General features: G+C 71.0%; 101 protein-coding genes and 1 pseudogene (1 of these 102 running past the window's edge). 50 read left to right on the top strand and 52 right to left on the bottom strand.

The features are described 5' to 3' along the window. Positions 1 to 72: 72 nt before the first annotated feature. Genes P8R59_RS07920 through P8R59_RS07910 form a run of 3 tightly spaced genes read right to left on the bottom strand, consistent with a single transcriptional unit; the run spans position 73 to position 3,671 of the window. Positions 73 to 1,443, bottom strand: a complete 1,371-nt coding sequence (locus P8R59_RS07920; RefSeq protein ID WP_278103487.1) for an MDR family MFS transporter — start codon at positions 1,441 to 1,443, stop codon at positions 73 to 75. A 34-nt stretch (positions 1,444 to 1,477) separates the two neighbouring features. Then, on the bottom strand, positions 1,478 to 2,671 hold the full coding sequence (gene chrA, locus P8R59_RS07915) for a chromate efflux transporter (RefSeq protein WP_278103486.1): 1,194 nt from the start codon (positions 2,669 to 2,671) through the stop codon (positions 1,478 to 1,480). 43 nt (positions 2,672 to 2,714) lie between these two features. Next, positions 2,715 to 3,671, bottom strand: a complete 957-nt coding sequence (locus P8R59_RS07910; RefSeq protein WP_278103485.1) for a Gfo/Idh/MocA family protein — start codon at positions 3,669 to 3,671, stop codon at positions 2,715 to 2,717. A 112-nt stretch (positions 3,672 to 3,783) separates the two neighbouring features. Here P8R59_RS07910 and P8R59_RS07905 point away from each other — a divergent pair, with 112 nt between their 5' ends. The 7 genes from P8R59_RS07905 to P8R59_RS07875 all read left to right on the top strand — a co-directional run bounded on the left by P8R59_RS07905 (position 3,784) and on the right by P8R59_RS07875 (position 11,027). Next, the gene (locus P8R59_RS07905) at positions 3,784 to 4,938 is read left to right on the top strand and encodes a polysaccharide deacetylase family protein (protein WP_278103484.1); all 1,155 of its coding nucleotides are present in this window, start codon (positions 3,784 to 3,786) and stop codon (positions 4,936 to 4,938) included. Positions 4,939 to 5,073: 135 nt separating this feature from the next. Beyond that, positions 5,074 to 6,198, top strand: a complete 1,125-nt coding sequence (locus P8R59_RS07900; protein WP_278103483.1) for a glycosyltransferase — start codon at positions 5,074 to 5,076, stop codon at positions 6,196 to 6,198. A gap of 45 nt (positions 6,199 to 6,243) precedes the next feature. After that, positions 6,244 to 6,498 (top strand): glutaredoxin family protein, encoded by a 255-nt coding sequence (locus P8R59_RS07895; protein ID WP_278103482.1) that lies wholly within the window; start codon positions 6,244 to 6,246, stop codon positions 6,496 to 6,498. A 9-nt stretch (positions 6,499 to 6,507) separates the two neighbouring features. Beyond that, positions 6,508 to 7,443 carry an amidohydrolase family protein gene (locus P8R59_RS07890; protein WP_278103481.1) on the top strand — a complete coding sequence of 312 codons (936 nt, stop codon included), beginning with the start codon at positions 6,508 to 6,510 and terminating at the stop codon, positions 7,441 to 7,443. Continuing rightward, positions 7,433 to 8,671, top strand: a complete 1,239-nt coding sequence (locus tag P8R59_RS07885; RefSeq protein ID WP_278103480.1) for a kynureninase — start codon at positions 7,433 to 7,435, stop codon at positions 8,669 to 8,671. Before P8R59_RS07890 ends, P8R59_RS07885 begins: the two co-directional genes overlap by 11 nt. 45 nt (positions 8,672 to 8,716) lie before the next feature. Then, positions 8,717 to 10,462: a cation:proton antiporter gene (locus tag P8R59_RS07880; RefSeq protein WP_278103479.1), complete on the top strand. Its 1,746-nt coding sequence runs from the start codon at positions 8,717 to 8,719 to the stop codon at positions 10,460 to 10,462. 91 nt (positions 10,463 to 10,553) lie between these two features. Next, the gene (locus P8R59_RS07875; RefSeq protein WP_278103478.1) at positions 10,554 to 11,027 is read left to right on the top strand and encodes a dehydrogenase; all 474 of its coding nucleotides are present in this window, start codon (positions 10,554 to 10,556) and stop codon (positions 11,025 to 11,027) included. A 55-nt stretch (positions 11,028 to 11,082) separates the two neighbouring features. Here P8R59_RS07875 and P8R59_RS07870 read toward each other — a convergent pair whose 3' ends face one another. From P8R59_RS07870 to P8R59_RS07860, 3 genes are all read right to left on the bottom strand, one after another. Beyond that, a complete protein-coding gene (locus P8R59_RS07870) occupies positions 11,083 to 13,428 on the bottom strand; it encodes an excinuclease ABC subunit UvrA (RefSeq protein ID WP_278103477.1) in 2,346 nt (781 codons plus the stop codon). A gap of 125 nt (positions 13,429 to 13,553) precedes the next feature. Beyond that, positions 13,554 to 15,095: a DEAD/DEAH box helicase gene (locus tag P8R59_RS07865; RefSeq protein WP_278103476.1), complete on the bottom strand. Its 1,542-nt coding sequence runs from the start codon at positions 15,093 to 15,095 to the stop codon at positions 13,554 to 13,556. A gap of 185 nt (positions 15,096 to 15,280) precedes the next feature. Beyond that, the gene (locus P8R59_RS07860) at positions 15,281 to 15,853 is read right to left on the bottom strand and encodes a DNA-3-methyladenine glycosylase I (RefSeq protein ID WP_278103475.1); all 573 of its coding nucleotides are present in this window, start codon (positions 15,851 to 15,853) and stop codon (positions 15,281 to 15,283) included. Positions 15,854 to 15,935: 82 nt separating this feature from the next. On the opposite strand from P8R59_RS07860, the gene P8R59_RS07855 reads away from it, so the two are divergent. Continuing rightward, positions 15,936 to 16,136, top strand: coding sequence for a hypothetical protein (locus P8R59_RS07855; RefSeq protein WP_278103474.1), 201 nt, complete (start codon positions 15,936 to 15,938; stop codon positions 16,134 to 16,136). A gap of 49 nt (positions 16,137 to 16,185) precedes the next feature. Here P8R59_RS07855 and P8R59_RS07850 read toward each other — a convergent pair whose 3' ends face one another. From P8R59_RS07850 to P8R59_RS07840, 3 genes are all read right to left on the bottom strand, one after another. Further along, positions 16,186 to 18,288 carry an acyl-CoA dehydrogenase gene (locus P8R59_RS07850; RefSeq protein WP_278103473.1) on the bottom strand — a complete coding sequence of 701 codons (2,103 nt, stop codon included), beginning with the start codon at positions 18,286 to 18,288 and terminating at the stop codon, positions 16,186 to 16,188. A 152-nt stretch (positions 18,289 to 18,440) separates the two neighbouring features. After that, positions 18,441 to 20,480 (bottom strand): DNA helicase RecQ, encoded by a 2,040-nt coding sequence (gene recQ / locus P8R59_RS07845; RefSeq protein WP_278103472.1) that lies wholly within the window; start codon positions 20,478 to 20,480, stop codon positions 18,441 to 18,443. 87 nt (positions 20,481 to 20,567) lie between these two features. After that, a complete protein-coding gene (locus tag P8R59_RS07840) occupies positions 20,568 to 20,756 on the bottom strand; it encodes a hypothetical protein (protein WP_278103471.1) in 189 nt (62 codons plus the stop codon). Positions 20,757 to 20,781: 25 nt separating this feature from the next. On the opposite strand from P8R59_RS07840, the gene P8R59_RS07835 reads away from it, so the two are divergent. The 3 genes from P8R59_RS07835 to P8R59_RS07825 all read left to right on the top strand — a co-directional run bounded on the left by P8R59_RS07835 (position 20,782) and on the right by P8R59_RS07825 (position 22,777). Continuing rightward, positions 20,782 to 21,297, top strand: coding sequence for a CGNR zinc finger domain-containing protein (locus tag P8R59_RS07835; RefSeq protein WP_278103470.1), 516 nt, complete (start codon positions 20,782 to 20,784; stop codon positions 21,295 to 21,297). Positions 21,298 to 21,419: 122 nt separating this feature from the next. Beyond that, on the top strand, positions 21,420 to 21,758 hold the full coding sequence (locus P8R59_RS07830) for a GNAT family N-acetyltransferase (RefSeq protein ID WP_077050828.1): 339 nt from the start codon (positions 21,420 to 21,422) through the stop codon (positions 21,756 to 21,758). Then, entirely contained in the window at positions 21,755 to 22,777 is a 1,023-nt protein-coding gene (locus P8R59_RS07825) for a pirin family protein (RefSeq protein WP_278103469.1), read from the top strand. The genes P8R59_RS07830 and P8R59_RS07825 overlap by 4 nt, the downstream gene beginning before the upstream one ends. A 181-nt stretch (positions 22,778 to 22,958) precedes the next feature. Here P8R59_RS07825 and P8R59_RS07820 read toward each other — a convergent pair whose 3' ends face one another. Continuing rightward, on the bottom strand, positions 22,959 to 26,531 hold the full coding sequence (locus P8R59_RS07820; protein WP_278103468.1) for a S8 family serine peptidase: 3,573 nt from the start codon (positions 26,529 to 26,531) through the stop codon (positions 22,959 to 22,961). Positions 26,532 to 26,682: 151 nt separating this feature from the next. Between P8R59_RS07820 and P8R59_RS07815 the strand changes: the two genes are divergently transcribed. After that, positions 26,683 to 27,237: an ECF transporter S component gene (locus P8R59_RS07815; protein WP_278103467.1), complete on the top strand. Its 555-nt coding sequence runs from the start codon at positions 26,683 to 26,685 to the stop codon at positions 27,235 to 27,237. Here the strand turns inward: P8R59_RS07815 and P8R59_RS07810 are convergent. Further along, positions 27,234 to 27,818, bottom strand: a complete 585-nt coding sequence (locus P8R59_RS07810) for a TetR/AcrR family transcriptional regulator (protein ID WP_278103466.1) — start codon at positions 27,816 to 27,818, stop codon at positions 27,234 to 27,236. The genes P8R59_RS07815 and P8R59_RS07810 overlap by 4 nt on opposite strands. 56 nt (positions 27,819 to 27,874) lie before the next feature. Here P8R59_RS07810 and P8R59_RS07805 point away from each other — a divergent pair, with 56 nt between their 5' ends. Next, the gene (locus tag P8R59_RS07805; RefSeq protein ID WP_278103465.1) at positions 27,875 to 28,639 is read left to right on the top strand and encodes an SDR family NAD(P)-dependent oxidoreductase; all 765 of its coding nucleotides are present in this window, start codon (positions 27,875 to 27,877) and stop codon (positions 28,637 to 28,639) included. A gap of 252 nt (positions 28,640 to 28,891) precedes the next feature. Here P8R59_RS07805 and P8R59_RS07800 read toward each other — a convergent pair whose 3' ends face one another. From P8R59_RS07800 to P8R59_RS07785, 4 genes are read right to left on the bottom strand one after another with little or no spacing between them, the layout of a single operon-like run. Next, positions 28,892 to 29,368 (bottom strand): hypothetical protein, encoded by a 477-nt coding sequence (locus P8R59_RS07800; protein WP_278103464.1) that lies wholly within the window; start codon positions 29,366 to 29,368, stop codon positions 28,892 to 28,894. A gap of 4 nt (positions 29,369 to 29,372) precedes the next feature. Then, the gene (locus P8R59_RS07795) at positions 29,373 to 29,960 is read right to left on the bottom strand and encodes a hypothetical protein (RefSeq protein ID WP_278103463.1); all 588 of its coding nucleotides are present in this window, start codon (positions 29,958 to 29,960) and stop codon (positions 29,373 to 29,375) included. Further along, positions 29,957 to 30,304 carry a hypothetical protein gene (locus P8R59_RS07790; RefSeq protein ID WP_278103462.1) on the bottom strand — a complete coding sequence of 116 codons (348 nt, stop codon included), beginning with the start codon at positions 30,302 to 30,304 and terminating at the stop codon, positions 29,957 to 29,959. The genes P8R59_RS07795 and P8R59_RS07790 overlap by 4 nt, the downstream gene beginning before the upstream one ends. Next, positions 30,301 to 32,082: a TIGR03767 family metallophosphoesterase gene (locus P8R59_RS07785; protein WP_278103461.1), complete on the bottom strand. Its 1,782-nt coding sequence runs from the start codon at positions 32,080 to 32,082 to the stop codon at positions 30,301 to 30,303. The genes P8R59_RS07790 and P8R59_RS07785 overlap by 4 nt, the downstream gene beginning before the upstream one ends. A gap of 193 nt (positions 32,083 to 32,275) precedes the next feature. Between P8R59_RS07785 and P8R59_RS07780 the strand changes: the two genes are divergently transcribed. Both P8R59_RS07780 and P8R59_RS07775 read left to right on the top strand, forming a co-directional pair. Then, the gene (locus P8R59_RS07780; protein WP_278103460.1) at positions 32,276 to 34,024 is read left to right on the top strand and encodes an ABC transporter ATP-binding protein; all 1,749 of its coding nucleotides are present in this window, start codon (positions 32,276 to 32,278) and stop codon (positions 34,022 to 34,024) included. Further along, entirely contained in the window at positions 34,021 to 34,779 is a 759-nt protein-coding gene (locus P8R59_RS07775; protein WP_278103459.1) for an energy-coupling factor transporter transmembrane component T, read from the top strand. Before P8R59_RS07780 ends, P8R59_RS07775 begins: the two co-directional genes overlap by 4 nt. 24 nt (positions 34,780 to 34,803) lie before the next feature. On the opposite strand, the gene P8R59_RS07770 is transcribed toward P8R59_RS07775, so the two are convergent. The 7 genes from P8R59_RS07770 to P8R59_RS07740 form a co-directional block, all read right to left on the bottom strand. Next, positions 34,804 to 36,144, bottom strand: coding sequence for a COG1470 family protein (locus P8R59_RS07770; protein ID WP_278103458.1), 1,341 nt, complete (start codon positions 36,142 to 36,144; stop codon positions 34,804 to 34,806). A 58-nt stretch (positions 36,145 to 36,202) separates the two neighbouring features. Further along, positions 36,203 to 36,817, bottom strand: coding sequence for a hypothetical protein (locus P8R59_RS07765; protein ID WP_278103457.1), 615 nt, complete (start codon positions 36,815 to 36,817; stop codon positions 36,203 to 36,205). Between the two features lie 56 nt (positions 36,818 to 36,873). After that, positions 36,874 to 39,765: a hypothetical protein gene (locus P8R59_RS07760; RefSeq protein WP_278103456.1), complete on the bottom strand. Its 2,892-nt coding sequence runs from the start codon at positions 39,763 to 39,765 to the stop codon at positions 36,874 to 36,876. Positions 39,766 to 39,872: 107 nt separating this feature from the next. Further along, positions 39,873 to 41,234, bottom strand: coding sequence for an ABC transporter substrate-binding protein (locus P8R59_RS07755; protein WP_278103455.1), 1,362 nt, complete (start codon positions 41,232 to 41,234; stop codon positions 39,873 to 39,875). 82 nt (positions 41,235 to 41,316) lie between these two features. Further along, entirely contained in the window at positions 41,317 to 42,267 is a 951-nt protein-coding gene (locus P8R59_RS07750) for a carbohydrate ABC transporter permease (RefSeq protein WP_278103454.1), read from the bottom strand. Positions 42,268 to 42,276: 9 nt separating this feature from the next. Next, positions 42,277 to 43,206: a carbohydrate ABC transporter permease gene (locus P8R59_RS07745; protein WP_278103453.1), complete on the bottom strand. Its 930-nt coding sequence runs from the start codon at positions 43,204 to 43,206 to the stop codon at positions 42,277 to 42,279. Beyond that, positions 43,203 to 45,392, bottom strand: coding sequence for an alpha-galactosidase (locus tag P8R59_RS07740; RefSeq protein WP_278103452.1), 2,190 nt, complete (start codon positions 45,390 to 45,392; stop codon positions 43,203 to 43,205). The genes P8R59_RS07745 and P8R59_RS07740 overlap by 4 nt, the downstream gene beginning before the upstream one ends. 159 nt (positions 45,393 to 45,551) lie before the next feature. Here P8R59_RS07740 and P8R59_RS07735 point away from each other — a divergent pair, with 159 nt between their 5' ends. Next, on the top strand, positions 45,552 to 46,583 hold the full coding sequence (locus P8R59_RS07735; protein ID WP_278103451.1) for a LacI family DNA-binding transcriptional regulator: 1,032 nt from the start codon (positions 45,552 to 45,554) through the stop codon (positions 46,581 to 46,583). A gap of 66 nt (positions 46,584 to 46,649) precedes the next feature. Here P8R59_RS07735 and P8R59_RS07730 read toward each other — a convergent pair whose 3' ends face one another. After that, positions 46,650 to 47,750, bottom strand: coding sequence for a M15 family metallopeptidase (locus tag P8R59_RS07730; RefSeq protein WP_278103450.1), 1,101 nt, complete (start codon positions 47,748 to 47,750; stop codon positions 46,650 to 46,652). 127 nt (positions 47,751 to 47,877) lie between these two features. Here P8R59_RS07730 and P8R59_RS07725 point away from each other — a divergent pair, with 127 nt between their 5' ends. Beyond that, the gene (locus tag P8R59_RS07725; RefSeq protein ID WP_278103449.1) at positions 47,878 to 49,266 is read left to right on the top strand and encodes an AAA family ATPase; all 1,389 of its coding nucleotides are present in this window, start codon (positions 47,878 to 47,880) and stop codon (positions 49,264 to 49,266) included. A gap of 44 nt (positions 49,267 to 49,310) precedes the next feature. Beyond that, entirely contained in the window at positions 49,311 to 51,446 is a 2,136-nt protein-coding gene (locus P8R59_RS07720; protein WP_278103448.1) for an intein-containing Rv2578c family radical SAM protein, read from the top strand. Between the two features lie 50 nt (positions 51,447 to 51,496). Here the strand turns inward: P8R59_RS07720 and P8R59_RS07715 are convergent, their stop codons facing one another. Next, complete coding sequence (locus P8R59_RS07715; protein WP_278103447.1) at positions 51,497 to 53,779, bottom strand: DEAD/DEAH box helicase; 2,283 nt, start codon at positions 53,777 to 53,779, stop codon at positions 51,497 to 51,499. A 357-nt stretch (positions 53,780 to 54,136) separates the two neighbouring features. Between P8R59_RS07715 and P8R59_RS07710 the strand changes: the two genes are divergently transcribed. The 3 genes and pseudogenes from P8R59_RS07710 to P8R59_RS19250 form a co-directional block, all read left to right on the top strand. Beyond that, positions 54,137 to 54,760 (top strand): antibiotic biosynthesis monooxygenase, encoded by a 624-nt coding sequence (locus P8R59_RS07710; protein ID WP_278103446.1) that lies wholly within the window; start codon positions 54,137 to 54,139, stop codon positions 54,758 to 54,760. Next, a complete protein-coding gene (locus P8R59_RS07705; protein ID WP_278103445.1) occupies positions 54,757 to 55,662 on the top strand; it encodes an aldose 1-epimerase family protein in 906 nt (301 codons plus the stop codon). Before P8R59_RS07710 ends, P8R59_RS07705 begins: the two co-directional genes overlap by 4 nt. A gap of 185 nt (positions 55,663 to 55,847) precedes the next feature. Then, positions 55,848 to 56,495 (top strand): annotated as a pseudogene (locus tag P8R59_RS19250) (hypothetical protein); the annotation flags it as partial. Positions 56,496 to 56,760: 265 nt separating this feature from the next. On the opposite strand, the gene P8R59_RS07700 reads toward P8R59_RS19250, so the two are convergent. The 3 genes from P8R59_RS07700 to P8R59_RS07690 all read right to left on the bottom strand — a co-directional run bounded on the left by P8R59_RS07700 (position 56,761) and on the right by P8R59_RS07690 (position 60,737). Further along, on the bottom strand, positions 56,761 to 59,925 hold the full coding sequence (locus P8R59_RS07700; protein WP_278103444.1) for an efflux RND transporter permease subunit: 3,165 nt from the start codon (positions 59,923 to 59,925) through the stop codon (positions 56,761 to 56,763). An 81-nt stretch (positions 59,926 to 60,006) separates the two neighbouring features. After that, positions 60,007 to 60,372: a fluoride efflux transporter FluC gene (locus P8R59_RS07695; RefSeq protein WP_278103443.1), complete on the bottom strand. Its 366-nt coding sequence runs from the start codon at positions 60,370 to 60,372 to the stop codon at positions 60,007 to 60,009. After that, positions 60,369 to 60,737 (bottom strand): fluoride efflux transporter FluC, encoded by a 369-nt coding sequence (locus P8R59_RS07690; RefSeq protein WP_278103442.1) that lies wholly within the window; start codon positions 60,735 to 60,737, stop codon positions 60,369 to 60,371. Before P8R59_RS07690 ends, P8R59_RS07695 begins: the two co-directional genes overlap by 4 nt. A 252-nt stretch (positions 60,738 to 60,989) precedes the next feature. Between P8R59_RS07690 and P8R59_RS07685 the strand changes: the two genes are divergently transcribed. Beyond that, a complete protein-coding gene (locus P8R59_RS07685) occupies positions 60,990 to 62,654 on the top strand; it encodes an FAD-dependent oxidoreductase (protein ID WP_278103441.1) in 1,665 nt (554 codons plus the stop codon). Further along, entirely contained in the window at positions 62,651 to 62,929 is a 279-nt protein-coding gene (locus tag P8R59_RS07680) for a metal-sensitive transcriptional regulator (RefSeq protein WP_278103440.1), read from the top strand. Before P8R59_RS07685 ends, P8R59_RS07680 begins: the two co-directional genes overlap by 4 nt. Before the next feature lies 1 nt (position 62,930). On the opposite strand, the gene P8R59_RS07675 is transcribed toward P8R59_RS07680, so the two are convergent. Beyond that, positions 62,931 to 63,896, bottom strand: coding sequence for a DNA topoisomerase IB (locus P8R59_RS07675; protein WP_278103439.1), 966 nt, complete (start codon positions 63,894 to 63,896; stop codon positions 62,931 to 62,933). A 1-nt stretch (position 63,897) separates the two neighbouring features. After that, positions 63,898 to 64,167 (bottom strand): DUF7218 family protein, encoded by a 270-nt coding sequence (locus P8R59_RS07670; RefSeq protein ID WP_278103438.1) that lies wholly within the window; start codon positions 64,165 to 64,167, stop codon positions 63,898 to 63,900. A 221-nt stretch (positions 64,168 to 64,388) separates the two neighbouring features. Between P8R59_RS07670 and P8R59_RS07665 the strand changes: the two genes are divergently transcribed. From P8R59_RS07665 to P8R59_RS07655, 3 genes are all read left to right on the top strand, one after another. Further along, complete coding sequence (locus P8R59_RS07665; protein ID WP_171024277.1) at positions 64,389 to 64,553, top strand: hypothetical protein; 165 nt, start codon at positions 64,389 to 64,391, stop codon at positions 64,551 to 64,553. A gap of 458 nt (positions 64,554 to 65,011) precedes the next feature. Then, positions 65,012 to 65,863, top strand: coding sequence for a DUF4097 family beta strand repeat-containing protein (locus P8R59_RS07660; protein ID WP_278103799.1), 852 nt, complete (start codon positions 65,012 to 65,014; stop codon positions 65,861 to 65,863). Then, on the top strand, positions 65,863 to 66,468 hold the full coding sequence (locus P8R59_RS07655; RefSeq protein WP_278103437.1) for a PadR family transcriptional regulator: 606 nt from the start codon (positions 65,863 to 65,865) through the stop codon (positions 66,466 to 66,468). Before P8R59_RS07660 ends, P8R59_RS07655 begins: the two co-directional genes overlap by 1 nt. A gap of 3 nt (positions 66,469 to 66,471) precedes the next feature. Here P8R59_RS07655 and P8R59_RS07650 read toward each other — a convergent pair whose 3' ends face one another. Next, positions 66,472 to 66,987 carry a universal stress protein gene (locus tag P8R59_RS07650; RefSeq protein WP_278103436.1) on the bottom strand — a complete coding sequence of 172 codons (516 nt, stop codon included), beginning with the start codon at positions 66,985 to 66,987 and terminating at the stop codon, positions 66,472 to 66,474. A gap of 162 nt (positions 66,988 to 67,149) precedes the next feature. On the opposite strand from P8R59_RS07650, the gene P8R59_RS07645 reads away from it, so the two are divergent. Further along, complete coding sequence (locus tag P8R59_RS07645; RefSeq protein ID WP_077050849.1) at positions 67,150 to 67,332, top strand: DUF3073 domain-containing protein; 183 nt, start codon at positions 67,150 to 67,152, stop codon at positions 67,330 to 67,332. Here the strand turns inward: P8R59_RS07645 and P8R59_RS07640 are convergent. The 3 genes from P8R59_RS07640 to purM are packed head-to-tail and all read right to left on the bottom strand — an operon-like array spanning position 67,329 to position 71,167. Further along, positions 67,329 to 68,555 (bottom strand): MFS transporter, encoded by a 1,227-nt coding sequence (locus P8R59_RS07640; RefSeq protein WP_278103435.1) that lies wholly within the window; start codon positions 68,553 to 68,555, stop codon positions 67,329 to 67,331. The two genes, P8R59_RS07645 and P8R59_RS07640, sit on opposite strands and share 4 nt — an antisense overlap. Further along, positions 68,552 to 70,018, bottom strand: coding sequence for an amidophosphoribosyltransferase (gene purF / locus P8R59_RS07635; protein WP_278103434.1), 1,467 nt, complete (start codon positions 70,016 to 70,018; stop codon positions 68,552 to 68,554). Before purF ends, P8R59_RS07640 begins: the two co-directional genes overlap by 4 nt. 6 nt (positions 70,019 to 70,024) lie before the next feature. Next, entirely contained in the window at positions 70,025 to 71,167 is a 1,143-nt protein-coding gene (gene purM, locus P8R59_RS07630) for a phosphoribosylformylglycinamidine cyclo-ligase (RefSeq protein WP_278103433.1), read from the bottom strand. A gap of 127 nt (positions 71,168 to 71,294) precedes the next feature. Between purM and P8R59_RS07625 the strand changes: the two genes are divergently transcribed. Continuing rightward, positions 71,295 to 71,906: a zinc-binding alcohol dehydrogenase gene (locus tag P8R59_RS07625; protein WP_278103432.1), complete on the top strand. Its 612-nt coding sequence runs from the start codon at positions 71,295 to 71,297 to the stop codon at positions 71,904 to 71,906. A 9-nt stretch (positions 71,907 to 71,915) separates the two neighbouring features. On the opposite strand, the gene P8R59_RS07620 is transcribed toward P8R59_RS07625, so the two are convergent. Continuing rightward, positions 71,916 to 72,251: a potassium transporter Trk gene (locus P8R59_RS07620; protein WP_278103431.1), complete on the bottom strand. Its 336-nt coding sequence runs from the start codon at positions 72,249 to 72,251 to the stop codon at positions 71,916 to 71,918. Between the two features lie 80 nt (positions 72,252 to 72,331). Further along, complete coding sequence (locus P8R59_RS07615) at positions 72,332 to 72,688, bottom strand: sterol carrier family protein (protein WP_278103430.1); 357 nt, start codon at positions 72,686 to 72,688, stop codon at positions 72,332 to 72,334. Between the two features lie 156 nt (positions 72,689 to 72,844). Here P8R59_RS07615 and purD point away from each other — a divergent pair, with 156 nt between their 5' ends. Then, positions 72,845 to 74,116 carry a phosphoribosylamine--glycine ligase gene (purD, locus tag P8R59_RS07610; RefSeq protein ID WP_278103429.1) on the top strand — a complete coding sequence of 424 codons (1,272 nt, stop codon included), beginning with the start codon at positions 72,845 to 72,847 and terminating at the stop codon, positions 74,114 to 74,116. 72 nt (positions 74,117 to 74,188) lie between these two features. Continuing rightward, positions 74,189 to 74,524, top strand: coding sequence for a TfoX/Sxy family protein (locus P8R59_RS07605; RefSeq protein WP_278103428.1), 336 nt, complete (start codon positions 74,189 to 74,191; stop codon positions 74,522 to 74,524). A gap of 98 nt (positions 74,525 to 74,622) precedes the next feature. Here the strand turns inward: P8R59_RS07605 and P8R59_RS07600 are convergent, their stop codons facing one another. The 3 genes from P8R59_RS07600 to P8R59_RS07590 all read right to left on the bottom strand — a co-directional run bounded on the left by P8R59_RS07600 (position 74,623) and on the right by P8R59_RS07590 (position 78,870). Next, a complete protein-coding gene (locus P8R59_RS07600) occupies positions 74,623 to 76,176 on the bottom strand; it encodes a DHA2 family efflux MFS transporter permease subunit (protein WP_278103427.1) in 1,554 nt (517 codons plus the stop codon). Beyond that, positions 76,173 to 76,793, bottom strand: coding sequence for a PadR family transcriptional regulator (locus tag P8R59_RS07595; protein WP_278103426.1), 621 nt, complete (start codon positions 76,791 to 76,793; stop codon positions 76,173 to 76,175). Before P8R59_RS07595 ends, P8R59_RS07600 begins: the two co-directional genes overlap by 4 nt. A gap of 370 nt (positions 76,794 to 77,163) precedes the next feature. Next, complete coding sequence (locus P8R59_RS07590; protein ID WP_278103425.1) at positions 77,164 to 78,870, bottom strand: BCCT family transporter; 1,707 nt, start codon at positions 78,868 to 78,870, stop codon at positions 77,164 to 77,166. A gap of 119 nt (positions 78,871 to 78,989) precedes the next feature. Here P8R59_RS07590 and P8R59_RS07585 point away from each other — a divergent pair, with 119 nt between their 5' ends. The 3 genes from P8R59_RS07585 (at position 78,990) to nhaA (ending at position 83,111) form a co-directional block, all read left to right on the top strand. Further along, positions 78,990 to 79,919, top strand: coding sequence for a phosphoribosylaminoimidazolesuccinocarboxamide synthase (locus P8R59_RS07585; protein WP_278103424.1), 930 nt, complete (start codon positions 78,990 to 78,992; stop codon positions 79,917 to 79,919). A 146-nt stretch (positions 79,920 to 80,065) separates the two neighbouring features. Then, positions 80,066 to 81,403: a uracil-xanthine permease family protein gene (locus tag P8R59_RS07580; protein ID WP_278103423.1), complete on the top strand. Its 1,338-nt coding sequence runs from the start codon at positions 80,066 to 80,068 to the stop codon at positions 81,401 to 81,403. 376 nt (positions 81,404 to 81,779) lie between these two features. Continuing rightward, on the top strand, positions 81,780 to 83,111 hold the full coding sequence (gene nhaA, locus P8R59_RS07575; RefSeq protein ID WP_278103422.1) for a Na+/H+ antiporter NhaA: 1,332 nt from the start codon (positions 81,780 to 81,782) through the stop codon (positions 83,109 to 83,111). A 12-nt stretch (positions 83,112 to 83,123) separates the two neighbouring features. Here the strand turns inward: nhaA and P8R59_RS07570 are convergent, their stop codons facing one another. From P8R59_RS07570 to P8R59_RS07555, 4 genes are all read right to left on the bottom strand, one after another. Next, positions 83,124 to 83,711: a hypothetical protein gene (locus tag P8R59_RS07570; protein WP_278103421.1), complete on the bottom strand. Its 588-nt coding sequence runs from the start codon at positions 83,709 to 83,711 to the stop codon at positions 83,124 to 83,126. Between the two features lie 104 nt (positions 83,712 to 83,815). Then, positions 83,816 to 84,829 (bottom strand): LacI family DNA-binding transcriptional regulator, encoded by a 1,014-nt coding sequence (locus tag P8R59_RS07565; RefSeq protein WP_278103420.1) that lies wholly within the window; start codon positions 84,827 to 84,829, stop codon positions 83,816 to 83,818. Positions 84,830 to 84,869: 40 nt separating this feature from the next. Further along, positions 84,870 to 85,235, bottom strand: coding sequence for a helix-turn-helix domain-containing protein (locus P8R59_RS07560; protein ID WP_278103419.1), 366 nt, complete (start codon positions 85,233 to 85,235; stop codon positions 84,870 to 84,872). Then, entirely contained in the window at positions 85,216 to 85,824 is a 609-nt protein-coding gene (locus P8R59_RS07555) for a hypothetical protein (protein WP_278103418.1), read from the bottom strand. The genes P8R59_RS07560 and P8R59_RS07555 overlap by 20 nt, the downstream gene beginning before the upstream one ends. A 251-nt stretch (positions 85,825 to 86,075) precedes the next feature. Between P8R59_RS07555 and P8R59_RS07550 the strand changes: the two genes are divergently transcribed. Then, positions 86,076 to 87,308, top strand: coding sequence for a hypothetical protein (locus P8R59_RS07550; protein WP_278103417.1), 1,233 nt, complete (start codon positions 86,076 to 86,078; stop codon positions 87,306 to 87,308). Positions 87,309 to 87,486: 178 nt separating this feature from the next. On the opposite strand, the gene P8R59_RS07545 is transcribed toward P8R59_RS07550, so the two are convergent. The 4 genes from P8R59_RS07545 to P8R59_RS07530 form a co-directional block, all read right to left on the bottom strand. Further along, complete coding sequence (locus P8R59_RS07545; protein WP_278103416.1) at positions 87,487 to 88,947, bottom strand: glycoside hydrolase family 1 protein; 1,461 nt, start codon at positions 88,945 to 88,947, stop codon at positions 87,487 to 87,489. Between the two features lie 29 nt (positions 88,948 to 88,976). Beyond that, the gene (locus tag P8R59_RS07540) at positions 88,977 to 89,879 is read right to left on the bottom strand and encodes a carbohydrate ABC transporter permease (protein WP_278103415.1); all 903 of its coding nucleotides are present in this window, start codon (positions 89,877 to 89,879) and stop codon (positions 88,977 to 88,979) included. Then, entirely contained in the window at positions 89,876 to 90,928 is a 1,053-nt protein-coding gene (locus P8R59_RS07535; RefSeq protein WP_278103414.1) for a carbohydrate ABC transporter permease, read from the bottom strand. Before P8R59_RS07535 ends, P8R59_RS07540 begins: the two co-directional genes overlap by 4 nt. Before the next feature lie 149 nt (positions 90,929 to 91,077). Beyond that, the gene (locus P8R59_RS07530; protein ID WP_278103413.1) at positions 91,078 to 92,349 is read right to left on the bottom strand and encodes an ABC transporter substrate-binding protein; all 1,272 of its coding nucleotides are present in this window, start codon (positions 92,347 to 92,349) and stop codon (positions 91,078 to 91,080) included. A gap of 250 nt (positions 92,350 to 92,599) precedes the next feature. Here P8R59_RS07530 and purS point away from each other — a divergent pair, with 250 nt between their 5' ends. The 8 genes from purS to P8R59_RS07490 all read left to right on the top strand — a co-directional run bounded on the left by purS (position 92,600) and on the right by P8R59_RS07490 (position 100,741). Continuing rightward, complete coding sequence (gene purS, locus P8R59_RS07525) at positions 92,600 to 92,848, top strand: phosphoribosylformylglycinamidine synthase subunit PurS (RefSeq protein ID WP_022878640.1); 249 nt, start codon at positions 92,600 to 92,602, stop codon at positions 92,846 to 92,848. After that, a complete protein-coding gene (gene purQ, locus P8R59_RS07520; protein WP_278103412.1) occupies positions 92,845 to 93,552 on the top strand; it encodes a phosphoribosylformylglycinamidine synthase subunit PurQ in 708 nt (235 codons plus the stop codon). The genes purS and purQ overlap by 4 nt, the downstream gene beginning before the upstream one ends. Positions 93,553 to 93,807: 255 nt before the next feature. Further along, positions 93,808 to 95,226, top strand: coding sequence for a helix-turn-helix transcriptional regulator (locus tag P8R59_RS07515; protein ID WP_278103411.1), 1,419 nt, complete (start codon positions 93,808 to 93,810; stop codon positions 95,224 to 95,226). Positions 95,227 to 95,552: 326 nt separating this feature from the next. Further along, positions 95,553 to 96,995 carry a response regulator transcription factor gene (locus tag P8R59_RS07510; RefSeq protein ID WP_278103410.1) on the top strand — a complete coding sequence of 481 codons (1,443 nt, stop codon included), beginning with the start codon at positions 95,553 to 95,555 and terminating at the stop codon, positions 96,993 to 96,995. Between the two features lie 29 nt (positions 96,996 to 97,024). Continuing rightward, on the top strand, positions 97,025 to 97,753 hold the full coding sequence (locus P8R59_RS07505) for a GntR family transcriptional regulator (protein ID WP_278103409.1): 729 nt from the start codon (positions 97,025 to 97,027) through the stop codon (positions 97,751 to 97,753). 63 nt (positions 97,754 to 97,816) lie between these two features. Beyond that, positions 97,817 to 98,305 carry an ureidoglycolate lyase gene (locus tag P8R59_RS07500; RefSeq protein ID WP_278103408.1) on the top strand — a complete coding sequence of 163 codons (489 nt, stop codon included), beginning with the start codon at positions 97,817 to 97,819 and terminating at the stop codon, positions 98,303 to 98,305. Beyond that, positions 98,302 to 99,756, top strand: a complete 1,455-nt coding sequence (locus P8R59_RS07495) for an FAD-dependent oxidoreductase (protein ID WP_278103407.1) — start codon at positions 98,302 to 98,304, stop codon at positions 99,754 to 99,756. Before P8R59_RS07500 ends, P8R59_RS07495 begins: the two co-directional genes overlap by 4 nt. A 61-nt stretch (positions 99,757 to 99,817) precedes the next feature. Continuing rightward, the gene (locus P8R59_RS07490) at positions 99,818 to 100,741 is read left to right on the top strand and encodes an NAD(P)-dependent oxidoreductase (RefSeq protein ID WP_278103406.1); all 924 of its coding nucleotides are present in this window, start codon (positions 99,818 to 99,820) and stop codon (positions 100,739 to 100,741) included. Positions 100,742 to 100,749: 8 nt separating this feature from the next. On the opposite strand, the gene P8R59_RS07485 is transcribed toward P8R59_RS07490, so the two are convergent. The 6 genes from P8R59_RS07485 to P8R59_RS07460 all read right to left on the bottom strand — a co-directional run bounded on the left by P8R59_RS07485 (position 100,750) and on the right by P8R59_RS07460 (position 107,943). Then, a complete protein-coding gene (locus P8R59_RS07485; RefSeq protein ID WP_278103405.1) occupies positions 100,750 to 101,565 on the bottom strand; it encodes a lytic transglycosylase domain-containing protein in 816 nt (271 codons plus the stop codon). A 266-nt stretch (positions 101,566 to 101,831) separates the two neighbouring features. Beyond that, on the bottom strand, positions 101,832 to 103,043 hold the full coding sequence (locus tag P8R59_RS07480; protein WP_077050875.1) for an ROK family protein: 1,212 nt from the start codon (positions 103,041 to 103,043) through the stop codon (positions 101,832 to 101,834). An 87-nt stretch (positions 103,044 to 103,130) separates the two neighbouring features. Then, positions 103,131 to 104,351 carry a multiple monosaccharide ABC transporter permease gene (gene mmsB, locus P8R59_RS07475; protein WP_077050876.1) on the bottom strand — a complete coding sequence of 407 codons (1,221 nt, stop codon included), beginning with the start codon at positions 104,349 to 104,351 and terminating at the stop codon, positions 103,131 to 103,133. 5 nt (positions 104,352 to 104,356) lie between these two features. After that, positions 104,357 to 105,886, bottom strand: a complete 1,530-nt coding sequence (mmsA, locus tag P8R59_RS07470) for a multiple monosaccharide ABC transporter ATP-binding protein (protein WP_278103404.1) — start codon at positions 105,884 to 105,886, stop codon at positions 104,357 to 104,359. Positions 105,887 to 105,986: 100 nt separating this feature from the next. After that, entirely contained in the window at positions 105,987 to 107,105 is a 1,119-nt protein-coding gene (chvE, locus tag P8R59_RS07465; protein WP_077050878.1) for a multiple monosaccharide ABC transporter substrate-binding protein, read from the bottom strand. Positions 107,106 to 107,340: 235 nt separating this feature from the next. Then, entirely contained in the window at positions 107,341 to 107,943 is a 603-nt protein-coding gene (locus P8R59_RS07460; RefSeq protein ID WP_278103403.1) for a nucleotidyltransferase family protein, read from the bottom strand. 51 nt (positions 107,944 to 107,994) lie between these two features. Between P8R59_RS07460 and P8R59_RS07455 the strand changes: the two genes are divergently transcribed. The 8 genes from P8R59_RS07455 to P8R59_RS07420 all read left to right on the top strand — a co-directional run. Beyond that, positions 107,995 to 108,972: an XdhC family protein gene (locus P8R59_RS07455; RefSeq protein ID WP_278103402.1), complete on the top strand. Its 978-nt coding sequence runs from the start codon at positions 107,995 to 107,997 to the stop codon at positions 108,970 to 108,972. Continuing rightward, a complete protein-coding gene (locus P8R59_RS07450; RefSeq protein WP_278103401.1) occupies positions 108,969 to 110,267 on the top strand; it encodes an amidohydrolase family protein in 1,299 nt (432 codons plus the stop codon). The genes P8R59_RS07455 and P8R59_RS07450 overlap by 4 nt, the downstream gene beginning before the upstream one ends. Further along, positions 110,264 to 110,899: a helix-turn-helix domain-containing protein gene (locus tag P8R59_RS07445; protein WP_083735053.1), complete on the top strand. Its 636-nt coding sequence runs from the start codon at positions 110,264 to 110,266 to the stop codon at positions 110,897 to 110,899. The genes P8R59_RS07450 and P8R59_RS07445 overlap by 4 nt, the downstream gene beginning before the upstream one ends. Continuing rightward, entirely contained in the window at positions 110,896 to 111,843 is a 948-nt protein-coding gene (locus tag P8R59_RS07440) for a PDR/VanB family oxidoreductase (protein WP_278103400.1), read from the top strand. Before P8R59_RS07445 ends, P8R59_RS07440 begins: the two co-directional genes overlap by 4 nt. A gap of 271 nt (positions 111,844 to 112,114) precedes the next feature. Further along, positions 112,115 to 113,413 carry an amidohydrolase family protein gene (locus tag P8R59_RS07435; protein ID WP_278103399.1) on the top strand — a complete coding sequence of 433 codons (1,299 nt, stop codon included), beginning with the start codon at positions 112,115 to 112,117 and terminating at the stop codon, positions 113,411 to 113,413. A gap of 7 nt (positions 113,414 to 113,420) precedes the next feature. Beyond that, positions 113,421 to 114,200, top strand: coding sequence for an ABC transporter ATP-binding protein (locus P8R59_RS07430; RefSeq protein ID WP_077050883.1), 780 nt, complete (start codon positions 113,421 to 113,423; stop codon positions 114,198 to 114,200). Beyond that, the gene (locus tag P8R59_RS07425; protein WP_278103398.1) at positions 114,197 to 115,093 is read left to right on the top strand and encodes an ABC transporter permease; all 897 of its coding nucleotides are present in this window, start codon (positions 114,197 to 114,199) and stop codon (positions 115,091 to 115,093) included. Before P8R59_RS07430 ends, P8R59_RS07425 begins: the two co-directional genes overlap by 4 nt. 137 nt (positions 115,094 to 115,230) lie before the next feature. Then, positions 115,231 to 115,343: the start of an ABC transporter substrate-binding protein gene (locus tag P8R59_RS07420; RefSeq protein ID WP_278103397.1), read on the top strand. The gene runs 1,066 nt beyond the window's last position; the window shows 113 of its 1,179 coding nt (coding positions 1–113); it begins with the start codon at positions 115,231 to 115,233; its stop codon lies beyond the right edge, outside the window.

Genomic DNA, 115,343 nt, shown 5'->3' with positions numbered 1-115,343 from the left:
GCCGCCGTGCGCTCATCCTGCCAAAGGCGGAACCCGGTGTCACGCGCCTTGATACGCAGGCTCAGGCGACTCTCAGCGCACGACGCCCCGGCGACCCGGGAGCGCCAGGGAGGCGGCCATCGCGGCCGCGCAGATCCCGATCACCACGACGAACGCCGCGTCGAATCCGACACGGGTCCCGGATGCCGTCGTCACCGCGGCGAGCACGAGAGCCGCCGTGGCCGTGCCGAAGGCGCCGCCGAGCTGCTGCGCCATGCGGGAGAAGGCGGAGGCGTGCGGCATCCGGTCGGGGGCCACGTCGAGGTACCCCGACGCCATGATGGGGACCAGCACGACTCCCAGCCCCAGGCCCCGGACGAACAGCACCACGGCCCACACCGCGAGCGCGAGCGTGCCGTCGTCGAGGGCGAAGGGCACGGTCATCACCGCGACCAGGGCGAAACCCGAGATCGCGACCGCACGCGGACCCCAGCGCGCGACCAGGCGTCCGGCACCGGCACGGGCGAGCAGCGAGCCGACGCCCTGCGGGATCAGCAGGAGAGCCGCCTCCAGCACCGACACCCCGCGATCGGCCTGGAGCGCGAGCGGGAGCAGGAAGGTCGCCGCGTAGAGGTTCGCGCCCAAGAACGCCATGGCGACGGTCGAAGCGCGCAGAGTCCGGACGCCGAGGAGGCGGAGGTCGACCAGCGGATCGCGCCGACCGAGGGTCCACGGTACGAACGCCACGAGCAGCACCAGCCCGACCACCGCCGGCAGCCACACGGCGACCTCCCCCGCACCGGTTCCGCCGGCAAGATTCGACAGCGCCAGCAGCACGCCGACGAGACCGGGGGCCAGGAGCAGGAGGCCGATGGCATCCAGAGTCGTCCGGGCACCCGACCGACCGCCCGGCAGCCACAGGACGGCGAGGACGAGACCGACCGCCCCCAGCGGCAGGTTGATGAGGAAGAGCCACCGCCAGTCCAGGGTGCTGAGGACGAGACCGCCGAGCACCGGGCCGATCACGGGGCCGAGCGAGATCGGCACGCTCATCACCGCCATGGTGCGCGCCATCGCCGCGCGCGGCGTGCGCTGCATCGGCAGTGTCTGCATGAGCGGGAGCAGGAGCCCCGCGCCCGCGCCCTGGAGAGCCCGGAACGCGATGAGCTCGCCGATGCCGCTCGCCGCCGCGCACAGGACGGATGCCGCGAGGAAGATCCCGGATGCCAGGATCCAGGCGTTCCGGTCCCCGAGGCGGGCCTGCACCCATCCGGCGACGGGGATGACCACGGCCAGTGCTAGCAGATAGACCGTCGACACCCACTGCAGCGTCGCGACATCGGCGCCGAGGTCTTCGCCGATCCGGTGCAGTCCGATCGCGACGATCGTGGTGTCCACGACGGGCATGATCCCGCCGACGATGAGTGCGATGACCAGCCGCCGGGTCGCACGTTCCTCCGTCACCCGACCATCCTCGCCTCGGGGACGGGCCGCTACGTCAGAGGAGAGCGGCGATCACCCCGCCGATCGCCCCGACGATCACGACGACCCACGCCGGCGCGCGGAACCTCGTCAGCAGCACGAAGCCGATGAGCGCGAGCACGAACGGCCCGGGGCCGGTGACCGCCGTGGTGAACACGGGGGTGTACAGCGCCGCCCCGAGGATGCCGACGACGGCCGCGTTCGCCCCCCGCATCGCCGCGCGGACGCGGGGGCGACCGCGCAACGCGTCCCAGAACGGCAGAACCCCGACGAGCACGAGGAAGCCGGGGAGGAAGATCGCCGCGAGAGCGACCGCCGCCCCCGCGACGCCCCCGGGCCCGACCGAGGAGACGGCTCCGAGGTAGGCGGCGAACGTGAACAGCGGCCCCGGGACGGCCTGGGCAGCGCCGTAGCCCGCCAGGAACACGTCGGGCGACACCCACCCGGTCTGCACGACCTCGGCCTGCAGCAGCGGGAGGACCACGTGGCCTCCGCCGAACACGAGCGCGCCGGATCGGAAGAAGGCGTCGGCGAGCGCGACGAGCCCCGATCCCGTGGTCGCCGCGAGGAGCGGGAGTCCGATGAGTGCGGCGGCGGCGACCACGAGGCTTCCGATCGCGACGGCACGGTGCACGCCGAACGAGGGCAGGGTCTCCCCCGGCTCCTCCGCAGCCTCGCGCAGCAGGACGAGACCCGCCACGACGCCGATCGCCAGCGCCCCCAGCTGTCCGACCGCGCCCGGGGCGAACAGAGCGAGCGCCGCGGCGACTACCGCGATCCCGGCGCGGGGAGCGTCGGGCGTGAGAGAGCGGGCCATCCCCCACACGGCCTGGGCGACGATCGCGACCGCGACGATCTTCAAGCCGTCGAGTATGCCGCCGCCCACCGGTCCGCCGAAGAGCGAGGCGCCCGCGGCGAACGCGACGAGCAGCACGGCGGACGGCAGGGTGAAGCCCAGGAACGCCACGATCGCGCCCCAGAACCCGGCGCGCTGCAGGCCCATCGCGAAGCCGACCTGGCTGGACGCGGGGCCCGGCAGGAACTGGCACAGCGCGACGAGGTCGGCGTACGCACGGTCGTCCATCCACCGCCGCCGGGTGACGAGATCGTCGCGGAAGTACCCGAGGTGCGCGATCGGTCCGCCGAACGACGTCACTCCTAGTCGCAGGAACGCGAGGAAGACCTCGGGAACTGTTCCGGCTCGTGTCATCCGTCGTTCCTAACGCGCCCGGGGAAACGGCGGGTGAATCCGCTCAGCGGAGCGGCCGGCGCAGGAGCGCGTCGACCAGGCGCAGCGTGCGGGTGGTGCGGTCCTGGTCGATGGAGACGTCGGCCCCGCGTACGGCGTCACGGAGGCGCTCGACCTCGCCGATCATCGGGTTCCCGGGGGCGGCGACGTCGCGGGTCTCGGGTTCTCCTCCGCGCGGCGTGAGGACCAGCCGTCGCGGCGCATCGATGGCGTCGATGGAGAGAGAGGCCTCCTCGCCCTGGATCTCGCTCGGCAGGGACGTGTCGGTGATCTTCGACCAGGCCACGTCGGCGAGGAATCCGTCGTACTCGGCGATCGCGCTGCCGAGCCCGTCCGTACCCGAGGCGATCCCCACGCGCGCTCCCACGATGTCGCGGGGATCGCCGAAGAGGAGCACGAGCGCGTGCAGGGGGTAGACGCCCAGATCGCGCAGGGCGCTGCCCCCGAGCGCGGGGTCGAAGATGTTCGTCGGCTCGCCGGCCAGCACGTGGTCGTACCGCGCGGAGCGCTTCTCGTACCGGAACGAGACCCGGCGGATCCGGCCGAGCCGCGGCAGGAGCTCCTGGATCGTTTGGATGCCGGGGTCGTAGGCCGTGCGCATCGCCTCGAGCAGCACGACCTCCCGTTCGCGGGCGAGCTCGACCAGCTCTTCCCACTCCTCCGCCGTGAGGGTCGCCGGCTTCTCGACGAGCACCGGGATGCCGGCATCCACCGCCGCCCGCACCTGCTCGGCGTGCACGGAGTTGGGGCTCGCGATGTACACGGCGTCGCTGTCACCGGCGTCGAGCAGCCCCGCGAGGCCGTCGGCGACGCCCGGCGCCCCGACCCGTTCGGCGAAATCCCGCCCCCGGGGGAGGTCGCGGGAGGCCACCCGTCCGAGCTCGACGCCGTCGACGGCGTGCACGGCCCGCGCCAGCTGCTCGGAGATGGAACTCGTGCCGACGATGCCGATGCGGATCATCCCCTCATCATCCCGTGTCCTCACCCGCGCGGGCGTCCGGGGATTGCGCAATCCGTCCCGCTAGGATCGCCCTGATCGTGGGGACGATCGTCGCAACCCGGGGGAAGATTCGATGGTCACGCGCGCGCAACGACGCCGCCTCACTTCGCGGCGGGTCCGCCTGCGCCGCACGATCGTCGCGGTCGTGGCCGTCGCCCTCATCGCGGGCGGCGTGTCCCTGTTCGCGGTGCTGCGCGGGTCGACCGGCCTGCCCGTGGCGGAGACCCCGCCGACGCCGAGCCCGACGTCCACTCCGACGCCCACCCCCACCCCGACGCCGCTCACGGCCGCGCAGCAGCTCCTGTCCACGGCCACCGACCCTCGCGCGTGCGCCGTGTCGTTCGCGGGCGAGGGCATCGCTCTCGACCCGCAACTGCAGACGCAGGACGTGCGCTTCGACCAGCTCCCGATCCCCCGGGCCGAGGGTCGCGTCTTCGCCGGCTGGTACGCCAGCGCCGCCGACGCGGCCGCCCTGACGCTCCCGGCGCGGGTGAACGGGGCCGACCTCGTCGCGTGCACCGGCCGCGAGAAGACGTTGTACGCCGCGTGGACGACGCCCGAGGCGAATACGGCGGAGGATGCCGGCATCCCGATCCTGATGTACCACCAGTTCACGCGGAATCCCGAGGGCGAGGACAACTGGCTGCGCGCGAACTACACCTACATCGGCGACTTCGACGCGCAGATGGCCTACATCCAGCAGTCCGGTTTCTACTTGCCGACGTGGGACGAGCTGAGCGCCTTCATCGACGGAGCCCTGTTCCTGCCGAAGCACTCGGTCATCATCACCGACGACGACGCCGACAGCACGTGGCTCGAACAGGCGGCCCCGGTCGTCGACGGGCGCAACCTGCTCACCACGTCGTTCGTCATCACCTCGGCACGCACCGAGGGGACGCCCAACCGCTTCGTCCTGCAGCGCTCGCACACGCACGACATGCACCGCGCCGGCGCGAACGGCAAGGGTCGCATGGTGAACGACGACGCCGACACCATCGCCGCCGATCTGGAGCAGTCCGCCGCGATCCTCGGCGCGAAGGAGGTCGTGGCCTACCCCTTCGGGCATTACGACGAGACGACCAAGGAAGGCGTCCGCCGTGCCGGATTCGAGCTCGGCCGCACCATCGAGCACGGGTACGTGCACGTCGGGACGGACAAGCTCGCGCTCCCCGTCATCCGGATGAACTACGGCATGACGGTGGACGATCTGAGGGATGCCATCGGCTGACGCGGCGCCTCGTGGCACCGCTCCCGGGGATGCACGCCCCGCTACCTCCCAGCTAAATGATCCACAATCCTCATTTGGGCACGCGTCGGCCGTTCTACGCTGTGTACTTCCGGCTTCACCGAAACGCGAGCATTCATGGACCTTTCCGTCATCGTTCCGACCTTCAACGAGGGTCCGAACGTCGCCGAACTTGTCCGTCGAACGACGGCTGCGGTTCCGGGTCGTTCGGTCGAGATCATCTTCGTGGACGATTCGACCGATGACACCCCGGATGTGATCCGTGCCGTGGCCGGTGAGGCTTCGGTTCCGGTGCGGTTGCTGCACCGCGACGAGCCCGTGGGGGGTCTCGGGGGTGCGGTGGTCGATGGCATCCGGGCCGCGCAGTCCGATTTCTGTGTCGTGATGGATGGTGACCTGCAGCACCCGCCGGAGGTCATCGCCGAGCTCCTCGCCCGTGCCGAGGTCGGCGACGCCGATGTCGTCGTGGCGTCCCGGTACATCGCGGGTGGGACGTCCGAGGGGCTGGCCAACGCGGTGCGCACGCTGGTCTCGCGGGGATCGACGATGCTGACCAAGGCGATGTTCCCGCGGAAGCTGCACAACTGCTCCGACCCGATGACGGGGTTCTTCCTCGTGGATCGTCGCGCGTTGGATGTCGAGGGGCTGCGCCCGCGCGGGTTCAAGATCCTTCTGGAGATCCTCGCCCGTAAGCAGATGCGGGTGGCCGAGGTGCCGTTCTCGTTCGCGGCTCGCTTCGCGGGGGAGTCGAAGGCGTCGTTCAGTCAGGGCCTGCGGTTCCTGACCCAGCTCACGATGCTGCGGTTCGGGCGGATGTCCGCGTTCGCGGTCGTGGGCGGGATCGGTGCGGTCGCGAACCTCCTCATCACGTGGGCGCTGACAGGCCTGGGGGTGCAGTACCTGATCGCGTCGGTCATCGCGAGCGTGCTCACCATCGTGGGCAACTTCCTCGCCCTGGAATACCTGGTGTTCGCCGACATGCGCGCCGAGTCCGGGCTGATGCGCCACCGGTTCCTGAAGTCGTTCACCTTCAACGGCATCGAAGCGCTCGTGCGGATCCCGCTGCTGTGGCTGCTGGTCAGCGCCGCGCACCTGCACGTCGTGATCGCCACCGCCCTCACGCTGATCGCGGCGTTCGTGGTCCGGTTCGTGTACCACGCGCTGGTCGTCTACGCCCCCAAGCGCAGCCGCCTCGCGCAGATGCCCCTCCCCGAGACCCTCGAAGACGAACTCGCCGCCTGACCCCACCCGCGACCAGGCAACCCCCGGTCGGCGTACGCTGGAAGCATGTCCGACGCATCCATCCGCATGTTCGGCGCCGACTGGTGCCGTGACTGCATCCGCACGAAGAAGCAGCTCGACGACCTCGGCGTCGCCTACGAGTACGTCGACCTCGTGGCCGACCCCTCGGCGGCCGACGTGGCCAAGGAGATCTCGGGCCGCACGAACATCCCCGTCGTGGTCTACCCCGACGCCTCGCACCACGTCGAGCCCACCAACGCCGACGTCGAGGCCAAGCTCCGCGAGCTGTCGCTGATCTGACCCCGCCCGATGCTCACCGCCGCGTGGCCGGTTCGCCGACACGCGACCGGTGAGACCGGAACGGCCCTTCCCGCGTTCGTCGACCACCACGTGCACGCGCACCTGGTCGATCTGCACGCGTTGCCGGCGCGCGGTATCGCCGGAGTCCTCGACCTCGGTGGCGACCCGGTCGCCCTCGCGCGGATCGCTCGGGGTCTTCCGCACGTCGCCTTCGCGGGTGCCTTCCTCACCGTCCCGGGCGGATACCCCGGCGGACGGTCCTGGGCACCGGACGCCATCGTGCACACCGTCTCGAACGGCTCGCCGCATCCCGGCCAGCCCGGCGGTGCCCGCACCGCCGTGGACGCGCAGGCCGACGCCGGCGCCTCGGTCGTCAAGGTGGCTCTGAACGCCGACGCGGGCCCGGTGCCGTCGGACGAGATCCTCGCCGCGATCCTCGTCGCCGCGCGGGAACGCGGCCTGCCGGTCGTCGCGCACGCGCAGGGCGCCGGCCAGGTCGAGCGGGCGATCGACCTCGGCGTCGAGGCCCTCGCCCACGCACCCTTCGACGGCGCGCCGTCCCGACGGCTGCTCGCGCGCGCCGCGGACAGCGGCCAGGTGTGGATCTCGACCCTCGACATCCACCGCGGCGACGCACGCACCCGAGCGGTGCACCACCTGCGCGCGTTCGCCGCGCGCGGCGGCCGCGTCCTCTACGGCACCGACCTCGGCAACGGCCCGCTCCCCCTCGGCGTCAACCGCCGCGAGCTCCTCGCGCTGCAGGACGCGGGCGTGCGCGGTGACGCCCTCGTGGCATCCCTCAGCGATCCCTGGCCCGCCCGCTCCGGCCCCGACGGCGTCCGCACGTTCGTCGCCGGACCCGCCCCCGCCGACCCCGACGACATCGCGACGTGGTTGTCGCACGCGATCGTCGTCCCGACCGAGGAGCTCAGCCGTGTCGACTGAACCGTTCGCCGCCGAGGCCGAAGCCCTGGACGCGGCCGATCCGCTGGCGGCGCACCGCGACGCCTTCGTCGGAGCCGAGACGTCCCTGGTCTACTTCGACGGCAACTCCCTCGGGAGGCCGCCGCGCGCCACCGCGAGGCGACTCGCCGATTTCGTGACGGCCGAGTGGGGCGGTCGCCTCATCCGAGGATGGGACGAATCGTGGATGGACCTGCCCTTCCGGATCGGCGACAGGCTCGGGCGCCTGACCCTCGGCGCGGCGGCGGGGCAGACGATCATCGGCGACTCCACGACGGTCCTGCTCTACAAGCTGCTGCGGGCCGCGCTCTCCGAGCGTTCGGCGAGCGACCCGGAACGCGTCGAGATCGTCGTCGGGCGGGACGACTTCCCCACCGACCGGTACCTCGTCGAGGGGATCGCAGCCGAGCGCGGCGCGCGGGTCGTGTGGATCGAGGTCGACACCGCCCGCGGGGTGGATGCCGACCTGCTCCGCGCCGCGGTCGGCCCGCGGACCGCCGTCGTCCTGCTCAGCCACGTCTCCTACCGCTCCGGGTATCTCGCGGATGCCGAGAATCTCACCCGCATCGCCCACGACGCCGGCGCGCTCGTGCTGTGGGACCTCTGCCATTCCGCGGGTTCCGTCCCCGTCGCGCTCGACGCGTGGGGCGTCGACCTCGCGGTCGGCTGCACCTACAAGTACCTGAACGGCGGCCCCGGAGCACCCGCCTTCGCCTACGTCGCGGCTCGGCATCAGGGGACGCTCACCCAGCCGATCCAGGGGTGGATGGGCGCGGCCGACGTCTTCGCGATGGGACCGGAATACCGCCCGGCGGACGGCATGCGGCGGTTCCTGTCGGGCACCCCGCCGGTCCTCGCGATGCTGGCGATGCAGGACACGCTGGATCTCATCGACGACGCCGGCATCGAGGCGATCCGCGCGAAATCCGTGGCCCTGACCGAGTTCGCATTGCGGGTGGGCGATGGCATCCTGAGCCCGCTCGGAGTGACGCTGGCCTCGCCGCGCGACCCCTCGGAACGCGGCGGGCACGTGACGCTGTCGCACCCGGCGATGCGGGCGGTCACGGCGCGACTGTGGCAGCAGGACGTCATCCCCGACTACCGCGACCCGCACGGACTGCGGATCGGACTGGCCCCGCTCTCGACGAGCTTCACCGAAACCCTCACGGGACTCATGGCCGTCGCCGAGGCGGTCCGCACCGAGAGCTGAGGCGTGACGTCGTCACCGACAAGGTGGCGGCGCTAGCCTCGGAGCGTGGTCGACCCCCTCCTCATCATCGTCGGCGGGATCGTGGTGATCTCCCTCGTCACCGTGATCGCGCCGCGATTCAACGTCGCCGGTCCCCTGGTCCTCATGGCCATCGGGCTCGGGGTGAGCCTGCTGCCGTTCGTGCCGGCGTTCGCCGTCCCGCCCGAGGTGATCCTCATCGGCGTGCTCCCCCCGCTGCTCTATTCGGCGGCCGTGCAGCTCCCGGCGATCGAGTTCCGCCGCGATTTCGCACCCATCGCCGGGCTGTCGGTGCTGCTGGTCGTGCTGAGCGCGCTCGGACTCGGCCTGTTCTTCTGGGCGGTCATCCCCGGCATGGGGCTCGCGCTCGGCGTGGCGTTGGGCGCGATCCTGAGCCCGACGGATGCCGTGGCCACCTCCATCGCCAAGCGCCTGGGCATCGCTCCGCGCGTGGTCACGCTGCTCGAGGGCGAGAGCCTGCTGAACGACGCGACCGCGCTCGTGCTCCTGCGCACGGCGGTGGCGGCCGTGGCATCCGGATTCGCGTTCGCCGACGCCGTCGCGAACTTCGCCTGGGGCGTGCTGCTGGCGCTCGCGCTGGGGGCGCTCGTCGGGTGGGGCAATCTGCGGATCCGTGAGCGGGTGACCAATCCGGCGGCCAACACGGCGCTGAGCTTCACCGTTCCGTTCATCGCGTACCTCCCGACCGAGCACCTCGGCGGCTCGGGACTCGTCGCCGCCGTGGTCGCGGGCATCGTCACGGGTCAGGGCGCCGCCCGGCGCTTCACCCCGGAGCAGCGTGTCAGCGACCGCGTCAACTGGCGCACCATCGAGCTCATCCTCGAGGGCGGCGTCTTCCTCGTCTTCGGCCTGGAGCTGAAGGACATCGTCGGCGCGAACCTCCGGGAGCACGAGGGGCTCTGGTACGGCACGTGGCTCGCGCTCTCGGCGCTCGGTATCGCCCTCGGCGTGCGAGCGCTGTACGTCGCCGGTCTGATCTGGCTGCAGGGTCGACGCAGCCGCGGGCACTCCCGGTACCGCGAGCGCGCCGAACGCATCGGGGAGCGGGTCGACCAGCTTCAAGAGGCCTATCGCTCCGACCCCGAGACGTTCGGCCGCCGCGGAACCGATCCCGAGCGCGCCGAACGCCGATTCTCGTGGATGCGCCGACGGCTCGCCCGCACCACGGCCGACCTCGACTACTACCGCGACAGCCCCCTCGGTTGGCGCCACGGCGTCATCGTCGTGTGGGCGGGGATGCGCGGCGTCGTCACCCTCGCCGCCGCGCAGACCCTGCCCAGCGAGGGCGTGTCGGACCGCCCGCTGCTCATCTTCGTCGCGTTCCTCGTGGCCCTGTTCAGCCTGCTGCTGCAGGGGCTGACGCTGACGGCCGTCGTCCGCGCGGTCGGACTGTCGGAGGGCGGCGGAGAAGGACCCACGCGCGAAGAACAGCACGCCCTGGATGCCGAGCTGCGACAGGCCGCGGTCGCCGCGGTCACGTCGGGTACCCTCGCCCGCCGCAACGGCGAGGCGTTCCCCGCGGATCTCATCGAGCAGGCCGGGGCGCGGCTGACCCGCCCGCCGGACGACGACGTCACCACGCGGGCGCGCGACCTGCTGGAGCTGCGACTCGCCTCGATCGACGCGATGCGCCAGGAGCTGAACCGCATCAGCCACGACGGGCGGTACAGCACCGCGGCGCTCCGTCATGCGCTGGCCGAACTCGACGCCGACCAGTTGAGCCTCGAGCTGCGCATCGACGGCGACGACTAGGCGTCCCGCCGTCCCGCCGTCCCGCCGAGACGGTCGCGGGACGAGACGGTCGCGAGCCGCGGCGTGCGGCACAATGGACGTGGAGGTGCCCATGAGCGATCCGATCCCGACGCCGACGTCATCGGCGGACGCCACGAGCGCCGCCGTCCCCGTCGCGCACACCGCAGCCGACTGCCCGCAGTGCTTCACCGAGATGCAGGGCGACGGCGCGTGGTGGCGGGCTCGTCCCGCCGGGTCGCGCCTGGTCGGACTCGTCGTCTCGCGCGACGGCCTTCCCTCCGTCGTGCAGCAGCGCGACGATCTGACCCGGTTCGGCGTGCCCATCGAGGGGTTCCGCCACCCGGCGCCCGAGACCCTCGAGGACTGGGCGGCCCGTCTCGATCGCTTCTTCGGCACCCTGACGCGCGGCGACGTCCTGGTCGTCACGACCCTCGAAGCCCTCGGGGTGTCGCGCGCCGACGCCTCGCGCGCCGTGGCCGAGCTGCGCCAGCGCGGGGTCATCGTGAAGGTGCTCGCCCACGGTGACCGCCACCTGCACACCGCGACGGTGACTCCCCCGGCCTGAGCGTCGCCGCCGGAGCGCCCCGTCCCGCGGCCCCCCCACCGTTCGAGGGCGTCGGTCAGGATCCGACGTAGCGCGCGAGGTGCTCGCCCGTGAGGGTGGACCGGCCGGCCACGAGGTCGGCGGGAACCCCCTCGAACACGATCGATCCGCCGTCACGTCCCGCGCCCGGGCCGATGTCGATGATCCAATCGGCGTGCGCCATGACCGCCTGGTGATGCTCGATCACGACGACGGTGTTGCCGGCATCCACGAGGGAATCCAGGAGGGCCAGCAGGGTGTCGACGTCGGCGAGGTGCAGGCCCGTCGTCGGTTCGTCGAGCACGTACACGGCCCCCTTCTTGGCCATCGAGATCGCCAGCTTCAGGCGCTGGCGCTCACCGCCGGACAGGGTGTTGAGCGACTGTCCGAGCGTGATGTACCCGAGGCCCACGTCGACCAGCCGACCCAGCACCGCGACCGCGGGCCCCGTCGTGAGGAACGCGGACGCCTCGGCGATCGACATCTGCAGCACCTCGGCGATGTTCCTGCCGTCGAGGGTGTACTCGAGCACCTCGTCCGCGAAGCCCGTGCCCCCGCAGAGTTCGCAGGCCGTCTCGACCGTGGACTGGAAGCCGAGTTGCGTGACGATCACGCCCAGCCCGTTGCACGCGGGACACGCACCCTCGGAGTTCGCGCTGAACAGCGCTGGCTTGACGCCGTTCGCCTTCGCGAAGGCCGTGCGCACGGCATCGAGGATGCCGGTGTAGGTCGCGGGGCTGCTTCGCCGGGATCCCTTGATGGGCGACTGGTCGACGACGACGACGTCGTCGAAGGCCGGAAGGTTGCCGTGGATGAGAGACGACTTGCCCGAACCGGCGACCCCGGTCACGACGGTCAGGATGCCGAGCGGGACGTCGACGTCGACGTTCTTGAGGTTGTGCTGGGTCGCCCCGCGGATCGGCAGCGCGCCGGTGCGCTCCCGGACCGAAGGCCTCAGTCGCGCGCGGTGATCGAGGAAGCGGCCGGTCAGCGTGTCGGAACCGCGCAGTCCGGCGACATCGCCCTCGTACTGGATCGTCCCGCCGTCGCGACCGGCGCGGGGCCCGAGGTCGACGACATGGTCGGCGATCTCGATGACCTCGGGCTTGTGCTCGACGACGAGCACGGTGTTGCCCTTGTCGCGCAGCTGGCGCAGGGTGTCGTTCATCCGCTGGATGTCGTGCGGGTGCAGGCCCGCGGTCGGCTCGTCGAACACGTACGTGATGTCGGTCAGGCTCGAGCCGAGGTGACGGATCATCTTCGTGCGCTGCGCCTCGCCCCCCGAGAGCGTGCCGCTGGCGCGGTCGAGGGAGAGGTATCCGAGCCCGATGTGGACGAAGGCGTCGAGCGTGTCGCGGAGTCCGTCCACGATGGGCGCGACGGACGGGTCGTCGATGGTGCGCACCCAGGCGGCGAGGTCGGTGATCTGCATCGCCGCGGCATCCGCGATGTTGATCCCGTCGATGCGCGACGAGCGGGCGCCCTCGTTGAGGCGCGTCCCGTCGCATGCCGGGCACGGCACGAAGGTCACCGCTCGGTCGACGAAGGCGCGGATGTGCGGCTGCAGCCCGTCGCGGTCCTTCTGCAGCATGCTCTTCGTGATCTTCGGGACGAGACCCTCGTAGGTCATGTTCGAGCTGGCGATCCGCACCTTCCGCTGCTCGCCGTAGAGGAAGGTCTGCCGCTGCTCCGGGGTGAAGTCGCGCACGGGGGTGTCACCGTCGAAGAAGCCCGCCTCGGCGAAGATCCGCACCATCCAGCCGTCGGCGGTGTAGCCGGGCACGAGGATCGCGCCGTCGTTGAGCGAGAGCGACTCGTCGACGAGCTGCGAGACGTCGATGTCGCTCACCTGCCCGAGTCCCTCGCAGTCCGGACACATGCCGCCGGTGATCTCGAACGACCGCCGCTCCCTCTGCCCCTTGCGGGCTCCGGTCGCGATCGTTACTGCTCCCGCGCCGGAGAGGGACGGGACGTTGAAGGAGAACGCCTGCGACGACCCGACGTGGGGCTGCCCGAGCCGGCTGAAGAGCACGCGCAGCATCGCGTGCACGTCGGTCGCCGTGCCGACGGTCGAGCGGGAATTGGGCGCCATGCGCTCCTGGTCGACGCGGATCGTCGCGCTGAGGTTCTCGAGCGCATCGACCTCGGGCCGCGCGGGCTGCCCCATGAACTGCTGGACGAACGTCGGGTAGGTGTCGTTGATCAACCGCTGCGACTCGGCGGCGATCGTGCCGAACACCAGCGACGACTTGCCCGAACCGCTCACGCCCGTGAACACCGTCAGGCGCCGCTTCGGCACATCGACGTCGATGTTCTTCAGGTTGTTCTCGCGCGCACCGCGCACGCGGATGACGCCGTGAGCGTCGGCGGGGGCATCGGGCATGGCGGCCTCCTCGGCTGGGTCGCCCCTCAGTGTGCCCGAGGCCTCCGACATGCGCGACCGCGCCCGCGCCCCAAGAACGACGTCGCCCCCGCGGACGGATCCGCGGGGGCGACGAGAAGAGCGGGTCAGCCCTGGGCGCGACGGTTGGTGCGGGCGCTGCGCCCGACGACCATGCCCGTCGTGGGGGCGCCGGATGCCGACCGCCCGGCGCTCTGCGGACGACCGGCGTTGCCACCCGTGCGGGCGTTGCCGCCGGCACCCTGGCCGCGGCCGGCACCCGAACGCTGGCCCTGACGAGCGGGCTGCGCCGCGTCGGCCGCGGGGGCCGCCTGACCCGCACCGCGACCGCGACGACGACGGCCCTCGCCCGGGGCGGACACGCGGGGAGCGGCGTCCGAGGACCCCTGACCGCGGGCCGCGCGCTTGCGCTGGGCGTTGGCGCCCTGCGAACGTCCGCCGCCCTGGGGCTGCGCGACGATCGGCTCGGGCTTGACGTACGGCGCGACCTCGCCGACGAGCGCGACGACCTCGGGCGAGGCCGAGGTGACCGGCTGCGGGGTGACGTCGATCTTGGCCTTGCGCAGGATGTCGAGGGTGTCGCGACGCTGCTCGGGCAGCATGATCGTCACGACGTCGCCGGCCGAACCGGCGCGGGCGGTGCGACCGGAGCGGTGCAGGTACGCCTTGTGCTCGACGGGCGGGTCGACGTGGACGACGAGCTCGACGCCGTCGACGTGCACACCGCGAGCGGCGACGTCGGTCGCGACGAGGACCTTCGCCCGGCCTTCGCCGAAGGCCGCGAGGTTGCGGTCGCGGGCGGGCTGCGACAGGTTGCCGTGCAGGTCCACCGTCGGGATGCCGGCGGCGGTGAGCGCCTTCGCGAGCTTCTTGGCCTGGTGCTTGGTGCGCATGAAGAGGATGCGGCGAGCCGTGCCGGAGGCGAGGGTCTCGACGAGCTTCTTCTTGGCATCCGCGTCGGCCGGGACGAACACGTGGTGGGTCATCGCGGCGACGTGCGAGTGGGCCTCGTCGACGGAGTGCAGGACCTCGTTGCGGAGGAAGCGCTTGACGAGCTTGTCCACGCCGTTGTCGAGAGTCGCCGAGAACAGCAGGCGCTGGCCGTCGGCGGGCGTGCGCGCCAGCAGACGCGTGACGCCGGGGAGGAAGCCGAGGTCGGCCATGTGGTCGGCCTCGTCGAGGACGGTGATCTCGACGTCGCCGAGGTCGGCGAAGCCCTGCCCGATGAGGTCTTCGAGGCGGCCGGGGCACGCGACGAGGATGTCGACACCGGCGCGCAGGGCGTCGACCTGACGCTTCTGGTTCACGCCGCCGTAGACGGTGGTGGTGACGAGGTCGTAGGCCGCGGCGAGGGGCTTGATGACCTCGTCGATCTGGTTGGCGAGCTCACGGGTGGGGGCGAGCACGAGAGCGCGGGGCTTGCGACCGCGGCGGCGGTCGCTCTTCGCGGCCAGACGCGCCACGAGGGGCAGGGAGAACGCGAGGGTCTTGCCGGAGCCGGTCTTGCCGCGGCCGAGCACGTCGCGCCCGGCGAGGGTGTCGGGCAGGGTGTCGGCCTGGATCGGGAAGGGCTCGTTCTTGCCCTGCTCGGCGAGCACGGCGATGAGCGGCGCGGGCACGCCGAGGTCGGTGAAGTTCTGGGACGTCATGAAGTCTCCTGCCGGCGCGCACGCACGCACGGCGGTTCGGGATGCCGCGATGCTGCGGCTGCAATGGGCGAAGGCGCCGGGTGGCGCATCCGTTCGCCGTGAAGGTCAAAGGCCCGCGGGAAGGGGGCCGGTGCGTTCGACGACGCTGGGAGCGAGAGCTCCGGGATCCAGTCTAGCGGGTGCGGTCAAGCCGCCGCTCGCCAGCAGCCCGCGACGTGATCGTCGACCATTCCCGAGGACTGCATCAACGCGTACATGGTGGTGGGTCCGACGAAGCGGAACCCGCGGCGCCGCAGCTCTTTGCTCATCGCCTCGGACTCAGGCGTCACGGCTGGAACCTCGGCGAACGATGACGGAGGCGTGTGCGCGGCGGGAGCGAACGACCACAGCAGGGCGTCGAGCTCGCCGGTGTCCATGCCCGCGACGAGGGCGGCGTTGCCGATCACGGCCTCGATCTTGCCGCGGTGGCGGATGATCCCGGCATCCTGAAGCAGGCGATCGACGTCGTCGGGCCCGAACGCGGCGACGATCGACGGCTCGAACCCGTGGAACACCTCGCGGAAGCGCGGCCGCTTGCGCAGGATCGTGATCCACGACAGACCCGCCTGGAAGCCCTCGAGGCTCATCTTCTCGAACAGCGGCCGGTCGCCCCGCAACTCGGTGCCCCACTCCTCGTCGTGGTAGCGCCGGTACTCGGTGTCGTCGCCGGCCCACGCGCACCGGGCGACGCCGTCGGCGTCGATGATGAGGTCGCTCATGCTCTCAGCGTAGGCCGGGGGTCGGACACGGGCCGGGCGCAAGCCCTGGCCCCGCGGTCAGCTGACCGCTACCTTCCCGGGCATGCACACCGTTCCCCTCGGTCCCCGCCGGACACGCGTTTCGCTCGTCCTCGGCCTGGTCCTTGCGCTCGTCATGATCGTGATCGGCATCGTCACCATCGGCGTGAACGGACCGCTCTGGTTCGCGATCGTCCTGCTCGTCGCGGGCGCGCTCATCGCCGCGCTCGCCCTCGTGCGACTGGTGCTGCTGCGCCGCAGCTGACACGACGGAGGGCGGCGGTCCTCGCGACCACCGCCCTCCGTCCGTGCGCCTACTTGCCGGGCTTCTTCTCCGGCACCGGGGCGTTGCCCGAGGCACGCAGCGCCGCGTAGTACGACGCCGCCTCGTTCTGCCGGTCGTCCTCGACGCCCGTGGCGATCGAGGCGCGGATGTGCTCGGGGCCGTAACCGAACGCGTCCACGAGGTCCTGCGCGTGCGGTCGCAGTCGGACGCAGAGCCGGTCGATGTAGCTCGACACCGCCGCCGCGCGCTGCGTCGAGAGGCGGCCGTTGATCAGGTACCAGGCCAGGTGCTTCTCGATGAGCTGCAGGCCGAAGAGGTCGCGCAGCCACGTCAGCACCTGGCGGGAGCCGTCGTCGCCGAGACGGTTGACGGCGTCGGTGAACGCCTCCCACTGCAGGAGCTCACCGTGGGCCCGGGCGGCTTCGATCAGCTCGGCCTGGTTCTCGTTGAAGAGTGCCGCCGCCTCCTCGCGGGAGAGCTTGGATGCCGGGCGCAGCCGCCCCGCGATGTCGGCCACCATCTGCTGCACGCGGTCGGCGAGTAGCTCGTGCTGCTGCTGAGCGCGGAGTCCCTTCTCCACCGAGCGGGCCGTCGAGCCGCGGTCGGTCACGGCCTGACCCAGCTGACGCAGACCCGCACCGTGGAAGAGCTTGCCCGCGGTCTGCCCCACCGCGAACGCGGCGAGGGCCTTGGCATCCTTGCCCTTGAACTGACGGGCGTAGTCGGCGAGCAGGCGCTTGCCGACGAGCTGCAGGAGGACGTTGTTGTCGCCCTCGAAAGTGACGTAGATGTCGAGGTCGGCGCGGAGCCCCACGAGACGGTTCTCGAAGAGGAAGCCCTGACCGCCGCACGCTTCGCGCGACTCCTGCAGGGTGTCCAGCGCGTGCCACGTCGACAGGGGCTTCAGCGCGGCGGCGAGCGTCTCGAGGTCTTCGCGATCGGCATCCGTGTCGAGGCGTCCGCTGAAGACGCCGTCGAACTTCTGAAGGAACTCGTCGTGCGCGAAGATCTGCGCGTACGTCGTCGCCAGGCGCGGCAGGAGGCGGCGCTGGTGCTTGCCGTAGTCGAGCAGGGTGACCTCGGGCGTCCCGCTGCCCGAATCGAACTGTCGACGCTGGTTGCCGTAGGTGATCGCGATCGTGAGGCCGATCGCGGACGCCCACGCGGCCGCACCGTCGAGCGAGACGCGTCCCTGGACGAGGGTGCCGAGCATCGTGAAGAAGCGACGACCGGGGCTGGCGATGTCGCTCGAGTAGCTGCCGTCGGCGGCGACGTCGCCGTAGCGGTTCAACAGGTTCTCACGGGGGACGCGCACGTGGTCGAAGTGGAGGCGTCCGTTGTCGATGCCGTTGAGGCCACCCTTGAGGCCGTCGTCCTCGCCGCCGATGCCGGGGAGGAAGGCCCCCTCGTCATCGCGGAGCGGAACGTAGAAGCAGTGCACGCCGTGGTTCACGCCGTTGGTGATGAGCTGGGCGAACACGGTCGCGGCCTTGCCGTGCAAGGCGGCGTTACCGAGGTAGTCCTTCCACGCACCGCGGAACGGCGTGTGGATGACGAACTCCTCGGTGTCGGCGTCGTAGGTGGCCGTCGTGCCGATGGCGGCGACGTCGGATCCGTGGCCGGTCTCGGTCATCGCGAAGGCCCCGGGGATGTCGAGGCTCATGATGCCGGGCAGCCACTTCTCGTGGTGCTTCTGGGTTCCGAGCTGCAGCACGGCCGAGCCGAACAGGCCCCACTGCACGCCCGACTTGATCTGCAGGCTGGGGTCGGCGGCCACCAGCTCCTCGAACCCGGCGATGTTCGCGCCGTTGTTCTCCTCGCCCCCGAACCGCTTCGGGAACGCGCGGTGCACGGCCTTGCGCGCGACGAGCTCGTGCAGCTGGCCGAGGGTCCGCTCGCGGTGCGCGTCCATGGCGAGGCTGTCGTCGCGCCAGAAGATCGGATCCTTCAGCATCGCGCGCGCCTCCCGGCGCGTGTCCGCCCACGTTCCGAGCAGGAGGTCGGTGACCTGCTCGATGTCGATGCGGTTCTCGGCGGCCTCGGCGGCGGAATGCGCGGCTGTCGGCGCACCCCCGACGGGGGTACGCGTGCTTGTGGCGGGCGTGGTGGGACGGACGGCGGCGTCGGTCATTTCGGCACCTTTCGACGTTGCAAAGGGATGCCTCCACGGTAGGAGTCCCACAACAGCCGATCAAACATTGTGTGAGGTGGCCACAATGCGCTCGCGCGACGCCGGGTCGGTTGGTTGTGGGGCGTCAACATCCTGGGAGCGTGCCGAGCGCGTCAGTGCTGGGCGACGACCGCGAGGATGCCGTCGCCGTAGGCCTCCCGCTTCTTGGCGCCGATGCCGGTGATGCCGTCGAGGTCGCCCATCGACGACGGCCGCGCGGCCGCGATCGCGCGGAGCGTCGCATCACCGAACACGATGTATGCCGGCACGCCCTGCTCGCGCGCCTGCTCGGCGCGCCACGCGCGCAGCGCCTCGAACAGATCGCGGTCGCCGGCAGCGACGTCGTCGGCACTGGACTTGCGCGGGCGCGATCCGCCACCCCCACCGGCGCGACCGAGGGCATCGCGGCGCAGAGGTACCGGCGTCTCTCCGCGCAGCACGCCACCCGACGCCTCGCTGAGCGCGAGGGTGCCGTAGTCACCCTGGGCGACGATGATGCCGCGCGCGAGGAGCTGACGGATGACACTGCGCCAGTCCTGATCGGACAGGTCGGCGCCGAGCCCGTACGTGGAGAGGCGATCGTGGCCCTGCTGAGCGATGCGCTCGGTCTTGGCGCCGCGCAGGATGTCGATCAGGTGGCCGGCGCCGAAGGCCTGCCCGCGCTCGCGCTGCAACCGGACGATCGTGGACAGCAGCTTTTGCGCCGCCACCAGGCCGTCCCACGTGTCGGGCGGCGTCAGGCACGTGTCGCAGTTGCCGCACGGCTCGGACGGTTCACCGAAGTACGACAGCAGGTTCTGGCGGCGGCATCCGACCGTCTCGCACAGGGCGAGCATGGCGTCGAGGTGCTGGCCGAGACGCATCTTGTAGGAACGGTCGCCGGGAGACTGGTCGATCATGCGGCGCTGCTGCACGACGTCGCCGAGGCCGTACGCCATCCACACCACCGAGGGATCGCCGTCGCGGCCCGCGCGACCCGTCTCCTGGTAGTAGCCCTCGACCGACTTGGGCAGGTCGATGTGGGCGACGAAGCGGACATCGGGCTTGTCGATGCCCATGCCGAAGGCGATCGTGGCGACCATGATCACCCCGTCGTCGCGGAGGAAGCGCGACTGGTTCGCCGCGCGCACCGAGGCGTCGAGGCCCGCGTGGTACGGCAGGGCGTCGAGGCCCTGCGCGGCGAGGTACGCCGCGGTCTGCTCGACGCTCTTGCGGCTCAGGGCATACACGATGCCCGCCGACCCCTCGGGCTGGGAGCGGATGAACGACACGAGCTGGCGGCGGGGGTCGACCTTCGCGTCGACGCGGTACTGAATGTTGGGCCGGTCGAAGCTCGCGACGAACGTGCGGGCGTCGCGGAGGCGCAGGCGCTCGACGATCTCGCGGGCGGTCTCGGGGGTGGCGGTCGCCGTGAGAGCCATGCGCGGGACACCGGGGAACCGCTCGGCGAGGTCACCCAGGGCGAGGTAGTCCGGCCGGAAGTCGTGGCCCCACTGCGACACGCAATGGGCCTCGTCGATCGCGATGACGCTCAGTCGACCGCGCGAGAGCAATCCGAGCGTCTGGGCTCCGTTCAGTCGCTCCGGAGCGACGTAGAGGAGATCGAGGTCGCCAGCGAGATACGCCTGCTCGACCGCCTGCCGCTCGGCCGGGGCCTGCGTCGAGTTCAGGTACGCCGCCCGCACGCCGTTGGCGACGAGGGCGTCGACCTGGTCGTGCATGAGCGCGATGAGCGGGCTCACCACCAGACCCGTGCCCGGACGCACCAGGGCCGGCACCTGGTACGTGACGCTCTTGCCGCCGCCGGTCGGCATAAGCACGACGGCGTCGCCGCCGTCGATGACCTGCTGGACGATGTCGGCCTGATCGCCGCGGAAGGCGTCGTAGCCGTAGACCTCGTGCAGCACCTCGCGCGGATCGCGCCCGGTGAAATCGCGCACGTCGGGCAGTTGGCGAGCGGTTCCGGTCACCACCGCGGCTCGCGCGAACCGGGAGGTCGTGGCATCCATCGGCGGGGGCGGAGCGTCGGGGTCGTCGGGCGGGGCGAACAGATCGGGATCCCAGTCCGCCGCCGCGTACGGATCGTCGTATCCGTCGAACGCCTCGGGAGGCGCATCGGCGTACGGCTCGGGGGCGGCGCCGGGGAAAGTCACTCCACCACGGTAACCCCGGGCACGGACACGCATCCGGCGAGCGCTCTGTTCGGGGGAGGAATCGTGAGGAATCGGGGGTGTGGAGGATCACTGCAACGCGCGGGTCAGCGGCGTCGGCGGGAGGTCGGATGCCTCGAGCTCGACACGTCGCGCGGAGCAGCCGACGCAGCGGACGTACCGCACCCGCCCTTCGCTCGTCGCGTGCACCGAGTCGGTGATCCACGCGTGTTCGTGGACGGGGGCGACGGGCGGGGCGAGGGTGTCGACGGCGGTCATGAGGCCAGCGTGCTGTAATGCAGTTATGCATCTCAACCCTTACGGGGAGTACGCCGTGCTGCTCGCGGCGTCGCTCGCGAACGACTGGCCCGCCGACCGCGCGGGCATCGAGGAGCGCACGCGCGAGCTCGGCATGACGATGGCGTTCCCGGTGGCATCCGACGACCACCCGCGCACGCGCGACGTGATCGACCGGTGGCTGCGGGTCGTCGATGAGCCCGACCCCGCGGCGCGCGCGGCGCTGCTCAACCTCGAGATGGCCGGGGCGGCGGCGTATCCGCGGCTCACCGACCACGACGGCGAGGGCTGGCACCTCCACTACCGCGACACCGACGACTCGCTCCCCCGAGTGCTGGCGGCGGTGATCTCGGTGGGCACCGCGCTGCACCTCGTCACCCGCGGCACCCACCGCCTGGGCCGATGCGGCGCCGCCCCCTGCGACCGCGTCGTCGTCGACGTCACCCGCAACGGCCGTCAGCGCTACTGCTCGGTGCGCTGCGCGAACCGCGCCGCCGTGCGCCGGCACCGCGCGCGCGGCTGAACCACCAACCCCGAACCACGAACGCCCACCGGCGCTTGCACAGCGTGCCGCGCGGCACCGGGGATGGCGGAACAGGGCTCGCCCTGCGAACGTTGAGGGCAGTACCGACGACCGGAGGCGACATGACCGACGCAGTGACCGTGACCCGCAACGACGAGGCGCGCCGATACGAAGTGCACGTGGACGGCGAACTGGGCGGGGTGCTGCAGTTCCGTCCGGCCGGTGAGGGACGCGTGGTCCTCCCCCACACCGAGATCGACTCCTCGTTCAAGGGCAAGGGCCTGGGTTCGACGCTCGCCAGCGAAGCGCTGGCGGATCTCGCCCGTCGCGGCGACACGATCGTGCCCACGTGCCCGTTCGTCGCGCACTACCTTCGCGAGCACGACGTCCCCGGCCTCGTCATCGAGTGGCCCCGCGAGGAAGACGCGGCCGACTCGGCGGATCCCGGCGAGCCGGCATGACCCGACTCGACGTCGCGCCACCGGCATCCGAGGGCCCGGTCGACTGCGACGGACCGCGCGCCCTCGTGGTCGAGGCCCGGGAGGTCCCGCTCGGGGGCGTCCGCAACATGGAGGTGCACCGCACCCTTCCGCATCGTGCGCTGCCGATGGTGGGGGCGTGGTGCTTCCTCGACCGGTTCGGACCGCAGGAGACCCTGATGCGGGTCGAGCCGCACCCCCACATCGGCCTCCAGACCGTGACCTGGCCGATCGTCGGCGAGGTGCGCCACCGGGATGCCGTGGGCAGCGACGTCGTCGTCCGCCCCGGCGCTCTGAACCTGATGACCAGCGGCGACGGCATCGCGCACTCGGAATACTCGGTCGGCGACGACCCCATTCCCCTCGACGCACTCCAGCTCTGGGTGGCTCTGCCGGAGTCCCGCCGTCACGGCGGACCGGCGTTCGAGCGGCACGAGAACCTCCCGGTCCTGGATCTCGGCGAGGGTGCGGACGCCATCGTCGTGATGGGCTCGCTCGGGGGAGTCTCGTCCCCCGCCACCGTCCACACCGCCATCGTGGGAGCGGAGCTCCGGCTGCCCGCCGGCATCCCGGTCCGCGTGCCCCTCGACACCCGATGGGAATATGCCCTCTACGGCATGATCGGTTCCGCCGAGGCGCAGACGGGGGTGGATGCCGTCGACGCGGACGCCGCACGCCGCACCACTCCTCTCGCGACCGCGGAGGCCACGGCATCCGTCGACGGATCGCGTCTGCTCTACCTCGGCACGGGCCGCGACCACGTGGAACTGGTGTCCGCCGAGGGCGCCCGCGTCTTTCTGCTCGGCGGTGAGCCGTTCGAAGCGGACATCGTGATGTGGTGGAACTTCGTGGGTCGTTCGCACGACGAGATCGCCGCGGCCCGCGAGGCCTGGGAGGCCGGTGCTCCGCGCTTCGGCACCGTCGTCGACCACGGTCCCGAGCGCATCCCCGCCCCGCCGCTCCCCGCCGTGCGGCTCACGCCGCGCCGCCGCCGGGTGTAGCGCGCGTCGGGCGGGGCTTCACTGTCCAGGACACGCGGACGGCCCGGCCCGGCATCCGCGTGTCTTGGACACTCAACCTGGGGCGGGGGCGAACACCCGGCCCGGACGCGAACGCACACCCCGAACGCGAACGCGGACGCGGCGCCCGAGCCGGAGCCCGGACGCCGCGTCGGCGTGAGGATCAGCGCAGCACGATGAACGCGCTGTACGCCTCCGAGGCCGAGACGGTGTCACTGCCCTCGTACTCCGCGGTCACGATGCGCAGGCCCCGCGTCTGCGGGTCGAGCGTGATCGTGGCACGGCCGTCCTCGAGGGTCGCCGTGTACGGCTTCCCGGCGACGGTCACCGTCACCTCACCGGTCGCCGCAGGACCACCCGAGGGGCGGACCTTGACGGTCAGGGTGTAGGTGTCGCTCGTGCGGCCGACCCACGGGCTCACCGTCACGGTCGTCCGCGACGAGGCCACGACGGGCACGCCCGCGCTGTCCGCGGTGCCGGTGAGCCCGGTACCGGCGTCGGTCGCGGTCACCCGCACCGAGAGCACCGCACCGACGTCGTCGCGCTTCACGCGGTACGTCGACAAGGTCGCGCCCTCGATCGGCTCGCCGCCGCGCAGCCACTGGAACGTCGTGGTGACCTCGGCCGGGTCCCAGGTGCCGGCGGTCGCCGTCAGGGTGCGGCCGAGCTTCGGCGTGCCCGAGATCGTCGGAGCGTCGACGTTGACGGGGGCCGCCTGACCCGAGTCGACCGTCAGCACCGTCTGCACGTTGGATTCGCCGTACTGCACGACCCCGAGGTACCGGGTCTGCGGCTGCAGTCCCTGCCACGACAGGTCGTAGGTCGTCGCCACTCCCTGCTCGGCGGGGATCGGATTCGGCGTGGCCGTGAGCTGCCCCTCGCCGCCGGGCTGGACGTTCGCGTAGGTCATGTCCCACGTGAACGGCGCCGTGAACGAGTAGATGTTCGCCTCGACGAGGTAGGTGCCGGGGGTCGGGTTCGGCAGCGAGACCCGCTCGTCCGCCGAGCCGGTCGCCGAGGTGAACCGCTCGTAGTACCGGAGGTCGTCCGGGCTCACCACGCGCGACACGAACAGGTCGAGGTCGCTGCCGGTGTCGTCGGAGGAGTCGAGGTCGAAGCGCGAGAGGGTCGTCCCCTCGGGCACGTCCACGATCCACCGGACGTAGCCGTCCGCGTCACCCGAGTCCTGGTCGCCGGAGTGTCCGTCGACCGGGTTGTCGGGATCGGTCAGCAGGGTGACGGCCGAGAGACCCGACACCGTCAGCGGCAGGTCGCCGCTCACGCCGGGGAGGATCTCCACGCCCGTCGAACCCGACAGCCCGGTGCCCGCGACCTCGGCCGGAGCCTCGGCGGTCGTCGGCCGCACCGCGATCGGCGAGCGCACCTGGGTGTCGCCGCTGGTCCACGTGAGGAAGCCCGTCGTCCACTGCTCGGCTGCCGCGGTGGTGCGGGAGAACGTGACCGTGAAGGTCTGCGTCTCGCCCGCCGCGCCGAAGGTCAGCGTGGACGGCTCGACCGTGGCATCCAGTCCGGGGACGTCGATGGATGCCTCGAACGTGCCCGCCTGCGTGGAGGTCACGGTGCGCGTGACGGTCTGCGGCTTGGCCAGGGATCCGATGGAGATGGATGCCAGGTTCAGGTCGCTGCCGTCGATCGGCTCGACGCCGAAGTCCTCGAGGCCCTTGCCCTGCAGGAACGCCGCCCAGTCGGCGGGACCGTTGAGGTACAGCAGACCCGGGTCGAAGTACTTCGTCGGGTCGACGTGACCCGCACCCTGCGCGAACGGATCCTGCGCGGGAGCGCCCTCGACGTCGACGGTGTCGTACGCCGTGGTCATCATGGCGGACTTCACCTCGGCGGGCGTGGCCAGCGGCCGCTCACCCAGGTACAGGGCGGCGAGACCGGCGATGTGCGGCGAGGACATGGACGTGCCCGAGAGGAACTCGAACGTGGGAGCCGCACCCTCGGCGTTCGCGGCGGCGGCGAGGATCGCCACGCCGGGCGCCGAGATGTCGGGCTTGAGCACGTCGCTGCCGTCGGCGAGCATCGGTCCGCGGCTGGAGAAGCCGGCGACCTGCGGCGTCGGCGTCTCGACTCCCGTGACGTTCTCGCCCACGAGGGTCGCCGTGGCATCCGCGTTCCCCCGCACGTAGGCGAGGAGGTCGTCGCGGTAGCGCGCGTCGATGTGCACGGTCGGCACGGAGTGGAAGTCGTTGTCGACCGACGCGGGGGTGACGTTGACGAGGATCATGCCGATCCCGCCCGCCTCCTTCACGGCCTGCGACTTCTCGATGCGCGCGTTCTGCCCGCGGTCGCACACGACGATCTTGCCGGCGGCCTGCGCCGCGTCGAGCGATCCGAGGAGGCACAGGGCGGCGTTCGCCGGATCCGCTCCGGATGCCGCGATGTCGCCGGCGTAGACCACCGGTCCCGTCACGTCCTCACCCGCCCGGACGGAGACCGAGGCACCCGCGGCCTGGAAGCCGTTCGGGAGCTTCACGGTGCCCTCGTAGGTCGGGATCGTGGAAGCCGCGACCGTGGTGTACCAGGGCGAGGCGTGGTCGGCGGTCGAGGCGTCGGGGCCGGAGTTGCCGGCCGAGACGGCGACGAAGATGCCCGCGGCGGCGGCGTTGAAGAACGCCGCGTCCTCGAGGGCGAGGGTGGTGGTGGCCGCCCCGCCGCCGATGGAGTAGTTGATCACGTCGACGCCGTCGGCGACCGCGGCGTTGATGGCGCCGAGCAGGTCGCTCAGCGCGCAGACGTCGTCGGTGGTGACGAGCGGGTCGGGACCGGAGTAGCAGGCCTTGTACGCGGCGACCTTCGCGGCCGGGGCCACGCCCGAGATGGCACCGAAGTCGATGCCCTCGACGCTGGCCTCGACGCCGTTGTTGCCGGCGGCCGTGCTCGCGGTGTGCGAGCCGTGCGCGTCGCCGTCGCGCGGGGAGCGGTAGTCGGCCTCGAAGGTGAAGCCGGTCGCGGCGGCACCCTGGTCGAAGTAGCGCGCGCCGACGAGCTTCGTGGAGTAGTCGTCGACCGACCAGCCGTCGCCCGTGGCGACGCGCGGCGACCGGAAGTCGGTGCCGTCGGCCTTGCGGTAGACGACGTCGTTGCCGTCGAGGTACGGCTGATCGCCGGGCGTCGTGCCGAGCGGGTCGCCCGCGAACGACGGGTTCTCGGGCGCGATGCCGGTGTCGACGACACCGACCACGACACCCTCGCCCGCCGCGTCGACTCCGCCGACCTGCTGCCACACGCCGCCGTCGCCCTCGAGCCCGAGGAACTCGGTCGAGGGGACGGCCGCCGGGTGGCGGATCTCGTCGGGGACGACCTTCTGCACGCCCTTCGTGGCGGCGAGCTTCGCGGCCTGGTTCGGGTCCATCGCCGCGCTGAAGCCGTTGACGGCGAGCGTGTACGAGTAGTCGGCATCCACCCCGGCTTCGTCAGCGACGTCCTGCTGGCGCTGCTCGAGGAAGGCCGAGTACTCGCGGACGGCATCCGAACCGGTGTCGAGGCGGGCATCGTCGGACTTCGTCGCGCGCAAGCCCGCTTCGCCGCCGTCATAGGTGGCGACGGGCGCTTCGTCGAGGACGACGATGTACCGCCCGGTGGCGGATTCGATGGGTGTGGGAGGGGTCACCCCCTCGCCCACGACGGCGGCCTGCGCGGAGGTGACTCCGGCAGCGGTGAAAAGCCCGGCCAATGCGATGGCCGCGGCCGAACGCAGGGTACGACCCATAGTGCGCTCCAAACGGGGGGATGAATTGAGCGATGTGCGCGACTTCTTCGGCGCGCGTCGCACAAACATAACTCACGGCGAATTCATCACCAACGGTTTCTTTTGGACTCCGTCCGGTAACCGGATGCCGCGGTCCCGATACGCTGACCCCGTGTCGTCGGCATCCCGTCTGTCCACCCGCGTCCTCCTCGTCTGCGCGGCGATCGGCGTGGGCACGGGGATCCTGGGCGGTGCCGCGGGCTGGCTGACGCTCGTCGTGCTGGCCGCCGCGCCCTGGGCGTACGGTCTCGTGCTCGGGTCGCACGTCCTGCCGGGGATCATCGCCCAGCAGGTCGTCCGCCGGGCGTGGGTGGCGCTGCTGACCCACGTGCTCGCGGCGCTGGTGGCGAGCGCCATGGCTCCGCAGTGGACCTTCCGCTTCCTCGGGACCGCGATCCTCTTCGGCGGCATCCAGGAGGCCGTCGCCGCCCTCACCCGCTACCGCGTGTGGGCCGCGGCCCGCTTCTTCGTGTCGGCCGTGATCATCGGGGTGCTCGTGGCCGCGGCGGTGTGGTTCGCCGCCGACATCGGCGCGCTGGCCCCGTGGGCCCGGATCACCTATCTCGTGATCGGCGTGCTCGGTCCGGTCGTCTGGACGGCCGTCGGTCTCGCGATCGGGTCGGGACTGCGCGGAGCCGGCGTCGCGCGCGGGCTGTCGCGACGCTAGGGCGTGTCGGCGAGGCCGGCGTCGAGCGCGCGCGCGGTGAGCGTCAGGACGTCGCGGGCGAGCGTCTCGTCGTCGCGTCCGACTCTCAAGCCGGCGGGCACCTGATCGTCGAGGAGGAGCCCTGCCAGGCCGTGTACGAACGACCACGAACTGATGAGCGCGTCACCCGGTGTGTCGTCACCGAAGGCACCGCGCATCATCGCGGCGGCTGAGGCCTCGCTCGCGACGGACTCGCCGCTCTCACCGCCGGCCGCCCCGGAGAACATGAGGCGGAAGAGCGCGCGGTGCTCGAGCGCGAACCGCACGTAGGCGAGGCCGCTCTCGACGAGAGCGTTCCGCGGGTCCGAGATGTCGGCGCGGGATGCCGCGAGCCCGTCGAACCCGGAGGCGGCCAGAGCCGCGAGCAGCTCATCCTTGCTGGCGAAATGGCGATAGGGCGCGTTGTGGGACACGTCCGCGCGCCGGGCCACCTCGCGAAGGCTCAGTGCACCGACACCACCCTCCTCGAGGAGCTCCTCGGCGACGTCGAGGAGCCGGGTCCTCAGGTCGCCGTGGTGGTACGAGCGCGCAGAAGTTGACACTGCCAACATCCCTTCCCTATCATGTGGGCACTGCCAACATCCTAGAGGAGGATCACATGAGCGAGAGCATCCCTCCCGCCCGCGACGTCTGGATCATCGGTGCGTCTCGCGGCCTCGGCCTCGAGATCGCGCGGCGCTACGCGGACGTCGGCCGGTCCGTCGTCGGCTTCGCACGGTCCGAGATCGCCGACGCCGCACCCTTCCGTCACGTCGCGGCCCTCGATGTCGGCGACGACGTCGCGGTCGACGCGACCGTCGATCGCACGATCCGCGAGCGGGGTACGCCGGCGCTCGTGGTCTACCTGGCGTCGCAGCTCTACCAGGGCAGCATCCTCACGCGCGCAGAGGGCGACCTCGTCCGCGAGGTCGACATCACCTACCTCGGGTTCGTGCGAGTGGCACGCGCGCTCGCCCGCCACAAGGATGCGGACAAGCCCGTCCGTCTCGTCGCGACGGCATCGACGCTCGGGTACATCGGCACGCCGTCGCTCGACAACTTCAGTGCCGCGAAAGCCGCTCTCCTCTCGTTCGCACGCTCCGCGCGCCACGAGCTCGGCACCCGGGGCATCGAGATCGCCATCGTCTCGCCGCCGCACATGGAGAACGGCGCGGATCTCGTCGGCCCTCAGCGCTACCCGATGTCGTGGGCCGCCCCGCGGTTCGCGCGCGAGGCGGCGGGTCACCGCTCCGAGTACCTTCTCGGGGCGTCCAACCGCAGCATGCAGGCCATGGCGCGATACGCGCCCGGTCTGGCGCGCTCAATCATGCAGGGCATCGGCGCCGACGCTCTCGAACGAGGCGCGTCGACCGTCCACGCCTAGGGCGCAGAGCCGGCGGGCTCAGCCGACCCACCGGTGTCGCGAGGAGCAGGGCGGGGACAAGAGCGGTGGGGATGCCGCCGGGTCTGACCCGGGGCTGATCACGCTCCCCGCGCGGCTCCCGGGGACACATTGCGCCGCCGGAACCACGACGATCTGGAAGAGCGGGCGTCGGCGACGGACGACTCGAACCGGCCCTCAGCGATGTCGCGCTCCAGTCGAGTGCGCAGCTCGAGGGCGGCGGCGCGAGCTTCGTCACTGTACTCGCGATCCATCGTCACGCCCCTTCCCTGCGATCGTCCGAGGTGGGCCGACCATCTCGGATACGGCGATCGCCATTCTCGCATCCTCGACCGTGGCCAGTCCAGGAATCACGAGCGCTGCGAGAACTCGCGAGCCCACCACGGAAGTCACCGGATCGATCGCCTTCTCGGTCGCCCAGGTGAAACGGTTCCACCACTGCGACCGAAGGTCTGCGAGGTGGCGTTGCGCACGGTCCATCGCCGAGTTCCGCAACGCCACACCGGCGGCGAAGAGCGCGGCGGCCAATGCGGCGGTGCCACCGAATCCAGGAGAGAGCAGGTAACCCGCCCACCATTGGCCGTCCGGTACGGGCGGCGGGATCACTCGCCCCAACCCGATCCCGACAACAAGAGCGCCCGCCACAACAGCGACCGATCGCCGCGGAGGAGACTGTGGCGGCAGCGCGGAGGCGGCGGGTTCGGGGGTCACCGCATCAGTCTGTGCGAGCAGTGCGCACGGCGGGACGGACTGTGGATAAGTTGACTCCGCGCACGGCGAGCCGCGCCCAGGCCCGGGCGAGCACGGCGGCCACCGCCCCCACGACCACCCACGTCCCGAACGACCCGAGCCACCCGGTCAGGAAGAATCCGAAGAGCAGCGCGCCGACGGCGAGCACGACCAACGTGACCAGGGTCACGACCGCGAGCAGGATCGCCCGGACCGGATGCCACGCGAACGCGCGCGGACCGCTCCAGGCCGTGGCATCCGGGTTCCCTGCCGGTGAGACGACCACGAGGGCCACGACGAGCGCGGGGACGAGAGTGGCGAGGGATGCCACGGCGAGCGCGCCGACGATCACCAGCGCCAGAACCACGGCGGCGAGCGCGCGCAGCCACCGCGCACCCGAACCGCCCGAGAGAGCGACCACCGCCGTCGCCGCGGCGACGAGCGAGAGGACGGATGCCGAGAGCATCGCGAGGAACAGCGGGTCGATGGCGGGCGTCGCTCCCGGCAGGACGCACAGCGCCTGCACGACGGCGTTTCCCAGCACGACGGCCGCGACGAGCAGGACGCGCCTCACGGGGTCACCCCCGCGGCCTGGTCGATCACGGCGCTGACGCTGCCGGTGAACACCGTGTCGGAGCCCACCGTCACGGTGAAGCTGTCGGGGTCGGCCGCGGGTGAGGCTGCCGTGACCGCGGCGCCGTCCGCCGTCGTCCCGGTGCACGAGATCGCGCCGTCGGACGCCCGCGTGCACGTCGGCACGGCCTCGAGCGCGATGCCCTTCTGCTGCAGCACGTCAATCGAGGCGAAGCGCACCTCGGTCAGGTGGTTCCCGCCCACGGGCGCGATCGCGGCGACCTGCGAGCAGCCGGTCAGCGCGAGGGTCGCCGCCAGCGCGCACACCCCGAACAACCGCCTCACAGTCCCCGCTCCTTCTCGTACGCGAGGATGCGTGCCCGCTCGGTCACGTGCTGCGCCTCGAGCTGCGCGTCGGTGATCACCGACAGATCGAACGGCGCCGGCAGGAGCAGTTCGGTGTTGCGGTCGAGCGGAGATCCGCGCCGCATGAGCGGCGTCTCGGCCCAGTCGTTGGCGGCGAGCTCGCGGCTGCGCGAAGCGAGGTCGACGACCGAGCCGGAGTTCCCGGGCACGGCGGGCGAGGCGTGGTCGAGCACCGTGGTGAACAGCGACAGGGTGCCGTCGCGGTTGTCGACGATCTCCACGACCTGTTGCTGCTGCGGGAAGTCGATGCACGAAGCGGTCGTGATCTCCCAGAACCCGCCGCCCGCGTTGGTGTGCGCCAGGATCTGGTTGAGGTGCGTGTGGCCGTTCAGCCACCCCACGACGACGGGGAACTCCAGCAGCATCGCGACGAACTCGTCCGCGCCGTACAGCTTCTCGTCGACCCCTGGGCGGGTCGCGCGGTTCTCGAGCGTGAGGCTGTTGTGGTGGCTGAAGATCAGCGCGAGCACCTGGTCGCGCTGCGCGATCTCGAGCTGCGCACGCAGCCACTGCATCTGCGATTCGGGCACCGCACCGTCGGGGCCGGCGACGGCATTGCACGTGTCGAGCCCGAACGCCCGGACGCGCGGGCTCAGGTCGGCCTGCCACCACGTCTCGCCCGAGGCGAGGTTGTGGGCGGTGAAGCCGTGGCCGACGGGTCCGGGCGTGGGCTCGGTCCGGAAGTGCTCGGCCATGAAGTCCCGCTGCTCGAACAGGTAACGCTCGGGGTTGGCCGTGACCTCCTTGAACCCCGGACCCCCGGATGCCAGCCCCAGCGCCGCCAGCACCTGCGCGAGGACGCTCGTCCCCGCGGCCCATCCCTCGAGGGCCGTGGAGGCCGTGGCATCCAGGGTGTACGACTTCCGCGCGCCGACGGCGAGTGCGCGCAGCTGCGGGCTGATGTCGAAGGTTCCGAGGAGCAGGGTGTCGTGGTTGCCGTACACGGCGTACCAGGGCGCCGGGAGGCCGACGGACTGCACGGGCTGGGCGATCGCCTGCGCGAGGAGGTCGGGGAGGCGCGGGAATCCGTAGTCGCCGAAGTCGCCGCCGCTCGGATCGCCGGGACGGTACGCCCACGTCGCCTCGCTCCACGCCTGCACACCCTGCCACGTCGGCCCGCCGGTGGCCGGGTCGACCGCGAGGCCGTCCATGAGGTCGATGTACCAGCGCAGCTCGAGGTGCGAGTGCATGTCGGCGCTGTCGCCGGTGACGATCGCCGCGCTCATCGGTGCGCCCGTGAGCGGGCTGTACCGCGCGTCCGAGAAGGCCTGCACCATCGCCGCGGTCGCGTGGGGACTCAGCGGATCCTGCGGGTGGAAGGCCGAGCCCCACGCGGAGTGGTCCTGCACGATCATCGGCTCGATGCGTCCCGGGGACTGCGCCTCGATGACGTGGAGGTCGGACAGGTGGCCGAGGTACAGCAGCGAACGGCGCGCCGTGGTGCGCGTCGGCGACGGGGTGCGCCGGAGAACGTCGATGCGCGGGAGGTACGGCTCCCCCGGCCCGGTGGTGAGCGTGCGGTACTTGCCCGAGAGCACCGAGCCCTGGCGGATCGTCTGCAGCAGGGTCGACGGGACGTCCGCAGACGGCGTCGCCGCCCGCGCCAGCTGCGGTGCGAGGATGTCGAACCCGAGCCCCGTCGCGGCGGCAGCGGCGGCGGTGGCGTGCAGGAACTGACGGCGGGAGAGACCGGTCACGAGATCGTCCGTTCGGGCGGAGGAATCTCGAATGTACCGTTCGCGCATTTCAGGCGTCCAGAGCGCAGGATGCCGTGCCTCCGTGTCGCGGCGGCGGGAGCCCCCGACCGAGCGCGTCGCCTCGACGTCGAGATGCCTCCCCACACGGGTAAGGCGTACCTAAATAGACTGGATACCTCGCCGAAGGACACCCGTGACCGCCCACCCGCACCCGACCGCCGCGGCGCCCCGCGCGGGCGTCGACGCCCTCCTGCGCCTGCGGAACGTCGCCGTCACGCACTTCGAGGCCGACCGTGCGACCCCCGCCGATGTGAGCTTCGAGGTGCGCCCCGGCGAGGTGGTGCTCGTGCTCGGACCGAGCGGGTCGGGCAAGTCGACCCTGGCTCTCACGATGAACGGGCTGCTCCCCCACGCCGTCCCGGGTGAGGTCACCGGCACGGTGATCGTGAGCGGGACGGATGCCGCGACCACCCCGGTCGCCGAGCTCGCGCAGACCGTCGCGATGGTCTTCCAGGACCCCGACGCCCAGCTCATCACCGGCACCGTGCTCGACGAGGTGTGCTTCGGTCCGGAGAACCTCCGCCTCCCCGTCGCCGAGGTGCTCGCGCGAGCCGAGGAGGCCCTCCGCCGCGTGGGGCTCTGGGCCCGGCGCGACGACTCCCCCGACGTCCTCTCCGGCGGGGGTCGGCAGCGTCTCGCGATCGCGTGCGCGCTGGCCATGGCATCCCCTCTCCTGGTGCTCGACGAGCCCACGGCGAGCCTCGATCCGGCAGGCGTCGCGGAGGTCTACGCGGCGCTGCGCGAGGTCGTCGCGACCGGGGATCGGGCGATCGTGCTGATCGAGCACGACCTGGATGCCGCGGTGGAGCTCGTCGATCGGGTCGTCGCGCTCGACGGCGCGGGGCGCGTGATCGCCGACGGCGACGTCGACGAGGTCCTGCGCGGGCGGGCGATCGAGCTGCACGGACTCGGGGTCTGGCTGCCGACCGCGACGCTCGCGGCGCTGCGGCTCCGCCGCGCGGGCTATGCCCTGCCGCGACTGCCGCTCACGCCCGAGGAGCTTCGGGCGGCGCTCGAGGATGCGGCGCCCCCCGCTGTGGCATCCGTTCCGGGTCCGACCCCGGTGCGGGTCGGGGGTGCGCCGATCATCCGCGTGCGCGGTCTGAGGGTGACGCGGGGCCGCGCCACCGTGCTGCACGCCGTCGACCTCGAGGTGCGGGAGGGCGAGTTCGTCGCCGTCGTCGGCCCCAACGGTGCCGGGAAGACGACCCTGGTCCAGGCGATCGCCGGCGTCCGCCGGCCTCCGCGCGGTGCCGTCCGCATCGACGGGCGCGACGTGCGACGTCTGCCTCCTCGACGGTTGTCGCGCCACGTCGGGTTCGTGTTCCAGAACCCCGAGCACCAGTTCATCGCGACGACCGTGTACGACGAGCTCGCCCACGGCCTCCGTCGGATGCGATTCCCCGAGGCGGAGGTGCGCAGCTGCGTCGACGAGATGCTCGGGCGGTTCGGCCTCGCCGATCTCGCGGACACCCACCCGTTCCTGCTCTCGGGCGGGCAGAAACGACGACTGTCGGTGGGGACGGCGCTCGTCGGCGGGGCCCGGCTGCTCGTGCTCGACGAGCCGACCTACGGACAGGATCGCGCCCGCGCCGACGAGATGATGGCGATGCTCGACGACCTCCGCGACGGGGGCACGACGATCATCGTGGTCACGCACGATCTGCAGCTCGTCGCCGAGCACGCCGACCGGGTGGTCGTGATGGATGCCGGGCGCCTCGCCGCCGACGCCCCCGCCGATGCCGTGTTCGCCGACGCGCCGCTGCTCGAGCGCACGGGCCTGGGCGTCCCGCCCCTGCGCCGCGCGTTCACCGGGCTGCAGCGGCATCCGGAGCTGGCGGCGATCACGCGCCTCCGCGACGTCCCCGGCGGTGGATCGTGACCGCCGTCGCGCTCGCGCCGGCCCCGACGGCGTTCCTCGTCGGCCTGAACCCGCTCGCGAAGATCGCCGCGGCGCTCCCCGCGATGCTGGCGCTCGTCTTCGCGCGCGATCTCGCGACCCCCGCGACCTTCCTCGTCCTGTCGTACGTCCTGCTCCTGTGCGGCGCCCGGTGGTCTGCGCGGCTGTTCACGATGCTCGGAGCGGTCGTGCCGCTCGCGGTGATCGTGGTCGGCCTGGGCTTCGCCGTCTGGGTGGATCCCTCGATCGGCGGCGTCGCGGTACTGCGTGTCGGCGGCTGGACCCTCACCGACGGCGCCCTCGCCGTGGGCTTCTCGACCGGACTGCGCCTGGCCGCGATCATGACGCTCGCCTTCCTCGGAGGACTCACGACCGCCGGCACCGACCTCGTCCGCGCCCTCGTGCAGCAGCTGCGCGTGCCGTACCGGGTCGGCTACGCGGCCCTCGCGGCGATTCGCTTCGTCCCGCGCTTCGGTCGCGAGCTCGAGACCATCCGCCAGGCGCAGCGTGTCCGAGGGGTCGGGGGGTTCGCACCGACCCGGTGGATCCGCACCGTGGTGCCCCTTCTCGCCGGGGCGATTCGCCACGCGGAGCGGGTGGCCCTGGCCATGGACGCCCGCGCCTTCGGCGCCCACCCCGATCGCACGGAGAGGCACCTCGTCCTGTGGCGACGACGCGACACCGCGTTCGTGCTGGCGTTCTGGGCGGTGTCGGCGGCGGTGTTCCTCGCCGTGTGATCCGCGCCGTTCCGCGCCGGGCCCTCACCCTCGGGCAGAGCGCCGACCGCCGGGCGAGCGGCGGAAGGCGGACACGCCGCACACGATCGCTCCCGCGCCCATGATCAGGATGCCGCCGGCCACGAGGATCGGGTCGACCGCACCGCCGGTGCGGGCGAGATGCCGGTCGGTACCGGCACCCTCCTCCTCGACCTCGCCGGGTGGCTCCTCGACCTCGCCGGGCGGCGTCGGTGCGAGCGTGCCGCCGGGTGCCGGCGTCACCTCGACGGAGATCTCCACCGGGGTCGCCGCGACGGCCGGCGCCGCGGCGCCGACGGACGCGATGACGCCCGCGACGATGATCGCGACCACGGCGAGCGCGGACGCCACCGCACTGCGTCGCCCTTCCTCCCGCGCGTCCTCGATCTCGCGGGCATGGCGACGCTGCCGCCGACGCCGGTCGCGGAGCATGAGCAGGACGATGGCGGCCGCCGCGACGACCACGGCCGCCTGCGTCCAGGGGACGGTGGCGACGGAGGTCGTGGCGGAGTCCTGGAACGCCGGTGTCCCCTCCACGACGCTGGACGCATCCGTGACGACCGTCGCCGTCGTCGAGAACAACGGCCACACGCCCTCGATGGTGCGCGACGTCTCGCGGCTCTCCCCGGGCGCCAACTCCGCCAGCGACTCGAGCCCGGTCACGTGGGCATCGAGTCCGGCGATCCCCGAGACGGTGAGCGTTCGTTCGCCCGCGAGCCGGACGTTGCCCGTGTTGGCCGTGGAGACGCGGATCTCGAGCGCCCCCGGGAGGAACGGGTTCCAGGACGGGACGTAGGACGAGGTCACGGTGGACTGCAGGGCCGGTGCGAGCGCCCCCGCCACCCGGACCATCACCCGGAAGCCGATGCGGGATTCGACGCCGACGCTCGCCTGCTCGGAGACGATCCCCGCCGCCACTCCCGCCGGGTGGTCCCCGGGGGTGGCGTTGGCGGGGACGGTCACCGTATAGGGAACGAGGGCGCTCGCGCCCGCAGCGACCTCCACCGAGTCGGGGAGGGCGATCCACGTGCCCGCGTCGACGGACGGCCGGTCCGCGGGGAGCATGTTGAATCGCCCGGTCTCGGTGAAGTACCCGTCGGCGGCCGACAACGAGAAGCGGACGCCCTGGTCGCTGTGGTTGGTGACCTTCATCGTCCGCTGAACGGCCGTCCCCGCGTCGAGCGTGAGTTCCTCCCACGCTCCGGGCTCCACCTGCCCGTCCGCGGAGGCCGGCTGCACCGACCAGGTGACGGAATCGGATGCCGCCCGCGCGGCGCCGGGGACGACGAGGACGGCCGCGGCCGCCATGAGAAGGACGGAGAGGAGACGGAGGATCGTGAAGCGCATGGTGATGTGGGGATGCGGCGCGCGACCGTGGTGGTCGGGCGCGCCGCATCCTGTGTCCTTACTCGAAGAGCGACAGGGTGATGACGGACGAGTACTTCCCGGCCTGGACGGTCGGCTCGACCTTGAGGGTCAGGTCCGCCGTGGCGGTCGAGGACACCCCGCCTTCGGGAACCGAGGCGGCATCCCCGAGATAGAGCAGTTCCTGGTCGACGAGCCCGCGACCGGCCGGCGAGTCCGAGTCGAGGGACGTGTCGACGTCACCGCCGATCGAGACGACGCTGTCGTCCCCCGAGACCAGACGCGGGCTCCAGCCCAGATGGTCGGCTCCGATGCTGGCCCCGCCCTCGGCCTGGAAGTCGCCGGCACTGCCGAGGACGTACCAGCTGCTGCCCTCCGGGATCTGGTCCGGGGTGCGAGTGTCCGTGACCGTCACCTGGGGAAGCGAGCCCGTGAACCGACGCACGGTGTCGGTCGAGCCGTCCTCGGCGAGCGCCACCCGCCCGGGGGCGACGGTCATCGTCAGGGCACCGGGGGTCGTGGGGGCGACGATGTCGACATCGACACCGACGTCGACGCTGTCCCCCGGCTCGGCGGCCGCGGCGACGGCCGCGCCCCCGGACGCCAGGAGGAGCGCTGTCAGCGCCGCGGCGCTGATCGAGAGGTATTTGTGCATGCGTGATCCCTTCGGGTGGGCGGCGGGGGCGGACTCGGCCCGCCCCCGCCGCGCGTTCAGTTCTGGGCGTTGTAGGACGCCGTGAGGGTCTGGTTCACGGTCGCCCCGTTCACGGACCCGGTGAGGGTGACGGTCGCCTGCCCCGCGGGGACAGAGCTCTTCGTCGTGTTGATCGACGTGCTGACCTTCTTGCCGGGCTGGACGCCGGTGAAGGTCTTCTTGCCGTAGCTCGTGGCGATGGCCACGTCCACGGCGACCGCCGAGGTGTTGGTGACCTCCACCGTGACGTAGACCTTGCCCGCGAGCTTGCGCGTCGAGGCCGCGACGTTCGCCGTGAGGGCGGCATCCGCGGTGTTCGTCGTCTTGGCCACCAGCGGCGACAGGGCGAGCCAGTCGATGTTGGGGGCGTTGCCCGTGGTGTTGCCCAGGCGCAGCGAGCCGCTCGCGGTCGTCAGGTCCAGCGGCACGGTGTGGGTCCAGAAGCCGTTCCACGAGTAGTTGTTGCGGAAGGCTCCCCGCGTCGTCGCCCCGCCCTCCTCGGTCACGTCGAGGAAACGGGTGATGACGTCGGTGTTGTAGGCGTGGCCGGTGTTCTTCTCCGCGTTGGAGTAGCGCACCGTCAGGTCGTACTGACCCGCACCGAGGCCCGCCGGCCGGCTGAGCGTGGCGTAGTTGTCGGCGTTGCCGCCGAGCCATCCCAGCTGCTTGCCGGACACGTTCGTGGGCTGGCCGGGCGTCTCCAGACGTGCCGCTCCGTGCAGCGCGATCTTCGCGGCGTCCTCGCCCTCGACGCGCACGGTGGCGGTGTCGCCGTCGGCCGCGCGGGTGACGGTGACGGACTGCACCGCGGCCCCCTGGGCCGAGCCGACCTTCAGCTCGGTGATGCCTTCGGCGAGGTGCACCCGGGCCGTCGAGGTCCAGGTCCCCGCCTTGTCCGCTCCCAATCCGCCGATGCTGCGGTCGTTCAGCGTGACGGCCAGCCCGGCCGCACCGGTGGTGGTGTAGCGGATCGCGACGTCGTAGTACCCGGTCTCGCGCGCCGACGGGAAGAAGGTCGCCGTCTTGTCACCGGTGAGGGCGACGGCTCCCTTCGTGTAGTCGAGCGACGCGGAGGTCCGTGCGAGGACGGCGGGGTAGGTCGTCGTCTCCGGGCCGTCGATGCGGGTGAGGTCGAAGCGGTCGAGCGAGATGTCCGAACCGGGCAGGAGCGTCGATCCGTCCGCGCTCATCCGCACCGACAGCTCATGCCGTCCCTGCGTCAGCTGGATGGTGGTCTCGCCCCGGCCCCGGTAGCTCCAGTCGAAGCCCGCTTCGTACTCGATCGTCGCGGCGTTCTGCCCGTCGACGAACAGTGCGTGCTTCCCCGGTCCGATCTTGGAACCGTTGACACCGGCGATCGCGCCGAATCGGTACGTCCCCGTCGTCGGGACGTCGACCGTCCACGTGAGCGACGACGTGACCTTGTTCGTCGACCCGACGTCACGACCCCCGGATGCCGAGAAGGTCCAGTCCGCGGCCGGGTCCTGGTTGTACGCCGTCACGTCGCGCAGCGTGGTGTTCTCCGCCTCGATCGAGGTGGACCAGGTCGAATCGACCACCGGGGCGGCGGGGAGGGCCGGCGTGATGACAGCCTGGTAGGCGTCCAGTCGGTTGGTGCTGGGCACCTCCACCTGGATCGTGCCGCCCACGGCGACGCGCTTGGCGACCACGACCGGCGGGGCCTGTGCCTCGCCTTCCTGGCCGGACCACTCGGCCTCGCGGATCTGGATGTCGACGGTGGTGCCGAACACGGCCGGGTCGAGGCCGGACAGGTCCAGCCGCGTGGTGTTGTTCGTGCCTCCGAAGAGCACCGTGGCCTGCTTCTTCGCGGTGTCGATCGCACCGAGGCCCTGCAGGGTGTCCGGCGCGTTCAGCGACGGCGGCGTGACCGCGACCGTCTGACCGGTGAGGTCGCCGTACCACTTCAGCAGCCACCACGCGCCGTTGGCGCTGTTGTTCTTCGCCATGTTGTCGTTGAGGTTGCCCGCGTACGTCCAGTACGCGGTCTCCGCGTCGACCTTCTCGTCCTCGAACATGGCCAGCCACTGGACGAGGTTTCCGGGCACGGACATGTCGCGCCGCATGGCGTATTCGGTGATGTTCACGGGGAGGGCCGTCATCCCGAGGTCGCTCTCGATCTTGCGGTACTCCGCCAGGTGCTGCCGGAAGTACTGCAGACTGCCGCGCCCCAGTTCGTGCCACGTGAAGATGTCCGGCAGGACGTTGTTCGCCTTGGCGAACGTGAGGAAGTCCCGCGTGCGGGCCGACTGCCAGCGCGTGTCACCGTTGCCGGCGATCTTCGCCTGCGGGTAGACCTCCTTGATGGCCTGATAGACGGCCTTCCAGTCCTGGAAGTAGGTGTCCTTCATCGTCCCCCAGTCGGCGTACCAGTTGCCGCCGTCGGGCTCGTTGAAGGGGGTGAAGACGTACTTCTCGGGGTGGTCGGACTCGTCGACCACGCTCTTGACGACCTTGCGGACGATGTCGAGGTAGGTGCTGAAGTCGGAGGGGCGCTTGCCGCCGTTGTAGGCCCAGTCGGGGTAGTAGTCCTGGATGTTCGTCATCAGGTACTGCCCGCCGTTCTCGAAGAACGCGCGCTCGACCTGCAGCGGATCGCCGTTGGGGTGCTGGGCTCCGTGCGGCGCCTTCTGCGTGAGGTTGGTGGGCCGAGCGCCCGCGATGATGGCGTCCGTGGGGACGCCGTCATCCGACAGTCCGTAGAGCATCCCCGAAGCGCCGCCCTGGACGGCGCCGTCGGTCTTGCTGAAGTCGACGCCGATGACGTCGACGGTCGCGGCGCTGGCCGGTGCGGCGGCGCCGACCGCCAGACCGGACAACACCAGGGCGGACAATGCCGCGCAGGCGGTCGCTCGGCGACCCCAGCGTGCGGGCAGGTGGGGGCTGGTCACGTGTACTCCTTCGTACGTGGTGCGGGTGGTGAATCGAGGGGGAGAACGAGGGATGCGGGGGGGACCGGGGCGTCCGGCGGGTACCGGACGCCCCGGGGTTCGGTGACTTACTTGAACAGGGCGTTGACCTGCTCGTTCGCCGCCTGGAGCGCGCTCGCGTCGGAGGCGCCCTTCAGGTACGACTCGATCGCGGCCGTCATCGTGTCGTTGACGTCGGACCAGTGGTCGGCGATGGGCAGGAGCTTCGTGGTGCCGTCGGTCACCTGCTCGGTGAACCCGGTGACATCCCAGCCCTTCGCCGCGAAGGCGGCTTCGGCCTTCGCGGTCGACGTCTTGACGGCGGGGAAGACGACGGCGGCGTCGCCGATGACGTCCTGGCAGTCGGCGGACGCGAGGTACTTGACCCACTCCCACGCGGCATCCTGGTTCTTGCTTCCGGCCCAGATGCCGTCGGAGAGGCCGTTGAACAGGCTGGCGCGCTCGCCGCTCGGACCCACCGGGGTGGGAGCGACCTTGGTCGCGACCTCGTCCTGGCCGAGGTACGAACCGTTCATCCAGCTGCCGTCCGTGACGAGCGCGTAGCGTCCGGCGAGGTACCCGTTCAGCGGGTCCTGCTCGGAGAGGGCGATGTCGACGCTGGGCATGTAGCCCTTGTCGATCAGACCCTTGTACCAGGCGAGGGTGTCGGCGAAGGACGTGTCCCCGAAGTTCCACGAGCTGGTCCAGGGCGTCTTGTCGCCGTAGTACCAGTCGTTGCTCAGGGCGTACGGCGACCACGTCTGCTGGCCGCTCGCGTTCAGGCCGTTGCCGCTGAGCGCGAGGCCGTAGACGGCGACCTTGCTCTTGTCGAAGCCGGCCTCGTCGCCGCGGACGCCGTTCTGGTCGACGGTCAGGTGGGCGACGAGCTTCTCGAAGGATCCGCCGTCGGTCGTGTTCCACGCGAGGTCGGCGAGCTGGTCGGCCGTGTAACCGGCATCCGTGACCATCTTCTCGTTGTAGAACGTCGCGACGGTGTCGAAGTCCTTGGGCAGGCCGTACCGGCCGCCGTCCTGGTTGGTCCACAGGTCGGCAAGGCCGTCCTGGTAGATGCCGAGGTCCAGGCCGTCCTTCTCGACGCGGTCCGAGATGTCGAGCAGCTGGCCCTGCGAGACGAACTGCGGGTAGTACGACAGGTGGTCGGCGAAGACGTCCGGGGCGGTGCCCGAGGCGAAGCCCGTCGTCAGGCCCTGCCAGTAGTCCGACCAGCCGAACTGCTCGATCTTCACCGTGATGCCCGACGACTTCTGGAAGTCGTCCGCGCACTGCTGGTAGGCGGGCTGCTGGTTGCTGTCCCAGAGCCAATAGGTGATGGATTTCTCCCCGGAGGCGTCGCCGCCCCCGGTCGAGGAGCAACCGGCGAGGAGCGCGGGGACGGCCGCGGCGACGGCGACGACCGCGACGGTGCGGCGCGCGCGTGAGGTGAAGCGCATGGGATTGCCTTTCATTGTGTGGACGTGCGTCGGGATTCCCCCCGGCGGCGCGGGTCGCCGGAAGGGGCTGTGGGGCGGGGGGTCATTTGATTCCGGAGTAGCCGAGGTTGTCGACGAGCTTCCGGCCGAAGAGGACGAAGAGGACGAAGATGGGCAGGGCCGCGACGAGGGTTCCGGCCATGAGGCCGGCCCAGTCCGGGCCCGTCTGCGGGGTCTGGGAGCGGAAGATCCCCAGCGCGACGGTGAGCACGCGCGCGTCGTCGGCTCGACCGACGAGGAGGGGCCAGAAGTACTCGCCCCACGCGGTGATGTAGGTCAGGAGCGCCAGCGTGAAGACCGGCGTCGACGACATCGGGAGCACGATCCGGAAGAAGATCCGCAGGTGCCCCGCGCCGTCGATCTTCGCCGACTCTTCGACCTCGCGGCTGATGCCGAGGAAGAACTGCCGCATGAAGAAGATCGCGAAGGGGGTCATGAAGAAGAACGGCAGGATGATGCCGGCCAGCGTGTTCAGCAGCCCCAGGTCGCGGATGAGGATGAAGTTGGGCAGCTGCACGAAGATCGGCGGGATCATCAGCGCCGTGAGGAAGAGGAAGAAGACGACGTCCCGTCCCTTCCACTCCAGGCGGGCGAAGGCGTAGGCGGCCATGGAGGAGAACAGCACCTGTCCGATCGTGATGACGGTGGCCACGATCACGGTGTTGCGCAGGTAGAGCCAGAAGTTGATCGATCCCGTCGTGCCGCCCTCGGCCACCGCCTGCTCCGGCGACGACAGGCCGAGCACGCGGGCGAAGCCGCCCCAGCTGAAGTCGACGGGGAGCAGGCTCCCCGCGTTGGTGTAGAGCGCGGTATTCGTGGAGAGGGCGGTGCGCAGCATCCAGTAGAAGGGGAACAGCGTGACGATCAGGATGACGACGAGGCACGCCCACGCGACGATGCGGCCGATGTTGATCCGGCGACGGGATGCCGGCGGGGCGGCGGACTCGCCCGCGGCGGCCTCGGTGGCCCGGGGCGGTGTGATGACAGCGGTCATGAGGGGCTCCTAAGCCAGGTCCGAGGAGTTCGAGCGCATGATCTTGAGCTGGAAGTAGGCGACCAGGGCCAGGACGACCAGCAGGAACACCGACATGGCCGACGCGTATCCGAGATCGAACTTCTCGAAGGCCTGTTGGTAGATGTAGTAGTAGATGACCCGCGTCGAGTTGATCGGGCCTCCCTGGGTGGTGACGGCCACGGTGTCGAAGATCTGGAACGATCCGACGAGCGTGATGACGAGGACGAGCGCCAGGACGGGCCGCAGCAGCGGGAGGGTGATCGAGCGGAACATCCGCACCTCGGAGGCGCCGTCCAGGGCCGCCGCCTCGTAGAGCTGGGTGGGGATGGTCTGCAGCCCGGCGAACACCAGGAGCGCCGTGTAGCCGACGTAGCGCCAGACGTTGATCAGCGCGATGGTCGGGATGGCCAGCGTCTCGTTTCCGAAGAACGCCATCCGGTCGCCGCCGATCGCGTCGAGGAAGACGTTGATGATGCCGGTGGAGTAGTCCATCATCCAGAACCACACGAGCGCGACGACGACGTTCGCGACCAGGTAGGGCAGCAGGATGATGCCGCGGATGACCGCGGACCGCGTGAGGCGGTGCATGAGCACGGCGATCGCGACGGCGAGGACGGTCTGCACACCGATGTTGATGACGACGTACTCGACGGTGACGCCGAGGGCGTTCCAGAACAGCGGGTCACCGAACATTCGGGTGTAGTTGGCGACTCCGACGAACTCGCCCGCCCCGATCAGGTTCTGGTCGGTGAAGCTGAACCAGATCCCCCGGAGGGAAGGGATCAGGTAGAACGCGAGGAAGCCGAGCGCGGCCGGAGCGATGAAGAAGAGGGCGACCTTCGCGTCGCCGCGGCGTCGGCGCTTGCCCGTGGGGGCGACGATCGCCCGGGTGTTCAGGGGACTCGTTCGGGTGCTCACTGCAGGGCCTCCACATTCACGACGACACAGGTATCGGGATCCAGAGCGGGGATGTGGATGCCGATCTCCCCCAGGGCGGCGCCGCTGAGCACCGTGCCCTCGCGGAACCACGACGGGTGGATCCGGGGATCGAAGGGCCGCGGGTCCGCGGGCCCGCCGACGGTCACCCGGTACTCGCTCTGCGGGTCCAATCCGGGCAGGCGCACCCGATCGACCGGCCAGGTCACGGGGCGCTCACGCAGCGTCACCTCGTAGAGCGCGCGGGTCCGGTCTTCGGCGACGGCGCCGTGGAGCCAGAGATCCCCGCCTTCGAGCGTGCGCCGCACGACGGTCCCCGAGTGGATGAGGCCGCGGACGTCCTTGTAGTACGCGACCCACTCCGCCAGCCGCGCGATCTCGCCCTCCGAGGCGGACGTGAGATCCCACTCGATGCCGAAGTGGCCGAAGAGGGCGGTCGCGGCGCGGAAGTCGAGGTCGAGGCGGCGCCGGGTGGTGTGCGCGCGGTCCGCGCCGATGTGGCTGCCGACGAGCTCGGGCGGGAGGAGCTGAGCGGTCCATCGCTGGATCTGCTGGCGTTCCCGCGCGTCGATGCAGTCCGACGCCCAAACCCGATCGGTGTGGTCGAGGATCTCCAGGTCGACCCGCGCCCCGCCGGAGGAGCACGACTCGATCTCCAGCCCGGGGCAGTCGGCGCGCACGGCATCGAGGAGCCGGTACGTCGCGTACGTCTGCTCGTGGACGCCCGCGCGGCCGGTCCGCGTGGAGCCCGCCTCGATGAGGTCGCGGTTGTGGTCCCACTTGATGTAGTCGATGCCGTACTCGCGGACGAGCGAGACGATCTGCCGGCGCACGTGCTCGAAGGCGCCCGGGTGCGAGAGGTCCAGCACCTGCTGGTGACGGAAGTCGACCGGCAGGCGCCCCGGCACCTGGAGCAGCCACTCGGGGTGCGCCTGGGCGAGCTCGGAGCGCACGTTGACCATCTCGGGCTCGAACCAGAGTCCGAACTCCATGCCGCGCTGCTTCACGCCGTCGACCAGGGCGCGGAAGCGTCCCCCGCCCCAGACGTCCTCGGCGACCACCCAGTCGCCCAGCCCGGAGGTGTCGTCGCGTCGGGAACCGAACCAGCCGTCGTCCAGGACGAACCGCTCCACCCCCACACGCTGCGCGGCGTCCGCGAGCTCCAGGATGCGCGGGAGGTCGTGGTCGAAGTAGACGGCCTCCCACACGTTCATCACGACCGGTCGAACCGACCGCGGGTGGGCGGCCCGGGCGCGGAGGTGGCGGTGGAACCGGCCGGCCACGTCATCCAGCCCCCGCCCGTAGGCGGCGAAGACCGAGGGCGTGCGGTACGTCTCGCCGCGACCGAGGCGGATCTCCCCCGGAAGCAGCAGCTCTCCGCCCATGAGGACCCGTTCCCCCGAGAACGCGCGCTCCGCGAGGAGGCGGTGGTTCCCGCTGAACGCCACGTGCAGGCCCCAGGCCTCTCCGCGGTCGAAGTCGAGGTCCGCCGACCCGGCGATGAGGAGGGTCGCGGCGTCCGCCCCGGTGCGTCCGTGGCGTCCCTCGCGCAGGTGCGTGCCGACGGTGAAGTCGCGCCACTGCGGCATCTTCTCCTTCGCCCACCGTCCGGCCAGATCGAACAGGACCTCGGCGCGATGCGGTACGAGCAGAGCCAGCTGCAGGTCGTTGACGGTGTAGTAGCCGTCCGCTTCGTTGGTCACCTCGGCGTCGAATCGCACCAGGCCGCTGGGAAGCATCTCGATGACCATCAGGAGCCGGAGTCGGGCGTCGAGGTCACGGGCGTCCACCTCGACGCGGCCTCCCCGGTCGTCGTCGATGAGGACGCGCACCGCGTCGGGGACGAACTTCGTCGACCACGAGCCCCCGGACCGGTGCCCGGACAGACCCGGCGTCCCGGTCCATCCGGTGGAGTTCTCGGGGAGGACGGAGACGACCACCGCGCCGTCCACCCCGTTGGTCGCCAGGGGCGCCTGCGCGTGCAGCGCGATCTCGCGGGCGGTGTCCGTACCCGCGTCGGGGAGGTCGGCGCCCCAGTGGACGACGTGGGGGAGCGCGCTCTGCGGGACGGCCAGGATGAGCGCCGCTCCGGCTGCACGCAGCGTCACGACCGAGGGCCAGGGTTCCGGGAGGTCGCCCTGCACTTCGGAGATCGCTTGCGTCGTCACAGCCTCTTCGCCTTCCTTGATCCATCGTCGGATCGTCCTGCAAACGTTGGTCAAATTAGCATGGCCTCCGCCGCTCTGCAAACGTTGGTCAAAGTTTTCGCAGCCGCCGAAGGGAAAGTCCTCGCGACCGTGGACCAACGTTGGTCATAGGCTGTGCGAATGCCGATCGAACGCGACGTCCCGGGGATCGTCGACGTCGCCGCCAAAGCCGACGTCAGCGTGTCCACGGTCTCGCGCGTCCTCTCGGGCCGCACGCGCGTGAGCGACCGCCTCCGCTCCAAGGTCGAGGCCGCCGTCCAGGAGCTGGGGTACCGGCCCAATGCGGCCGCCCAGTCCCTGGTGCGCGGTCGCAGCTCCACGATCGCCGTCTTCGCCCGCAACACCATCCGTTACGGCTACGCCGCGACGCTGCAGGGAATCGAGGAGGCGGCACGCGCCGCGGGATACGTCATCATGATCGCGGTCGTCGAGTCGGGCGATCCGGCCGAGCTCGCCCGGGCCGTCGACGGCACCCTCTCGCAGACCCTCGCCGGCGCGATCGTCATCGAGTTCGACGAGGTCGGGGTCAAGACCCTGGCCGCGATGCCGACGAGCCTGCCCGTGGTCGCCGCCGCGGGCGCGCGTCGTGCGCGCGGCACGACGCCGCACGCGTTCCTCGACGACTACGCCGGCGGCTACGAAGCGACGCGTTACCTCCTGTCCCTCGGCCACGAGACCGTCCATCATCTGGCCATCCCCGCGACACGGCCCCGCAGCGGCCGCGCCTGGGGGTGGCGGAAGGCGCTCGAGGATGCCGGCGCGGCGGTGCCCGCGCTGGTGCAGGCCGACTACTCCCCCACCTCGGGCTACGACACGGCGCGCGGACTGCTCGGGGTACCGGGACTCACCGCTCTCCTCTGCGGAAACGACGAACTCGCCATCGGCGCGGCGCGGGCGTTCCAGGAGGGCGGACGGCGGATCCCCGACGACATCAGCATCGTCGGCTTCGACGATCAGCCCTTCGCGCGCATGTGGAATCCGTCGCTGACGACCGTCCAGCAGGACTTCGTCGACCTGGGGCGCCGCACCTTCGGGCTTCTCGAACAGTGGCTCGCCTCGGGCGAGCGTGCGCAGGACTCCGCCGTCACACCGTCCCTCGTCATCCGGGAGAGCAGCGCGAGTCCACCGCGCACGGTGTCGGCGAACCACTGACGTCTCGGCCGGGCACCCGTGAAGCGGCGCCCCGCCGACCGGCCGCTCACTCCGGCATCCACTCGCTCAGTACGTCGGCGCGGCCGGGAGACCGAAGAACTCCTCGAGCGTCGTGAAACCCCCGTCGTGATAGGCCTTCGCGAGTTCGGGCCCGATGTAACGGAGGTGCCACGCCTCGGGCTCGTACCCGGTGACGTCGATGCGGCCGACGTCGTACCGGGTGATGAAGCCGTACTCCCAGGCGTGGTCGCGCACCCACGCGCCCTGACTCGACCCGGCGACGTCATCGAGGGTGCCGCAGGACCGGTTGCACGGCACGATGTCGACCGCCAGCCCCGACTGGTGCTCGCTGAACCCGGCGCGCGCGCTCTCGCGGTCGGCTTCTTCCACCCCGCCGACCGCGACGCGATCCGCGTACGTCGCCTGCTGGTTCTCGTAGGAGCGGAAGGCGCTGAGATACCCGATCTCGCCCACCCCGGCATCCGCGGCCGCGCCCACGAGCGTCGTCAACGCGTCGGCCGCGGTCCGGCGCAGACCCGATTCCTTGAGGGCGCGCACATCGTCGGGCATCACGAGGTCGCCGGGCCGGTAGTCGGCGGGGTCGAACGGACGCTTCTTGTTCACCACGACCCATTCGCGGTTCGGGTCCGACAGCGAGATGCACGGAGCGATCCCGGATGCCACGGCGGACCGGAACGCCCCCGCCCCGCCGATCGCGGCGATCGTCGCGGTGTCGTCGCCCGTTGCGAGGACGGCGGTGAACGCCGGGTCGTCGCACGGGCTCGTCGGTGCGGGCGCCTCGGCGATCACCGGGACGGGCAGGCCCTCCGCCGGCACCGCCGGTGGACCGACCATCGCCGCCGCCTCGGGCGCGGCCACCGGGGTGGACACGTTTCCCGCCGTCGCAATGCCCGCGGCGATGAGTCCCGCGGCCACGGCCATCAGCCCGAGCGCCAGCACCGCCACCCGTCGACGGACCCGCCGTGGGCGCGAAGCCCACCGCACGCCGAGACCCGCGGCCGAGGGCGCATCGCGGCGCAGGCGCCGCGTCATCGGCGCGACCGGCTCTCCCGGAGGCGTGACCACCTCGATCGCTTCCGTCGCCCGCCGTTCGGCCTCGGCGCGCGCGGCGCGGCGGGGCGAGAGCTCGGGATCGAAGGAAGTCACTCGACCCATTCTCTCCCGCCGCTCCGGGCCGGTCGAGGGGGCGCACGGACGGGCACGGAATCCCCCGTTGCCCGGAAGCGCCCGCCCGGGCAGGGTGGGAGAGGTGGAATCCGACCGGGGGGCAACGATGATCGACGACCACGACCGCGAAGCGCTGCGTACGGTTGCCCGCTACCTGGAGCACGTGCAGAGGGTCGCCGCAGACGACCACGCGGACGGACGCAGCGCGTTGGCCGACGTCATCTCCGACCATCTGGGGGTGGATGCCGCGACCGTCCCCGTCACGACGGAGTCGCTGTCGCTGCACCGGTACGTGGATGCGGACATCGCCCTCGACGAGCTGACGGCCGTCGGCGGGGGCCGCGTCATCGGCGTCACGGGCGGCGACCAGCGGTGGCACGTCTCGGCATCCGAGCTCCTGGCGTCCTCCTACGCGCGGTTCGCACCCGGCCCCATCTCGTACGAGACGCGGGCGATCGGTCCGGGCGTCGAGCGACGCGTCGTCGCGTTCGGCGTTCGGCTCCTGACGTTCGACGGGCACCCCCTGGCGGTGGTGCAGCGTTCGAGTTCGCCGAACGTCATGCCGCCGGCCGCACGGCTGGAAGTGTTCGGATCCGACCCGGATGCCACGAGCGCCGCGCTCGCCGAGATCCGCCGCCTCATGGTCGAGCGGAGCGTGCTGCGCGGCCAGGTGCTGTCGTTCGCGCCGACCGAGTACGGGTCGCACGCGGGAGCGACGTTCCTCCCCCGCCCCTCCGTCGAGGCCGACGACGTCGTACTCGCGGACGGAGTCCTGCAGAGGATCGTCGACCACGTCGTGGGCATCGGCGACCAGCGCGATGTGCTGCGCGCCGCGGGGCAGCACCTCAAGCGCGGTGTCCTGCTGTACGGACCGCCCGGCACCGGCAAGACACTGACGGTGCGCCATCTGCTGTCGCGCACACCGGGCACCACCGCAGTCGTGCTCACCGGGTCGAGCATCCGCTTCGTGTCCGCGGCCGCGGAGATCGCGCGCACGTTCGCGCCCGCGCTCGTCGTGCTCGAGGACATCGACCTCGTCGCCGCCGACCGCGCGTACTCCCCCGAGCCGGTCCTCTTCGACGTGCTCGACGCGTTGGACGGCCTGGAACCGGATGCCGACATTGCATTCGTGATGACCACGAACCACGTGCAGATCCTCGAGGAAGCCCTCGCGGCCCGCCCCGGCCGCGTCGACCTCGGCGTCGAGATCGCCCTGCCCGATGTCACCGCCCGGCGCCGCCTGTTCCAGCATTACGCGGGCAGCCTCCCCTTCTCCGCCGAGGCGCTGCACGCCGCCGCCGAGCGCGCCGAGGGCACGACCGGCTCGTTCGCGAAAGAGCTGGTGCGCCGCGCGGTTCTGCGGGCGGCGCTCCGCGGTGACGAGCTGCCTACCGACGACGACCTCGCGGCCGCGCTCGACGACCTGCTGTCGTCCGGCGCAGCGCTGACCCGGCTGTTGCTCGGCGGACGGGAGTCTCTTTCTTCTAGTCAGTGACGCAGGCGCTTGCCAATTCATAGAACACATGTTCCCATTAGGGGATGAGGTGGCAGGGACAGAAGCTCGGCGTCGACGACACGGCGGCGCTTCCCGGCATGGAGCGCATGGACGGTCTCGTCCGTTCGGTGACGACTCCCGAGTTCGCCGGGATGACCTTCCACGAAGTGCTCGCCAAGACGGCGCTCAACCGCGTCCCGGGCGCCTCGGCCATGCCTTTCGACTGGACGGTGAACCCCTACCGAGGATGCAGTCATGCTTGTGCCTACTGCCTGTCCCCCGACACGCTCATCATGACCGCCGACGGGAGACATGTGCCTCTCCGCGAGGTCAAGATCGACGACGAGATCATCGGCACGCAGAAGCAGGGCGCCTACCGCCGATTCGTGCGCACGACGGTCACAGCCAAGTGGCCCACGAGAAAGCGCGCCTTTCGGGTGACGTTGGCCGACGGAACGGAGATCGTCGCCAGCGCTGACCACCGCTTCCTCACCGAGCGAGGGTGGAAGTTCGTCTCCGGCGCGATGCAGGGGGCGAATCAGCGCCCCTATCTGACGACGTCGAACCGCCTGCAGGGGTTCGGTCTGGGCACCCCGATCGCTCATCCCATCGAGAGCGAAGACCGCAAGCAGGGGTATGTCACCGGCATGATCCGCGGCGACGGCATGATCTTTCACCGAAAATACGACGACGGACATCGGGTCCGCGACATTCACCGATTCCGCCTCGCGCTGGCAGACCCGGAGCCGCTGGCGCTGACTCGCGCCTACATGGATGACCTCGATATCCAGACGACGCAACGCCCATTCACGGTGCCTGAGGGATACCGGCCGATGACGGCTCTGCACACCGCGCGTTCAGCGGACATCGCCCGCCTCGAGGATCACATCAGGGTCCCGCAACACCGATCCTCGGAGTGGCTCGCGGGATTCCTGGGTGGGATCTTCGACGCAGAGGGGTCCTGCTCCCGCGGCATCCTGAGAATCTCGAACGCGAACATCGAACTGCTCGATCTGATCGAGGAGGGCTTCGCACACTTCGGCTTCGATGCCGTGCGCGAGAGCAAGACGACCACCGACGTGTGCTCCGTTCGACTTCGCGGCGGGCTGGCTGCGCGACAGCGCTTCTTCCGTATCGCGCGCCCTGCCCTGCCGCGGATACTCGACGTCGTGGGGACCGCCGTGAAGACCAGCTCCGACCTTCGCGTCATCGCTGTGGAAGACCTCGGGTACGAGATCGACATGATCGATATCAGCACCGGCACGGGTGACTTCATCGCCAACGGCGTCGTCAGCCACAACTGCTTCGCCCGCAAGACGCACGAGTACCTGGACCTCGACTCGGGGGCCGACTTCGACTCCCAGATCGTGGTGAAGATCAACGTCGCCGACGTGCTGCGCAGCGAGCTGCGGCGCGGGTCGTGGGCGCGGGAACCCGTGATGCTCGGCACGAACACCGATCCGTATCAGCGGGCCGAGGGTCGCTACCGCCTGATGCCCGACATCATCGATGCGCTCGCCGAGAACCGCACGCCGTTCTCGATCCTCACCAAGGGCACGCTGCTCCGGCGTGACCTTCCGCTCCTCACCGATGCGGCGAAAGAGGTGCGGGTGACGCTCGCGATGTCGATCGCGGTGTTCGACGATGCGCTGCAACGATCGCTCGAGCCCGGCACCCCCACCGCGGAGGCGCGGCTCGACACCGTTCGGGCGGCGACCGCGGCCGGGTTCCGCGTGACGGTCTTCCTCATGCCGATCCTCCCGCACCTCACCGACTCGGTCGCCGCCCTCGACCACGCTCTCGGGCGCATCCGTGCCGCCGGCGCGACGAGGGTCGTTTACGGGGCACTTCACCTTCGGCCCGGGGCGAAGGAGTGGTTCCTGCAGTGGCTCGAGCGCGAGCACCCGGAACTCGTCTCCTCCTACCGTGGTCTGTACCCGGGGGTGTCGGCGCAGGCACCGCAGGCCTACCGGCGCTGGCTCGGTAAGCGCGTGCAGCCGCTGCTGCGGATGCATCGCCTCGACGGATGGGACGAGGATGACCACCCGCGCGGCCGGCCGCAGCCGGGGCTCGCCGCGCGCACGGCGACCACACCGCGACTCGGGCCCGTCCGCACCACCGGGTCGGCGGCATCCGCCCGCCCGTCCGTCGCCCCCGCGAGCGAACCCACCCTGTTCTGAAACGGCGAAAGCCCCGCCCGCACACGGCGGACGGGGCTTTCGAGATCGACTCAGGACGTGACGTCGGAGAGCTGACGACCCGCGAGCTCCTCGAGCACGTCGTCACCCAGCTGCGTCGGCTCGAACGGCGCCTCGATCTCGGCACGATCGAGCAGCTCGGTCATACGGCGCTGACGCTGACGCGTGATGAGCGTCACGACGGTGCCGCGGCGACCGGCGCGACCGGTACGACCGGAGCGGTGCAGGTAGGTCTTGTACTCGTCGGGGGCGTCGGCCTGGATGACCAGATCGATGTCGTCGACATGGATGCCGCGCGCGGCGACGTCCGTGGCGACGAGCACGTTCACGCGACCCGAGGTGAGCTTCTCCAGGTTGCGGGTGCGCTTCTGCTGGTTGAGGTCACCGTGCAGGGCGACCGCGGCGATGCCCGCCTCGTCGAACTGCTCGGCGAGCATCTCGGCGTAGGCGCGCGTGCGGGCGAAGACGAGCGTCTTGCCCTCGCGGTCGACGAGCGAGTCGAGGATCTGCGCCTTGTCGCGGTGCTCGATCACGAGGACGCGGTGCTCGATGGTGCTCGAGTCCTGGTCTTCGCCGGCGACCTCGTAGACGGCCGGCTCGACGAGGAACTCGTCGACCAGGGCCGCGACCTCGCGGTCGAGCGTGGCCGAGAAGAGCAGCTTCTGGCTACCCTCGGCGGTCGCGCGCAGGATGCGCTGGACCGGCTCGAGGAACCCGAGCTCGCACATGTGATCGGCCTCGTCGAGCACGGCCACCTGCACCTGCGAGAGGTCGAGCTTGCCCTGGTTCAGCAGATCTTCGATGCGACCGGGGGTGCCGATGACGATGTCGACGCCCTTCCTCAGCGCACCGACCTGGCGCGCCTGGGGCACACCGCCGTAGATCTGCGTGGTGAACAGGCCGACGCTGCGCGCGATGGCCTGCACCGTGCGGTCGATCTGCAGGGCCAGCTCGCGCGTCGGGGCCATGATGAGCGCCTTGGGCGCACGGGCGAACTCGCGACGCTGACCGGCCTGGGCGCGGAGGATGCGCTCGACGAGCGGCGCGCCGAAGGCGATCGTCTTGCCGGAGCCGGTGCGGCCCCGGGCGAGGACGTCGCGACCCTCGAGGATGGGCGCGACCGTGGCCGCCTGGATCGGGAAGGGCTTCTCGGCCCCGAGGCCGGCGAGCGCGCGGACGATGTTGTCGCCCAGACCCAGGTCGGCGAAGCCGGCACCGGTCACGGTCGCCGCATCGACGGCCTCGGCCTGGAGGCGCTCGTGCACGACGTCGACCCGCTGCTCGTGCTCGGTCGAGCGCTTCGGCGACGCGTTCCAGTCCGAACGGTTGGGGCCGTCCGTGCGGCGGGGACGGTCGTCACGACGCTCGAAAGACCGCGCGGGACGGTCATCGCGGGCGGGACGATCGTTACGGTCGAACGAACGAGCGGGGCGGTCATCGCGGGCAGGACGGTCGCTGCGGTCGAACGAACGGGCGAGACGGTCATCGCGGGCCGGACGGTCGTCGCGGCGCTCGAAGGACCGAGCCGGACGGTCGTTACGGTCGAACGAACGAGCGGGGCGGTCGTCACGGTCGAAGGAACGAGCCGGACGATCGCTGCGGTCGAACGAACGAGCCGGACGGTCGCTGCGGTCGAAGGAACGAGCCGGACGATCGCTGCGGTCGAACGAACGAGCGGGACGGTCATCCCGGGCAGGACGGTCGCTGCGGTCGAAGGACCGGGCAGGACGGTCATCGCGGGCCGGACGGTCGTCGCGGCGCTCGAAGGACCGAGCCGGACGATCGTTACGGTCGAACGAACGAGCCGGACGATCGTTACGGTCGAACGAACGAGCCGGACGGTCATTGCGGTCGAACGAACGAGCGGGACGGTCATCGCGGGCCGGACGGTCGCTGCGGTCGAAGGACCGGGCCGGACGGTCATCGCGGGCCGGACGGTCGTCGCGGCGCTCGAACGAACGAGCCGGACGGTCATTGCGGTCAAACGACCGAGCCGGACGGTCGTTGCGGTCGAACGACCGCGCGGGACGGTCGTCGAACGACCGGGCCGGACGCTCATCGGCGCGCGCGTTGCTGCGGATGCCGCGGGCCTCGTCGCGACCGGCACGGTCCGACGCGCTCCAGCGGCGCTTGGCGGGGGCGGTGTCGGCCTCGGGGGCGCGGTAGCCGCGGTGGGTGGGGCTCTTGCTGCCGGGCTTGGCGGGCGCGTCGGCACCGGGGCGACGCTTGCGATCCTGGAACGAGGTCTGAGCGCCGTAGCGGGGCTCGAAGTTCTTCGCGGCGCGACCGCCGGCGGGCTTCTTGTTCTTGGGCATGGGGACTTCCTGGGTTCTGTTCGCGCGAAACAGCGACACCGCTCGGGGCGGTGCGAAACCCGGACTGTCGTCGGCCGGGGGCCATTCACTGATGATGGTCGAGGCCGCGATCGCGTCCTGTCCATCGGCCCCTTGGACTCACAAACCCATCCGCGCATCACACGCGGCGTCCAGAGCCGACCGCACCACGTTACAGCCCGCGCCTGGGAATGGCATCCATGTCCTTGCCGAGTCGGACCTCGTCCCACCTTCTGCGGTTCTCACGCGCCCGGACTGACCACTTCCGGGACACGCGGCGCCATGAGCGGGACGAGGGCCGGGAGAACCGGGACGTGGAGGGTAGCCGAAGATGGAACCATGGCAGACACCGACGCCCACCCCATCACGGTGGCGATCGAGCGGCGCATCGACCCGACGCGCACCGCCGAAGCGACCTCCTGGATGCAGGCCGGCACCGACCTCGCGACCGCCTTCCCCGGATTCCTCGGCTCGGGCTGGGTACGCGCGGGGGAAGACAGCGACCTCTGGTACATGCTGTACCGCTTCCGCGACATCACCACGCTCGAGCAGTGGGAGACCTCGTCGCAGCGGCAGTGGTGGCTGGATTCCGGCCGCCCGTTCGCCCGCGAGGAGCGCGTGGAACGGCGCACCGGCATCGAGGGCTGGTTCGACGCCTCGCTCGGATCGGTGCTGACCGGGACGGATGCCACGACCCAGGCCGTGCAGCAGCCGGTCCCGCCCGCACCGCCCCGATGGAAGCAGGCGGTGACGATCTGGATCGGTTTCTTCCCCACGAACCTGCTCGCCAGCTGGCTGCTCGGGTTCATCCCGGGCTTCGCCGAGGTGCCGCTGCCGCTGCGCGTCCTCGGCACGACGTTGCTGCTCACCCCTGTGATGACCTACGCGGTTCTTCCCTGCGTGACCCGCCTGCTGCGACCCTGGTTGCAACGCCCGCCGCGTCCTCGAAAGGTGTCCTCATGACCGCCGACCCCACCGGCTACCGGTTCCGCTTGAACGGACCCCGTTCCTCGGCCGAGATCGCTCAGGTGGGCGCGGCCCTGCGCGCCCTCACCGTCGACGGCGTCGATCTCGTCCCGCGCTACGCCGACGACGTGCCCACGCCCGCGGCATCCGGCGTCGTCCTGGTGCCCTGGCCGAACCGCATCCGCGACGGCAAGTACTCCTTCGGCGGAGTGGACCGTCAGCTCGCGATCAGCGAGCCGGCGTTCGGCAACGCCAGCCACGGACTGCTGCGCTTCGGCTCGTACACGGCCGAAGAGGTCGCCGACGAGCGGCTCGTGCTGACGGCGGACGTCGTCCCCCAGACCGGGTACCCGTTCCACCTGCGCACGCACGTGACCTTCACCCTGCTCCCGGACGGTCTGCACGTGGAGCACCGCATCGAGAACGTCGGCGCCGACACGGCGCCGGTGGCGCTCGGCATCCACCCGTATCTGCAGATCGGCGGGGTCGCCACCGAGGATCTCGTCGTGCACTCGACGGGCACGACGACGCTCGTCCTGGACGACCGGAAGCTCCCGGTCGACGAGGTCCCGGTCGACGAGGCCACCGACCTCCGCGCGGGTCGTCGCCTCGGAGACGTGTCGCTCGACAACGCCTATCGCGGGCTCGAGCGGGATGCCGATGGCCGCGCGCGTCACACCCTCACGGCCCCCGACGGTCGCGTCGTGGAGCTCTGGCAGGATGCCGGCTTCGAGTGGGTGCAGGTCTTCACCACCGACCGGTACCCGGGGAACCCGCTGGCCGTGGCCGTCGAACCGATGACGGCGCCGTCGAACGCTTTCGCGACGGGGACGGATCTGCTGTCGCTCGAGCCGGGTGGAGAATTGCGTCGCGAATGGGGTATTTCCTACCGCGGATGAGGTTCTCGTCCCCCTGAATAAGGCCCTTGTCCCCCAAATGGGGGACAAGAAATTCCGCCGACGATCTGGGGAATTCGCAGACAAGACCTTTCCTATGAGGGCTCGGGGAAAGTTACCATTCCCTTGACGGATTCCGTCGCCACCGGGGAGACCGAGGACCATCGTTCCCTCGGTTCACAACCCGAATGAGCCGACGGGGGCCGGGGGTCTCGCGGTGTGGGGGGACACCCGTTCCGTCCACGACGAAAGTGCCCGACATGAGCATTGCGGTCCGCCCCGCCGTCCCTTCCGCCTCCCTTCCCGTCCTGGCGCGCCGGCTGGCCCGTCGCTTCGACGACATCCCCACCATGCACCTCGCCGGGCTCGTGCTCGTCGTGCTCGTGGGCGGCATCCTGGCATCGATCCTCACCACCAGCGACCCGCTCTGGTGGCAGCTGCACTTCAGCCAGCTCGGCACGTTCCACGACCTGTCGGCCGCATTCTTCAACAACACGCTCAAGATCGGCGGGTCGTTGGTCGTCGTCTACGCGGTCCGCGTGCGGCGGGATCTCCGTCGGCTCGGTCGTCGCGCCGGACGCCGCGGCGCGCCCACCTCGGCGGCGTTCTTCCTGACCGTGATCGGTGTGAACCTCGCACTCGTCGGATGCGTTCCGCTCAACACCAACAAAGACCTGCACGACAAGGTCGCCGGAATGATGGTCCTCGGTTTCGCGGCACTGCTGTTCACGTCACCCTTCCTGCTGCACCGCCTGCCGAAGCGCCTGGTCATCTCCACGTCGCTCGTGTTCGTGTTCCTCTTCGCCGGCGCCTGGATGTTCGTGACGGCGACGATCAACCTCGCCCTGTTCGAGGTCATCGCGTTCAGCGCCATGTTCGCCTGGTCGGGCGTGTTCACCCACTGCCTGACGGGCGTCGGGATTCGTTCCGCGGTGGAGCCCGTCGACGCACCCGCGACCGTCGTCGCGCCCCGCATCCTGCCCCGGGGAACCGACGTCGCCGTGGCGGCCCTCTCGTCGCGCTCGACGCTGCGCATGCGCGGCGCGCTCGTCGGCACCGGCCGAGCCCGTTCGAGCCTGGCCCGGCGCCGCCCGGTGATCGTCAGTGGCCCTCGCGCAGCTGTCGCCGGCTCACCGGGTGCTCGCCCGTCGTCGGCTCCGCCGCGCCTGCGTCCGGCGTCGATGTCGCCGCGCGGCGGGCGGCCCGCCGCTCCCGCGCTCCCTCGACGAGGTTGTACAGCGTCGGCAGCACGAGCAGCGTCAGGAACGTCGACGACACGAGTCCGCCGATCACCACGACGGCCAGCGGCTGCGAGATGAACCCCCCGTGTCCCGTGATCCCCAGCGCCATGGGCACGAGCGCGAAGATCGCCGCGAGCGCGGTCATGAGGATCGGACGCAGTCGGCGTGAGCCGCCGACGACGGTGGCGTCGAAGACGCTGAGTCCGCGCGCGCGATACTGATTCACCAGGTCGATCAGGACGATGGCGTTCGTGACGACGATGCCCACGAGCATCAACGCGCCGATCATGCCGGCCACACCGAGCGGGACGCCCGTGATCGCCAGCATGAGGATGGCACCGGTCGCGGCGAACGGCACGGAGACGAGCAGCTCGAGCGGCTGCCGCAGCGACTTGAACGTCGCGACCATCACGACGTAGACGATGAGGATCGCCGCGAGCAGCGCGAGGCCGAGCTGCCCGAAGGCGTCCTGCTGGTTCGTCACGACGCCGCCGAGCTTCGCGGTGGCCCCGTCCGGCAGCGCCACGTCCGCGAGCGCGTCGCGGACGCTGGCCGAAGAACTGCTGAGGTCGTCGGTCGTCGGGGTGACGGTCACGGTGGCGGTGCGCAGGCCGCGCGACGTGGTGATGCTCGGCGGCGTCTGACTCGTCTCCACCGTGGCGATCTCGTCGAGCCGCACGGCACCGCCGGCCGTGGGGATCTCGAGCGCCTTGAGCGTGTCGACCGTGGTGGGCGGGTCGTCCGACGCGATGTAGACGCTCACGCCGCGCCCGTCGATCTCGACGGTGCCCGCCTGGCGCGGCTGCATCGCCCCCGACACGAGCGCTCCCACGGTCCGCTCCGAGAGTCCGCGCTCGGCGGCGGCATCCCGGTCCACCCGCACCGAGACGAAGGGCAACGAGGCCGACAGGCTGCTGGAGACCTGTCCGATGCCGTCGCGGCCCTCGAGCCCCCCGACCACCGCGTCGGTGGCCTGCTGCAGGCCGTCGGCGTCGGCGGCGGTCACGTCGATGGTGATGTCGGTCGAGCCGAATCCGCTGCCCTGGGCGCTGACCTCGATGTCGCCGGCGTCGGCGATGTCGGACACGGCGGTGCGGACGCGCTCACGCAGGTCGACCTGATCGACCCCGGCCTCCGACGTGATCGAGTACGTGATACCCGAGCCCCCACCGGAGAAGGCATCGCGAAGGGCGGAGCCGCTGGACCCGATGGAGGTCTGCACGGTCTCGACACCGGGGATGTCGCGCAGCACCGCCTCGACCTTCTGAGCGGCGGCATCCTCGGCGGTGAGGCTGGGTGCCGAACCGATCTTCTGCGTCACGGTGAACGTGTTCTGGCCCGAGTCGCCCAGGAAGTCGGTCTTGAGGAGGGGGACGGATGCCACGGTCCCGGCGAGCACGAGGAGGGCGAGGCCGAGGGTCACCCAGGAGTGCCGGAGGGTCCAGCTGAGGATCGGGACGTAGGCCTTCTGCAGGCGCGAGGGCGGCGCGGTCGGCGATTCGGGATCGACCGGGTTGCCCTCGGCATCCCGGACCACCTTCCCGGGCTTGAGGAACCACGAGGCCAGGACGGGCACGATCGTCAGCGACACGAGCAGTGACGCCGCCATGGCGATGGTGACCGTGAGCGCGAACGGCCGGAACAGCTCGCCGGTCACGTCGCCGACGAAGGCGATGGGGAGGAACACCGCGACCGAGGTGATCGTGGATGCCGTGATGGCGGCGGCCACCTCCCGCACGGCGCGGATGATCGTGGGGATCTTGTCGGCGTCGCCGACGTAGTGGCGCTTGATGTTCTCGATGACGACGATGGAGTCGTCGACCACGCGCCCGATGGCGATCGTGAGGGCGCCGAGGGTCAGGACGTTGAGCGAGTAGCCGAACGCCTGCAGCCCGACGAAGGTCACGAGGACGCTCGTGGGGATCGAGATCGCCGTCACGAGCGTCGAGCGCACGGACATCAGGAAGATCAGGATGACGACGACGGCGAACGCGAGTCCGAGGAGACCTTCCTGCGCGAGCGCCTCGATCGACTGCTCCACGAACGGCGCCTGATCGAACACGACCGTGAAAGTCGCGCCGTTGAGCGAGGACTCGAGGTCGGGGATCGCCGCCAGCACGGCGCGCGAGACGTCGACGGTGTTGGCCGCGGGGAGCTTCGTGACCGCGATCGTGAGCGCGGGCTCGCCGTTGACCCGCGACAGGGTCGTGACCGGGTCGGACTGCTGCGCCACGGTCGCGACGTCGCCGATCGTCGTGGGCCCGGCGGATGCCTGCGCGGCGTCGGTGGGGACGAGCGGGAGCGCCGTGATCTCGTCGACGCTGGTGAGCTTGGCGCCCGTCTGCACCGTCAGGGTCTGGTCGCCCTCGGTGATCGATCCGCCGGGGAAGAGCACGCCGTTGGCCTCGAGGGCGTCGGAGATGGCCTGCTGGCCGAACCCGCGTTCGCCCAGGCGCGTCGGGTCGGGCGTGATCGTGACGCGCTGTCCGGTGCCGCCGACCACCTGGGCGGCATTGACCCCCGTGACGTCCTCGAGCGCCGGGACGACGACCGACTCGAGCGTGGACTGGATGGTCTGCGCGTCGGAGTAGCCGGTGACGGCGAGCTGGATGACGGGGAAGTCGTCGATGCTCGCGGATGCCACGGTCGTATCGGCCGATTCGGGAAGCTGGTCCTTGATGCGAGCGATCGCGGCGAGGATCTTCTGCTGCGCGGCGGCCAGGTCGGTGCCGTAGGTGAAGGACGCCGAAACGATCGAGGAGTTCGTCGTGCTCGTGGCCGTCGTGGATTCCAGTCCCTCGACGCCGCGGATCGCGCCCTCGATGGGGGTCGACACGTCGGCTTCGACGACCTCGGGCGAGGCACCCGGGTAGGTCGTGACGACCGCGAGCTGGGGGAACTCGATCGACGGGATCAGCTCCTGCTTGAGGTTCGTCAGCGCGAGCCCGCCGAAGACGGCGGCGACGATCGTGACGAGCGCGATGAGCGCCCTGTTGCGGAGGCTCAGGACGGCCAGATACGACACGCGGGGCCCTTCGGGTCGACCGACTCGATACAGGACTGTATCGAGGGCCAGTATCCCACGGCCGCGGCGGTGGGAGCGCGCTCAGAGGGCGTGACCGAGGGCGAGACCCGCCGCCGCCGCGAGGACGGATCCCGCGAACGAGGCGACCGCGTACGTCGTGGCGGCGCGGGCACGCCCCTCTTCGGCGAGCAGGGCGGTCGTCACCGCGACCGCGCTGAAGGTCGTGTACCCGCCGAGCAACCCGGTCCCGACGATCCACCGCCACGCCTCGTCCACGACGAGCGGGGTGACGAGCCCGAGCACGAAAGCGCCGGTCAGATTCACCACGAGGATCCCCCAGGGGAACCGTTCACCGGTGCGCCCGCGCACGGCGGTGTCGAGCGTGAAGCGGAGCGCCGCGCCGACTCCACCGGCCACGAGCACCGCGAGGAAGACCAGGGGCGTCACGCGACGCGCCCTCCGCGCCCGATCAGAACGCCGAGCCACGCGGCGAGCGTCCCGACCACGACGGTCGCCGCCCCCCACCACAGCAGCGACAGGTCGGCGGACTCGACCGCCAGCGCGCTGTACGTCGTGAATCCGCCGAGGACGCCGGTGCCGAAGAACAGCTGCGCCCGCTGGGCGCGCGTGGACATCGGCATCCGCGCCCGGATCCCGAACAGGATGCCGATGGCGAACGCGCCGACGACGTTGATGAGCGGAACGAGCGCGGGGCCGAGATCATCGGCGAGGGCGAGGGTCAGGCCGGCGCGCGCCGCGGTCCCGAGCGCACCGCCGAAGAAGACCGAGACCAGATCGCGCCAGGACACCACGCGATCACCTTATGCGCCCCGGGTCTCAGGCGGCCGTTTTGCATACCCCCGGGGGTATTGCTACGCTGAGCCCACGACCGAGAAGGAGACAGATATGTGTCGAGCCGTCACCTGCCGCACCTGCGGGAAGACCACGTGGGCCGGTTGCGGCCAGCACGTGGACATGGTCATGGCCGGGGTCCCCCGGGCCGACCGCTGCCCCGGGCACGAGCGCTCGGAGTCCGGCGGGCTCTGGTCGCGACTGTTCGGACGATGACGGCCGCCCGCACGATCATCGTCGGCGGCGTGGCCGGAGGCATGTCCGCCGCCACCCGCCTGCGTCGACTCGACGACGCCCGCGAGATCATCGTCATCGAGCGCGGACCGCACGTGAGCTTCGCGAACTGCGGACTGCCGTACTACGTCGGCGGCGAGATCGAGGATCGATCCGCCCTCCTTCTGCAGACCCCGCAGACCCTCGGTGCCCGCTTCGGCCTCGACGTCCGCGTCCGCACCGAGGTGGTCGCCATCGATCGGGTCGCCCGGGCGGTGCGGGTTCACGACCTCGCCACGGGCGCGGATCGGACGATGACGTACGACCAACTGATCCTGTCGCCCGGGTCCGTGCCGGTCCCCCCTCCGCCGGCCGACGAGGACTCCGTTCCGATCCTGACGCTGCGCACCATCGACGACGTGGACGACATCGTCGCCCGACTCGACGCGGGCGCCCGGCGCGCGGTGGTCGCCGGCGGCGGCTTCATCGGGCTCGAGGCCGTCGAGAACCTCGCGCGCCGCGGCATCCGCGTCTCGCTCGTGCACCGCGGTTCGCACCCCTTCCGCCCTCTGGATGCCGAGATGGCGGGGCCCGTGATCGACGAGCTGCGGCGGCACGACATCGACCTTCACCTCGCGGACGAGATCACCCACGTCTCGGCGACCGCGGTGACGCTGGCCTCCGGCGCCCAGATCGAGACGGACCTCGTGATCGACGCGCGGGGGACTCGTCCCGACACCGCCCTCGCCGCGGCGGCGGGCCTCGCGCTCGGACCGAGCGGCGGCATCGCGGTCGACCCGTGGCAGCGCACCTCCGATCACCGGATCTTCGCCGTGGGCGACGCGGTCGAGAAGGTCGACGTCGTCTCGGGGGCACCGGCGCTGGTCACCATGGCGGGACTGGCCAATCGGCACGGGCGCACCGCCGCCGACGTCATCGCGCTCGGGACGGATGCCGTTGACGCCGCCGACGACGCGACCGGCCTGGCCATCCTGCGGGTGTTCGACCTCGTCATCGCCACCGTCGGGGCCGGAGAAGCACGCCTGCGCGCCGAGGGGCGACCGCACCGGGTGCTGCACACGCACCCCACCGACCACGCCGGCTACTTCCCCGGGGCCGAGCGCATGTCGATGAAGCTGCTCGTCGGCCCGAGCGATGACCGCATCCTGGGCGCGCAGATCGTCGGCGGGCGTGGCGTCGACCGACGCATCGACGTGCTGTCCCTGGCGATGCAGACCGGCGTCAGCGCTTCGCGTCTTTCCCGCCTCGAACTCGCCTACGCGCCGCCGTTCGGGTCGGCCAAAGACCCGGTCAACCAGCTGGGGTACGTCGCCGACAACCTCCGCACCGGCCTGACGCGCGCCGTGCAGTGGCACGAGCTCGCCGGCGTCCTGGCCGAGGGAGCGACCCTCATCGACGTGCGCTCCCCCGCCGAGGTCGCGGCGGGGGCGATCCCCGGCAGCACGAACATCCCGCTGGACGACCTCCGCGCGGGCACGACCCCGCTTCCGGACGGCCCGCTCGTCGTACACTGCCAGGTCGGACAGCGCGGACACACGGCCGCCCGGCTCCTCGCCGGGGCGGGGCGCGACGTCCGCAATCTCGACGGCGGCTACCTCACCTGGCTCGCCGGCCGCACCGTTACCGAAGGGACCCGCTCGTGACCGAGACGGACGCCGAGACCATCCGCAAGACCGCGAACCGCCTGAAGCGCGCCCGCGGCCAGCTCACCGCCGTCATCGAGGCGATCGAGGCCGGCGGCGACTGCCGCGCGGTCGTGACGCAGCTCGCGGCGGTCAGCAAGGCGATCGACCGGGCGGGATTCGCGGTGGTGAGCACCGCGATGCGGACGTGTCTCACCGACGACGAAGCCGCCGACCGAGAGGGCGACCGGCTCTCGCTCGAGGACCTCGAGAAGCTGTTCCTGACCCTGGCCTGAGCTACTCGCCCAGGATGAGGCGGCGGATCGCGGCATCCTTCGATCCGCCCAGCTCCATCGTGTGGCCGCGACGGTAGAGCGAGAACACCCGCGGGTCGATGTAGCTCGAGCGGGCCACCGCGGGCGTGTTGCCGAGGGCGGCGGCCGCCGCGCGCACGGCGGCGAGCTCGACCTTCTTGCGCTCGTTCTTCGTCGCGGCGACGCCCGCCTCCGCGAGCGCCTCGGCGGCGAGGATCGTGCCGCGCAGGGTTCGGAAGTCCTTCGCGCTGAACGGGCCGCCGGTGAGCGACCGCACGTACGCGTTCACGTCGCCCGGCGTGAGCGGAACGCGACGGCGTCCCCGACGGTAGCTGAGGAGGGCCGCGCGCGAGCGACCGGTCGCGAGCTCCGCCATGAGCGCCGCGACCTCGGCGTCCTTCAGCGAGAGCTCGGCCCGCTTGCCGCTCTTCGCGGGGAACGACAGGCGGATGAGGTCGCCCTCGACCGTGGCATCCCGGCGCTGGAGGGTCGTGAGCCCGCGGCTGCCGTTGCTGACGAAGTAGCGGGCGTTGCCCACGCGCGGGGCGACCTGGTCGAGCAGGCGGAACGAGACCGCGAGCACCCGCTCACGGTCGACGTCCGAGCGGCGCAGCGACTGGGTGACGCGCGCGCGAGCCCGCGGCAGCGCCTCGGCCAGTTGCAGGGCGCGAGCGTACTTGCCCTTGTCCTGACGCTTCGACCAGTCCGCGTGATACGTGTACTGGCGTCGCCCAGCCTCGTCGGTGCCCACCGCCTGAATGTGGGCGTTCGGCTGGCGGGCGATCCACACCTCGCGCCAGGCGGGCGGGATGACGAGCCCCCGGGCGCGATCCGCCTCCCGCTCGGGGACGGCAGCCCCGGTGTGGTCGACGAAACGAAAACCGGACCCGGAGCGGACACGACGAAAGCCGGGGTCCTCGTAGGGCCGCACCCGGACGAGGCGCGCCACGTCAGTGGGTGCGGAGCATCTCGATCAGCTCCGCCTTCTTCTTGCCGGTGTACCCGGTGATGCCCAGTTCCTTCGCCCGCTTCTTCAGCTCGTCCACGGTGCGGTCCTCGTAGTCCTCCGCGCGACCCCCGCGGGCGCCGACCTTCCCGCGTCCTTGCGCGGCGGCGGCGTTCGAGATGCGCGCGGCCTTCTCCTTCGAGTCGCCCTGCTTCCGCAGCTCCTCGTAGAGATCCGGGTCCTTCAGGCTGTTCGATCCTCGCCCCTGGGGCATGGCCGCCTCCTTCCGTGGGATGCCACGACGGTACGACTGGGCGCCGACCGGCTTCGGCGGGGTTGACAGCCGCACCCCGACCGCCCTCGCTCAGAGCCCGCGCGGGCTATCAGCCGATTTCCAGGAACGTCAACCCCCTGCCGGGATCCGCGCGGAATGAGAACGTGGAGGTCAACCACTCGCCGGTTGCCGTGCCCAGCGGAGAAAGCAAGGAGCCCCCCATGAACATCTTCCTGATCATCATCATCGTCGCCGCGATCGTCATCGCGATCTTCAGCGGCCTGGGTCAGGCCGCGAGCTTCCTGCTCTGGATCGCCATCATCGTCGGCCTCATCGCCCTGATCGTGCTGCTGTTCCGCCTGATCAGCGGCCGCAAGCCGGTTTAACCCCCGAGAGGAGCGCTCGCGTTTCGGGTGCACGAGCCTCCTCATCCCCGCGGGTCCGCCCGCCCCGGATGCCACGTCCTCCCCCAGGACGTGGCATCCGTCGTTTCTACGGGTACCTGCGGAGCCACTTCACGTGATCTGGTTCCTGCGGAGCCACATCGCGCGCCCGGGTTTCTGTGGAGCCACATCACGCGCCCGGGTTCCTGCGGAGCGACTTCACGCGCCTGAGTTCCTGCCGGAGCCACTTCACGTGATCTGGACGAACGCACACGCCGCGAACGCGCGCAGCGTGTGCGCTCGGCCGGTTCACGTGAAATGAATGGATGCCGGGACGCCGAACGCAGACCGAGACGCGGGGCCTCGCCCTGGAGGTCTGGCGCACGACCCGAGGGTGGGCCTTGACGCGGACGCGATATATCGCGATACTCGAATCAACGCGATATATCGTGAGTAAGGAGATCGCCATGGAGAAATGGATCGTCCACCCGGGCGAGACGCGCGTCATCGACGTCGACGGACTGCGGGAACTGAAGATCGGCCTCGTCGGGGGCCAGGTCGACGTGATCGCGCACGACGACCCGGGCGCCCGCATCGAGGTGCACGGCGTCACCGTGAAAGACCTGCGCATCGAGATGATCGACGGCCGGCTCGAGATCGACCACCCGCAGCTGCGGTGGGACAACTTCCTCGAGGTGTTCCGCAACTTCGGCGCCGGCGGCCCCAAGGCCGAGGTGAGCGTCGCCGTCCCGCGCACCGTCGCCCTCACCCTCGGCGTCGTCAGCGCGAGCGCGCTCGTCTCGGGACTCCGGACGGATGCCAAGCTCAACACCGTCTCGGGCGACATCATGGTCGACGGACTCGTCGGCGACGTGAGCCTCAACGCCGTCTCGGGCGACGTGCAGGTGCGCGAGCTCCAGGGCGCCCTCACCGCCAACAGCGTTTCGGGCGACATCGCCGTGACCGGCGCCGTCACGAAGGCCTCGGTCGACACCGTCGCGGGCGCTCTGCTGGTGGACTCGACCGGCACCGTGCAATCCATCACCCTGAACTCCGTCAGCGGTTCGGCCACGATCCGTCTCGACCGCGGCCTCCCCGCCAACTACGTCGCGCGGTCGGTGAGCGGGCGCGTGCAGATCGACGGCAGCGTGCGCTCGGGCTCGGGCCCGACCAACTACACCGGTTCGACCGGCGCCCTCGCGGGGTCGTTCGTCGACGTGCGGGCGAACACCGTCTCGGGCGAGATCACCGTCCTCCGCCGGGGCGTTTCGGGTCTGCGCCCCGACGAACTCGCCGAAGAGGAGGAGTGGTGATGAGCCCCGTCTTCTCCCACGGCGATCTGCGCCTCTACATCCTCAGCCTGCTCGCCGAGGCCCCCCGCCACGGCTACGACCTCATGCAGGCGCTCACCGAGCGCACGGGCGGGACCTACTCGCCCTCGGCCGGCACGATCTACCCGCGCCTCGCGAAGCTCGAGGAGGAGGGTCTCGTCACCAAGACCGTCGACGGCCGCAAGACCGTCTACGAGATCACGGATGCCGGTCGCGCCGAGGTCACCTCCCGCGAGGGAGACCTCGAAGGCATCCAGGCGGGCCTCGCCGACAGCGTCCGCCTCATCGCCGACGAAGTCCGCGGGAGCGTCCGGGATGCCATGCGCAGCCTCCGCGCCGATCTCGCCGCCGCCTCGCGCGACGAACGCGAGCAGGCCGACAGGGCGCCCGCGCACGACCCGCGCGCGCTCAGCCGCGAACAGCTCCATCGCGCGGATGCCGCGATCACCGAGTTCCGCGGACGCGTCCGCTCCGAGCTGCGCTCGCACGTGGCTCGCGGGGGCGAGCTCACGGCATCCGGTGTGGATGCCATCGAGTCCGCGCTGCAGCAGGCGTCGGAGGCCGTCGCCCGCGCGGTGCGCGGCTGAGGGTCACTCCCAGACGAGCTCCTCGTCGGGTGCGAGCGGCTCACCCAGCGGGACGACCAGCACGGGTCGACGCTGCCGGTGGGTGAGTCGCGCGGCGACGGACCCGGTGAGGAACTCGCGCAGCGACTCCCCCAGCCCGCGTTTGCGGGTGCCGACGACGAGGAGCGACGCGTCCAGCTCGTCCGCGAGGTGGATCAGCGCGAGCGCGGGATCGCCGATCGCCTGCCGCACCGACCACGTCACCTGCGCGTCGACCAGCGCGGCGTCCGCCGCGGCCTGCACCTCGGAGAGGGCCGCCTTGGCCGCCGCTCCCGCGACGTCGACCGTGGAGGGGCTCACGTAACCGTCGGGGTCCTCGAAGGCGACGAAACGGGTCGTGTCGACGTGCGCCACGATCAGGTCCGTTCCCGCGAGCGCGGCCTGCCGTGCGGCGGCCCGCAGGACCCGCGGCGACTGGCCCGGAACGACGCCCGCGATCACGACACCGGGGCGCTTCGGGGCGGGGTTGTCGTCTGCCATGGTGACTCCTCTGAACGTGCGGCACCACTCCCGTCGGCCCACAGCAGGCGGGGGCGGAAAGCACCGTGATATCCTGGCTGTTACTCTTACCGGCTCGGTCCGGAACCGCAATACGCAGGGCCCACAGCATGGCCCTCGACGTCGATCGTGAGGGGGTCTCGCATGGGGCGTGGCCGTCAGAAGGCGAAGAACACCAAGATCGCCCGTGAGCTGAAGTACGACACCTACTCGGTGAACTACTCCGCTCTCGAGCGCGAACTGGGTGCACCCGAACCGGGTGAGGACGCGTACGTCGACAAGTGGGCCGACCAGTACGCGGACGAGTACGAAGACGAGAAGGCCTAGCCCGCGTCCCACGCTCGACCGTGGCGGCGTTCCCACGCCTCCTCGATCGATTCCGAGCGCGCCACGACGACGGCCGCGGGGACGACGAGCACGATGACACCGCCCACGACGAGCAGTCCGGCGGTCCATCCGCCGGTCAGTTCGTGGGTGACTCCGATCGCGAGCGGAACGAGCGCGGCCAGGGCGTAGCCCAGGCTCTGCACGAACCCGCTCAGCGCGACCGCCGTCTCGTGCGACCGCGTGCGCAGGCTGAACAGCACCAGCACCATCGGGAACATCAGCGGCGGGAGTCCGATGAGGACGACCCACAGCACGGTGGCGGCGCCCGGCGCGAAGAGCAGCCCGGCGACCCCGGCGAGGCCGCTGGCGACCGCGAAGACGTAGAACGGTGTGGTCCGCCGCAGGCGTGCCGCGAGAAGCGGCACCACCAGCGATACCGGCAGCCCCATGAACGAGAACAGCGCGAGCAGACTCCCCGCGGTGGCGGCGTCGACACCGGCGGTGTCGATGAGGATCGTCGGCAGCCACGCGAACATGCCGTACGCCACCGACGAGTTGACGGCGAAGGTGATCACGAGCGCCCACGCCTGCGGCACGCGCACCACACGCGAGAGCACCGACGCACGCGGTTCTTCCACGGCATCCCCGCGTCCGGCCCGGGCCCGGAGGCTCGTCACCACCCAGGGCACGACCGCGACGACCGCGACGAAGGCCCACACCGCGAACGACCCGCGCCACCCGATCGCTCCGGCGAGCGGCACGGCGACCAGTGGCGGGGTGAAGGTGGCGACCGCCATCGTCGTCGTATAGACCGTGGTCATCAGCCCGACGCGCTCGGGGAAGTACTTTTTCACCACCGCCGGGATCAGCACGTTGGCGACACCGACCGCCGCGAACACCCCCGCCGTCGCGGCGAGGAGGGTCCAGGCATCCACCGCCACCGCCCGCAGGCCCAGCGCCGCAGCCGCGGCCACCGCGGCGATGAGGACGAGGCGCTCCAGCCCGACCCGACGCTCGATGACCGGTGTCACGACCGCCGAGAGCGCGAAGGCCACGGGCGGCGCCATTCCGATGAGCCCCACGACCGCCGCCGGCAGAGGGAAGTCACGCGAGATGACGGTCAGCAGCGGCGACAGGGACGCCACGGCGATGCGCAACGTCAACGCGAGCAGCACGATGGCCGCAGCCGCCCACACGACCGTCCCCGCGCGGCGGGGCGTCAAGACTCCTGGCTGCCCTCGACCCAGGCGAGGTACTCCTCCGACACGGTGCCGGTGACGTACCGGCCGTCGAAGCAGCTCATGTCGAGGTCGACGAGGTCGGTGCCCTCCATGATCGCGGCCTTGAGATCCTCGACCTCCTGGTACACGAGGTAGTCGCAGCCGAGCTCTTCGGCGATCTGCGGGATCGTGCGGCCGTGGGCGACGAGCTCCTGGCGCGACGGCATGTTGATGCCGTACACGTGGGGGTAGCGCACCGGCGGGGCCGCCGACGCGAACGTCACGCTCTTGGCACCGGCATCCCGAGCCATCTGGATGATCTCGCGGCTGGTCGTCCCCCGCACGATCGAGTCGTCGATGAGCAGGACGTTCTTGCCCTGGAACTCCGTCGACATCGCGTTGAGCTTCTGGCGAACGCTCTTCTTGCGGATCGCCTGCCCGGGCATGATGAACGTCCGCCCGACGTAGCGGTTCTTGTAGAAGCCCTCGCGGTACTCGATGCCGAGCTTGCGCGCGACCTGCATCGCGGCGGGGCGCGAGGAGTCGGGGATCGGCATGACGACGTCGATCGACCCGTGCGGGGTGTACTTCGCGATCGTGTCGGCGAGGCGCTCGCCCATGCGCAGGCGCGCCTCGTACACCGAGATGCCGTTCATCACGGAGTCGGGACGGGCGAGGTACACGTACTCGAAGGAGCACGGCGCCAGCGTCGGGTTCCGGGCGCACTGCTGCGCGTGGAGCGTGCCGTCGAGGGTGATGAACACGGCCTCCCCGGGCTCGACATCGCGGACGACCTCGAAACCGGCGTTCTCGAGCACGAGCGACTCGGAGGCGACGACCCATTCCTCACGGCCGTCGCGCCCGCCCGCCGGGCGCTTGCCGAGGATGAGGGGACGGATGCCGAAGGGGTCGCGGAACGCGAGGAGGCCGTAGCCGGCGATCAGCGCGATCGTCGCGTACGAGCCCTCGACGCGCTCGTGCACCCGTGCGACCGCGCGGAACACCTGCGCCGGGTCGAGGTCGGGGCCGGAGATCTCGGACTGCAGCTCGGAGCCGAGGATGTTCACCAGCAGCTCGGTGTCGCTGCTGGTGTTCAGGTGCCGGCGGTCCTTGCTGAACAGCTCGCGCGTGAGCTCGCGCGTGTTGGTGAGGTTGCCGTTGTGCACCAGCACGATGCCGTACGGGGCGTTGACGTAGAAGGGCTGCGCCTCTTCTTCGTTGGAGGCCGTGCCCTTCGTGGCGTAGCGCACGTGCCCGAGACCGATGTCGCCCAGCAGCGCGCGCATGTCGCGCGTACGGAACGCCTCGCGCACCTGCCCGCGGGCCTTGTGGATGTGGAACACGCCGCTGGACTCGGCGGTGGCCATGCCCGTGGAGTCCTGCCCGCGGTGCTGGAGGAGAAGGAGCGCGTCGTAGATCTCCTGGTTGACCGGGCCCTGCCCGGCCATGCCGACGATGCCGCACATGGGGGGTTACTTCGCTCCGTTCGCCGGGAACCCGGCATCCGCGTACGAGCCGACCAGGCGCACCGCGCCTCCGTCGACGCCCTTCGCGCCCTGTTCGAACTCTCCGTCGGGGCGCGCGTCGTCGCGCACCACACCGACCTGCCAGGTGTCGATGCCGTCGGCCCGGAGCGCCGCGGTCGCGGCATCCGCCACTTCGGGGGCCACGACGGCCAGGAAGCCGATCCCGAGGTTCCACGTCCCCTCGGTCGCGGTCAGGTCGAGGCCGCCCATGTCGGCCAGGACGCGGAACACCGGCGAAGGGCTCCACGTCGAGCGGTCGACGTCGACCCACGTGTTCTGCGGCAGCACCCGGGCGAGGTTCGCGGCGATGCCGCCGCCGGTCACGTGGCTGAGCGAATGGATGCCGACCCCCACGGCCGCATCGTCGATCAGACGCAGCAGCGGCGAGGTGTACAGGCGCGTGGGCTCGAGCAGCGCCTCTCCCCAGGTGCCGCCGAGCTCGGCGGAGGCCGCGCCGTATGCGATGCCGCGGCCGGCGACGATGTGCCGCACGAGGGAGTACCCGTTGGAGTGCAGACCGCTGGAGGCGAGGGCGAGCACGACGTCGCCACCGCGGACACGGTCGGCCCCGAGCACGCGGTCGGCCTCGACCGCACCGGTCGCGGCGCCCGCGACGTCGTAGTCGTCGATTCCGAGCAGGCCCGGGTGCTCGGCCGTCTCGCCGCCGACGAGCGCCGTGCCGGTCAGCGCGCAGCCGCGCGCGATCCCGGCGACGATGTCGGCGATGCGGGTGGGGACGACCTTGCCGCACGCGATGTAGTCGGTCATGAAGAGCGGCCGCGCACCGACCACGACGATGTCGTCGACGACCATGCCGACGAGGTCTTCGCCGATCGTGTCGTGCTTGTCGATCGCCTGGGCGATGGCGACCTTCGTTCCGACGCCGTCGGTGCTGGTCGCCAGCAGCGGTCGCGCGTAGTCGCGCAACGCGGAGGCGTCGAAGAGGCCGGCGAAGCCACCCACTCCCCCGAGCACCTCGGGGCCGTGCGTGCGTTTGACGGCCGACTTCATCAGTTCGACGGCGAGATCACCCGCGGCGGTGTCGACGCCGGCAGCGGAGTAGGGGTTTTCGTGGGGAGCAGAGGCCACCGCACCAGACTACCCGCAGGATCCGACACGCTCCCCGCGCCCGTCTGCGCCGGCGCCAGGCGCCCCCGCGCTCGACGTGGATGCAAGGCCGGTCCCCGGCGACCGCCTCGATCCCTACAATGGCGCCATGACGGGCGGCCAGCCGGAGTGGGTGATCCGCGAGGATGCGGCGATTCCCGTGCTCATCGCGCTCTACCTCCGCCAGGTCTGCGGCATCCGCTCCCCCGAGGAGCTCCCCGCGCTGCGGAGGGTCCCGGGGTACGACGGCGTCGCCCGCCCCGACGACGATCAGGCGCTCCTCGAACGGGAGTGGCGGGAGTTCTGGGCGATGAGCGTCGAGCCGCTCGCGCACCCCTCGCCCGTCCCGCTCGAGCTGGTCGAGGGCTTCGACGACCTGTTGGCGCTGCCGGTCGGGCGGGCCGAGGCGTTGCGCGAGGCGATCGCACCGCACGCGGCCGGCGCTCTGGAGTTCGCCCGGTCCGCCCACGCGCGGTACGGAGCCGAGGGCGCCGCGCGTCCCGGCGTCTCGTATCGCGCCTACGCCAGCGCGATCGCCGTGCACGAGCGCCGGGTGGGTCGCCGCGCGCACTCGTTCGAATTGAACGTCCAGGTTCTTCCGCTGGCCCAGCGGGGGGTGTGGTGGATCGGCTCGCTCACCGTCGCGGTGACCGACGGACTGCGCAGCGACGTCGTCGCCTTCGACGCCGCGATCCACCCGATCATCGCCGAGCTGGCGTGATCCCCGGGATCAGTGGCGGTAGCGCTCGTGGTCGACGGCGACGTCGCGGACCTTCCGACCCACGACGCGCTCGAAGATGAGCGCCGCGATCGCCCCGAGCGTCGCGCCGATGACGACGCAGATGAGGGCGGTGAACCCGAAGACCTGCAGCTGCGAGTAGACGACGTTCGTGTACGGGCTCAGGTCGGTGCCGTCGATCGCGAAGGTGAGGATGAGGGCAGCCAGGATGCCGAGCACCGCACCAGCGGCCAAGAACACGCCGTACTTCGGGGCGCGCCGCACGCGCAGCGTGACGATCTCCTCGTGCACGAGGGGCTTGCGTTCGGGGGCGGGCTGCTCAGCCATGCTCACATTGTCCCACCGCGGCAGCATCGGCGGGTCGCCGATTCCGCGACGTCGAGATCATGGCGCAGCGTCCGCGACGGTCACGGCCGCAGCGGTAGCAGCGCGCTGAGGTCGGCGCGGACGCCGGAGGCGACGATCCGCCCCGAGACCGCGGCATCCGCCCAGTCCTCCGCGCCCGTGGCGACGGCGATCCACGTGGCGGCGTCGGTCTCGACGACGTTGGGCGGGGTGCCGCGCGTGTGCCGGGGTCCTTCGATCACCTGGACGGCGCCGAACGGCGGGACGCGCATCTCGACCGAGTTGCCCGGCGCCTTCTCCACGAGCAGTTGCAGCAGGTATCGGACGGCGGTGGCGGTCGCCGTCCGGGCCGCGTCACCCGCGGCCACCGCGGCGAGCGCCGCGCGGCCGTCTCCGGTCTCGATGCGGCGGGGAGGCATGGCATCCACGGTACTCGCGAGCGTTGCGACGGGGCGCGAAGGTCGAGTGTCCAAGACACGCCGTATGGAGCGCCCGCCGTACGGCGTGTCTTGGACACTGAGCGGACGGTCCGAGCCGCGGCGGGCGGTGTCCGGGGCGCTCGGTAGGCTGACGGCGTGAGAATCCTGGTCCTCGGTTCGGGCGCGCGCGAGCACGCCATCATCCTCGCCCTGCGCTCCGAAGAGGTCTCGCACGCGATCTACGCCGCCCCCGGCAACGCCGGCATCGCCCGCGACGCCCACGTCGTCGAGCTCGACGCGAACGACCCGGCCGCCGTGACCGGGTTCGCGAACACCGAGGCCATCGACCTCGTCGTGATCGGTCCCGAGGCGCCTCTCGTCGCCGGTGTCGCCGATGCGCTCCGCGAGCGCGGCATCCCGGTGTTCGGCCCGGGCAGGGCCGCAGCGCAGCTCGAGGGCTCGAAGACGTACGCGAAGCGGATCATGGATGCCGCGGGCGTGCCGACCGGCCGAGCCGTGCGCGCGCACGATCTCGCCGGCGTCGAGGCGGCGCTCGACGAGCTCGGCGCTCCGCACGTGGTGAAGGCCGACGGGCTCGCCGCGGGCAAGGGCGTCATCGTGACGTCCGATCGCGCCGCCGCCCTGGCCCACGCCGAGGCGTATCTGCCGACCGGCCCGGTGCTCATCGAGGAGTTCCTCGCCGGCCCTGAGGTCTCGCTCTTCTTCCTCAGCGACGGCGACCGCGTACTGCCGCTCAGCCCCGCGCAGGACTTCAAGCGCCTCCGCGACGGCGATGAGGGCCCGAACACCGGCGGCATGGGCGCGTACTCGCCGCTGCCGTGGCTGCTCGAGCGCTTCGGCGGCGAGGAGCAGTTCGTCGATCAGATCACGCGCGAGGTGGCCGAGCCGGTGATCCGGCAGATGGATGCCGAGGGCACCCCGTTCATCGGACTGCTGTACGCCGGGCTGATCCTCACAGAGTCGGGCGTGAAGGTCATCGAGTTCAACGCGCGCTTCGGCGACCCCGAGACGCAGGTCGTGCTGCCGCGTCTCGTCGACCCGCTGTCGACCCTGCTCATGGCCGCGGCCTCGGGCACCCTCGAGGATCAGCCTCGCCCGGCGTTCGCGGGCGCGACCGCGGTGACCGTCGTGCTGGCGAGCGAGGGGTACCCCGAGGCCCCGATCACGGGTCGCCCGCTCACCGGGCTCGACGACGCGGACGAGGTCGACGGCGTGCACGTCGCCCACGCCGCGACCGCGCTGCGCGACGGCCGTCTGCACGCGACCGGGGGTCGCGTGCTCAACGTCGTGGCGCTCGGCACGACGTTCCGCGAGGCCCGCTCCGCCGCCTACGAGGCGCTGGGCCTGATCGGACTCGAGGGCGGCCAGTACCGCACCGACATCGCCGCCCGCGTCGTCGAGAACTGACCCGGGCGGACCGGCGTCGTCCCGGGGCTGCGGCCCCTCGCCCTGGCATCCGGTTCGGGCTACCGTGTGCGCATGAACCGGGATGCCATGGCACGCGGGCGCGCGATCTTCGACCCCGTCGTGCAGGATCTGTGCGCGCTGCCCGACGTCGACATGGGTCGGATGTTCGGCACGGAGGGCGTTCGCGTGCGCGGCAAGGTGTTCGCCTTCGTCGCGCATAGGGGGTCTCTCGTCGTGAAGCTGCCGGAGCAGCGCATCGGCGAGCTCACCGCCGACGGCGTCGCCGCCCCGATGATCATGCGGGGGCGCCCGCTCCGGGAATGGGCCGAGGTCTCACCCGACGCCGGCGAAACCTGGGCCGCCCTGATCGACGAGGCGCACCGCTTCGTCGACGAGATCACGCCCTGAGTCCGTCGCCTCCGCTGCTGCCGCGGCGGCCGACTCCGCGCGCGGAGGCTGCCGCCTCCTCGCGCGAGATCGCCGAGACCCCCGGACGACTGACGCGGCTACTCGCCGGCGGCGGCCGGTGCTGCCTGGGCGGCGGGGGCCGCGTCGCGCGGGGCGCCGTGCGGACGGATCACCGACGGACGCTGCATGAACAGCACGGCGACCAGACCCACCGCGATGACGATGATCGGCAGCAGCAGCGACTGGCCCATCGCCTGCGAGAAGCCGTCGACGACCTGCGGCGGCAGCGTTCCGGAACCGAAGCTCGCACCGGCATCCGCTGCCCCGGGCAGGTTCGCTTCGAGGCGGGCCTGCATGAAGGCGGCGATGGATGCCGACCCGATGACCGACCCGACGGTGCGGGTGGTGTTGTAGATGCCCGCGCCGGCACCCGCCTGCCGAGGGGGGAGGTTCCGCGTCGCGGTCGTGGCGAGCGGACCCCACATGCCGGCGTTGCCGACGCCCATGAGGGCGGAGGGGATGAGGAACGCCCAGATCGGGGCGTTGTTCAGGATGAGCGCGGTGTACAGGCCCAGCGATCCGCCGACCAGGAGGAGGCCCGGCACGAGGAGGAAGCGCGGGTCGGTGCGGTCGAGCAGCTTGCCGGCGAAGGGAGCGAGCACGCCCGACAGGATCGCGAGCGGGATGAGCAGCAGCGCCGACTCCGTGGGCGTGAGACCGCGGGCGAGCTGCAGATAGAACATCTGGGGCAGCGCCATGCTCGTGACGGTGAAGCCGACGGCCGCGATCGCGATGTTCGCGATCGAGAAGTTGCGATCGCGGAACAGGTCGAGCGGAACGAGCGGCTCGGTCGTGCTCCGGGCCTGCGTCCACACGAACAGCGCCATGACGACGACACCTCCGGCGACCATGGCCCAGATCCAGGGCGCCCAGCTGAAGTGCTCCCCCTCCTGCAGTCCGAACACGATGAGGAACAGGCCGACGGCGCTGAGGACGACGCCGAGGATGTCGAACTTGTGGGCGGTGCGCGGGAGCTGAGGAACGAGGATCAGCGCGGCGATGAAGCCGATCACGCCGACGGGGATGTTGATGAAGAAGATCCACTCCCACCCGAGTCCGTCGACGAGCAGTCCGCCGGCGAGCGGGCCGACGAGGGTGGCGACGCCGGCCGTGGCGCCCCACAGGCCCATCGCCGCACCGCGGTTCTGCGGCGGGAAGGTGCGCGTGATGACGGCCATCGTCTGCGGGGTCATGAGCGCGGCACCCAGACCCTGCACCGCGCGGGCGATGATGAGCACCTCGAGCGTCGGGGCCAGACCGCACGCGAGCGAGGCGAGGGTGAAGATCGCGAGGCCCGTCAGGTAGACGTTCTTCGGTCCGAAGCGGTCGCCGAGACGACCGGTGATCAGCAGGGGCACCGCGTAGGTGAGCAGGTAGGCGCTTGTGACCCACACGACGTTGTCGAGGTTGTTGGTGTTCGGGTCGAGGGCCGCCTTGATCGCGGGATTCGCGACCGAGACGATCGTGGTGTCGACCAGGATCATGAAGAACCCGATGACCAGCGCCCAGAGGGCCGGCCACGGGCTGCGCGCGGGTGTGCCGTGCGTCCCGGTTCGAGGGGATGCCGCGGAGGCGGCGCGGGAGTCGGTCATGCGAGGGTCTCCTTCGAGACGTGGAGTCGTTGGTGGTGAGAGGGAAGGCCGTCGACACCCCAGGGCAGGGTGCCGGTGACCAGGCCGTGGCGCAGGGAGTCCTGCCAGGCGAGTTCGGCGTCGAGGAGGACGGCCTGCCGTTCGACCTCGACCATGAATTGATGCGGCACCGCGCGCTCGCGCGCACGGGAGAGCCCGTCGCGATGCACTTCGCGCGAGGCGACGAGGAGCTCCCGCCGCCGGTCGAGGAGCGCGACGACGTCGTCGCGGTCGAGGTTGTGGGCCTCGGCGAGCGCCACGCGGAAGTCGCCGGGCCGATCGATCTGCGGGAGTTCCGCGCGCACCCACGAGTCGACGGCGTCGCGTCCGGCGTCGAGCAGCCGGTAGGTCGTGCGCTCGGGGCGGTTGCCGTCGCGGTCGACGCCCACCTCGGCGATCAGCCCCTCGCGTTCGAGGCGGGCGATCGTGTGGTAGATCGTGCCCTTCTGAAGGGGGACGAGCCGGTCGTCGCGGCGGTCGCGCAGGAGGCGGAGCAGCTCGTACGGGTGCATGTCGCCCTCGCGCAGCGTCGCGAGCAACATCACCGCGAGCGGTGTGAGGCGCGTGGTCTCTGGCATCCACTCTCCATGGTCCGTGTCGACTAGTCCACGTGGACTATATCGCACCGACGGCCGGCGGGGGCGCGCGCGGAGGGTGAACGTTCGGTGTCCAGGACACGCGGATGCGCGCGCGGGTCGTCCGCGTGTCTTGGACACCGAGACGGGAGCGGGGGGCGGGGGCGGAGGCGGGACACCGGATGCCGGCACCCGGGCATCCCCCGGGGACGCGCGGTCACCGCGCGGCGGCGTCACCGCGCGGCGGCGTCAGCGCGCGGGGCGGCACCCGACGGGGGTGTCAGCCGACGGGTGCGTTACCCGGCGGGGCGGCACCCGGCGGCGCCTCACCCGGCGGGGCGTCACCCGACGGGGGCGTCAGCCGACGGGGGTGTCAGCCGACGGGGGTGTCCTGCTCCGCGGCGCGATGACGCCGCCGGCGGGCGGGGAGGCCGAAGATGCCGCGTTGGTTCGCCTCTTCGACCTCGAGGCCGTAATGCTCGCCGATCTGCTCGCGCAGCCGAGCACGATCGGCCTTGTCGTACGCCTTGAGCTCGCGCCGGAAGGCGACCACGGTGGCCCAGCAGATCGCCAGGAGAACGACGCTGAAGGGCAGGGCGATGCTGATGGCCGCCGCCTGCAGGGCCGTGAGCCCGCCCGCGAGGAGCAGGGCGAAGGCGATCACCGAGGTCGCGAGCGCGAAGAACACGCGCGTCCAGCGCGGGGGCTCCTCCTCGCCGCCCGTGGCGATCATGCTCATCACGAGGGCGCCGGAGTCGGCGGAGGTGATGAAGAAGATCCCGATGAGGACCAGGAATCCGACGACGAGGAACACCGACCCGGGGACCGTCTCGAGCAACTGGAACAGCGCGGTGGACACATCGACCGTGCCGTCCGGTCCGACGAACGACGCCGAATCGGTGAGTTGCGCGTAGATCGCCGAGCCGCCGAGGACGGTGAACCACAGGATGCCGACGAGCGTGGGCACGAGGATCACCCCGGTCACGAACTCGCGCACCGTACGGCCGCGCGAGATACGCGCGATGAAGATGCCGACGAAGGGCGCCCACGAGATCCACCAGCCCCAGTAGAAGGCCGTCCACGCGCCCTGCCACGCCACGCCCGCGTCGCCGGAATAGGCGCTGACCGTGAACGACAGCCCGACGAAGTTCTGGATGTAGTTGCCCAGGGACTGCACGACATCGCGCAGGAGGAACTCGGTGGGCCCGACGAAGAGCAGGAACAGCATCAGCACCCCGGCCAGCACGAGGTTGATGTTCGACAGCCACTTCATGCCGCGGCCCACGCCCGACAGCACCGAGAACAGGACGAATCCGGTGATGATGCCGATGAGGATCGCCTGGCTGACGATCGACGTCGGCACGACGTTCAAGAACTCGAGGCCGGCGCTGATCTGGATGACCCCGAGGCCGAGCGACGTCGCGACACCGAACAGCGTCCCCACGAGGGCGGCGACGTCGATGGCGTTGCCCCACCCGCCCTGCACGAGACGGGCGCCGAGGATCGGTTCGAGCGCCCATCGGATCGTGCGGGGACGCTGGCGACGGTGGAAGGCGTAGGCCAGCGCGAGGCCGAGCACGACGTAGATCGACCACGCGTGCACCCCCCAGTGGAGGAACGTCTGCGACATCGCCTGCTGCGCGAGCTGCGTGGGCGTCCCCTCGACGCCGGGGCGGGGCGAGACGAAGTGGCTGAGCGGCTCGCTCACGCCGTAGAACACCAGACCGATGCCCATGCCCGCGGCGAACAGCAACGAGAACCACGACATCGTCGAGAACTCGGGCTCGTCGTCGTCCCGACCGAGCTTGATGCGGCCGAAACGGCTGAAGCCGACGACGAGCGCGAACACGACGAAGAACGCCGCGATGAGCACGTAGTACCAGTTGAACGCCGAGACGATCGCCGTCTGCAGCGCGCTGAACGCCGTCTCGGCGGAGGCCGGGAAGATCAGCGAGAAAGCGATGAACACCAGCGCGATGGCGGCGGCGGGCCAGAACACCCAGCCGCGCAGGGTGTGGCGGGGGGAGCTTCCGTCGGAGGGATCGATGGATGCCGCGGTGTCGGGGGTCGCCTCGGTCATCCTTCAACGGTAGCGAGGTGTCCCCGCGGCGCAGGGGGGCGGGCGCGCGCGGGCGCGATGTGACAAAATCCCCGGCCTCGAGGCCGTCGTCGGTCGAGCCGACCCGCGATAATGAGCGGGTGATCCCCGCTTCCCCCCTCGCCCTCGACGGCTGGCGCCACGTCTATTCGGGCAAGGTCCGCGACCTGTACGTCCCCGCCGACACCGCCGAGGGAGCCTCGCCCGCACACCTCCTCGTCGTGGCGAGCGACCGGGTGAGCGCCTTCGACCACGTGCTGAGCCCCGGCATCCCCGACAAGGGCGTGCTGCTGACGACGCTGAGCCTGTGGTGGTTCGACCGTCTCGTCGGCTCCGACGGGGGGCGTGGCATCCCGAATCATCTCGCCGCCGACCACGCGCTCGAGGGCGATGAGGCCGTCGAGCTGATCCCGGATGCCGTGCGCGGACGCGCCATGCTCGTCCGGTCGCTCGACATGCAGCCGATCGAGTGCGTCGTGCGCGGCTACCTGACCGGGTCGGGGTGGGCCGAGTACCAGGCGTCGCGCACGGTGTGCGGCATCCCGTTGCCCGAGGGACTCACGGACGGCGACCGTCTCCCCGAGCCGCTTTACACGCCCGCCTACAAGGCGCCGATGGGCGAGCACGACGAGAACATCACGTACGAGCGCTCCGTCGAGCTCGTCGGCGACGACACCGCCACCGCGCTGCGCGACCTGTCGCTCGAGATCTACCGCCGCGCCGCCGCGATCGCCGAAGAGCGGGGGCTGATCCTCGCCGACACGAAGTTCGAGTTCGGGTACGACGACGCCGGGGTGCTGACGCTCGCCGACGAGGTGCTGACCTCGGACTCGTCCCGCTACTGGGATGCCGAGGCCTGGCGCACCGGCACGACCCCCGCCGAGCGCATGGCGAGCTTCGACAAGCAGATCGTCCGCGACTGGCTCGCCGCGAACTGGGACAAGCAGGGCGAGCCGCCCGCGCTGCCCGACGACATCGTGACGCGCACCCGCGCCCGCTACGCCGAGCTGCTCGAGCGCCTGACGTCCTGACGCCGGGCCGGCGGGCGCGGCGTCGCACGGCGTCGAGAACACACGTTCGGGCCCAGCGCGTACGCTGCGGACGCACGGAGCATGTGCTTTCGGCCGGAACGTGTGCGCTCGGCATCCATCCCCCACCCCCCATCGCGAGGAGAACCATGTTCCAGTGGAAGCTGCACGGCAACGGGCGCACCGTCGAGGCCGGAGCGGTCGTCGCACCGGGCGAGCGCCTCAACTGGGGCGCGACGATCGCGATCGGGCTGCAGCACGTGATCGCGATGTTCGGGGCGACCTTCCTCGTCCCTGTGCTCACCGGCTTCCCGGTGTCGACGACGCTGCTGTTCTCGGGTCTCGGGACGCTGCTGTTCCTGCTCGTCACCCGAAACCGGCTCCCCAGCTACCTCGGTTCGTCGTTCGCGTTCATCGCGCCGGTGACCGCCGCCACCGCGATCGGCGGAACGGGATCGGCTCTCGCGGGCATCGTCGCGGTCGGCATCCTGCTCGCGCTCATCGGGGTCGTCGTGCAGTTCGCCGGCCTCGGCTGGGTCGACAAGGTCATGCCGCCGGTCGTCGCGGGCGCCATCGTCGCCCTTATCGGCTTCAACCTCGCCCCCGTCGCGTGGTCGAACTTCCAGCTGCAGCCGCTCCCCGGCACGATCACGCTCGTTGCCGTGATCCTGTTCAGCGTCCTGTTCCGCGGGTTCCTCGGGCGCATCTCCATCTTCCTCGGCGTCATCGTCGGCTACGTCGCGACGGTCCTGATCCAGGCCGGGACGGGTGAGACGCTCATCGACTTCGCGCCCGTCGAGGCCGCGCCGTGGATCGGCCTGCCGGAGTTCCACCTCGCCGATTTCACGACGCCGCAGACGTGGTCGGTCATCGCGATGTTCCTCCCCGTCGTGCTGGTGCTGGTGGCCGAGAACGTCGGGCACGTGCGGGGTGTCGCGGCGATGACGGATGCCACGGCCAACCGCTCCACCGGACGTGCGCTGATCGCCGACGGCGTCGCCACCACGCTGGCCGGAACCTTCGGCGGGTCGGGCACCACGACGTACGGCGAGAACATCGGCGTCATGGCCGCCACCCGCGTGTACTCGACCGCGGTGTACTGGGTCGCCGGTCTCACGGCCATCGTGCTGAGCCTGTCGCCGAAGGTCGGAGCGGTGTTCAACACCATCCCGCCGGGAGTGCTCGGCGGTGTCACGACCGCGCTGTACGGCCTCATCGGGATCATCGGCATCAAGATCTGGGTCGACAACCGCGTCGACTTCTCGCGCCCCGTGAACCAGTACACCGGCGCCGTCGCGCTGGTGCTCGCGATCGCCGGATTCACGATGCAATGGGGCGACTTCCAGCTCGGCGCGATCGTGCTCGGCGCCGTCGCCGCCCTCGTGATCTACCACCTCGGCAACGCGATCGCGCGCGCCCGCAAGACCGGCGCCGACGACGGCGGTCCGATCCCCGCGGTCGGCCCGCTGGGCGGCGACCCGTCCTGACGCGCGGGCGCCCGGCATCCGCCGCGTCCGGCGCGTCCGCCGCGGTCACGCGCTGCCGTCGAAAGCACACGTTCGGGTCGAGCGCGCACGCTCTGGACGGCCAGGACATGTGCGCTCGACCGGATCGTATGCGCTCGGCACAGCCCGGCGCGGGGCCCGGCGACGGTGCGCGGCGCGGGGAGCCGTTTCACGTGAACTGGGCGACCGCACACGACGCGACGCGGCCGGGAGCCGTGCGCTCGGCCGGATCACGTGAAATGGGCCACCGCGGCACCACCGTCCCGCACCGATCACCCGGGCCGTCCCGGTAAACTGGATGAGGCGTGTCGGGAAGTCTGGTCGACGAATGAGTCGATCGACCCCTGGAAGGGATGCCATGACCGAGACCCACACGCGCGCGCCGAGCTGGCCGGGCTACCGCGAAGTCCACCGCGTCACGACCGTGCTGCGCCGCGAGTCGGTCGGCGGGATGCTGCTCGTCGTCGCTGCGATCGCGGCGATCATCTGGGCCAACTCCCCCGCCGCGGACGCGTACTTCGCGTTGCGCGACCTGCGCTTCGGGTACGAGCCGTGGCACCTCGAGCTGAGTGTCGGCGCGTGGGCGGCCGACGGGCTGCTGGCGATCTTCTTCTTCATGGTCGGGCTGGAGCTCAAGCGCGAGATCGTGGTGGGAAGCCTCCGGCGCTTCAGCACCGCGATCGTGCCGATCACCGCGGCTGCGGCCGGTGTCGCGGTTCCCGCGCTCATCTACGTCGCCGTCGTCGCGTCGCAGCCGAGCCTGCTCGCCGGCTGGGCGATCCCCGCCGCGACCGACATCGCGTTCGCCGTCGCCGTGCTCGCGCTCGTCGGTTCGCATCTGCCCGGGCCGCTTCGCATCTTCCTGCTCACCCTCGCGGTGGTCGACGACCTCATCGCGATCGCGATCATCGCGCTGTTCTACACGAGCGACATCGCGCTCGTCCCCCTCGCCGTTTTCGCGGTGCTGGTCGTGGTCTACGGCACGATCGCGCACCTCGGCCGCGCCTGGTTCGCCCGCAACGCGTGGGCGGCGTGGGTCGTGCTGCTGCCGATCGGTTTCGCGGCGTGGGCGTTCCTCCACGCGTCGGGCGTCCACGCGACGATCGCGGGCGTCGCGCTGGCGTTCACGATCCCGGTGGCCGCGTCGAAGCGGAAGCCCGAGATCCGCGGCATGGATCTCGCCGAGCAGTTCGAGCACCGCTTCCGCCCCCTGTCCGCGGGCATCGCCGTGCCGATCTTCGCGTTCTTCGCGGCCGGCGTCGCGATCGGCGGCGGCGAGGGCCTGCTCCGCGCCATCCAGGACCCCGTCACCATCGGCGTCGTCGCGGGTCTCGTGCTCGGAAAGCCCATCGGCATCCTGCTCGGAGTCCGTCTGCTCACGCTCGTAACGAAGGTGCGCCTCGACCCGGCGCTCAAGTGGATCGACCTCGCGGGCGTCGGCCTCCTCGCGGGGATCGGCTTCACCGTGTCGCTGCTGATCGCCGAGCTCAGTTTCCCCGCGGGTTCACCGCACACCGACGACGCGAAGATCGCGATCATGGTCGCGTCGCTGCTGGCATCCGTGCTGGCGGCCAGCGTGCTGCTCACCCGCAACCGCCGCTACAAGCAGCTCGCGGCGGAGGAAGAGGTGGATGCCGACGGCGACGACGTCCCCGACGTGTACCAGCAGCCGCTCCCCCGCGACAGCTGATCCCGAAGCGGATCAGCCGTAGATCTGCGCGGCGATGTCCGACAACCAGGACCGCGCGTTGACGTTCACGGTCTCGAGGTAGATCCAGACGTCGTCACGCACGACGACGACGTCTTCGCTGGTGGCCGCGTCGCCGGGGCGCATGCAGTATTGCGCCCCGAAGTCCTGTGCCGCCTGGCACTGGTAACCCTCGGATGCCAGCTGCTGGAGGCCGGTCGAGACGTCGGCGTCGCTCGCGGTGCTGATGATGATCAGGACCGCCGCGGCTTCTTCCTGGATCCAGTTGCACGAGAGCTTCGTCGTGGCGTTCGGGGGCGAGGGGCGGACGAACCCGTCGGCGTGCTGCGCGGTGAGGCCGCCGACGGTCTCGTCGCGGCTGCTCGCGGTGCCGAGGTCGTCGCAGGATGCCGGGATGTTGGCGGCGGCGCTCGCCGGCGTCTCGGAAGCGGTGGGTGTCGGCGTCGGGCTCGGCGTCGCGACCGTCACCGTCGGCGTCGCGGTCTCGGACGCGACCGGGGTCGCCTGTTCGGGTACGCATCCGGCCAGGCTCGCGATCGCCACCAGCGCGGCAACGGCGGCGACGCTTCTCCATCGACGCATCGTCGATCCTCTCGACACCGGCGCGGACTCGGGTATCCGCGCGCTCGATAGCGCTCACAGTATCGGCTGGCGCCGACGTCCGCCCGGCCCGTCACCTCACGGGGTCAGGCGGATCCGCGCTCGATGATCTCCGTTGGCAGGATCGCGGTGTTCGCCGTCGCCCGGCCGGCGAGCACGTCGAGCAGCATCGTCGCCATCTGCCGCCCCTGGTCGCGCGAGGGTTGCCGCACGGTCGTGAGGGCGGGAACGAGCGAGGTCGCGACCGCAGAGTCGTCGAAGCCGATGATCGCGATGTCACGACCCGGCTCGTGCCCCTGCTCGCGCAGAGCGGTGTACGCGCCGCGGGCCATGAGATCGCTCGCGACGAACAGCGCCTCAGGAAGATCGCCGGATGCCAGGATCCTCCGCATCGCGTCGGCGCCCCCGGCCTCGGTGAAGTCGCCGTCCTCCACCGCGACGGGCTCCAGTCCCGCCTCGGCGAGCACGTCGCGGAAGCCCTGCAGACGGTCGATGCCGGCGGGCATGTCGGAGGGTCCGGCGACGGTCGCGATTCGGCGGTGGCCGCGGTCGACCAGGTAGCGGGTGGCATCCCGCCCGCCCTGGACGTTGTCGACGTCGACGTAGTGGTCGGCGGGACGCACGCGCGCGGGGCGCCCGCCGAAGATCACGGGCACGGTGTCGGCCAGGCGGTCGACGAACGTGTCGCTGGTGTGGTGCGAGGCGACGATGGCGCCGTCGACGCTACCCCCGCGGAGGTAGCCGAGGGCTTTGGCGCTGGCGTCGTCGGTGGCGATGAGCATGTTCATCACGTAGTCGGACTCGCCGATCACCTGCGAGATCCCGGCGACGATCGACCCGAAGAACGGGTCGCCGAAGAAGCGGTCGGTGTCTTCCGGGATGACCAGGGCGATTGCGCGCGTCTGCCGGCTGGCGAGCGAGCGGGCGGCGCGGTTGGGGACGTACTGGAGCTCTTCGATCGCCCGGCGGACCGATTCGAGCGCCGACGGAGAGACGGCGGTCGAGCCATTGACGACCCGGGACACGGTGGAGCGGGAGACACCCGCCCGAGCGGCGACTTCTTCGATGGTGGCGGCACCGCGCACGGGGGTCAGTGACATCGGGCTCCTCCCGGGATCAACGACGCGACGGTGAGCCGGATCACTCCCGGCGACGTTGCGAGCGTACTCCTCCGCGCTGTCCGGGAACGGTCACGCCGTGCTTCGCCAGCGCGTCTTTCAGCGCGCGGGCGGAGGCGAAGCCGGCGAGGTCGGCGATCTCGGGCGCGCGCAGCTCGTGATCGGAATCGAGCAACGCACGCGCGAGGCGCAGACGGGAGGCGCGCAGCACGTCTCCGGGCGACTCGCCGTGCAGGCGGAAGGCGCGCTCGAGGCGCCGGCGCCCCGTGCCGAGGCGCTCCGCCACCGCGTCGATCGTGAGGTCGCGCCGCGCCGCCTCGGCCTCGAGGATCGTGCGCGCGCGAGAATGGAGGCGGTCGTACTCGACCTCAACCGGGAGGCGCGGCATCCGGGGTCTGGCGATGGCGAGAGCCTCGGCGCGGATCGCCGCGATCAGCGCTCGGAGCGAGGCTGCCACTGCGTCGGCAGCGCTGAATACCCCCCCCCCCCCCCCCCCGCGAATCATGGGCGTGGAAGAGGGCGTTGACGGCCGAGGTGATCATGACCGCCGACACGAGCTCGCCGTGCACGTGGAACAAGTCGCCGGCGCGATCGCGCGCACCGTGATCGATCTCGATCCGCGCGATCGGCTCGTCGCTGCGGTACGCCACCGCTTCGCCGCGCGGCACGAAGAGGACATCGTCGGGCACGAGGGCTGCGGGCGGGGCGTCCCCGATCCGGACGGTCCCCGCCCCCGCGACGTGGACGACGAGGGTGTCGCTCTCTGTCTCGCCCGACGCGGGCCGCGAGAGCGCGAGAGCCGTGTGCCACACGCGTCGGATCGTGACGTCCGCCACGATCGCCTCGTCGATGAAGGCATGGGATGCCGCGGCCTCCGCGTCGATCGCGGTCCACCCGCGCATGCGGAACCACTCCGCGACCTCGCGCCCCTCCAGGGGGACGCGGCGCACGCGCCACGGCGACCGAGAGTGGGACATGGGCGTGCACCTCCGTCGGATGGATGCCGGGACGGGTCCGGACACTCTAGGGGCGCGGTCGCCGCAGCCCGAGGGCATCGGGGGGAAGCGGGGCTGCGGTCACCCGAACAGTCCCGAAATCGCGTGGGAGATTCACCCGCGCCACCGGAACGCCGACAGTGCGCACGCGCTTGCGACACGGACGAGCGGAATGGCATCCGTTCCCGGCTTCATGAATGACGGCACTACGAACCCGAACCGAAGGAGCCCTCATGACCGACCTCTCGCGCGCCTCCGCGCCCGACGACGGCGTCGCACGCCGCACCATCCTCGCCGGAGCGGCGTGGAGCATCCCCGTGATCGCGACGGCGACCGTGGCCCCGGCGGCCTCGGCCTCGGGCACGCTCGCGCTGGCGTTCAACCAGGCCAGCTACTCCGGCACGGCGTGCTCGACGATCACCGGCGCGTACGTGACCGCGACGACGGACGGCACACCGACGACCGGCGCATCCATCACGGTCACCCTGTCGAACGGGTACACGTTCGCCGGCGGATCGACATCGGCCACGGGGGTGTCGGGCACGGATGGGCGATACACGCTGCCGACCATCAGCGTGCCTGCTGTCGGCGGCTCAGGTACCGTCACCAGCAGCAGTGCGGGGGCCAGCAACTCGGCCGCCTTGTCGGCCGCCTCAGCGGCCACGGTCAGCTACGGCTATTTCGACAGCTCCGTCGTCTACCACGGCGCCACGAACATCCCCGCCAACTCCACGCTCGGACCCGGCGCCCTCTACCTCACCCCCGACGGACGACTGGTCGGAAGCAGCGGCAGCACCGTCCGCTCCGGCATCGCCTCCTGCGGCCCCGCCTCCGGAGGATGGTTCGCCGTCAAAAACACCGACGGAACGTACGGCTACTTCGACAGCTCCGTCGTCTACCACGGCGCCACGAACATCCCCGCCAACTCCACGCTCGGACCCGGCGCCCTCTACCTCACCCCCGACGGACGACTGGTCGGAAGCAGCGGCAGCACCGTCCGCTCCGGCATCGCCTCCTGCGGCCCCGCCTCCGGAGGATGGTTCGCCGTCAAAAACACCGACGGAACGTACGGCTACTTCGACAGCTCCGTCGTCTACCACGGCGCCACGAACATCCCCGCCAACTCCACGCTCGGACCCGGCGCCCTCTACCTCACCCCCGACGGACGACTGGTCGGAAGCAGCGGCAGCACCGTCCGCTCCGGCATCGCCTCCTGCGGCCCCGCCTCCGGAGGATGGTTCGCCGTCAAAAACACCGACGGAACGTACGGCTACTTCGACAGCTCCGTCGTCTACCACGGCGCCACGAACATCCCCGCCAACTCCACGCTCGGACCCGGCGCCCTCTACCTCACCCCCGACGGACGACTGGTCGGAAGCAGCGGCAGCACCGTCCGCTCCGGCATCGCCTCCTGCGGCCCCGCCTCCGGAGGATGGTTCGCCGTCACGAACGTGAGCACCTGCTGACTGGGCGCCGGCCGGTTCCGTCCCACCCGCCTCGGCGACGCGACCGCAGCGTCCTCGGAAGGGGATTCGAGCGGGCGCCCAGTCGCCATACCTGTTTCGCCAGGTCGGGAAGAGTCGACAACACGAGCGCTGGTGCGGGGTGCCGTGGGTATACGGCACCCCGCCGTCGGCTGACGGGCTACAGCCGCACCGCGGGCTCCGCAACCAGCGCCCGCTCCGCGATCACCCGCGCGTACGCCAGGCCGGAGTCCTTCACGGAGCGCTCCTGCGTCGCGTAGTCGACGTGCACGATGCCGAAACGCTTCTCGTAGCCCCAGGCCCACTCGAAGTTGTCGAGCAGCGACCAGTAGAAGTAGCCACGGACGTCGATGCCCTGCTCGACGGCATCCAGGACGGCGGCGAGATGCGCCTCCACGAACTCCACGCGCTCGGAGTCGTGGACGCGCGTCTCGCCGTCCTCGGTCACGGGCACGTCGTCGTAGGCGGCACCGTTCTCGGTGATGTACAGAGCGACGCCGGCCTCGGCCGAGTACTCGGCGCTCACGCGCTCGAGCAGGCCGGTCAGCGCCTCGGGCTGCACCTCCCAGCCCATCGTCGTGCGGGGAAGGCCCCGCTCGTGCCAGTACAGGTTCTCGTGCGCGGGGAACGGCGACGCGATCGGGCGCACCGTGGGGGCGTCGCCCGCCGGCGGGTTCACGAGCGGCGGCCTGCCACCGACGTACTCGCCGTGGTAGTAGTTCACGCCGAGCGTGTCGATCGGGGTCGAGATGACGTCGAGGTCGCCCGGGCGAACGGCATCCTGCCACTGCCTCACCGCGTCGGCATCCACGTTCCGGAAGTCCTGGATGATGTCGGCCGGGTAGCTGCCCCGGAACACCGGGTCGAGGAACCATCGGTTGAACTGGCCGTCGATGCGACGGGCGGCGTCGAGGTCGGCGGGGTTCGTGGGGTCGACGGCATCCGCCACGGTCAGGTTCAGCGTGAGCCCGAGGTTGAGCGAGGCGTCGCGGGCGCGGAGCTCGCGGACGGTCTGGCCGTGCCCCAGGAGCAGGTGATGCGCGGCGAGCATGCCCTCGGCCTGCGAGTAGTGACCGGGCGCGTGGGCGCCGGCGGTGTAGCTGAGGAACGACGAGCACCACGGCTCGTTGAGCGTCGTCCACACGTTCACGCGGTCGCCCAGGGCGTCGTGCATGTCGAGCGCGTACTCGGCGAAGAGGTCGCTCGTCTCGCGGACGGTCCAGCCGCCACGTTCCTGCAGAGCCTGTGGGAGATCCCAGTGATACAGGGTCAGCCACGGGAGGATGCCGGCATCCAGGAGCTCGTCGACGAGACGCTTGTAGAAGTCGACGCCCCTCGGGTTGAGCGCGCCGCCGTCGGGACGCACGCGCGACCACGACGTGGAGAAGCGGTAGGTCTGGAGGCCGAGGCTCTTCATGACCTGCACGTCGTCGGCGTAGCGGTGGTAGTGGTCGCACGCGACATCGCCGTTGTCGGCGTTGATCACCGCGTCGGGAACCCGGCTGAAGGCGTCCCAGATGGAGGCCGTGCGCCCGTCCTCGAACGCGGCCCCCTCGATCTGGTACGCGGCGGTCGCCGCGCCGAAGAGGAAGCCCTCGGGAAAGGCTCGGGTGTGGGACATGGATCGGGTTCCTTCCGTGGGCGCAAGCGTCATCCCTTGACCGCCCCTTGCATGATGCCACTGACCAGCTGCTTGCCCGCGAAGACGAACAGCAGCAGCAGCGGGATCGTCGACAGCAGCACGCCCGCGAGCACGATGGAGTAGTCGACGAAGTAGTTGGACTGCAGGAGCGAGAGCGCCACCGGCAGCGTCGGGTTCTGGCGGTCGAGCACGATGAACGGCCAGAAGAAGTTGTTCCACGCGCTCACGAACGTGAACAGCGCGAGCATCGCCGCGGCGGGTCGAGCCGCCGGGACGCCCACGGTCAGGAACGTGCGGAACGAGCTGGCACCGTCGACGCGCGCCGCCTCGATCAGCTCGTCCGGCACCGCCTGACGCAGGTACTGCGTCATCCAGAACACGCCGAATGCGCTGGTCAGCGCCGGAATGATGATCGCGCCGAGCTGCCCGGTCCACCCGAGCTCGCTGAACAGGATGTACAGCGGCACGACGCCCAGCTGCGTCGGCACGGCCATCGTCGCGACGACGAATACGAGGAGCCACGGCCCCCCGCGGAACTTCAGCTTCGCGAACGCCCACCCCGCGAGGGTGGAGAAGAAGACGACGGATGCCGCGATCAGCCCCGAGCTGATGATGGAGTTCACCAGCGCCGGCCAGAAGTTGACCGCGGGATCGCCCATGACGGACGCGGCATTGGCGAAGAAGTTGCCCCCGGGGATCCACGACCGGTTCGCGTCGCGGATGGTCGACGAATCGCCCGACCCGATCAGCAGCGACCAGTAGAAGGGGAACACGCTCGCGAGCAGCACCGCGCCGAGGGCGGTGTACACGAACCAGCCGGGGCGCGAGCCGCGCACCGCACGGGGACGACGCGGCTTCGTGGGCAGGTCGGGGTCGACGACGGCGACCGGGACGGCGTTGACGGCGGTCATCGGGCCGCCTCCTCTCGCTGGAGCTGCTTCTTCGCCGCGCGCGCCTGGGCGCGCAACTCGCGGCGGGACCGCGTGTCGCGCCGGCCCTCGTCGCGCACGAGCGAGCGCGTGATGAACAGATTGACGACGCCGATCGCGAGGATGATGAGGAACAGGATCCACGCGAGCGCCGCCGCGCGTCCGAAGTTCCACTCGCCCCAGCCGACGTTGTAGAGCCACAGCGTGACGGTCAGCCACTGGTTGTCGGCGCCGCCGGTGCCGTACTGGTCGTACATGCGCGGCTCGTCGAAGATCTGCAGGCCGCCGATGGTCGAGGTGATGATGACGAAGATGAGCGTCGGCTTGAGGCTCGGCAGCGTGATCGAGAAGAACTGCCGGACCTTGCCCGCGCCGTCGACGGTCGCGGCCTCGTAGTACTCGCGGGGCACGGCCTGCATCGCGGCCAGGAGGATCAGGGTGTTGTACCCGGTCCAGCGGAAGTTCACCATCGTCGCGATGGCGATGTGGCTGGCGAAGGCGTCGGAGTGCCACGGCACCGCGGGCAGACCGAGGTTCTGCAGCGTGGTGTTCACGACGCCGTACTGGTCGCCGAACATGTTGCTGAAGATGAGGGCCACGGCCACGGGGGCCATGACGTAGGGGATGAGGACGCTCATGCGCCAGAAGGTCTTGGCGCGGATGTTCTGGTCGAGCATCGCGGCGATGAAGATCGCAAGGATCAGCTGCGGCACGCTCGAGAGAAGGAAGATGCTGAACGTGTTGCGCAGCGCGATCCAGAACTTCGGCTGGCTGAGCACCCACACGTACTGGTCGAACCCGATGAACTGGCCCGAGTTGCGCACCAGGTCCCAGTCCATGAACGAGATCACGGCGGTGTACGCGATCGGGAAGAGCCCGGTGACCGCGAACAGGACGAAGAACGGCGAGATGTAGAGGTAGGGCGAGAGCTTCAGATCCCACGCGCTGCGGCGCTTGCTGAAGCCCACCCGCCGGGGCTCGCGCGCCTTCGGCGCCGCGGCCCCCGTGGGTCGTTCGAGTGTGCTGGTCACGGTGTGTGCTCCGTTTCTGACGCGTGAGGGGTCAGAATCTGTCGCCTGCGACGAGCGCAAGCGACAGTTCTTGACCCCTCACGCGAGAAGGGGATGGGCGACGGATGCCAGGGGCGCGAAGCCGCGGCCCCTGGCATCCGTTCGCGGGGTCAGGACAGGGCGTCGACCTCTGCCGCCCACTGCTTCCAGGAGTCGGTCGCGCTCTGCGTGCCGTCCTCGACACGGGTCAGCGCCTTCTGCATGGCGTCGTTGATCTGGAAGTAGAACTTCCCCTTGTACGGCGAGACCTTCACGGCCTGCGCGCGCTCGGACAGGATCTCCCCGACGGGTGCGTTGTTGAAGTACTCGTTGGTGTTGCCGAGCAGCGATTCGGCCTTCAGCGCGTCCGTCTGGCTGGGGAAGGTCCCCGCGCTCTCGAACGCCTTGACCTGCGTCTCGGGGCTCGTCAGCCAGTCGGCCAGCTCCTGCGCGGCCTCGACGTTCTTGCCGTTGGCGGGGACGGTGAGGTACGAGCCGCCCCAGTTGCCGGCGCCACCGGGGAAGACGTTGGCGATGTCCCAGCCCGTGACGTCGGGGGCGTTGCCCGAGATGACGCCAAGCATCCAGCCGGGGCAGAGCATCGTGGCGAACGCGCCGTTGGACAGACCCGCGAACCAGTCGTCGGACCACTGGCCGAGGTGCGCCGACTGTGTGGCGCTGGCCGCGAGGACCTCGTCGTAGATCTTCTTGACCTCGGGGTTCTGGGTCGCGGTGATCTCGCCGCTGTCGGGGTTCTCGTACGCGGCCTCGACCTGGTTGATGGCGCCCTGGTACGTGCCGCCGGCGGAGTCGAAGAACGCCTTGCCGGTCGCGGCGACGTACTTGTCACCCAGGGCGAAATACGTGGACCAGTCGCCCTCGAGGAGCTTGGCGACCTCGGCGCGATCAGTGGGCAGACCGGCCGCGGCGAACAGGTCGGAGCGGTAGCAGACGCCTTCGGGTCCGATGTCGGTGCCGTAGCCGATGAGGTTGCCTTCGGGGCTCGTCGCGGCCGTCACCTTGTAGTCGAGCCAGCGGCTCTTCAGGTCGTCGGGGACCGGGGCGAGGAGGTCGGCGTACTGCATGACCTCGGGCAGCCAGTCGACCTCGATCGCCTCGATGTCGGCGAGGCCGGTCTTGCCGAGCTTCTGGAAGTAGTTCTCGCGGGCCTCGTTGCTGGTCGCGGCCTTGTTGTGGACGATCTTCACGTTCGGGTGCGCGTCCATGTACTCCTGCAGGAGCGCGTCGGTGTAGCCGAAGTCGTTGAACGTGGCGACGGTGAGGGTGACCTCGCCGTCGGCCGATGCGGTGCCCCCGCCACCGGAGCAACCGGCGAGCACGAGGGCGGAGGTGGAGGCGACGGCCGCGACGAGGGCGGCACGACGCAGGGCACGTGATTTCACAGAACACTCCTTCGTGGTGGGTGAATCGGTGTGCTCCTGTGCGCGGCGCTCCCTCGACCACTGAACCGTGGGAGCGCTCTCACCGATCCCGCACGACGTTATGGGATCGCTCCCAAAGTGTCAAGAGAGCGCTCCCACGAACCGCCGTGATGCGCAAGCCCTTGTCTCGACGGCGCAAGCCGGTGTCGGCGGCGGCACGGGACGGCCCCGTAGACTGGCATCCACTGCCCTTCCGACACCTGGAGCTGGAATGCCCACCATCGTCGTCGACGTCATGCCCAAGGCCGAGCTTCTCGACCCGCAGGGGAAGGCCGTCGCCGGCGCCCTGTCGCGACTGGGCGAGAACCGCTTCTCCGACGTGCGGATCGGCAAGCGCTTCGAGCTGACCGTCGAGGGCGAGGTCGACGAGGCCACGCTGGCCCGCGCCCGCGAACTCGCCGACGAGATGCTCTCGAACGCCGTGATCGAGGACGTGGTGAACATCGAGGTCGTCGAGTGACGACGCGCATCGGGGTCATCACCTTCCCCGGCTCCCTCGACGATCGCGACGCGCAGCGTGCCATCCGCCTCGCGGGTGCCGAGCCGGTCGCGCTGTGGCACGGCGAGCACGACCTCCGGGGCGTCGACGCCCTCGTCCTGCCCGGCGGCTTCAGCTACGGCGACTACCTCCGCGCCGGCGCGATCGCCGCGTTCGCGCCGATCATGGCCGAGGTGAAGGATGCCGCGGCCAAGGGCATGCCGATCCTCGGCATCTGCAACGGTTTCCAGATGCTGGTCGAGGCGCACCTGCTCCCCGGCGGGCTGATCCGCAACGCGCACCAGCAGTTCATCCGCCGCGACCAGCGCCTGCGCGTCGAGAACGCATCGACCGCCTGGACCAGTGCGTTCGACGAGGGCGACGAGATCGTCATCCCGCTGAAGAACGCCGACGGCGGATACATCGCGGATGCCGAGACCCTGGCCCGCGTCAACGGCGAGGGCCTCGTCGCGTTCCGGTACCTGGGCGTCAACCCGAACGGTTCGCTCGACGACATCGCCGGCCTTACGAACGAGCGCGGCAACGTGGTCGGTCTGATGCCGCACCCCGAGCACGCCGTCGAGCCCGGCTTCGGCCCGGGCACCTCCGTCGCGATGCGATCCGGCGTCGACGGGCTCGGTTTCTTCACCTCGGCCATCTCGGCCGTCGTCGCCGCGACGGCGTAACACCCCTCGCGGGTTCCCGCCGTCCCACCTCCGGATCGTGCGCGATGCCGGCCGACTGACTATCGTTCTTCCTACCGACGGTCGGAGGGCCCGGCGGCATGGTCGCGGCGAACCCGACATCGCCCGATCCGCACCATTCGTTGCGCGTCGTACCGCAGCGATCGCCGATGCTCACCCGCACCGACGGACGGGGAGTCCGGTGCACGTCGACGCGTGCGCGGGCGGAGGGGGATCGTCGTGGCAGAGGAAGCACCCGTGGGCGGGGACCTCTTGCGCGCGGCATCCGTCCAGACGCTGCTGCGACTGGAACCCGGACACGGTCAGCCGATCGGGCGGCATCTGACCCTGCTCGCGGAGGTGGACCCCGGGCCGGCACCGGCGACGTGGACCGACGCCCGCGCCGGCGTGCTCTCGAGCGTCCTCGCCGCACGCGCCCGGCGGGACGCCCTCGGCGACGGCCTGGACCTGATCCACCGCTACTTCGTCGACGGACGTCTGACGCGGCCGGCCTCCCTGTCGGCCACGGCCCGCTCGCGTCTGTACGCGAGCGCCAGCGAGTATTGCTCCGCGGTCGGCTGGCCGCAGATCGCGGCGCGGTACGCCGCGGAGGCCCGGGAGTTCGCCGACACCGATGCGCAACGATACCGCGCGCACAGCGTCCGCGCCCTCGCTCTCGCCCTCAACGCGGAATACGTCTCGGCCGCCGACGCCGTCCGGGAGGCGCACGCCCTGTTCGCTGCGCACGACTGGCACGACGACGACGTCTCGCACTGTCTCTTCCTCGGCGAAGCGATGCTCGCCCTCACCCGCGCCGACGCCGAGCGCCTCCGCCAGCTCGCCGACGGCTTGCAGCGCACACCGTCGGACCAGCCGTACTGGAACTTCGGTGCAGCGGTGATGCGTGTCGCCGCGCACTTCTTCGACCGCGATCTCGCGTCCGGCCTGGCCGAGAGCCGACGTCTGCTGCACGCCTCCGATCGCGCCCGCAGCCCCCGCCTCCAGCGCGACCTCCTCCTCGGGATGCACGCCGACATGCTCGCCCTCCACGGCGAGTTCGACGAAGCCCTCGCGGTTCTGTCCACCGGCGTCACGCATCCCGGTCACGCCGTGTGCTTCCCGATGCAGCGCGCCGCGACGCTGCTGCTCACCGGTCGCGAACGCGAGGTGATCGAGTCGACGAACGCGTGCGTCGCCCTCCACGACGAGCACTGCCTGCGCACGCTCACCCCGCTGCTCACGCGCCGCGCGGTGGCGTTCCTGCGACTGGGCAACGACCAGCGCGCGACGCAGAGCATGGAATCCGCCGTGGTGCTCATCGCCCAGACCGGCGGATCGCTCATGCCGTTCCTGATGATCCCGAGCGCGGACGCGGCCCGACTTCTCGACCTCGTGGCCGGAGTCCGCGACGATCTGGGCGAGACCATCGACCGGCTGCGTTCCGCCCTCCCTGCCCTCGCCGCCCGTCAGGCCCTGTCCCCGGCCCTGACGCCGCTGACACCGACCGAACGGGAACTCGCGCACCTGTTGCGCACGACCCGGTCGGCGGCCGAGATCGCCCGGGCTCGCGGGGTCTCGGTGAACACCGTGAAGTCGCAGATGCGCTCGATCTACGGCAAGCTCGGCGTCTCCCGACGCGAAGAGGCCCTGCGGGTGCTGGAGTCCCGCCCCGACTGAGGGGCCTGCGAGGCGCCCGGGCCCGCGGAGACCAGCGACCCGTCACCGAGCAGGCTCTCCCGTGAGCTCGCCGCAGGCCACCCCTCCTCCCCCGCGCCGCTCGGCCGCGGTTCATCCGCTTCTCCGCCCCTCCCCGGGCGGAAGGCGGACATTTGTCCTATCCTCATGAATGGGACCGCTCCCCGGGGGCTGGCGGTTCCAGCGGCCGCTCGCGAACCCGAATCCGTGTCCGACCGCCCGTCCTGGGTGCCTGTCTATCCATGACGCGACCGTGGGGCGCACCGATGCGCGCACGCAGGCGGTCGCGTTCGTGTCACGGAGGTCACATGAGCGATTCCGATGGTCCCATCGGCCCGAGCGCCGCGCTCCGCGCGGCCGCGGCCCACACGTTCGCGCGCCTGGAACCCGGGCACGGGCAACCGCTCCAGCGCCACCTCGCGCTCCTGGCGGAAGCCGAGCCGGGCGCGACCCCCCTGATCTGGACCGACACCCGGGCGATGGTCCTCACCGCGATGCTGGTGGCACGCGCGCGTCATGACGCGCTCGGCGACGGCATCGAACTCGTGTCACGCTACTTCGACAGCGGACGTCTCACGCGTCCCGCCGCACTGTCGGGTCCGGCCCGCTCCGCGCTCTACGCGGGCGTCGCGGAGTACTGTGCCGCGGTCGGATGGCCGCAGATCGGCGGGCACTACGCCGCCGAGGCTCTGCTCTTCGCCGAGACACCGGCGCAGCGCTACCGCGCGTTGAGCGTCCAGGCGCTGAGCCTCGGGCTGAACGCGGAGTACCCCGGCGCCGCGCGCACGGTCCGCGAGGCGCGCCGGCTGTTCGCCGATCAGGGGTGGGCGATCTCCGACGTCTCGCACTGCCTGCTCCTGGGCGATGGACTCCTCACCGTGACCAACGCCGACATGGATCACATGCGCGAGATCGCCGACGAGTTGGAGACGGCCCAACCCGACGATCCGTACTGGGCGTTCAGCGTCGGAATGATCCGCGTGACGATCATGCTCATCGAGCGAAACCTCACAGCCGGTCTGGCCGCGAGCCGCCAGCTCCTTCTCGGCTCGGGACGCGCCCGGAGTTTCCGCATCGTGCGCGACCTCCTCCTGGGCTTGCACGCCGACATGCTCGCCGCGCAGGGCGAGTTCGACGAGGCGCTGAACACCCTCTCGACCGCGGTCACGCACTCCGGGCATGCCGTGTGCTTCCCCATGCAGCGGGCCGGGATCATGCTGCACGTCGGTCGCGAGCGCGACGTCATCGACAGCACGAACGCGTGCGTCGCCCTGCTCGACGAACACTGCCTGCGGACACTGACTCCGCTGCTCACGCGCCGAGCCGTCGCATTCCTGCGGCTGGGCAGCGAGAAGCGGGCGGTGCAGAGCATGGAGTCGGTCGTGCGGCTCATCGAGCGGACGGGCGGGTCGGTCACCCCGTTCCTGATGATCCCGTTCGCCGACACGGAGCGTCTGCTCGACCTCGTGATCGAGCACAACCCCGACCTCGTCCCCACGGTCACGTTGATGCGGGAGCTGCTGCCCGCGATCGCCGCGCGATCCAAGGGCTCGGGAGCTTTCGCGGCGCTGACCACCACCGAGCGGGAGCTCGCGTACCTCCTCACCTCGAGCCTCGGCATCCCCGACATCGCGCGGGCGCGGAACGTGTCGGTGAACACCGTGAAGTCACAGGTCCGGTCGATCTACGGCAAGCTGGGGGTGTCGAGCCGAGAGGATGCCGTCGCGTTGCTGCAGCGTCCGGACGAGTGACCGGGGAGCTCGCACCGAACGAGGGGCCCATGCGCGCGACAGACCAGGATGCCGTCATCGACCGGATCCTCGCGCTCTGGAGCGGCGATCTCGAGACGTTGCCGTCCGAGCCGCGGCTCGCGGAGCTCACGGGGGCGAGCAGGGCCTCGGTCCGCGAAGCACTCGTGCGGCTCGAGGAGCGCGGGTACGTGCACCGGACGCAGGGGACGCGCACGACACCCAACCGCCGGCTGCCCGACGTCGGGCGCCGGATCGACGAGCAGTTCGACCACTCCCTGTCGATCCGTGCGGCCGGATACGAGCCGCGGCTCGAGGTCGCGGTATCCGGGGTCCGGGTTCTCGCCGCGGGCGACCCCGAACGGTTCGACGATCTACCCGACGGCACACGGGTGTTCCGCACCGTGAAGGTGTGGAGCGTCGACGGCACGCCGTACGCGCTGGCGGAAGACCTCGTCCCCCTCGCCCACGTCGTCGACCTCGACCCGCGACGGCCGGTGTTCGACCTGGCGGAGGAGGCGAACGGCATCCGAGTCGCGTGGGAGACCCTGTGGGTCGACGCGGTGAGCCTGGATACCGAGCGGGCGGCGCTGCTGGCGACGACGCCGGGGGTCCCGGTCGTCGAGATGACCTACTGCGGATACGGGACGGGCGACGACGTCGGGTATTGGTCGCGCGAGGTGCAGGTGTCCGCCCCCGCGGGGCTGCGGAACGCCCTCATCCGGCGCGTCCGCCACGATCGGGGCGTTTCGGGGTCGTAACGAGGTCGTGAACGTGTCAGACAAGTTGTCGCAGGGCTTGTCTGACAGGCGTATCTTCGGGGCATGACCGAGCCGCTCCCCACCCACCCCCTCACCGCCGCGACCGTCACCGCCGAGGCGTTCGCCCCCTTCGGTGTCGTTCTGACCCCCATGGCAGACGGCACACCCTTCACGGCGGAAGAGGCCGTGCTCGACGTGTCCGGCGGCATCCCGCGCTTCTACCTGATGTCGCTCGACGACAAGAAGCCCGAATTCGTCCGGGTCACGCGGCACCTCGAGACCACCCAGACCCTCATGGCCGTCGGCGACGTCGAGTGGACGATCGCCGTCGCGCCCGCCAGCATCGACGAGCCCACGCTCGACGACCTGCGCGCGTTCCGGATCCCGGCACGCACCGCGATCACGATGCTCAAGGGCACGTGGCACGCCGGCCCGTTCTTCGCCGAGCCGAGCATGGACTTCGTCAACCTCGAACTCGACGACACCAACGTCACCGATCACCACAACTTCCGGCTCGACGACACCTACGGCGTGCGCGTCGTCGTCGAGTGAGCACCCTCACCCCGCTCGCCGATGCGAGTGCTCGCCTGGCCGCCCTCGAACGCGAGGCCGCGCACCAGGAAGCGCTGAGCGCAGGGGACGGACGGTCGTGGGTCGGCGAACGCGACGGTGAACACCCGGTCGTGATCGTGGGCGGTGGACAGGCCGGGCTCGTGCTCGCCCGGGGCCTGCGCCGCCGCGGCATCGACGACGTCGTCGTCCTCGACTCCGCCCCGATCGACGCCACCGGGCCGTGGACCACGTACGCGCGCATGCACACGCTGCGCACCCCGAAGGACATCGCCTGGCCGACGTGGGGCGTCCCGGCGGTGAGTCCGCGCGCGTGGTTCGAGGCCGTGTACGGCGCAGCGGCGTGGGACGATATCGCCTTCTTCCCGACCGTCGCGTGGCAGGGGTTCCTGCAGTGGTACCGCACGGTCGCCGGCATCGAGGTCGTCGGTTCCACCGCCGTCACGTCGATCACGCCGCCGGATGCCGACGGCCCCCTGCGCCTGCACCTCGAGGGCCCCGACGGGTCGTGGGTGCTCCTCGCCCGGCACGTCGTGCTCGCCACCGGCATCGAGGGCGCCGGGGGACGGCACGTTCCGGCGCTCCTCGACGACCTCCCGGCCGAGCGGGTGCACCACACCCACGACGCGATCGATTTCGCCGCCCTCGCTGGGAAGCGCATCGGCATCCTGGGCGCCGGCACCGGCGCGTTCGACAACGCCGCCACCGCCCTCGAGCACGGCGCGGCCTCGGTCGACGTGCACATGCGGCGCACCGCGATGCCGCAGGTCAGCCCCTACCGGTGGATGGAATTCTCGGGCCTCATCGAGAACTACGGCTCGCTCACCGACGCGCAGAAGTGGACGTTCAACGTGCACCTCTCCGCCGTCGACCAGCCCGCCACGCAGAACGCGATCTGGCGCGCACACGCCTTCGACGGCTTCCGTTTCCTGACGGCGTCACCGTGGCGATCCGTCGAGTGGGACGGCACCGAGATCGTCGTGACGACGCCGCATGGCATCCATCGCTATGACGTCGTCATCGCCGCGACCGGGATCGTCGCGGATCTCTCGCGCCGCCCGGAGCTGTCGACGGTGGCCCCGGATGCCACGCTCTGGAGCGATCGACTCACCCCGGCGCAGGTCGCGGAGAACCCCGGGCTCGCGGCGTTCCCCTACCTCGACGACGACTTCGGCCTCGTCAGCCGGAGTGCGGCCGCGGGGTCGGCGCTGTCGCGCATCCACATGTTCAACCACGGCGCGCGGATCAGCCAGGGCATGCTCAGCCACCAGATCCCGGGACTCGTCGGGGGCGCGACCAAGCTCGCCGCGGCGCTGTCGCGACGGCTCTTCACCCGCCACGCCGAGTCGCTGATGGCGGAGTACCTCGCCTACGACGTCCCGGTCGGGGTGCACGTCGGGCGGCGGCCCGTACCGGCGGACGTCACCGGCTGAGCCGGCTGCGCCGCGTGTCCGCGGGGCCGCGGTCGCCGGACCCGCGGGTAGCGTGGGACGGGTGACTTCCCCGCTGATCGTGTCCGTGCCCACCGCGCAGCTCCGCGACGATCTGCAGCCCCTACCCGAGGGCGTGGAGGTGCTCGTCTGGGACATGACGGATGCCGCCCCCCGCCCGCACATCGACATCGTGGTGCCGCCGTACATGTCGATGGACGGCGTCATCGCGCGCCTGACCGAGGTGACGACGCGGCTCGTGCAGGGCCAGTCGATCGGGTACGACAACGTCGAGGGGCGCCTCCCCGAGGGCATCGTGTTCGCCAACGCCACCAGCGTGCACGAGACGGCGACCGCCGAGCTCGCCGTCGCCCTCGCGCTCGCGGCCCAGCGCGCGCTTCCGGACTTCGTCCGCGCGCAGGACCGGGCGGAGTGGGAGGGGAAGTGGACACCGGGCCTCGCCGACGCCCGCGTCACCTTGCTCGGCTTCGGCGGAGTCGGCCGCGCGATCGCCGCCCGCCTGAAGCCCTTCGAGGTCGATCTCCGCGCGGTCGCGTCGCACGGACGACTGCAGGACGACGTCGAGGTCCTCCCCCTCGGCGAGCTGTACGACGTCCTCGCCGCCACCGACGTGCTGATCGTGTCGCTCCCCGGCGGCGACAAGACCCAGCACCTCGTCGACGACGCCGCGCTGTCGGCCCTGCCCGACGGAGCGCTCGTCGTGAACGTCGGCCGCGGCCCCGTGATCGACACGGACGCCCTCGTCGACCACGTGCGGCGCGGGCGCATCCGCGCGGCGCTGGACGTCACCGACCCCGAGCCGCTGCCCGCCGACCACCCGCTGTGGACTCTCGAGGGCGTGCTCATCGCGCCGCACGTCGGCGGCGCCACAGGAGCGATGCGCCCCCGGATCGCGCGGCTCGTCCGCCGGCAGATCGAGCACTTCCTCGCGGGCGAAGAGCCCGAGAACGTGGTGCTGCGCGGCTGATCCGCCGTTCAGCCGTCCGCGCGTGCGGCGTACGTGTTGGCCGTGGCGGCGACGTCGTCGACGTAGCTGTCGAGGTGGTTGTACGAGAAGATCGCCCGCCGCCAGCCGGTCGCGCTCGTCATCTCGCCGGCGGCGCACAGGTAGCGGCCCGCGGCGAGTGCAGCGTCGTCGATCTGGTTCGGGTCGGCCACCCCGTCGCCGTTGCCGTCGGCGCCCCACCGCTGCCACGTCGCGGGGATGAACTGCAACGGGCCCACGGCGCGGTCCCAGGTGGCATCCCCGTCCCACGCGCCGCCGTCGGTGTCGCCGATCGCGGCGCTGGCAGTGCCGTCGAGGGGGATGCCGCGGATCGCCGGCTGCGGGTACCCGGCCTCGTCCAGATTCCCGCCGGAGTGCGTGCCGTGGGCGGATTCGATGGCGCCGATCCCCGCGAGCGTGTTCCAGCCGAGCCCGCAGCCGGGCTGTTCGGCCTTCAGCGTGAGCGCGGCCGACGCGTAGGCGCGCAGGGCCCGCTCCGGGATGCCGGTCGCCGCCGCCGTGCGGGCGGTCCAGGCCGGATCGGCGGGAACGATCTCCGCGAGGGGCGGGGCCGACGGCACGGGAACCGCGGTCGGTACGGGGGCGGAGGCCGGCGCGTCCGCGACGGGCGCGGCATCCGGCTCGACCGCGGGGGCGTACGCCCCCACCCTTTCCTCGAGGGGACGCTCACGGCCGACGGCCTGCGACGACACGACGAGGGCGATCGCGATCACGACGAAGAGCACCGCCGCGACGGCGGCGGCGATCGAAGACCACGAGCGTCCGCGGTCGGCGTCGAGATCCACGCGGACCCTCCCTCGGCATCCACCCGGGCAGGGAACGCCGCGGCGAGACTAGCCATGCGAGGCGACGTGCGGGTGAACGGGGGCCGTCGAGCCGGGGCGCCGCGGCACGCTCGTCCGGTTCGGTGTCCAAGACACGCGGATGCGTCGCGAGGGCGTCCGCGTGTCTTGGACACTCAACCGGGAGAGGGGGCACCGAACTCGGAGGAGGCACCGAGCGCGGCCGGATGCCGCGGCACCGAGCGCGGCCGGACGCCGCGGGACCGGGGTCAGCCGCGGAAGCCCGCGGGATTCGCGAGGAGGTCGGCGAAGGCGAGCTCGGCGGGGCCGATGAGCATCAGGCGCGAGCGCAGGTGCGCGCGCTCGAGACGAATCGTGCGGCCGTCCGCGCCCAGCGGGTGCACGCGCACCGCCTCGGCCAGACGCTCGCGGCTGACCGACAGCAGCGCGCCGAGGTATCCCGAGAGCACGACGGTCTCGGGGCTGAAGGCGTTGACGAAGTTCGTCAGCGCCAGCGAGAGCACCTCGACCTGGCGCGTCACCTCCGCGAGCACGCGGGGATCGCGGGCGACGCCGAGCTCCACGTCGAGTTCGTCCTCGTCGAGCTTGCGCCGGCCGAGCAGCGGTTCGAGGAGGTCGAGCCGGACCTCGGCTTCGAGGCATCCCTTGCGTCCGCACACGCACGTGCGGCCGCGCGGGTCGACGACGGTGTGGCCGAGTTCGCCGGCGTAGCCGGAGGTGCCGCGCAGGAGCGTGCCATCGATGATCAGGCCGCCGCCGATGCTGTGCATCGCGCCGCCGAGGTAGAGGAGGTTGGAGACGCCGACGCCGACACCGAACCGCGACTCGGCGAGCGCGCCGATGCTCGCGTCGTTTCCGGCGGAGACCTGGATGCCGAGTTCGTCGCTCAACCGCGCGGCCACCGGATCCCGGCGCCACCCGAGGGTGGGCGACACCAGCACGGAGCCGTTGGCGTTGACGAGTCCCGGGACGGCGAGGCCCGCGCCGACGACCCGGTAGTGGCGGTCGATGTCGGCACGCATCGCCTCGACCGAGGAGGCGACGATCTGCACGAAGCGGCGGGGCGACGGCGCGCTCGCGGTGTCGTGGCGTAGCCGCGCGTGGACGACGCCGCCGAGCCCGACGAGGGCGACCGTCACGGCGTGGGGCTCGGCCCGCACGCTCAGCGCGGCGACGTGATCCTCGGGCTCGATGTCGAGCGTCGGGCGGCCGACCTTACCGGTGCGTTCGCCGGCGGCGACCTCGCGGACGAGCCCCAGTTCGGTCAACTCCATGACCAGGCCCGTGACCGTCGAGCGGTTCAGGCCGATCGTCGCGCCCAGCTGAGCGCGTGAGAGCGCTCCCCGGAGGTGCAGCATCGACAAGACGGACGCGAGGTTCTGCTGACGGATCAGGTCGTTCGTCGTACGACCTGAGGGTGGTGCGAGCGGCGTGGCGGGCTCGAACACGGCAGGGGTCATGAGGGCACCTCCCCCATTCTCGCATCGACGGCCCCCCGGTTACGGCCGGTGTGGGGAGCGCGGCGGACGGCCGCGCTCCCCACCCGATCAGACACCGCCGTTGCGTCGCTTGTTGAAGATGTCGAACGCGACGGCCAGGAGCAGAACGATGCCCTTGATCGCCATCTGCCAGGCCGCGTCGACGCTCAGGATGGATAGACCCATGTTGAGCACGCCCATGACCAGACCACCGACGACGGCGCCGACGACCGTACCGATACCGCCCTGGACCGCGGCGCCACCGATGAACACCGCCGCGATGGCATCCAGTTCGTAGTTCTGACCGGCGGATGCCACGGCCCCACCGGCGCGTGCGGTGCTGACCACCGCGGCGAGACCGGCGAGCACACCCATGTTGACGAAGATGAAGAAGTTGACCCACTTCGTCTTCACGCCGCTCATCACGGCGGCGAACAGGTTGCCGCCCATCGCGTAGATGTGCCGACCGAACGTCGTGCGGTTGAGCACGAACGTGTACGCCAGCACGAGCACGGCGAGGATGATGAGCACGATCGGCGTGCCGTTGTAGGCGGCGATCGTGAAGGCGACGGCCATGATCGCCACGACGGCGATCGCGTTCTTCAGCCAGAACGACCACGCGACCTCGCGGGGCAGCTCGAGACGGCGGAGCGTCGCGCGGGTGCGCAGCTGCTGCACGATGAGCAGGACGCTGGCGATCGCGCCGAGCACGAGGGTGAGGCTGTCCCAGTTGCCGACGTAGCCGAGAACGGGCGGGAGCCATCCGGCACCGATGGCGGTGAATCCGTCGGGCAGACCGCTGATCGTGCCGCCGGTGAGGAGCACGAGCGTGAGCCCGCGGAAGAGCAGCATGCCCGCGAGCGTGACGATGAACGCGGGTATCCCGACGAAGGCGACCCAGAAGCCCTGCCACGCGCCGACGATCGCGCCGACGACGAGCGACAGGACGACCGCGATGTACCAGGGCAGACCCCATTGGTTCATGGCGATCGCCGCGATCGCGCCGACCATGGCGACGACCGAACCGACCGACAGGTCGATGTGTCCGGCGATGATGACCATCACCATGCCGATCGCGAGGATCAGGACGTACGCGTTCTGCTGGATGAGGTTGTTGACGTTGCCCGGCATGAGCAGGCGCCCGCCGGTGAGCACCTGGAACAGCACGATGATGATGACCAGGGCAGCGAGGATGCCGAACTGCCGGAAGTTGATGCGCGCGAGCAGACCGCGGCGGCGCGGTCCCGGTTGCGTCGGCGCTTCGACCGTCTGGGTGGATGCGGTGGCCATTGCTGTCAGTTCCTTCCGGCGGTCATGTGCCGCATGAGCGTCTCCTGCGTGGCTTCCTCACGGCTGACCTCGGCCGTGATGCGTCCCTCGGAGATGGTGTAGATGCGGTCGGAGAGGCCGATGACCTCGGGCAGCTCCGACGAGATGACGATGACGGCCTTCCCCTGGGCCGCGAGTTCGTTGATGATGCCGTAGATCTCGTACTTCGCCCCGACGTCGATGCCGCGGGTCGGCTCGTCGAGGATCAGCACGTCGGGTCCGGTGAACATCCACTTCGACAGGACCACTTTCTGCTGGTTCCCGCCGGAGAGGCGTCCGGTGATCGCGGCGACACTGGGCGCCTTGATGTTCATCTTGTAGCGGTACGAATCGGCGACCTTGTACTCGCGGTACCGGTCGACGACGCCGAGGCGCGCGAGGCGGGCGAGGGCGGAGGCCGAGACGTTGACCTGGATGTCGCCGATGAGGTTGAGGCCGTACTTCTTGCGGTCCTCCGTGGCGTAGGCGATGCCGTTCTTGATCGCCGCGTCGACGGTGCGGACGTCGATCTGCCGGCCGCCCTTGTACACCTCGCCGGAGATGCCGGTGCCGTACATGCGTCCGAAGATGCTCATCGCGAGCTCGGTGCGCCCGGCACCCATGAGACCGGCGAAGCCGACGATCTCGCCCGCACGCACCATGAAGGACGCGTCGTCGATGACCACGCGCTCGGTGTCGACGGGGTGGTGCACGGTCCAGTTCTCGACGCGGAACAGCTCTTCGCCGATGTCGGGTTCGCGCGGCGGGAAGAGGCTGTTGAGGTCGCGACCGACCATCGCCCGGATGATGCGGCCCTCGTCGGTGTCGGGGTCGTCGCGCCGCATGGTCTCGATCGTCCGGCCGTCGCGGATGATCGTGATGCGGTCGGCGATGCGCAGCACCTCCTTCAGCTTGTGGCTGATGATGATGCAGGTGATCCCCTGGTCGCGCAGCTGGTCGATGAGGTCGAGCAGGTGCGCGGAGTCGTCGTCGTTGAGGGCGGCGGTCGGCTCGTCGAGGATGAGGAGCTTGACCTCCTTGGCCAGCGCCTTCGCGATCTCGACGAGCTGCTGCTTGCCGACGCCGAGCTCGTAGATCTTGGTCGCCGGGTTCTCGCGGAGCCCCACGCGCTTGAGCAGGTCTGCGGCGGCGGTGTTGGTGGCGTTCCAGTCGATCACCCCGCGCTTGGATTTCTCGTTGCCGAGGAAGATGTTCTCGGCGATCGAGAGGTAGGGGCTGAGGGCCAGCTCCTGGTGGATGATGACGATGCCGGCGGCCTCGCTGTCGTTGATCGAGCGGAACGCGACCGGCTCCCCCTCGAGGGTGATCGTCCCGTCGAAGCTGCCGGCGGGATAGACACCGCTCAGCACCTTCATCAGCGTCGACTTCCCCGCGCCGTTCTCGCCGCAGATCGCGTGCACCTCACCGCGATGCACGTCCACCGACACGTCGGCGAGAGCCGGGACGCCGTTGAACGACTTGGAGATCCCCGACATGCGCAGGATCGGTTCGGTCATGGTGTCTCCCTCCGTCGCCCGCGGGCGACAGGTAGCTCCGCCGCCGTGCGGCGACGGAGAGAGCGGCGGGGCGGGCGAACCCGCCCCGCCGCAGAGTGGATCAGAGCCCGACGTCGGAGGCCTTGAGGAAGCCCGAGTCGATGAGCTTGGACTGCACGTCGTCCTTGACGACGACCTCAGGCGTCAGCAGGTAGGACGGGACGACCTTCTTGCCGTTGTCGTAGGTCTTGGTGTCGTTGACCTCGACGGTCTTGCCGTCCTTGATCTCCTGGATCATCTGGAAGACGCGGTCACCCAGAGCACGGGTGTCCTTCCAGACCGTCATGGCCTGCAGACCCTCGAGGATCGCCTTGACGTTGGCCTTGTCGGCATCCTGACCCGTGATGATCGGGTAGTCGGCACCGGCGGTGTAGCCGGCCGACTTGAGGGATGCCTCGATGCCGATGGCGAGGCTGTCGTTGGGAGAGAGGACGACGTTGACCTTCTTGCCGTCGCCGTAGAACGACGAGAGGCGGTTGTCCATCTCGGCCTGCGCCTTGTCGGACGCCCAGCCCTGGATGCCGATGCTGGCCCACGCGTCGTCGTTGGCCGGCGACTTGCCGCTGGGGACGACGAGCTGACCCTTGTCGATGTACGGCTTCAGCACGTCCCAGGCACCCGCGAAGAAGAACTTCGCGTTGTTGTCGTCGGGGCTGCCGGCGAAGGGCTCGAGGTTGAACGGACCCTTGCCGTCCTTGAGTCCCAGCTGCTCCTCGATGAACTGGCCCTGCAGGGTGCCCACCTTGTAGTTGTCGAACGTGGCGTAGTAGTCGACGTTCTCGCTGCCGTTGATGAGGCGGTCGTACGCGATGACGGTCGCGTTCTGGGCCTTGGCCTCCTGCAGCACCGGACCCAGCGTCGAACCGTCGATGGCCGCGATCACGAGGATCTTGGCACCGCCCGAGATCTGGTTCTGGATCTGGCTGATCTGCTGGTCGGTCTTGTTGTCGGCGTACTGCAGGTCGACGGTGCAGCCGGCATCCGTGAGCTTCTTCTGGAGCTGCTCACCGTCGTTGATCCAGCGCTCGAGGCTGCGGGTCGGCATCGCGATGCCGACGTTGCAGTCGCCGCTGCCCCCGGCGGCGTCTCCGCCGCCATCGGCGGGGCGCGTGGAGCTACAGGCTCCGAGGCCGACGGCGAGCGCCGCGATGGCCGCGCCGGTCAGGATTTTCTTCAGCATTGTGATCTGCGTTCCTCTCTGAACTGCAGGGACCCCCGTGGTCCGCACCCGCCGCCCTCCCCGGCGTCGGATCGGGTACGTCCTCGTCCCGGCTTCCTGGTTCCGTCGTAATTATGACGGCTCCGTGAACATATCCCCGCCTCCCCGGATTTGTCCAGAGTCCGACCCCGGAAGGAATGCAACGAACGCGTAACGGAACGGGACTCGTCGGTCCCTCACCGCGGCGCGGCGGTCGTCAGCGGATGTCCTGATCGGCCCCGGACCACAGGTCGCCGCACTCCACCGCCAAGGCACCGTGCGCGCGAAGGTACGGGCGCGCTCCGACGTCGCCGCGGACCGCTGCGGCGAGCACGGCCCAGTGGTCGCGACCGATCACGACGGGGTGCCCGGGGGCACCGGCGTACTCCGCGGACGCGAGCACGGCAGGGTCAGCGCCGACGCGGGCGGCGAGCCGGCGCACGGCCGCGGCGGGCAGGTCGGGGGTGTCGACCGGAACCACGACGACCGCGCTCGCCGCGGTGCGCGCCACGGCGTCGAGGCCCGCGCGAAGAGACGCGGAAACACCCTCTGACCAGGCATCGGCGATCGTGACGATGGCGCCGGGGGGAACGAGGCGAGCCGCGTCGTCGGACGCCGCGCCCAGGACGACGACGACCGGGTCGCACCCCCCGTCGCGCAGCGCGCCGACCGCCCTCTCCACCCACGCGACGCCATCCGGATCACGCGCGAGGGCCTTCGGTCCGCCGAACCGGCGACCCGCACCGGCGGCCAGCACGAGACCGGCGAGCGGGGCGCCGGCGGGCCCGCCGACGGGGGGCGCGGAAGGCTCGGCGGGCATGGTCACGACAGCGTAGCGTGCGCGAAACACGGCGCGGATACGGTCGCCCACGTGCTCGAACTGGCCGCCGACCTGCTGCCCCTGCTGGAGGCGGGGGTACCCGTGGCCGCGGTCACGATCACCCGGGTCGTGCGCAGCGCGCCGCGCGGGGTGGGGGCCACACTCGCCGTGACCGCGGACGCCCGCGTCATCGGTTCGCTCTCCGGCGGCTGCGTCGAGGGCGACGCCGTGATGCTCGGTCTCGACGCCCTCCGCTCGGGCGGGGTCCGTCGCGGAAGCTTCGGTTTCACCGGTCCCGACGACGCGATCGTCGCGGCCGGCCTCGCGTGCGGCGGTGCGATCGAGGTGGTCGCGTACCCCGTCGACGGCGACGACCCCGCTGTGCGCGACGCGTTGCGGCGCGCCGCGGCCGGACGCGAGAGCGCGATCGACCTCGACCTCGGCGACGGGACCGTGCTCGGACTGCACCGACGGTCCCGCCCGCGCCTCATCGTCCTGGGCGCCGGCGAACACGCGGCGGCCCTGTGCCGCGTGGGAGCTGCCGCTGGGTTCGCGGTGACAATATGCGACGCGTGGGCGCTGCTGGTGACGCGCGACCGTTTCCCCGAGGCATCCGATCTCGTCGTCGCCCCGCCGCACGAATACCTCGCGTCGCTCGAGGCGCCCGACGAGCGCACGGCCGTCTGCGTCCTGACCCACGACGAGCGCCTCGACGTCCCCGCCATCCGCACCGCGTTGCGGCTCCCGGTCGGCTTCGTCGGAGCGATGGGCTCACGCGCGACCGTGGCACGACGTGCGGCGCTGCTCACGCAGGCCGGAGTGACGGATGCCGAGCTCGGTCGGCTGCACTCGCCGCTGGGTCTCGACCTCGGTGCGGAGACGCCGGAGGAGACCGCCCTGTCCGTGATCGCGGAGATCGTCGCGGCCCGACGTGGCGCGAGCGCGCTCCCGCTGCGGTCGACCGGGGGCCCGCTGCACGTCGATGCCGCGCGCGGATGCGCCGTGCCGACGCCGGTGATCGCGGGATGACGGCGCTCGTCATCCGCGACGCGGTCGCGGTCGTCGAGGCCGAGGGCCGGATCCGCACGGGCGACGTCGTGTGCATCGACGGGATGGTCGTCGACACCCCCGCCCCCGCCGACGCGACGGTGATCGACGCGAGCGGCTGCGTCGTGACGCCCGGCCTCGTCAACGCCCACCACCACCTGCTGCAGACGGCGTTCCGGACGCTGCCCGGCACCCGTGGCATCCCGATGCGCGAGTGGCTGCCGGCGATGGCGGCCGCCTACGCCGAGGCCGGCGTCGACCCCGGACTGACGGGGATCGCCGCGCGCGCGGGACTCGCCGAAGCGCTGTTGAGCGGTGTCACGACCGTCGCCGACCACCACCTGACCTGGCCCTCCGGCGCCGACACGGTCGGCATGGCCCGCGCCGCCGCCGAGGCGGCCGCCGACCTCGGTGCGCGGCTCGCGTTCGTCCGCGGCGCCGCGCGCGACGATCCGCAGGAGGCCGCACTGTCGGCCGAGGCGATCGCCGCCGCGCTCGTCGACGGCCGCCCGGGCGGTGTCAGCGCCGACGGGATGCTGCAGGTCGCCGTGGGGCCGGCGGGCGTGCACAGCGACCCGCGCGAGACGTTCGCGCTGCTGGGCGAGGTCGCCGAGCGCCGCGGGCTCCGACGCCGCACGCAGGCGAACGAGGTCGTCGACGTCGAGATCGCACAGCAGAAGTACGGTCGGCGTCCCCTCGACCTGCTGGAGGACTGGGGCTGGCTCGCCCCCGATGTCACGCTCGCGCACCTGTGCGCGGTCACGGACGACGAGATCGCCCGGCTCGCCGCCGCCGGGGTCACGGCCACCCACGCCCCCGGCTGCGACGTGCCGATGGGGTGGGGCGTCGCGCCGGTGGCGAAGCTCCGGGATGCCGGCATCCCGGTGGGCCTCGGAACGAGCGGCGGCGGCAGCAACGACGCCGGCCACCTGCTCGCCGACGCGCGTCTCGCGATGCAGGTCTCCGCTCTCGTGGGGCCGCAGCTGGCGGCATCCACCGTTCTGGCGATGGCGACCGAAGGATCCGCCGCGGGCCTCGGGCGCAGCGAGCTCGGTCGACTCACCCCGGGTTCGGCCGCCGACCTGTGCCTGTGGGACGTCGCAGGCGTCGCCGACGCGGGAGTGGCCGACCGGGTCGCGGGGCTCTTGTGGGCCTCGCCCGGTCGGCGTCCGCGCGAGGTCGTCGTCGCGGGCCGCGTCGTCGTGGAGAACGGGACCCTGACCAGCGGCGACGAGGCCGAGATCACCGCGCGACTGTTCGAGAGGGTGGGACGATGACCACCATGGCTCCCGCGATCCCCGCCGACGACCCCGCGACCGGCTCCACCGGCGACGAGCGGCTCGGCGCGCACCTCCGCGGCCTGCGCAAGGCGCGGGGGCTGACGCTCACCCAGCTCGCGGAGGCCGCGGCACTGTCGCACCCGTTCCTCAGCCAGCTCGAGCGCGGTCTCGCCCGGCCCAGCATGGCCAGCCTCGAGCGCCTGGCGCGGGCCCTCGGTACGAGCCGGGTCGAACTCATCGCCGCGTCCGAGCCCCCGCGCCCCGACGAGAGCGCCCACCCGACGTTCGTGCGGGCCGACGAGGGGCTCGTCGGACCCTACGCCGAGGGCAGCGCGCGGATGCTCGCCGAAGGTCCGCGCCGCTTCGAGCCCATGGAGTTCACCGGCGCGAACACCGAGCCGGGCGACCACTACGTGCACGAGGAGGACGAGTTCCTCACGGTGCTCGAGGGCTCGATCGTCATCTCGCTCGGCCCGTTCGGCGAGACGACCCTGGCCGTCGGCGATTCCGTGTACTGCCGTTCCGGAACCCCTCACCGCTGGCATTCGCCCGACGGTGCGCCCTACCGGCTGCTGATCGTGAAAGAACTGGTGCACGGCGCCCCCGACCCCGGCGAAGGAGACACATGAGCGGCGGTCTGACGTTCGAGGTGACGGTCCGCGAGCGCCGCGAGGCCGCGGACGGGGTCGTCGTGCTCGACCTCGAGCGCGCCGGCGGCGTGCTGCCGCACTGGTCGCCCGGCGCGCACATCGACGTCGTCCTGCCCGGCGGCGTCGAGCGGCAGTACTCGCTGTGCGGGTCGCCGACCGAGCGCGGCACCTGGCGCATCGGCGTGCTGCGGGAGCGCGAGGGCTCGGTGTGGCTGCACGAGAACGCGCACCCCGGAACCGCCCTCCGCGTCCGCGGCCCCGCGAACCACTTCCTCTTCGCCCCCACCGCCGGCCGGTCGTACGTGTTCGTCGCCGGGGGCATCGGCATCACACCGATCGTGCCCATGATCGAGGCCGCCGAGGCGGCCGGCGCCGCATGGACGCTGCTCTACGCCGGACGGTCGCGGAGCACGATGGCGTTCGCCGCCGACCTGGCCGAGCTCTACGGCGACCGCGTGGAGGTCTTCGCCGCCGACGAGGGACGCCGCCTCGACCTGGACGCGCGCCTGGGCGCACCGGCATCCCGGACCGTCGTCTACGCGTGCGGGCCCGCACGCCTGTTGGAATCCCTGGATGCCGCGATGTCGGGCTGGCCGCGCGGGAGCCTGCACGTCGAGCGGTTCGAGGCGAAGGTGCTCGGCCCGCCGGTGTGGGCGGAACCGTTCGAGGTCGACCTCATGATGTCGGGGCTGACGGTCGTGGTGCCGCCGGAGAAGTCGATCCTCGACGTCGTCGAGGAGTACGGCGCGGTCGTCCCCTCGAGCTGCCGCGTCGGCACGTGCGGAACGTGCGAAGTGCCCGTGATCGACGGCGACGTCGAGCACCGCGACTCGGTGCTCTCACCCGAGGAGCAGGAGGCGAACCGCACGATGATGCTGTGCGTCTCGCGCGCGGCCTGCCCGCGCATCACGATCGAGTTGTAGCCGCGACCCCCGCGGCGTCCGACGGTTCCTCCGCGATCCGCGGAACCTCCGTCACGCACGGCGGCCGGGGCGGAGGCTGCGCGGAACGCTGATCCGGCGCCGCGCGCCGCAGGTTTGTCACGAGGGTCACGAGCGGGAAATACGGCGGAAACGACCGGTTCCTAGCATCGGAAACAGCCCGGATGTTGGTCACACCAACACTGGAGAGCCGCTCCCGACGGCGCCCGCCTCGACGAAGTGGCATCCTCACCCTCATTCTCCGGAGGTCCTCGTGTCCGCCGCTCCACCCGTCTCGATCACCGCGATCCACAACGCGCGGCTGGCGTCCGGCGCGCTCGTGGACATCGCGATCGACGGCGAGACGGTCGTCGCGGTGGTTCCGGCGGGAACGCCGCTGCCCGGGACCGAGGGCGAGATCCTCGACCTCGCCGGCTACGTCGTCACGGCCGCCGGCGCCGAGCCCCACGGGCACCTCGACAAGTCCCAGTCGTGGGATGCCATCCAGCCCCCGTTCGGCGACCTCGTGCGCGCCATCGAGAGCTGGCAGGCCTTCGCCCAGACGCTCGACGAGGACGAGACGCTCGACCGGGCCCGCTCCACGGCGCTGCGGATGCTGGCATCCGGGATCACCGCCGTCCGCACCCACGTCGACCTGCTGCACGGGGCGGACACGCTGATCGGCGTCCGCGCCCTCGTGCGGCTGCGCGAAGAGCTCCGCGGCCTCATGGACATCGAGCTCGTCGCCCTCGGCGGGCCGACCGTGCCCGACGCCGTGTTCGACGCCGCCCTCGACGCGGGCGTCGACCTCGTCGGCGGGGCACCGCACCTCGCCGAGGACCCGATCGACGACCTCGACCGTCTCATCGCGATCGCCCGGCGTCGCGACGTCGGCCTCGACCTCCACACCGACGAGAGCCTCGCCGGCGCCGACACGCTCGCCGCGTACGCCGCGGCCGTGACCGGCTGGCACCGCCCCCGCTCCGCCGGCCACTGCGTGCGACTCAGCATGATGCCGACCGAAGATCTCGCGACCCTCGCCGACGAGGTGCGGGCGGCCGACATCGGCATCATCGCCCTCCCGATCACCAACCTGTACCTGCAGGGGTGGGAGGACGACCACGCCGTCCCCCGCGGGATCGCCCCGATCGGCCGACTCAAGGCCGCGGGTGTCCGCGTCGCCGCGGGCGCCGACAACGTCCGCGACCCCTTCAACCCCGTCGGCCGGTGCGACCACCTCGAGACCGCCTCCCTGCTCGTCGCCGCGGGGCACCTCGCCCCCGAAGAAGCGGTGGATGCCGTCACCACCGGCGCGCGCGACGTCATGGGACTGCCGGCAGCCGGCCCCGTCCCCGGTGCCCGCGCCGACCTCGTCGCCGTCCGCGCAGCCTCGCTCGGCGAGGCAGTCGCGTTCGCCTCCGCCGACCGCGTGGTCCTCCACCGCGGCCGCGTCGTCGCCCGCACCACGGTCTCGACGCGCATCGCCTCCCCGTCCGCCCCCACCCCGAAGACCGCACCGCCCGCCGACGCACCCGCACCGGCGCTTCCGACCCTCGTCCCGACCGGAAAGTGAGCGCTCCGTGACTCTCGCCTCCCCTTCCCCGGCAGCCACCCTCGCGGGCCCCACCCCGCCGCTGCTGGACTTCCGGAACGTCGCCATGACGTTCCCCAACGGCACCACCGCTCTCTCCGGCGTCGACCTCGTCGTCGAGCGCGGCGAGTTCGTCAGCGTCGTCGGCCCCTCTGGCTGCGGCAAGTCGACCCTCCTGCGCATCGCCTCGGGACTCGAGTCCGCGAGCGAAGGCACCGCGACGGTCAACACCGACCGGATCGGCTACGTCTTCCAGGACGCGACCCTCCTCCCCTGGCGCGACGTGCAGTCCAACGTCGAGCTCCTCGCCGAACTGAACTGGCAGCCCAAGCGCATCCGCACCCCCAAGGCCCAGTGGGCCATCGACCTCGTGGGCCTCAACGGCTTCGAGAAGCACCTGCCCAAGCAGATGTCGGGCGGCATGAAGATGCGCGCGTCGCTCGCCCGTTCGCTCACCCTCGACCCCGAACTGTTCCTCTTCGACGAGCCGTTCGGCGCGCTCGACGAGATCACCCGCGAACGCCTGAACGACGAGCTGCTGAAGATCTTCGTCGAGCAGAAGTTCGGCGGACTGTTCATCACGCACTCGGTCTCCGAAGCGGTCTACCTCTCCACCAAGGTCGTCGTGATGTCGGGTCGCCCCGGCCACCTCGTCGACACGTTCGAGGTCCCCTTCGACATGCCGCGCGACCCCGAGATCCGCTACACGGGCGAGTTCGCCAAGCTCGTCGGCGAGGTCTCCCACGCCCTCCGGGAAGGACACTCATGAGCACCACCTCTGCAGAGCCGGTCGTCTCCGAGACGTCCGAGCCGTCGGCATCCACCCCTGTACCGCCCGTCGGCTCCGCCCCGGCGGCACCGCCCCGCGGTCGCGGCCCGATCTCGCGCGCACTGATCCTCGCGGGCCCGCCACTGGGCGTCCTCGCCGTGCTCGTGGGGATCTGGTACCTCATCGCGGGCATCCTCACCGCCACCGGCAAGGGCTTCCTGCTGCCGATGCCGCACGAGATGTTCACGAAGGGCTTCTTCGACCCGCAGGTCAGCGTCGACATCTGGACCGCGCTCTTCCGCACCACGGGCGTCGCCCTCACCGGTCTCGCGGTCGCCATGGTGATCGGCATCGGCTGGGCCGTCGCGATGTCGCTGGCCCGGTGGGTCGAGCGCAGCACGTACGCGTACGCGGTGATCCTGCAGTGCATCCCGATCCTCGCGCTCGTGCCGCTGGTCGGCTTCTGGTTCGGCTACGAATTCACGGCCCGTGTGATCGTCTGCATCCTGATCGCGCTGTTCCCGATGGTCTCGAACACCCTGTTCGGTCTGCAGTCGGTGGACAAGTCGCAGCGCGAACTGTTCCGCTTGCAGAAGGCGAACAAGTGGACCGTGCTCACCAAGCTCACCCTCCCCGCCGCGCTCCCCTCGATCTTCGTCGGCATGCGCACCTCGGCCGGGCTCTCGGTGATCGGCGCGATCGTCGGCGACTACTTCTTCCGCCGCGGCGATCCGGGCATCGGCTCCCTCATCTCCAACTACCAGTCGCGCCTGCAGAGCGCCGAGCTGTTCGCCGCGATCCTCGCGGCCTGCCTCCTCGGCGTCGCCATCTTCGCCTTCTTCGGCTGGCTGTCGAAGGTCGCCGTCGGCCGCTGGTACGACGCCGTCCGCTGACGCGGAAGCGCCCCCACCTCACAGACACCGGATGCCACGGCACCGCGCCCTCGGGCGTGCCCGCGGCCGTGGCATCCGCCCCCTCCTGCACCACATCCGCACCCGAGAGCTCCACCCGTCACAGAAAGCGAAACAGCATGAAGCGCAGCACCCTCGTCCGCGGCACCGCCGTCACCGGCGCGTTCGCGATCGCCCTCACGCTCACCTCGTGCGCCGGCAGCGCCGCGGATTCGGCGCCGAGCAGCTCCGA

It is taken from the genome of Microbacterium proteolyticum, from assembly GCF_029639405.1.
Taxonomy (GTDB): Bacteria; Actinomycetota; Actinomycetes; order Actinomycetales; family Microbacteriaceae; genus Microbacterium.
Note: the sequence above shows the minus strand (reverse complement) of the source record. Positions and strands in the feature narration are given on the sequence as shown.

Bases quoted from the DNA above. Each gene is read 5' to 3' on its own strand.
- mmsB (WP_077050876.1), bottom strand. From the start codon at position 104,351: ATGGCCACCGCATCCACCCAGACGGTCGAAGCGCCGACGCAACCGGGA.
- P8R59_RS07645 (WP_077050849.1), top strand. From the start codon at position 67,150: ATGGGGCGTGGCCGTCAGAAGGCGAAGAACACCAAGATCGCCCGTGAG.
- P8R59_RS07580 (WP_278103423.1), top strand. From the start codon at position 80,066: ATGTTCCAGTGGAAGCTGCACGGCAACGGGCGCACCGTCGAGGCCGGA.
- P8R59_RS07860 (WP_278103475.1), bottom strand. From the start codon at position 15,853: ATGAGCGACCTCATCATCGACGCCGACGGCGTCGCCCGGTGCGCGTGG.
- P8R59_RS07595 (WP_278103426.1), bottom strand. From the start codon at position 76,793: ATGCCAGAGACCACGCGCCTCACACCGCTCGCGGTGATGTTGCTCGCG.
- P8R59_RS07555 (WP_278103418.1), bottom strand. From the start codon at position 85,824: ATGTCCCACTCTCGGTCGCCGTGGCGCGTGCGCCGCGTCCCCCTGGAG.
- P8R59_RS07425 (WP_278103398.1), top strand. From the start codon at position 114,197: ATGAGCACCACCTCTGCAGAGCCGGTCGTCTCCGAGACGTCCGAGCCG.
- P8R59_RS07510 (WP_278103410.1), top strand. From the start codon at position 95,553: ATGAGCGATTCCGATGGTCCCATCGGCCCGAGCGCCGCGCTCCGCGCG.
- P8R59_RS07570 (WP_278103421.1), bottom strand. From the start codon at position 83,711: ATGCGTCGATGGAGAAGCGTCGCCGCCGTTGCCGCGCTGGTGGCGATC.
- P8R59_RS07670 (WP_278103438.1), bottom strand. From the start codon at position 64,167: ATGCCCCAGGGGCGAGGATCGAACAGCCTGAAGGACCCGGATCTCTAC.
- P8R59_RS07825 (WP_278103469.1), top strand. From the start codon at position 21,755: ATGACCCGACTCGACGTCGCGCCACCGGCATCCGAGGGCCCGGTCGAC.
- P8R59_RS07870 (WP_278103477.1), bottom strand. From the start codon at position 13,428: ATGCCCGATGCCCCCGCCGACGCTCACGGCGTCATCCGCGTGCGCGGT.
- chvE (WP_077050878.1), bottom strand. From the start codon at position 107,105: ATGCTGAAGAAAATCCTGACCGGCGCGGCCATCGCGGCGCTCGCCGTC.
- P8R59_RS07620 (WP_278103431.1), bottom strand. From the start codon at position 72,251: ATGGCTGAGCAGCCCGCCCCCGAACGCAAGCCCCTCGTGCACGAGGAG.
- P8R59_RS07605 (WP_278103428.1), top strand. From the start codon at position 74,189: ATGAACCGGGATGCCATGGCACGCGGGCGCGCGATCTTCGACCCCGTC.
- P8R59_RS07505 (WP_278103409.1), top strand. From the start codon at position 97,025: ATGCGCGCGACAGACCAGGATGCCGTCATCGACCGGATCCTCGCGCTC.
- P8R59_RS07755 (WP_278103455.1), bottom strand. From the start codon at position 41,234: ATGCGCTTCACCTCACGCGCGCGCCGCACCGTCGCGGTCGTCGCCGTC.
- P8R59_RS07710 (WP_278103446.1), top strand. From the start codon at position 54,137: ATGGCAGACACCGACGCCCACCCCATCACGGTGGCGATCGAGCGGCGC.
- P8R59_RS07685 (WP_278103441.1), top strand. From the start codon at position 60,990: ATGACGGCCGCCCGCACGATCATCGTCGGCGGCGTGGCCGGAGGCATG.
- P8R59_RS07590 (WP_278103425.1), bottom strand. From the start codon at position 78,870: ATGACCGAGGCGACCCCCGACACCGCGGCATCCATCGATCCCTCCGAC.
- P8R59_RS07500 (WP_278103408.1), top strand. From the start codon at position 97,817: ATGACCGAGCCGCTCCCCACCCACCCCCTCACCGCCGCGACCGTCACC.
- nhaA (WP_278103422.1), top strand. From the start codon at position 81,780: ATGACCGAGACCCACACGCGCGCGCCGAGCTGGCCGGGCTACCGCGAA.
- P8R59_RS07750 (WP_278103454.1), bottom strand. From the start codon at position 42,267: ATGACCGCTGTCATCACACCGCCCCGGGCCACCGAGGCCGCCGCGGGC.
- purS (WP_022878640.1), top strand. From the start codon at position 92,600: ATGCCCACCATCGTCGTCGACGTCATGCCCAAGGCCGAGCTTCTCGAC.
- P8R59_RS07725 (WP_278103449.1), top strand. From the start codon at position 47,878: ATGATCGACGACCACGACCGCGAAGCGCTGCGTACGGTTGCCCGCTAC.
- P8R59_RS07440 (WP_278103400.1), top strand. From the start codon at position 110,896: ATGAGCGGCGGTCTGACGTTCGAGGTGACGGTCCGCGAGCGCCGCGAG.
- P8R59_RS07850 (WP_278103473.1), bottom strand. From the start codon at position 18,288: ATGACCGACGCCGCCGTCCGTCCCACCACGCCCGCCACAAGCACGCGT.
- P8R59_RS07835 (WP_278103470.1), top strand. From the start codon at position 20,782: ATGCATCTCAACCCTTACGGGGAGTACGCCGTGCTGCTCGCGGCGTCG.
- P8R59_RS07550 (WP_278103417.1), top strand. From the start codon at position 86,076: ATGACCGACCTCTCGCGCGCCTCCGCGCCCGACGACGGCGTCGCACGC.
- mmsA (WP_278103404.1), bottom strand. From the start codon at position 105,886: ATGACCGAACCGATCCTGCGCATGTCGGGGATCTCCAAGTCGTTCAAC.
- P8R59_RS07665 (WP_171024277.1), top strand. From the start codon at position 64,389: ATGAACATCTTCCTGATCATCATCATCGTCGCCGCGATCGTCATCGCG.
- P8R59_RS07770 (WP_278103458.1), bottom strand. From the start codon at position 36,144: ATGCGCTTCACGATCCTCCGTCTCCTCTCCGTCCTTCTCATGGCGGCC.
- P8R59_RS07600 (WP_278103427.1), bottom strand. From the start codon at position 76,176: ATGACCGACTCCCGCGCCGCCTCCGCGGCATCCCCTCGAACCGGGACG.
- P8R59_RS07615 (WP_278103430.1), bottom strand. From the start codon at position 72,688: ATGCCTCCCCGCCGCATCGAGACCGGAGACGGCCGCGCGGCGCTCGCC.
- P8R59_RS07905 (WP_278103484.1), top strand. From the start codon at position 3,784: ATGGTCACGCGCGCGCAACGACGCCGCCTCACTTCGCGGCGGGTCCGC.
- P8R59_RS07560 (WP_278103419.1), bottom strand. From the start codon at position 85,235: ATGCCGCGCCTCCCGGTTGAGGTCGAGTACGACCGCCTCCATTCTCGC.
- P8R59_RS07830 (WP_077050828.1), top strand. From the start codon at position 21,420: ATGACCGACGCAGTGACCGTGACCCGCAACGACGAGGCGCGCCGATAC.
- P8R59_RS07840 (WP_278103471.1), bottom strand. From the start codon at position 20,756: ATGACCGCCGTCGACACCCTCGCCCCGCCCGTCGCCCCCGTCCACGAA.
- P8R59_RS07650 (WP_278103436.1), bottom strand. From the start codon at position 66,987: ATGGCAGACGACAACCCCGCCCCGAAGCGCCCCGGTGTCGTGATCGCG.
- P8R59_RS07445 (WP_083735053.1), top strand. From the start codon at position 110,264: ATGACCACCATGGCTCCCGCGATCCCCGCCGACGACCCCGCGACCGGC.
- P8R59_RS07480 (WP_077050875.1), bottom strand. From the start codon at position 103,043: ATGACCCCTGCCGTGTTCGAGCCCGCCACGCCGCTCGCACCACCCTCA.
- P8R59_RS07805 (WP_278103465.1), top strand. From the start codon at position 27,875: ATGAGCGAGAGCATCCCTCCCGCCCGCGACGTCTGGATCATCGGTGCG.
- P8R59_RS07720 (WP_278103448.1), top strand. From the start codon at position 49,311: ATGAGGTGGCAGGGACAGAAGCTCGGCGTCGACGACACGGCGGCGCTT.
- P8R59_RS07895 (WP_278103482.1), top strand. From the start codon at position 6,244: ATGTCCGACGCATCCATCCGCATGTTCGGCGCCGACTGGTGCCGTGAC.
- P8R59_RS07910 (WP_278103485.1), bottom strand. From the start codon at position 3,671: ATGATCCGCATCGGCATCGTCGGCACGAGTTCCATCTCCGAGCAGCTG.
- P8R59_RS07855 (WP_278103474.1), top strand. From the start codon at position 15,936: ATGCACACCGTTCCCCTCGGTCCCCGCCGGACACGCGTTTCGCTCGTC.
- P8R59_RS07890 (WP_278103481.1), top strand. From the start codon at position 6,508: ATGCTCACCGCCGCGTGGCCGGTTCGCCGACACGCGACCGGTGAGACC.
- P8R59_RS07450 (WP_278103401.1), top strand. From the start codon at position 108,969: ATGACGGCGCTCGTCATCCGCGACGCGGTCGCGGTCGTCGAGGCCGAG.
- P8R59_RS07565 (WP_278103420.1), bottom strand. From the start codon at position 84,829: ATGTCACTGACCCCCGTGCGCGGTGCCGCCACCATCGAAGAAGTCGCC.
- P8R59_RS07820 (WP_278103468.1), bottom strand. From the start codon at position 26,531: ATGGGTCGTACCCTGCGTTCGGCCGCGGCCATCGCATTGGCCGGGCTT.
- P8R59_RS07765 (WP_278103457.1), bottom strand. From the start codon at position 36,817: ATGCACAAATACCTCTCGATCAGCGCCGCGGCGCTGACAGCGCTCCTC.
- P8R59_RS07460 (WP_278103403.1), bottom strand. From the start codon at position 107,943: ATGCCCGCCGAGCCTTCCGCGCCCCCCGTCGGCGGGCCCGCCGGCGCC.
- P8R59_RS07875 (WP_278103478.1), top strand. From the start codon at position 10,554: ATGAGCGATCCGATCCCGACGCCGACGTCATCGGCGGACGCCACGAGC.
- P8R59_RS07655 (WP_278103437.1), top strand. From the start codon at position 65,863: ATGAGCCCCGTCTTCTCCCACGGCGATCTGCGCCTCTACATCCTCAGC.
- P8R59_RS07865 (WP_278103476.1), bottom strand. From the start codon at position 15,095: ATGACGTCCCAGAACTTCACCGACCTCGGCGTGCCCGCGCCGCTCATC.
- P8R59_RS07715 (WP_278103447.1), bottom strand. From the start codon at position 53,779: ATGCCCAAGAACAAGAAGCCCGCCGGCGGTCGCGCCGCGAAGAACTTC.
- P8R59_RS07540 (WP_278103415.1), bottom strand. From the start codon at position 89,879: ATGACCGCCGTCAACGCCGTCCCGGTCGCCGTCGTCGACCCCGACCTG.
- P8R59_RS07900 (WP_278103483.1), top strand. From the start codon at position 5,074: ATGGACCTTTCCGTCATCGTTCCGACCTTCAACGAGGGTCCGAACGTC.
- P8R59_RS07705 (WP_278103445.1), top strand. From the start codon at position 54,757: ATGACCGCCGACCCCACCGGCTACCGGTTCCGCTTGAACGGACCCCGT.
- P8R59_RS07735 (WP_278103451.1), top strand. From the start codon at position 45,552: ATGCCGATCGAACGCGACGTCCCGGGGATCGTCGACGTCGCCGCCAAA.
- P8R59_RS07625 (WP_278103432.1), top strand. From the start codon at position 71,295: ATGACGGGCGGCCAGCCGGAGTGGGTGATCCGCGAGGATGCGGCGATT.
- P8R59_RS07545 (WP_278103416.1), bottom strand. From the start codon at position 88,947: ATGTCCCACACCCGAGCCTTTCCCGAGGGCTTCCTCTTCGGCGCGGCG.
- purF (WP_278103434.1), bottom strand. From the start codon at position 70,018: ATGTGCGGCATCGTCGGCATGGCCGGGCAGGGCCCGGTCAACCAGGAG.
- chrA (WP_278103486.1), bottom strand. From the start codon at position 2,671: ATGACACGAGCCGGAACAGTTCCCGAGGTCTTCCTCGCGTTCCTGCGA.